Below are 111113 nucleotides of genomic sequence, written 5' to 3' on the forward strand. Positions count from 1 at the left end.
TCACTGACGGCGTCTCTCGCCAGGCACGCTCGCCCCCGATCAGCCCTCGCACGGAAGAGGACCGCCCGGTGACGCTCCCCGCCCTGCAGGTCCGTCAGGTCGCCTACACCGATCCGCTGGTGGTGCCGATGCTCACGGAGCTGTCCCACGAGTACTGGAGCCGGTACGGCGACGGCCATGGCTTCGCCGACATCCCCGCCGAGATGCACGCCCGCTCCGACTTCGACCCGCCGGACGGCGGCCTGGTGCTGCTGCTCGCGGACGGCGAGCCGATCGCGGGCGGGGCGTTCCGCCGCTACGACCGGCGTACCGCCGAGCTCAAGCGGATCTGGACGCACTCCGCGCACCGCCGCCGGGGGCTGGCCCGCCGGGTGCTCACCGAGCTGGAGCGCGAGATCGCCGCCCGGGGCTACCGTCGGATCTACCTGACCACCGGCCCGCGCCAGCCCGAGGCGCAGGGCCTCTACCTGGCCACCGGCTACACCCCGCTGTACGACCGGCACCTGCCGCCGGAACGGATCGGCCCGCACCCGTTCGAAAAGGAGCTGGACCTGACATGACCACCGCGTCCAGCACAACCGACGTCCCGGCCGCGCTCGGCGAGGACCCCGCCGCCGGCCTGCGGGTGGTGCCGGCCCGCCACCCCTGGCGCTGGGCGGCGACCGCCGTGGTCGCGGTGCTCACCGCGATGGCGATCAACGCTCTGGTCACGAACCCGGCCTGGGACTGGGGCACGGTGCGGCAGTTCCTGTTCGCCCCGTCCATCCTCAACGCCGTCGGGCTCACCCTGCGGCTGACCGCGCTCGGCATCCTGGTCGGCTTCGCGCTGGGCACCGTGCTGGCGGTGATGCGGATGTCGGCCAGCCCGTTGCTGCGCGCGGTGAGCTGGACCTACATCTGGATCTTCCGCTCGGTGCCGCTGATCCTTCAGCTTTTGTTCTGGTACAACCTCGCGCTGCTGTACCGGGCGATCAGCTTCGGCATCCCGTTCGGGCCGGGGTTCTTCGCGGTGCCGACGATGGACCTGGTCAGCCCGGTGACGGCGGCGGTGCTCGGGCTGGCGCTGCACCAGGCCGCCTACGCCGCCGAGGTGGTGCGCTCCGGCTTCCTCTCGGTGGACCAGGGCCAGCTGGAGGCGGCGGCCGCGCTGGGCATTCCCCGGCTGCGCCAGTTCCGCCGGATCCAGCTCCCGCAGGCCATGCGGGCCATCCTGCCCACGGCGGGCAACGAGCTGATCGGCCTGGTCAAGGGCACCTCGGTGGTCTACATCATGGCGCTGAGCGAGCTGTTCTACCAGGTCCAGGTGATCTACACGCGCAACGGCAGGGTGATCCCGCTGCTGCTGGTGGCCGCCATCTGGTACCTGGCGCTGACCACCGTGATGTCCATCGGCCAGTTCTACGTGGAGCGGTACTACGCGCGCGGCGCGCTGCGCACCCTGCCGCCCACGCCGATCCAGCGGCTGCGCGCCTCGGTCCGGGCGGCCCGTCAGCGGGGGAGGACCGCATGACCGCCGCCCCGATGCTGGAGGTGCGCGGCGTGCACAAGGCGTTCGGTGCCCTGGAGGTGCTGCGCGGCATCGACCTGCGGGTGCGCGCCGGCGAGGTGACCGTGCTGCTCGGCCCGTCCGGGTCGGGGAAGTCCACGCTGCTGCGCGCGATCAACCACCTGGAGAAGGTGGACAGCGGCTTCGTCAGGGTGGACGGCGAGCTGATCGGCTACCGGCGCCACGGCGAGCGGCTGCGCGAGCTGCCGGAGCGGCACATCCTGCGCCAGCGCACCCACATCGGGTTCGTGTTCCAGTCCTTCAACCTGTTCGGGCACCTGACCGTGCTGGAGAACGTGGCCGAGGCGCCGATCTCGGCCCAGCGACGGGACCGTGCCGAGGCGCTCGCGCACGCCCGCGAGCTGCTGGAACGGGTCGGGGTGGCGGACAAGGCGGACGAGTACCCGAGGCGGCTGTCCGGCGGCCAGCAGCAGCGGGTGGCCATCGCCAGGGCGCTGGCGCTGCGGCCCAAGCTGGTGCTCTTCGACGAGCCGACCTCGGCGCTGGACCCGGAGCTGGTCGGCGAGGTGCTCGACGTCATCCGGGACCTGGCCCGCTCCGGCACCACCATGATCGTCGTCACGCACGAGATCGGCTTCGCCCGCGACGTGGCCGACACCGTGGTGTTCATGGACGAGGGACGAATCGTGGAACAGGGTCCGCCGGCCCAGGTGCTCGACCGCCCGCGCGAGGAACGCACCCGCGCCTTCCTCGGCAAGGTCTCGCAGTGACCCGTCACCACCTGGAGGCACCCCGCATGTACCGCTCCCTCACGGTTCTCGCCGCCCTGGCCGCGCTGCTCACGGCCGCCTGCTCCGGCCCGGACCCGGACCAGGCCGCCCGCCCGGTGCCGCCGCCCGCGCCGGGCCAAGCCAAGATCAACACGAGCCCGGAGCAGCACCGGATCCGGGCCGAGAAGGTCGACGCGATCGCGGCCAAGGTCCCGGCGGCCATCCGCGAGCGGGGCATCCTGATCGTCGGCCACGGCGGCCGGGGCGCCCCACCGCTGGACTTCCGCGCCGACGACGACGTCACGGTGATCGGCGTGGAGACCGACGTCGCCCAGCTGGTCGCCGACGTGCTCGGGCTGCGGATGGAGCAGCGCCCGACGTCCTGGGAGAACCTGTTCCTCTCGGTGGAGTCCGGGCAGTACGACGTGGGCTTCTCCAACGTCACGGTGACCGAGGAGCGCAAGGACAAGTACGACTTCGCCACCTACCGGGTGGACCTGATCGCCTTCGAGGCGGCCAAGGACAGCCCGATCCAGCGCATCGAGAAGCCCGCCGACATCGCGGGCAAGGCCGTCTCGGTGAGCGCGGGCACCAACCAGGAGCAGATCATGGTGCGCTGGGACGCGCAGAACAGGGCGGCCGGGCTGGCGCCGGTGAAGTTCCAGTACTACCAGAACCCCGGCGACTACTACCTCGCGCTCAAGTCCGGCCGGATCGACCTGTACGTCGGCCCGAACCCGTCGGTGGCCTACCACGTCGCGGTCGCCGGCGAGTCCAAGAGCGTCGGCCAGATCAACGGCGGCGGCGCCGTCACCGCCGACATCGCGGCCATGACCAAGAAGGGCAACGGCCTGGTCGAGCCGCTCAACGAGGCGCTGAACTCCGTGATCAAGGACGGCAGGTACGCCCAGGCATTGGGGCGCTGGAACCTCGCCGCCGAGGCGGTCCCGACCTCCCGGATCAACCCGCCGGGACTGCCCCGCTCGTAGCCGCCGTCAGGGCGGGCCGAGCACCGGCGGATCGGGCAGCGGCGACGGGGGCCTGGGGTCGGGCGGCTCGGGCAGGGGGTCCGGCGGCCTCGGCCGGGGGTCCGGTGAGGGGTCCGGCGGGGGCTTCGGCATCGGGCCGGGACCCGGCGGCGGCTGTGGCACGGGGTCGGGCTCGGGCGGAGGCTTGGGCATTGGGTCCGGCACTGGGTCCGGCAACGGGTCCGGCCCCGGCGGCACCGGATGCTGGGCGTCAGGCATGCTCGTCCTCCTCTGCTCGACGCCGGTGTGGGTACCCGGCCCGGTCCCGGTTGAACATGTGAGGTAGCGGGTGATCATGGCTACCATCTCGGGCTCCAGCCGGGAGATGTCGATGGGGTCGGGCGCGGCGATGAGCTGGTGCACGACGATCTCGACGGTGGCGACGACGAGCCGGGCGGCGGTGTGCGTGTCGGCGACCCGCACCTCGGGGTGTCGGTCGAATAGCTCCCGGATGTAGGCCACCCGCGCCCGCTCGTGCCGGGTGATCCTCTCCAGCAGCTCGTCGGATCGGGGCGCCTGCTCGAACAACACGCGCAGCAGGTCCGGATCGTCGAGGTGGTTCTCCACGGCCGTCCGCACGATGACGCGGGCGATCTCCTCGAGCGAGTCGGGCAGCCGCTCGCCCTTGCGGCGCTCGATCGCGGCCAGGCCGGCGTCGAGGTGCCGGGTCATCAGCTCGACCAGGATCGCGTCTTTGTTCGGGTAGTACTGGTACAACGAGCCGATCGAGACCCGCGCGCGCTCGGCGATCCGGTTGGTGGTGCCGGCGGCGTAGCCGTGCTCGGCGAAAACGTGAGCAGCCGCCGTCAGGATGCGCTGGCGGGTGAGTTCGGCCCGCACCTGGCGCGGCCGTCTACGTGGCCGAATCCGGCGCTCGCCCGACGTCATGACACCTCCTGGCTCCGGTGGCGAAAGCGAGTAGTGCGTGAACCGAATGATTGCTCATAATAGTCCTATGACCTGCATAAATCGCCCGAGGCGGGTGTCGTCGGACGAGGTACGCGCCCGGCTGGGAGAGCCCGAAGCCTCGATCAGGGCCAAGATCGGAGACCACCTCGACGAGCACTGCCGCCGCTTCATCGCCCATTCCCCGTTCCTGACGATGGCCACCGCGGACGCGGCGGGCCGGGCCGACTGCTCACCCCGGGGCGACTACCCGGGCTTCGCGAAGGTCCTCGACGAGCGCACGCTCGCCATCCCCGACCGGCCCGGCAACAAGCTCGCCGACTCGTTCGGCAACCTCGCGGAGAACGACGGGATCGGCCTGCTGTTCTTCATCCCCGGGATGCGGGAGACGTTGCGGGTCAACGGCCGCGCCTACCCCACCGACGAGCCCGACGTGCTCGCCCGGATGCAGACCGAGGCCAGGAAGCCGGAGTTCGCGCTGGTCGTCGAGGTGGAGCAGGCCTACCTGCACTGCGGGCGCGCGCTCGTCCGGTCCCGGCTCTGGGACCCCGCCAGCCAGGCGCTGGCCGAGGAGATGCCGTCCGCCGGTCAGATGGCCGTCGACCAGATGGGGCTCGACGCCGACCCGGAGCTGATGAACCGCCGCCTCGAAGCCGCCTACCGGAGCCTGTACTGATCATGCAACGGACTGTCATCGACCGCATCGACCCGGTCGCCGAGGATGTCGTGTCCCTGGTCCTGCGCGGCGCCGACGGCCCGCTGGCCCGCTGGGAGCCCGGCGCGCACATCGACATCGCCCTGCCGAACTGGCTGACCCGGCAGTACTCGCTGTGCGGGGACCCGGCCGACCGGCACAGCTATCGCATCGCGGTACGGCACGACCCGCTCAGCAGGGGAGGGTCGGGGTACGTCCACCTGTTCCTGCGCCGGGGCCGCGCCCTCGACGTGTCGGAGCCGCGCAACCACTTCCCGCTGCTGCCCGCGCCGGAGTACCTGTTCCTCGCCGGCGGCATCGGCATCACCGCCATCCTGCCGATGCTGCGGGCCGCCGTCGGAGCCGGATCCGCCGCGACCCTGGTGTACGCGGGACGATCGCTCGCGACCATGCCCTTCGCCGACGAGCTCCGCCGCTCCTACGGTGACCGCGTGCGCCTGGTCGCCACGACCGACCAGGGCAGGCCGGACCTCGCCGTTCTCGCGGAAGGGCTGGACGCCCGCGCGCTGGTCTACTGCTGCGGGCCCGCGTCGATGCTCGCGGCCGCCGAGGCCGTGTTCCCGGCCGGGCGGCTGCACGCCGAGCGCTTCCGTCCGGTGGCGAAGACCTTCCCGCCCAACACGGCGTTCGAGGTGGTGTGCGCCCGGTCGGGCCAGGCGGTCCAGGTCTCGCCGGACGAGTCGTTGCTGGACGCGCTCACCCACGCCGGGCATCCGGTGCCGTCCGGGTGTCGCGAGGGCGTCTGCGGCAGCTGCGAGCTCGCGGTCCTCGACGGGCAGCCCGAGCACCGCGACGACATCGGCGCCCCGGCGGGCCGGATGTACGCCTGCGTGTCCCGCGCACGCTCGCCCCGGCTGGTGCTGAACCTCTGAGGTCAGCCCGGGTACCGGCCGGGGTCGAGCAGGTCGAGGGTGTGCGCGCTCGTGCCGTCGACGGCGTAGTCGGCCGCGATGTCCCCCAGGGCCGGCGCCAGCTTGAAGCCGTGCCCCGACAGGCCCGCGACCACGGTGACCCGGCCCGACCCCTCGGCCGGCCCGACCAGCCCGTGCCCGTCCGGGGTGTAGCCCTCCATGTAGGCGCTGACCCGGATCGGGTCGGCGAACAGGTCGGGGAAGTAGTCGGCGGCCACCTTCCGGAACGCGTCCACCTCGTCGATCGGGACGTGCCTGTCGAGCGAGTCCGGGTCGTCCACCGGCCGGTTGTCCTTCTCCGACAGGCCCAGCTTCACCCCGGAGCCGTCCAGCGCGGGCACCCCGTAGCAGTCGGTCGGGGTGGACCTGATGAACGGCGGGAACCGCTCGGGCGCGAACAGCTCCGGGGTCCTCGCCGGGAACCAGGCCGACACCGGCCGGCGCACGCTGACGTACGGCGCCAGGCCCGCCAGGACCTTCGCCGCCCAGGGGCCGGCCGTCACCACCGCGTGGTCGAACCGCTCGGACCCGGATCCGGTCCGGACCCGGACGCCGTCGTCCCGGACGTCCAGCGCGGTGACGGTGGTGTAGCGGTGGACGATCGCGCCGCGCTCCCGAGCCCGGGTCGCGGCGTGCAGGACCGAGAGCTCGGGGCGCAGGTAGCCGGCCTCCCGGTCGAGCACGATCACGTCGTCCTCGCGGAACGCGTGCTGGGGCCAGCGAGCCCGGGCCTCGTGCAGCGGGACCGTCTCCGCGTCGACCCCGTACCGCTCCACCGAGGAGAACACGTTGGCCATGTCGTCCGAGCCGGCGCTGCCGATCATCAACATCCCGGTCAGCCTGAGCAGCGAGGCCCCGGACTCGGCCTCCAGCCGTTGCCAGAGCTCCCGCGCGCGGCGCAGCAGCGGCACGTAGCCGGGATCCTCCAGGTACGCGGTCCGGAACAGCCGCGACTCGCCGCCGTGCGCGCTCCGGTCATGACCGGGGCTGAACCGTTCGTACCCGACGGCCTCGACCCCGCGCGCGGCCAGCCGCCACAGCGCCATGCTGCCCACGCTGCCCAACCCGATCACCGCGACCCGCGGCCGGATCATCCGAACCTGCCCAGGAGCCGCCGGTCCAGCGCGTCCTCCGGCGGGCTGTACTCGAACCCGGCCCCGTACGTGTCCGCAATCGCCAGCTCGACCAGCATCGACCGCCCCCCTCGAACGACCCGGTCATCCTACGGCGGTGTCCTGGCGCGCAGCTCGGCCGCGAACCGGCGCGCGTGGTGAGCGGCGTCGGTGAGGCGAGGCGCATGCCCGGGGGCAGAGGCGGCCAACCGTTCCAAGGTCGCGGCGAGGTTGTCCTCGGTCGCTGCCAGGCCCTCGGCGATCCGCGCGGTGGTACGCCGCAGCGCTTCCGCGTCGGCGCGCACCTGCGCGGACCTCTCCGCCAAGCCGACCCGATCCCCGTTCCCGCCCACCACGCTCCCGGATACCCCGGGCGGGCGGAGCCAAACGGCGGGCATGCTTGGGGATCCGGACCGGACGGTGTCGCCTCGCGGCGATGTGCGCATCGGGGCTTCAGCCGAACGATCGTCCCCGAAGGCTGTTTAACTGTGAGACCCGGGGACACGTCGCCCGGACCGGACGCTTCCTACAACGGCGTGCCCTGGCCGCGTATTCCGGGCACGGCTCAGGCGGCCGACCGGGTCTCGCCGGGGTGGCGCATGTGGTCGACGGCCTGTCGTTCGAGCCGACGAACCCGCTCGCGGCCCAGGCCGACGTGCGCGGCGGTCTCCTGCAGCGTGTGGTACCTGCCGTCGAGGAGCCCGTACCGGAAGGCGATGACCTTCGCCTCGTCCGGGGCGAGCAGCGCGAGCCTGGCGCGCACCAGCTCCGCCGCCGCCTCGCGCCCGTCCGCGTCGTCGTCGCCGGTCCGGACGTTCCCGATCAGCTCACCCAACGGGGTGTCCTCGTCCCCGACCGGGCTGTCCAGGCTCACGGTGTCGTGCGCGGCCCTGCGCAGCTCGAACACCCTGCCCACGGTGAGCTGGGTGGCCTCGGCCAGCTCTTCGGCGGTCGGGGAGCGGTGCAGGCGCTGCGCGAGGTCGCGTTCCCGGCGCTGCAGCATGGTCACCTGGTCCAGCACGTGGTCGGGCAGCCGGATCGTGCGCCCCTGGAAGGCGTTGCCGCGCTGCATGGCCTGCCGGATCCACCACATGGCGTAGGTGGAGAACTTGTAGCCCTTGGCGTAGTCGAACTTCTCCACCGCCCGGATCAGGCCCAGGTTGCCCTCCTGGATCAGGTCCAGCAGCGGCAGCGGGCTCCACCTGAACTTCCTGGCCGCGGCGACGACCAGGCGGAGGTTGGCCTTGATCATGTGGTCCTTGGCCCGCGCGCCGTCCTCGGCCACGGCCTCCAGCTCGTCACGGGCCGGCGGGCGGCGGCCGTCGGCGCGCCCGTGGCGGAGCAGCTCGGCGGCGTAGACCCCGGCCTCGATCCGCTTGGCCAGCTCGACCTCTTCCTGGGCGGTCAGCAGCGCCACCGTGCCCACCTGGTCGAGGTACTGGCGCACGGGGTCCGGCTCGTGGTCGATGACCTCCGGTGCGATCGTCACGGTGTCCTCCCTCCCGAACTCTAACGTTATGTCAAATAACGCTGTGCTGGGTGGTGAGATTCCCCGGACGGGCGGTCGTGGCGGTCGTGACGGTGCGAGAAGACCTGGCGTTCGTGGTCCTCGCCGAGGGCATCGGCGGGCGGCACCAGCGGCGGCGGCAGGTGTCGGGCGACCGCGCGCAGCGTGTCGAGTCCCCGGGCGATGGCGGGCTGGCGGTGGCTGCCTCGGCGGACGCAGGTGAGCGTGCGGCGTGCGGGAGGCGGGGCGCCCGACAGTGGGACCCGGGTCACGGCGTGGTGGGAGGGGACGGGGGCGAGGCGGGGGATGAGGGTCACTCCGAGGCCGCGACCGACCAGGGCGGCGAGGGCGAAGAAGTCCTTGGCGTGGTGGGCGATCGCCGGGGCGAAGCCGGCCGTGGTGCAGGCGACGAGGGTGAGCTGGTGGAAGTCGGAGCTTCCGGGCGCGGGGATGATCCAGGGGTCGTGCGCGGCATCGGCGAGGGCCACGGTCTCACGGCGGGCGAGGGGGTGCTCGGCGGGGACGAGCAGGTCCAGCGGCTCCTCCAGCAGGAGCCGCTGGTCGAACTTCGCGTCGTCGAGGGGCGGGGTCTCGGCGTTGGGTACGACCACGGCGATGTCGGCCTCACCGGCGAGCACCAGGTCGAACCCCTCGGTGGTCTCGAGCTCGGTGATGAAGACGGTCAGCCGGGGGCAGTCGGTCCCGAGCCGTTCGGCGGCGGGCGCGAGCAGCTCGGCGACGGCGGTCGGGAACCCGCACATGTGCAGCCGCCCGGCGGCGCCGGTGGCATGGGCGGCCAGGTCGGCCTGGGCCTGTTCCCATCCCGCGTGCAGCGCGTCGGCGTGCGCGACCAGCGTGTGCCCGGCGGGAGTGAGGCGGACGCGGCGGCCGTTGGGTTCCAGCAGGGGCACCCCGACCTCGCGCGAGAGCTGCCGGATCTGGTGGGACACCGCGGACGGCGTGAGCCGCAGGACGGCGGCGGCGCCGGTCACCGTGCCGTATCGGTGTACCAGCCGCAGTACGTGCAGCCGGCGTAGGTCGATCGACTCGATCATGAAAGTTCCTTGCACGTTGGCGTGCAAAAACATGAGCTGGACCTCAAGTGTACGGCCACCAAGACTGGCGTGAGTGACACGCTGCGTCCCCGCGCCGGCCTTGGTGCTGGGCAGCGTGGTCGGCATCCAGGCCGGCCAGGCGTGCGGGAAGCTGCTGTTCGGCCTGGTCCCGCCGGTGGGCGTGGTCGCCCTGCGGTTGGGGTTCGCGGCGCTCGTCCTCTGCGCACTGTGGCGCCCCCGGCGGTGGCCCGAACGCCGCGACCTGCCGCTGATCCTCGGGCTGGGCACCGCGATCGCCGGAATGCACGCGATCTACCCGGCCCTGGAGCGCCTCCCGGTGGGAGCGGCGGTGACGATCCAGTTCCTCGGGCCGCTCACGGTGGCTCTTGCCGGGTCTCGTCGCCTCCGCGATGTGGCCTGGGCCGGGCTCGCCGGGCTGGGCGTGTTCCTGTTCTACGGGCCGGGCACGACCGCGTTGCCCACCGCCGGGGTGGCCTTCGCGCTCGTCTCGGGAGCGTGCTGGGCCGCCTACGTGCTGCTCGTCAAGCGCATCGGGGCGCGCGCCTCCGACCCGTCGCTGCTGGCCCTCGCGGTGGCCTGGGCCGCGCTGCTGTGCGTGCCGTTCGGAGTGGCGGGGGCGGACCTGGCCCGGCCGGGGGTGCTGCTGGCCGGCTTCGGCGTCGCCGTGCTCTCCGCGGTCCTGCCCTGGTCGCTGGACCTGGCGGCGCTGCGGCGGATGCCGGCTCGCGTGTTCGGCGTGCTGGCCAGCCTCGAACCGGCGCTCGGCGGCCTGGCCGGGGTCGTGATCCTCGGCGAGCACCTGGCCCCGGCGCAGTGGCTGGCGATCGGCTCGGTTGTCGCCGCGTCGATCGGGGTCACCCTGCCCCGCCCGTAGCCGCGAGCGCGCCCCCGCGCTCGGCTTCGGTCGGGGTGGACGCGGGCCCGTCCGGACGGACCGGTTCGGCGAACGGGCGGCTCGGGATCGTGCGGCGCAGCTCCGGGGCGACCTCGCCCTGGAACAGCTCCAGCGCGGCGCGGTGCTCGGCGGGGGTCAGCCCGTCCCCGTCGGCGTGCACGTGCATCACCTCGTGCCCGAGCTCGGCGTGGTACCTGTGCACCTTCTCGATGGCCTGCGCCGGGCTGCCCACCAGCGCCGAGCTGCGCGCCACGAAGTCCTCCAGGGTGGCGAACACCGGCTCGACGCCCATCCGGGCCAGGATCCTCAGCCGCGCCTCGAAGATCGGCCGGTAGGTCGCCAGCGCGTCCTGCGAGTTGCGGGCCAGGTAGAACCCGGCGGTGCCGGCCCCGACCAGGGCGTCCGCCGGGTCGTGCCCGTGGTGCGCCCACCGCTCGCGGTAGTGGCGCACCAGCTCGGCGTACGGCTCGATCGGGTTGGTCACGTTCGCCGAGAACAACGGGTCTCCGTAGCGGGCGGCCAGCTCCACGGACTCGCGGCTGGTGGCGCTGCCGTGCCACACCCTCACCGGTCGCTGCAGCGGACGGGGCCAGACCTCGGCGTCGGTCAGCGACGGCCGGAACCGCCCGGACCAGGTCACCCGGTTCCGCCGCCAGAGCCGGCGGAACAGCTCGTAGCCCTCCCGGTTGCGGTCCCACTGGTCGTGTTCGGTGACGTGGAACAGCTTGGCCTGCGCCGAGCCGTTGCCCTTGCCGATGATCAGCTCCAGCCGACCGTCGGAGAGCTGGTCCAGCGTGGCGTAGTCCTCGAAGGCCCGCACCGGGTCGAGCAGGCTCAGCGTGGTCACGCCGGTGAACAGCCGGATCCGCCGGGTGCGGGCGGCCAGGTGGGACAGCACCACCGGCGGGGCCGAGGAGAAGAACGGCCGCTCGTGCCGCTCACCGACCGCGTAGCCGTCGAAGCCCAGCTCCTCGGCGAGCACCGCGTGGTCGATGACTCGACGGAACCGCTCGTGGGCGGACGGCGTCCGGCCGGTGACCGGGTCTGGGCCGTTCGCGATCAGGGTCAGGACCAGGAACTTCATGGTTGCTCCGTGGCGGGAAGGTGGCGGACCGGGACCAGGCGAACCTCAGCCCCGACACGCCGCGCTGGCCACGCGCAACAGGTCCACGTGCCGCCGGTAACGGCAGCCACCGCCTCCGTAGAACGACCGCACCCCGACCTCCGCACTCACCCTACGGAGCGGTGGCCGGGCCGTGTCAACACGTTGCTCTCAGTTGACGCCCATGAACGTGTACACGGTCTCGACCCGGCCGTCTCCGTCTCGGAGGACGACGTCCACGCCCCGGCCGACGGCCTCCCCCGAGGGATCCAGCATCGACCAGCGCAGCAACAGTGCGTCTCCCGCCACGACCTGCTGGTCGCAGGCGAAACGGAGCTCGTTGGCGGTGATCTTGTCGTCGTGAACGTGCGCGATGTGCGCCGCGATGTCGTCGGTGCCCTGGATGGTGGTCCCGAGCGACGAGACGATCAAGCGGCCGTCCATGGCCCACAGCTGATCGATGCTGTGTCGGCGAATCTCCGGGTCGGGCTCGGTCCAGGTCCGCAGGTACCGCTCGTGAAACTCGGGTTTCATGGGTTCCGCGTCCGGCGGCGCTGGAAACCGCGCAGCGCCCGCAGGAAGTCCACCTCACGGAACGCCGGCCAGTACGCGTCGCAGAAGTGCAGCTCGGAGCGCACGGACTGCCACAGTAGGAAGTTGGACAGCCGCTGCTCGCCGCTGGTCCTGATCACCAGCTCGGGGTCGGGGAGGCCGTCGGTGTAGAGGTGGCGGGCGATGTCGTTCTCGGTCAGCGTCTCGGCGACGCGGCGCAGGTCCGCGCCGCCGGCCGCCCGCTCGTACAGCAGGTCGCGCAGGCTCTCCACGATCTCCTGCCGGCCGCCGTAGCCGACCGCGAGCGTGACCCGGGCTCCGGTGGCGCACTCGCGGGTCGCCTCCACGGCGTCCTTGAGCGCCCGCGCGGTGCTGTCCGGCAGCGCGTCGAGCATGCCGGCGATCTGCACCCGCCAGCGCGAGGTCGGCCTGCCCAGGCGGTCGGCGACCACCTGTTCGATCACCCGCATCAGGAAGTCGACCTCGTCGGAGTCGCGGCGGCGCAGGTTCTCGGTGGAGCAGACGAAGACCGTCACGTTCCTGACGCCGGCCCGCTCGCACCAGGTCAGCACGTTCTCGGTGTGCTCGGCGCCGTATCGGTGGCCGAGGCTGGGGTTGCCCATGCCCATCTGCCTGGCCCACCGGCGGTTCCCGTCCATGATCAGGCCGACGTGGCGGGGGACGAGGGCGGGGTCGAGCCGGTTGCGCAGCCGGCGGGCGTACCAGGCGTAGCCGAGGGCGGACAGCGTCATGCCCGCACCGTAACCGGGGTCAGGGTGCGACGGCGGTGAAGACGAACGACGCGAAGATCAGCAGGTGCACGGCGCCCTGCAGGACGGTGGCCCGGCCGGCCACCACGGTCAGGGTGCCGACCAGCATGCTCAGCGCGAGCAGGATCATCTCGATGGGGGACAGCCCGAGCACCAGCGGCCCGGGCAGGAAGATGGTGGCCACCGCGATGGCCGGGATGGTCAGCCCGATGCTGGCCAGCGCCGAGCCCAGCGCGAGGTTGAAGCTGGTCTGCAGCCGGTCCCGGCGCGCGGCGCGCACGGCGGCCAGCGTCTCCGGCAGCAGCACGACCATCGCGATCGCCACCCCCACCACGGTGAGCGGGGCGTTGATCGCGTTGACCCCCGCCTTGATCGCCGGCGACACCGTCTTGGCCAGGCCGACCACCGCGACCAGCGAGACCACCAGCAGAACGAGGCTGGCCAGCGCGGTGCGGCTGGACGGCGGGGGCAGGTGCTCCTCGCAGGACTCCGGGCTCTCGCCGTCCTCCGGGGGCACCGGCAGGAAGTAGTCCCGGTGCCGCACGGTCTGGACGAATACGTACACCCCCCAGAGGGCCAGCGAGACGACGGCGGCGAAGCCCAGCTGCGCGCCGGAGAAGGTCCCGCCCGGGGTGCTGGTGGTCACGCTCGGCAGCACCAGGCACAGCGTGGCCAGCGCGGCGACGGTGGCCAGCGCGCCGCTGCTGCCCTCGGCGTTGAACAGCACCACGTGGTGCCGCAGCGCGCCGCTGAGCAGGCAGATCCCGACGATGCCGTTGCAAGTGATCATGACGGCGGCGAACACGGTGTCCCTGGCCAGGGTGGCCGCCTCGGGGTCGCCGCTGGCCATCATGCTCAGGATGAGCCCGACCTCGATGACGGTGACCGCGATCGCCAGGATCAGCGACCCGAACGGCTCACCGACCCGGTGCGCGACCACCTCCGCGTGGTGCACGGCCACCAGCACCGCGCCGATCAGGACCACCGCGACGACCGCCACCAGCGGCCCGGGCAGCGTGCGCCCCCACACGACGGCCAGGAGCCCGAGCGCCACCACCGGTGTGGCCGTCACCCGCCATGCCGGTGTGGTCGCCGCGTTCGTCGTCACGCCAACAGGCTTTCATAACGCGATCGACTGCCGGTGGCCGGCGGTATAACGGTGGCGCGCTACTCGGCGGGTCGGCGATGTCGGCCGCCGAGGCCTCGCCGGCCGGCCAACTGGCCCACGTTGGCGCCACCGGACGCGTGGGCGGCCAGGCGGAGGGAGGTTCGTCGTGCCCCGCCCGATGTGCCCCCCGCGGTCTCGGTGATTCGCAGCTCGCGCAGCTCGTCATAGATCGGCGTCAGGCTCACGGGGCGTCACTCTATAGATGCGCAGCGAAAGAGCGGCATCCACAGGTGTGGATAACCCTGTGATGGCCCGCTAGCTGGGAGACCACGCGACCGAAGGAAAGTGGGGGTGACAGTCTGATTACATATATCACTCAGCGTGAGGGCCGAAGGGGTGCTTCCAGGACATTCTCGTGACCGAGTCGAGACAATTTGTGGATTCTCGGGCCGCTGGGGACCCCTGGAGGTTGGATCATCACCCGTTGGTACGCACCCCGGAGGTGGGTTTGGGCGCCTGTGGATAACTCACCGTAGAGCGGGTCCGTCGAAGTCCGCTCGTTCGTGGTATGACCCGTCCCACATCGATACGTGGCGTGGTTCTCGCCCGTCACTTTTCCGTGTCCCCGTCGTTGACCCCCCTGGACTCGGCTGGAAGGACGGGAATGGGCAGGCATCAGGAGCCGCGGCGGGGACGCGCCGCGGTGTTGGCGCGCGTTGCCGCCGTGATCGGAGCCGTGTGCGTCGGCGGGGTCGTCGTCGCCGTGCCGGCCCTGGCGGACACCACCTTGATCCAAGGGACCCCGTGCACCAAGGGTGCCCGCGCGTGCGTCGACCTGATCAAACAGAAAGCCTGGCTGCTCGACCCGGCGGGCAACGTGGTGCGCGGCCCGGTGACGATCACGTCCGGCGGCCCCGGCAAGGAGACCCAGCCCGGCACCTTCAAGGTGCAGTGGAAGGACAAGAACCACTTCAGCAACGAGTCCCGCACGCCGCAGGGCACGCCGGCGCCGATGCCGTTCTCGGTGTTCTTCGCCGAGGGCGGGGTCGCCTTCCACGGCGGCAGCCTGGAGCGGGCGTCGGCGGGCTGCGTGCACCTGGCCGACCCGGACGCCGAGGCGTTCTACAACACGCTGCAGATCGGCGACCAGGTGCAGGTGCACAACGGCAACGACACCCCCGAGGCCCAGCAGGGCGGCGACGAGGCCTCCCAGGCCCGCGACAGCGAGGGTTCGAGCAAGCCGAGCAGCAGCGACAGGCCGAAGCGCTCCGGTGCTAGCGCGAGCCCCAGTGCCACCGCCGACTCGTCGGGCGACGACGACTCCTCGTCGGGATCATCGGGGGAGCGGAAGCCGAGCGCGAACCGTGGTTCCAGCTCCGACCACGCTCTCGATCTCGATCGTTCCCCGGTGGGTGGCGGCTCGCTCCCGCATCGACTGTAGGCCCAGGTGCCCGGGCCGGGCCTCGGTCGCCGGCGCGAAGCCCACGCCGTCGTCGCCGATCTCCAGTTCGACGTGCTCGCCGGTGGTGCGCAGCCGCAGGTCGATGTGCCCGGCGTTGGCGTGCTTCACCGCGTTGTGCAGGGCCTCCTGCGCGATCCGGTACAGCGTCTCCTTCAGCCGTAGCGGCAGCTCGGGCTCCTGGCAGAGGGTGGCGCGCACGGTCAGGTGGTGCCGGGTGCGCAGCACGGCCACCCGCTTGTCCAGCGCGGCCACCAGGCCCTCGGTGGCCAGCGACTCCGGGCGCAGCTCGAAGATCAGCGAGCGCATCTCGGTCATGCCGGCCTCGGCCAGCGACAGCACGTAGTCCAGCGGCTCGGCGAGCTGGTCCGGGCTCTGCTCGGCCACCGCGCGGGCGGTCCGGGCGCCCAGCGCGATGCCGTAGAGCGCCTGGGACACCGAGTCGTGCAGCTCGCGGGCCAGCCGCTGGCGCTCCTCCAGCCCGGCCTTGCTCTGCGCCTCGGTGAGCAGCCGGGCGTTCTCCACCGCCACCGCGCCCTGGTCGGCGACCGCGCGCAGGAACGCGATGTCGCCGGACGAGGGCTCCACGTCCTTCGGGTAGTAGGCGTTGACCGAGCCGAACCGGCGCGACTGCGAGGCCAGCGGGACCACCGCGACCGTGTCCCACGAGACATCCTTCACCACCTCGTGCAGCGGCGCCATCATCGGCATCTCCCGGATCTGGCGAACGGCCTCGCGCACGATCAGCGGCTCGTCGGCGAAGTAGGCCTGGCTGCCCGGGTCGGCGCCCTCCCGCCAGCACTGCTCGATGGCCTCCCGGTAGCCGTCCGGCAGCCCGGCGCCGGAGAACATCCGCAGCTCGCCGCTGTCCAGGTCCAGCACGTAGGCCGAGCAGGCCACCGCCGGGGTGGCCGCGACCACCTCGCGGGTGATCACGTCCAGGGTCTCGGTCAGCGCCTGGCTCACCGGCAGGCTGGCCGCGATGGTGGACAGCGCGGACAGCCGCTTCTCCAGCAGGCTGAACGCCTGGCTGCGCTCGGTGTCGTCGCGGACGACGCCGAGGATGTGCGGGCGGCCCTGGAAGGTGAACGTCGACGCGTTGACCTGGACCGGGAACGAGCTGCCGTCTTTGCGGATGTCCACCGCCTGGGTCCGGGGCCGCTCGCCGGCGATCACCTCGGCGGTGTACGCGGTGCGCGCCTCCAGGTAGTCCGGGTGCGTCCAGCTCGTCGCGTGCCGGCCGACCAGCTCCTCCGGGCGGAAGCCGTGCATGCGGTAGAACGCCGGGTTGGCCCTGACCAGCGTGGCGTCCAGGTCGGTGATCACCAGCCCGTCCCCGGTGGCCTCGAACACCTGGCGGTACTGCGCCTGCTGCTCGCGCAGCTGGTCCTCGGCCCGCTGCCGGTGCACCGCCGCGCTCAGCGTGCTCGCCGCCGCCCGCAGCGCGTCGATCTCGGCCGCCGACCAGCTCCGCTCCCGGATGCACTCGTCGAAGCCGATCATTCCCCACCAGCGCCCGTCCACGAACACCGGCACCAGGACCAGCGACAGGATGCCCTGCGGCTCCAGCACCGCGCGCTCGTCGGCCGGCAGGTCGGCCACGTTCCCGGCGACCACCTGGCCGGCGCCGAGCACCCGCGCGGTCCTGGCGAACGGGGAGCGCTCCAGGGAGCTGGCGGCCAGCTCGGTGTTGTCGATCTGCGGCGAGATCCCGGGCGCCACCCACTCGTGCGACTGGCTGGTCCACTGCGAGCCGTCGGCGCCCCGGAAGTTCTCGAAGATGTAGACCCGGCTCACCGCCGCCGCCAGGCCGAGCCGGGCCATCACCTCGTGGATGTGCACCCGCCAGGAGGCGTGCGACTCCAGGAACCGGTGCGCGGCGAACCGGACGGCCTCCATGATGGCGTCCCTGCGGTGCAGCTCGGCCTCGGCGTGGGTGCGCTCGGTGATGTCCCTGGCGTGCAGCACGATGCCCTCGACGTCGGGGTCGTCGAGCAGGTTCACCGGCTCCACCTCGAAGGTGTGCCAGGTGTGGTCGGCGTGGCGCAGCCGGGCGCGGAACGGCGGGCTCTCGCCGGGCACGGTCGCGGCGTGCTCCAGCGCCGCGCGGACCGTCGCCACGTCGTCCGGGTGCACCGGCATCGTCCTGCCCTCGGACAGCGCGCGCTCGTCCGGGATGTCCAGCAGCCGGCGCACCGACGGCGCCACGTAGCGCAGCATCCAGTCGGTGTCGATCACGATCGTGATGTCCGAGGAGTTGAGCAGGATGGAGCGGAAGCGGCGTTCGCTGCGCCGCAGGTCCTGGACCGCGCTGACCCGCTCGGTGGCCTCGGTGAAGATCTCCACCACGCCCACCACCGGCCCGTCGTCGCGCAGCGGGACGAGCACCAGGTCCCAGTAGCTGACGCTGTCGTCGTCGGCGGTGTAGGGCACCCCGTGGTGCCAGCGGGTCTCGCCGGCGAACACCGGCTCGAACATCTCCCGGGTCTGTTCGTCGGCGCCCGGGAAGTGGTCCAGCAGGCGGTCCCCGACCTGGGCCGCGCCGATCGCGCCGTGCCGCTCCACCGCGCTGGCGAAGGTCTTGTTGAACCTCTGCAGCACCAGGTCCCGGTCCAGCACGGCGATCGCCATCGGGGTGCGGTGGAACAGCACCTCCAGCAGGCCGCCGCCGTCGGCCAGCACCTGCTCGATCGTGCGGTTCGGCCGGGCGTCGGTCATGGGTCTTCGCTGAGCTCGGACTCGGGGACCAGGCCGATGCGCACCGCGTGCAGCGCGGCCTGCGTCCTGCTCTGCAGGCCCAGCTTGCCGAGCAGGTGGCTCACGTGCGTCTTGACGGTGCGCTCGCCGATGTTCAGCGCGCGCCCGATCTCCCGGTTGGTCAGGCCCCTGGCCAGCGCCCGCAGCACGTCCACCTCGCGCCCGGTGAGCGTCTCCGGGCTGTCCGGCGCCCGCACCTCGCGGACCAGCCGGGCGGCGGCCTCCGGCGCGAGCTGCACCTGGCCGCGGGCCGCCGCCTTGATCGCCTTGCAGAGCTGCTCGGCCTGGGTGTCCTTGAGCAGGTAGCCGACCGCGCCGGCCTGCACGGCCCCGACCACGGAGGCGTCCTCCAGCACGCTGGTCAGGGCCAGCACCTCGGTGCCGTCCACCTCGGCGCGGATGCGCTGGGTCGCGGTGATCCCGTCGGTGCCCGGCATGAGCAGGTCCATCAGCACCACGTCGGGGGTCAGCGCGCGGGCCATCCGGATCGCCTCTTCGCCGTTCGCCGCCTCACCGACCACCTCCAGCTCGGGGTCGAGCTTGAGGAACATCCGCAGCCCCTGGCGGACCACGCTGTGGTCGTCGGCGATGAGCACCCGTACCGGCATTGGTGCCCACCCCCCGCTGTCTCCGTCTCTTGGCCGATCCCGCATCGGCCGAAGGCTGGTTGCCGGTCGGCCGCTCGCCCGTCGTGGCGGACCGGTCCGGCTGCTTGAGTCTAGGTGTGTGAGGGGCCGAGGGAAGATTCGACTTCTCCTGGTCGATGACCAACCGGCGGTCCTGCGTGGGCTGCGGATGTGGCTCGGGCTGGAACCCGATCTCCTGATCGTCGGCGAGGCCGAGTCCGGCGCCGAGGTCGGCGACCTCGTCGACTCGCTGCACCCGGACGTCGTCGTGATGGACGTCGAGATGCCGGGCCTGAACGGCCTGGACGCGATGGCGGTCGTACATGCGGTCCGCCCCGCGCTGCCGGTGGTGATCCTGAGCTTCCACGACGACATCGAGACCAGGGCCAGGGCCTGGGTCGCGGGGGCGGCCGCGTTCGTGGCCAAGCACGAGCTGGAACCGGTGCTGCTGCGCACCATCAGGGCCGTGGCCGACAGGCGCTAGTTTCTAGTGGCCCGGTTTGTGGATCTTCGCGGTGACGTTCATGCCCGGTGCGAGCGCCACCCCGCCGGTGTTGGTGAACAGGATCTTCACCGGGATCACCTGGGTGACCTTCTGGAAGTTGCCCGAGCTGTTCTGCTCGGGGAACAGTGAGAACTGGGTAGCGGCCGCGCCCTGGATCTCCTGGACGATGCCGGTCACCGCGACGCCGGAGTAGGCGTCCACGCTGATGTCCACCGGGGCGCCGACCCGCACGTCCCCGACGTCCGTCTCGTCCACCCGCGCGGTGACGTAGATGTTGTTCAGGTTGTAGGCGGTGGCCAGCTGCGCGCCGGCGTTGTACCAGGCGCCCTCGATCCCGTTGTCCACCGCGATGGTGCCGTTGCCGGGGGCCTTGATGGTCTGCTGGGGCGAGCCGAACGGCGCCTGGATCTTGATCCGCCCGACGATCTGGTCCCGCCGCACCACGGTGCCCTTCCCGCCGCGCCAGTTCACCAGCGTGCCGGTGGCCGGCGCGTTGATCTGGATCTTGTCGCCGTCCACCTGGGCGTTGTCGGTGGTCACGTAGTTGCGGGAGTAGAGGAAGTAGGCGCCGCCGAACCCGAGTGCGGCGAGCAGGGCCAGCACGCCTATGATGCTGAGCCCGATCCTGGTGGAGCGCTTGAGCTTGCGCTTCGCGGGCGGGCCTGGGTTGTCGGTCGAGCCGGCGGGCTCAGGGGTGGTGGGGGGCGGGGTGCCGTTCCCGTCGGTTTCGCCGTGCGTCGTCGTCTTCGACGCACCGTCCGGCCCTTCCATCCCGATCTCCCCGGTTGGCGTGCGGCCCTCGGCGGGCAAATCTTCTTAGAAAACGCACCGTACCCTATTTCTGTCCCCCGCGTTGAGTAGTGCAGGAGACCTAACTGGGGGAGGCAGGCTTGATCCCGATCCGGACGAGCATGCGCGGACATCGGGGCTTCAAGATGGCGCTCGCGATGTCGCTGGCCTTGGGCCTGTCGGCCGTGGCGGCTGGTTGTGGCGGCGGTACCCCGCCGGCGCCCACGTCCCGGGTCGAGCGGGGCATGGTGGCCACGAAGGTGTCGGCGTCCGGCGCGCTGGCGGCGGTGACGTCGCAGAACCTGGCGTTCCCCAAGGGGGCGCAGCTCACCGAGGTGAACGTCAAGGTCGGTGACCGGGTTCAGCCGGGTCAGGTGCTGGCGAAGGAGGACGACTTCGCCTTCCGGCAGACGTTGAACCAGCAGCAGTCGCAGCTGGACCAGCAGCAGGCGTTGCTGGACAAGATCTCGGGCAGCCCCCAGGTGAAGGGTGCCGAGGCGTCGCTGGACCAGGCCAAGAAGATCCTGGACGCCACCAAGGAGAACGTCGACGAGCAGATCAAGCTCGACGAGAACGCCGTGGACCGAGCCCGCAAGCAGCTGGACTTCGACCAGCACGCGGCGGACATGGCGCGGAAGGCCATGATCGAGGCCTGCGGGAAGAAGGCGGCGTCCGAGATGCCCGAGGACGGCTCGACGGATCCGAGCACCAAGCCGTCGAAGTCGGCGAAGCCGTCGGCGCCATCGGGAGGCGGTGGGCTGTTGGGCCTGGGTGGGGACTCCGGCTTCGGCTCGGGCGGCAGCAATGCACTGAACGGGATGACCGGCCAGCAGGATCCTTGTGAGAAGGCGAAGCAGGCCTACCTCGAAGCCCAGCGGCAGGCCATTGCGTCCAAGACCGCGTTCGAGAAGGCCAAGCACCAGAAGGACGTGGACGAGACCCAGGGCCGGATCTCCATCGAGCGGGCCAAGCAGGAAGTGGTGTCCGCCCAGAACCAGCTGGACCTGGCCGAGAACGACAAGCCGGCCGACACCGACGCACAGGCCGCGCTGGTCGCCTCGGCACGAGCCGCGGTGGCGCTGGCGCAGAAGGACGTCGACAACGCCGTGCTCTACGCCCCGGTCGCCGGCACGGTCTCGGCGATCAACGGCGCCGTCGGCGAGTTCGTCGGGGCCGGCGGCGGCACCTCGGCGAAGGCTCCCGGCACCAACGCCGCGATCCCCGGCGTCGGCGCGGCGGCCACCAGCGACGCGTCGTCCTCCTCCGTCACCGGCGCACCGTCCGCCACCCGACCCGGCGGCGGCGCGTTCATCGTCCTGAACGACGTGAACAGCTTCCAGGTGGTCGTTCCCTTCGAGGAGTCCGACGCGGCGAAGGTCAAGCCGGGCCAGAAGGTTCAGGTCAGCTTCGACGCGATCCCGGACCTGACGCGGGAGGGCACGGTCCTCTCCATCGCCCCGTCCGGCACCGCGATCTCGGGCGTCACGAACTACTACGCCACGGTCCTGCTCACCCAGACCGACGACCGGCTGAAGTCCGGCCAGACCGCCGAGGCCGGCGTCCTGGTCAACTCGCTGGAGAACGTCCTGGTGGTGCCGAACGCGGCGGTGGTCCGCCAGGGTGGCCGCTCGTTCGTCAACGCCCCGGGACCGGACGGCAAGCCGATCCAGATTCCGTTCCAGCCCGGCGCGGTCGGCGACGACACCACCCAGGTGCTCTCCGGCCTGCGCGAAGGCCAGGAGATCCTGCTGCCCCAGGCCCAGGTCCAGGGCACCCCGTCACAGGGCGGCGGAGGCCGAGGCGGCGGCTGACCCACACCCGCCGCGATTCTTGGCCCGCGCCGGTCGACCCCCACCGACCGGCGCGGGCCAGCCTCTTTGTCGGCGCCTCAGCGCACCGAGACCAACGGCATCATCACGTCGTCCACGATCTCGACGATCACCGAGTCGGGCACCGGCGCGCCGTGCAGCAGGAAGTACTGGCGCAGCAGCGAGAGCCCGACGCCGGCGATCCGATGGGTGAGCGCGGTCGGCCGGACGGTCCCGCGCACCACGCCCCGGCGCAGGATCTCCAGCACGTTGGCGATGCCCGGCTCGATGAACCTGACCCGGATCACCCGCATCAGCTCGGGGTCGCGCACGACCTCGACCATCATGCCCCGGTTGGCCTCACCGGACGTGCTGTCGTGGATGGCCGCGATCGCGCGCAGGAACGCCAGCAGGTCCTCCCGGACGCTGCCGGTGTTCGGGGCCGGCACGTCGTGCGGGCGGGTGTGCTGCAGCGCGTCCACCACGAGCTCGGCGCGGCTGCCCCAGCGGCGGTACAGCGAGCCCTTGCTCGCGCGCGCCCTCGCGGCCACCCGCTCCATGGTGAGCTCGGCGTAGCCGCCCTCGGACAGCTCGGCGACTGTCGCCTCGAAGATCGCGGCGGTCAGTGCGTCGCCCCGTCGCCTCGGCGCCCGCCGGTGATCGGCCGAGTCCTCAGCGCAGTGGTCGATGCAGTCGGGGCCGACCGCCGGCGATGAACCTCGACCACTGTCCGCAACGTCGCTTGTCGAGATCATTGCCGTACCTTACTTGAAAACGAACCGTTCTCTATTTCTGTAGCGATGCAGCTCACCTCGGCGCGTGGATCGCCCTCAGCTCGGTCTTGAGCACCTTGCCGCTGGGGTTGCGGGGCAGCGCCTCCATCACCGCGACCTGGCGCGGGCACTAGTAGCCGGCCAGGCGCTCCCTACCGTACGCGTGGACCTCCTCGGCGGTCGGCGGGTCCGCCGGGTCGGTCGGGACCAGCACCGCCAGCGGCGCCTCGCCCCACCTCGGGTCCGGGACGCCGATCACGGCCACGTCGGCGATCTTGGGGTGCCCGGTCAGCACGTTCTCCACCTCGGCGCAGTAGATGTTCTCCCCGCCCGAGATGATCATGTCCTTCTTCCGGTCGACGACGTAGAAGTAGCCGTCCTCGTCCTCGCGCACCAGGTCGCCGGAGTGGAACCAGCCGCCGGCGAACGCCTCGGCGGTCTCCTCGGGCTTGTTCCAGTACTCGGTCATCACCATCGGGCCCCGGTACACGATCTCGCCGACCTCGCCGCGCGGCACGTCGTTCATCTCGTCGTCGACCACCCGGACCTCGACGTTGAGCATCGGCGTGCCCACCGACCCGATCTTGCGGATGGCGTCCTCGCCGCGCAGGTAGCAGGTGACCGGGCTGCACTCGGTCTGGCCGAACGCGGTCAGCACGTCCGCCTGGGGGAATGTGTCGATCATCGTGCGCAGCAGTGAGGTGGGCGCCGGCGCCGCGCCCCAGGAGATCTGGCGCAGCGCGGACAGGTCGCGCTCCCGGATCCCGGGCACCGCGCAGATCGCCTGCCACTGCGAGGGGACGAAGAAGCAGGTGGAGACCCGCTCGCGCGCCAGCAGCTCGACGGTGGCCGCCGGGTCGAACCCGCCCGAGCGCATGATGACGAACGTGCCGCCGGGCAGCAGGCACATCAGGTAGCCGGACAGCCCGGCGATGTGGAACAGCGGCGCCCCGGACAGCGACACCCGGTCGTCGCTGCTCCGGCCCAGGTGCATCGCGCTGCTGAACGCGTGCAGCAGCAGGTTGTGGTGGGTGAGCACGGCGCCCTTGGGACGGCCGGTGGTGCCCGAGGTGTACATGATGAACGCCGGGGAGCGCTCGTCGACGTCGACCGGGTCGTGCACCGGGCTGGCCTCGGCGAGCGCGCGCTCGTAGTCGTCATCGTTCGTGCCGCTCCGACCGCCGATGACCAGGCACTCGCGCAGCGCCGGGGCCTTCTTCCGCGCCTTGGCCAGCACGTCGGCGAACGCGGCGTCGACCACCGCCGCGACCGCCCCGCTGTCCGCGAGCACGTACGCCACCTCGTCGGCGACCAGCCGGAAGTTGATCGGCACCCCGATCGCGCCCAGCCGCACCGAGGCGAGGTAGGCCTCGACGACCTCGACGGAGTTCAGGCCGAGCACGGCGATCCGGTCGCCGGCCCGCACCCCCCGCTCCCGCAGCGCGTTGGCCAGCCTGGTGACACGCTGGTCCAGCTCGCGATAAGTGTGGCCGCCGCCCTCGAACCGCACGGCGGGGACGTCGGGGATGGTGCGGGCGTGCCGGGCGAGCTGGTCGCTCGCGGTCATGCCACGGGAGGACAGCGCTGGGGAGGTCACCATCCGCACATGGTGCTGTGGCTTCCGGCGCTGGTCAACGCCTCGACGGCGGTAACTTAGAACGCGTTCCAGCCGAGCTTGGCCGCCAGGCTCAGCCCGGCCAGCCCGATCCCGATCCGCAGCAGCCGCGACGGCAGCCGGCGCGCCACCCAGGGGCCGGCCCAGGCGCCGAGCACCAGCCCGCAGGTGAGCGGCAGCGCGGTCGACCAGGACACCGGGCCGAACAGCGCGAAGCCGACCGCCGCGATCACGTTGGACAGCCCCAGCAGCAGGTTCTTCAGCGCGTTCACCCTGATCAGGCTCTCCGGCAGCGTGGTGAGCAGCAGCGCGAGCATGAGCACGCCGGCCGCCGCGCCGAAGTAGCCGCCGTACACCGCGACCGCCAGCACCCCGGCCGCGACCAGCAGCCGGCGGCCCGTCGTGTCCGCCGGCTCGGTGACGTCGACGCCGGCGGGTGACCGGTCGCCGTTGCTCAGCAGCATCGCCACCGACGCGCCGGCCACCAGGAACGGCACGATCCGCTCGAACACGCCGGCCGGGGTGACCAACAGCAGTCCCGCGCCGGCCGCCCCGCCGAGCGCGCAGATCAGCCCGAGCCGGCGCACCCTCGGGAGCTGGCCGGCCAGCTCCGGGCGCGAGCTGGTCACCGTGCTGATGCTGCCCACCGCGAGCGACACGGTGTTCGTCACGTTCGCCGACGTCGCCGGGAGCCCGGCGGCGAGCAGCGCGGGGTAGGAGAACAGCGAGGCGAGCCCGCCGATCGACCCGACAAGTCCGGCCGCCACTCCCGCCCCGACGAGCAGCGCGAACAGCCCCGGAGTCACCGAACCAGCCTCGCACCGGCCGCTCACCCGGCCGAGTGGATGCGGTCAAGATCACTGTGTGTCGCCGTACACTGCGCACGGCATTGGCGGGGTGAGGTGGATGGCGAGGGTGAGCCGGTCGGCCTACCTGGAGTCCGCGCTCGACGTGCTCGCCCAGGCCGGCAGCGAGGGCCTCACCGTGGCCGGGCTGTGCTCCCGGCTGGGCGTCACCAAGGGGTCGTTCTACCACCACTTCGCCGGCATGCCCGAGTTCGTCACCGCGCTGCTGGAGTTCTGGGAGGACCAGCGCAGCCAGCGGCTGATCGCGGCGTCGCGCGCCGAGCCGGACCCGCGGGCCCGCTATCGGCTGCTGCTGGGCATCGCGGTGGGCCTCCCGCACGCGGCCGAGGCATCGCTGCGGGCATGGGGGCGCAGCAATGCCGAGGTCAGGGCGGTGGTGGCGCGGGTGGACGAGGCCCGTGAGCGGCACCTGACCGAGTCCATGATGATGTTCGGGTTGCCGGCGGAGCGGGCCAGGCTGCGCGCCCGGATCGCGATCGCCGTCCTGGTCGGCGCCCAGCAACGGGAGGACCCGGTGGACGTCGACGGGCTGCGCGCGATGCTCGAGGAGCTCAGCGCCGAGCTTCCGGAGGGCCCTTCCGATGAAACATACCTTGGAGTATGTTCTGCACCGGCAACGCAGCCGCCGCCGAAGGGGAACCGAAGATGACCATGACGGTCGAGCAGGCCGGGCTGACCGTGATCGACCCGGACGCCTACGCCGAGGAGGACCGGCTGCATGCGGCCTGCGCGGTGTTGCGCCGCGAGTCGCCGGTGCACTGGGTGGACGGGCTGCCGGAGTACAACCCGTTCTGGGTGGTGACCCGGCGCGCGGACATCCTGGAGATCGAGAAGAACCACGAGGTCTTCCACAACCACCCGCGCCCGGTGCTGGTCCCGGCCGAGGAGGACAAGCGCCAGGCCGAGCAGGGCATGGTGCTGCGCACGCTGATCCACATCGACGACCCGGACCACCGCAAGCTGCGCCCCATCGCGGCCGACTGGTTCCGGCCCAAGACGCTGCGCACCATGCAGGAGAACGTCAACGCGCTGGCCCGCCGGTACGTGGACCTGATGGCCGAGCGCGGCGGCGAGTGCGACTTCGCCAGCGACGTGGCCGTGCACTACCCGCTGCAGGTGATCCTGTCCCTGCTCGGGCTGCCGGAGAGCGACTTCCCCCGGATGCTCAAGCTCACCCAGGAGATCTTCGGCGGCCAGGACCCGGAGCGCAGGCGCGGCGAGACGCCGGAGGAGCAGCTCGCGGTGGTGCTGGACTTCTTCGCCTACTTCCAGCGGCTGATCAACGACCGCAGGGAGAACCCCACCGAGGACCTGGCGTCGGCGATCGCGAACGCGCGCGTCGACGGGGAGTACCTCAGCGACCTGGACGCGTCGTCCTACTTCGTGATCATCGCGACGGCGGGGCACGACACCACCAGCTCGACCATCGCCGGTGGCCTGCACGCGCTGCTGCGGCATCCCGACCAGCTGGAGAAGCTGCGCGCGGACCCGTCACTGCTGCCCGGCGCGGTGGAGGAGATGATCCGCTGGGTCACCCCGGTCAAGGAGTTCATGCGCACCGCGACCAGGGACTACGACATCGGCGGCGTCACCGTCAAAGAGGGTCAGAACGTGCTGTTGATGTACCCCTCCGGCAACCGGGACGAGGCCGAGTTCGACGACCCGGACCGCTTCGACATCACCCGCACGCCGAACCGTCACGTCGCGTTCGGCGCCGGCGTGCACTACTGCCTGGGCGCGCAGCTGGCCAAGATGGAGACGCAGGCCCTGTTCGCCGAGCTGCTGCCGAGGCTGGAGCACATCGAGCTGGCCGGGCCGGTGGAGGGGGTGCCGAGCACGTTCGTCAGCGGCCTCAAGCGGCTGCCGATCCGCTACCGGCTGGGCTAACGCATCGCCGCCCGGTAGTAGTCGTAGAAGTCGGTGATCACGTGCTCGGCGGGCACCAGGACGCCGGCGTACGCCGATGACCGCATGCCGAGCTGACAGCGCCGGCAGGCCTCGAAGTCCTGGCGGTTGGTGATGTCCAGCAGCTCGACGGCGCCGGCGGGGTCGAAGCCGTCGGCGGCCATCGCGTCGGGGTCGAACAGCCAGTCGACGAGTACGCGGGTGTGGTCGGGTGCCACGGGGACCAGGCGGAACAGCGCCACGTGGTCCGGTACCAGGATCAGGAACACGTTCGGCCGGAGTATGACGCCGTGGAAGATCCTGTCGTCCTCCGGCAGCAGGCCGGGCAGCCTGGGCCGAGCCGCCGCGCCGGATCGGGAGAACCCCTCGACGTGCTCGGCGAACCTGGCCCCCGTGCCCACGCCGCCGCTCACGGTGCCGTAACCCGAGGCGAACTGGGGGAGCGCGGCGGTGAGCTCGGGATGGATCGTGGCGCAGTGGTAGCACTCCATGAAGTTCTCGATGACCGACTTCCAGTTGGACTCCACCTCGTAGGTGATCCTCCTGGCCAGCCCGAGGCGCTCGACGCCGTAGCGCTCCAACACCTCCGGCCCGCCCAGCCGCGCCCGCAGCTGCGGCTCGACCTGCTGGTTCAGCGGCCGGGCGGCGGAGGAGAGGTTGAGCCAGAGATACCCCAGCCACCGCTGCAGGCGCACCGGGTGCAGCCCGTGCTCGGCCTTCACCAGGTCGGGCATCTCGCGCATGTTCGGCGCGGCGAGCAACCGCCCGTCCAGGCCGTACGTCCAGGAGTGGTACCCGCACCTGATGGCCCTGGCAAACGCGCCGGACTCCTCGGTGCACAGCCACGCGCCGCGATGCCGGCACAGGTTGCGGAACGCCCGGACCTCGCCGTCCCGGCCCGCCACCACCAGCACGCTCTCCCCGCCGACCTCGGTGCGCAGAAACCGTCCGGGCGAGGCGACCTCCTCGGCGCGGCCGACACACATCCAGGACCGTTCGAAGATCGCCCGCTGCTCGGCCTCGAAGACCTTCGGGTCTGTGTAGAAGCGGCCGGGCAGCGTGGGCACGAGGCTCGTCGTCATCGTTGTCTCGTATCATGAAACAAATGCACTATATGGGACAACGCACAGCGTGCGGTCGGCCTGGCCCGCTGTCAAGGGCCGTGGGCTGTCGAGAGGGCTTCGGTCAGCCGCGCTTGGGGTATCCGTTGCGGCGGGAGATCTCGGCGGCGGCGTCCACGACCTGGTCGGCGATCGCCGGCATGGTGTCGTCGTTGAGGCGAAAGGCCGGGCCCGAGACCGTCACGGCGGCCTCCACCTGGCCGTCCAGTGCGCGGACCGGGGCGGCCACGGCGGCCAGGCCGATCTCGTGCTCCTCGAATGTGGTGGCGTAACCCCGCCGCCTGACCAGCGCGAGCTGCTCGCGCAGCCGGGTGGGGTGCACGACCGTGCCCGGGGTGAAGCGTTCCAGGCCGTCGGCGAGCACGGCGTCCAGCTGTCCCGGCGGCAGGTGCGCGAGGAAGATCTTACCGGCGGAGGTGGCGTGCATGGGGGTTCGCTGGCCGACCCAGTTGATGGTGGTCACCGTGGACGAGCCGATCACCTGGTCGACGCTGATCACCTGGCGGCCGTCGTGGATCACCAGGTTCACCGTCTCGCCCACCGCCTCGGCCAGCCGCTGGCAGACCGGGCGGGCGAGCACCCGCAGGTCGTAGTCCCTGGTGGCGCCGGCGGCGAGCCGCACGATGCCGTGCCCGAGCCGGTAGCGCCCGCGCTCGCTGTGCTGCTCCACCAGGCCGCGCGCCTCCAGCGTGGCCAGCAGCCGGAACACCGTCGACTTGTGCACGGCCAGCTCGGCGGCGATCTCGGTGACGCCCGCCGCCCCGTGCCCGGCCAGCACCTGCAGGATCGACACCGCGCGGTCGACCGACTGGACGGCTTGGACGGCACCGCCGCTGTCTCGTGTCTCGCGGTTGTTGGGCATGGCGAAACAATAGGCTTGACCGCGTGGCAGAGCCGTCTTTCACCCTGGTGCAGCTGCGGTACTTCGCGGCGGCGGCCGAGCACGGCAGCATGACGGCGGCCTCCCGCGCGCTGATGGTCTCCCAGTCGGCGGTGTCCACGGCGGTGGCGCAGCTGGAGAAGGAGCTCGGGGTTCAGCTGTTGCTGCGCCATCACGCCCGGGGGCTGACCCTCACCGAGGCGGGCCGGGGCTTCTACCAGGAGCTGCGCGGGTTCCTGCTGCACTCCGGCGAGCTGGCCGAGTCGGCAAGGCGGGCGGGCCACGCGCTGGTCGGGGACCTCGCGGTGGGCTGCTTCATCACGCTGGCGCCGTTCCGGTTGCCCAGCCTGCTCGCGGCGTACCACGGGCGGTTCCCGGACGTGCGGGTCACCATGGTCGAGGGCGAGCACGCGCTGCTCAAGCGGGCGCTGCGCACGGGGGAGTGCGAGCTCGCGCTCATGTACGGCTACGACCTGGACGAGGACATCGAGCACGTCGCCGTCGACGCCGTGCCGCCGTACGCGCTGGTCTCCGGCGACCACCCGCTCGCCACGCGCACCCCGCCCGAGGTCTCGCTGGCCGAGTTCGACGGCGAGCCGATGGTGCTGCTCGACCTGCCGCACAGCGCGAGCTACCTGGAGTCCGTGCTGCGCGGCGCCGGGGTGGAGCCGGTGATCCGGCATCGCACCGCCGGCTACGAGACCGTCCGCGCGCTGGTGGCGCACGGGCACGGCTTCGCGCTGCTCAACCAGCGCCCGGTGCACGACCAGACCTACGACGGGGCGCGCATCGTGGCGCTGCGGCTGCGCGACGAGGTGGAGCCCTTGGAGATCGTGCTGGCCTGGATGCGCGGCTCCCGGCTGACCCGCAAGGCCCAGGAGTTCAGCCGGATCTGCCGCTCGATGTACGCGAATTCCCGTCGATAAGAAGACAGCCTACATATAAGGTCTCCGGGCATGACCTCATTGAGGGTGAACCGACTGGTGCGCGGAGTCGCGCTGCTGTGCACCGGGCTGTTGGCCGGAGCGTTCTTCTACGGCTGGGTCACGGTCGTGCCGGCCTACCAGTACGTGCCGATCGATGTCCATCTGCGCTTTCGGACGGTGCTCATGATGGTCAACGCGCCGGTCATGCAAACCCTGATGATCACCGCGATCATCGCGTGCCTCACGCTCGCGGTGCTCTCTCGCGGCTGGCATCGCACGGTGGCCTCGGCGGCCTCGGCGATGGCACTTACCAGCCTGCTCGTGACCCGGTTCGGCAACGTGCCGATCAACGATCGGATCAGGACATGGCCGGTGTTTGCGCCGCCGGCCGGCCACCTCGAACTACTGCAACGGTGGGACAGCTACCACGGCATCAGGACCGCGACCGCCGTGCTCGCGTTCGTCCTGCTGCTGGTCGCGCTGGTCTGGGTCACGCCGACCGCATCGACCGCCGACGGGGCGGAGGTGAGGAACGACCTCCTGTGGTCGCTGCAACTCGTGGTGGCCGCTTTCCTCACGGTGTCCGCCATTCTGAAGCTGTCCGGAGCCGCGACGACCGTGGCGACGTTCGATGCCCTCGGACTGGGGCAGTGGTTTCGCTACCTGGTGGGCTCGCTGGAGCTCGCGGGCGTGGTCGGGCTGCTGGTCCCGCGCTTGTCCGGCCCGGCCGCGTTGGGCTTGGCGGGCGTGATGGCGGGCGCGACCGCGACAAACGTCATCGTCACCGGCGGCCCGCTGTTCCTCACCGCCGCGCTCTTCGCCGGTCTCGTTCTCCTCGCGTGGGGGCGCCGCTCTCACATCATCGCGGCGGTAGCGTTCGCGAGCTCACGGGCTGAGCGGGCTCGGTAGGAGCGACCCGTCCGCCACGGCCGACGGTGCGACGGGCGAGCAGGTAGTACAGCGGCGAGGTCACCACCAGGCTGACGATCCAGGACAGGTCCGCGCCGCTGAGGTACTGCGAGATGGGCCCGACGTAGATCGGCGTGTTCATGAACGGGATCTGCACGGCGATGCCCAGCACGTAGGCCACCATGGCGTCCCTGTTGAACCGGCCGTAGATGCCGCCGTCGTGCCGGAAGATCGAGTCGATGTGGTAGTTCCCCTTGTGGATCGCGTAGAAGTCGATCAGGTTGATCGCCGTCCACGGCACCAGCACCACCAGCAGCGCCAGCACCAGGTTGACGAACAGGCTCAGGAAGTTCTTGGACGCGGCGATCGCGACCGCGGTGGTCACCACGATGACGATCACCGACAGGCCGGTGCGGGTGCGCGCGGTGGGAATCCAGCGCTGCACGTAGGTCTGGATGCAGGTGATCACGGCGAGCACCGCGCCGTAGAGGTTCAGCGCGTTGTGGCTGATCACGCTGAGCAGAAACAGCAGCAGCATGACCGACCCGAGCGAGCCGGTGACGTCGCGGACGGCCTGCATGGTCTCGGTGTCCGCCGGCGCGGCCAGCGCCACCACCGCACCCAGCATGAACGGCAGGATCGAACCGAGCGTGCAGCCCAGGTAGGTCGCCCAGAACGAGCGCATCACGCCGACGTTCGCGGGCAGGTACCGGGAGTAGTCGGACACGTACGGGGCGAACGCGATCTGCCACAGCGCGGCCAGCGACACGGTGGCCAGCCAGCCGGCGACGCTGAACCCGCCCCTGGTCCAGAAGTCGGCCGGCACCCCGCCGACGATGATCCAGGCGAACGCCGCCAGGATGCCGACGCCGAGCACCCAGGTGCCGATGCGGTTCAGAATGTGGATGAAGCGGTACCCGATCACGCAGATGACCCCGGAGCCGACCGCCCCGATCACCACCCCGACCGGCACCGGCACCGCGCCCGCGATGCCGTGCAGCGACTGCCCGGCCAGCACGATGTTGGACGCGAAGAAGCCCAGGTACATCACGGCGGCGATGACCACGACCAGCAGCGCGCCCACCGAGCCGAACTGGCCCCGGCTCTGGATCATCTGCGGGATGCCCATCTGCGGCCCCTGCGCGGAGTGCAGCGCCATGAACACCCCGCCGACCAGGTGGCCGACGATGATCGCGGACAGCGCCCAGCCGAAGCTCAGGTGGTAGACGAGCACGCCGGCGGCGCCGGTCACGATCGGCAGCGGCGCGATGTTCGTGCCGAACCACAGGGTGAACAGGTCGCGCACCCTGCCGTGCCGTTCGTTCTCGGGCACGAAGCCGATGGTGTGCTTCTCGATGAGCGCGGGGGCGCCGGGTTCCACGGCCATGGGGGACCTGCTCTCCTTGCCGGATGTGCGAGTCATGCTGGGCGGCCGCCACAAACCCGGTCAAATAGATGTTTCCGACCAAGGCCATCTGTTTCAGTGATGACCTAGTTATCTGTGCAGTTGATGCAAACTAGCGAAAACATCTGTTTGACGGATATGTGGCCGGCCGCTCACGCTGGGACGATGTCGCACGACTTGGCCCCCACGGACATCGGCGAGGGGTTGCGCGAGGCGTTCGTCCAGGCGATGGGGCGGGCGGCCACCGGGGTGATGGTGGTCGGCGCCAGCGACGGCGGCCGGCGGGTGGCGCAGACGGTCAGCTCGATGTGCTCGGTGTCCGCCGAGCCGCCGCTGGTGCTGGTCTGCATCCACCGCCGCAGCCCCGTCAACGCCGCCATCGCCCGCAGCCGCTCGTTCTGCGTCAGCATGCTGGCGACCAGGCACGACCACGTCGCCGACACGTTCGCCGGCCGTCCGTGGCCGGGCAAGGAACGCTGGGACTTCACCTGCGGCGACTGGGAGCCGGCGCGCTCCGGCTCGCCGCGCCTGGTCGACGCGCTGGCCGCCTTCGACTGCGCCGTGCACTCTGTCGTCGAGGCCGGCAGCCACCTGGTGTACCTGGGCGCGGTCCACGACATCGTGGCCTCGACCGGCGCACCGCTGGTCTACGTCGACCGTTCCTACGCGCGGGCGCACCCCGTCGCGCCCTCGTACTTCCCCGAGTTCCCGGACGCCCACCCGGACAACCGGTACGGCAACCCCGCCGTCCGCCCCACACCCGCCACGGAGGACCCTTCATGATCCGCACCGGACAGGACTACCGCGACTCGCTCGGCGCCGGCCGGGAGATCTGGGTCGACGGCGAGCGGGTCAAGGACGTGACCACGCACCCGATGTTCGCGCCGATCGTGAACATCCGCGCCCGCATCTACGACATGGCGCACGAGGCGGCCACCCGGGACACCATGTCCTATGTGGACTCTGAGACGGGCGAGCGGAACAGCGTGTCCTGCAAGCTGCCGCGCACCCAGCAGGACTGGATCGACAAGCGGGCGGCCATCGACGCCGTGCTGGACGAGGCGCGCGGCGTGGTCACCCGGGTCGGCGACGAGACCGTCGGCGAGATGTGGTCGCTCTACGACGGCCAGGACGTGCTCAACGAGGTGGACCCCCAGTTCGCCGAGAACATCCGCCGGCACATCGCCCGGTCCGTGCGCGAGGACCCGTTCCACGTCTCGGCCAACACCGACCCGAAGGGCGACCGGTCCAAGCGCCCGCAGGACCAGGACCCGGACATGCTCCTGCACGTGGTCCGGGAGACCGACAGCGGCATCGTGGTGCGCGGCGCCAAGTACGAGACCGCCGCCGCGTACGCGAACCAGGCGTTCGCCAAGCCCACCATCGCCAACTGGGGCGACGCCGAGCTGTCCGACTACGCCGTCGGGTTCATCCTGGACATGGACGCCCTCGGCCTGAAGTACCTGTGCCGCACCGGGTTCGCCGGCCGGGGCAGCGCGGCGGACTACCCGCTGTCCAACCGGGTCGACGAGATGGACACCCTGGTGGTCTTCGACGACGTGGAGATCCCCTGGGAGAACGTGCTGTTCTACCGGCACACCCGCGCGGCCACGTTCATCCGGGCCACCCTGCACCGCTACTCCGCGCTGCCGTTCACCCAGCGCAACCTGCGGCTGGCCGACCTGATGATCGGCGCCGCGCTGTGGAACGTGAAGCAGACCGGCCTGGAGCGCCAGCAGGCCGTGCAGGAGAAGCTCGCCCAGCTCGCCTGCTACCGAGAAGGCATCAACGCCCACCTCACCGCCGCCATCGCGATGGGCCAGCGCAGCCCGGGTGGGTTGCTGATGCCCGAGCAGTCGCTGCTCTACACCGGCCGGGTGCTGGCCACCACCCAACTGCCGGCCATGATGCACCTGGCCAGGGAGCTGTGCGGCGGGCAGATCTGCATCACGCCGGACGTGGCCAGCTTCGAGAACGCCGACACCGCCCCGTGGTTGGAGAAGTACTACACGATCAACGACAGTTGGGTGGCCGACGACCGGCGCAAGCTGCTCGCCTTCGCCCGCGACCTGCTCAACTCCGACTACGCCGGGCATAGGCTGACGTTCCAGCTGTTCGCGCAGTCCCCACCGTTCGCGCACCTCGCCGCCGTGTACCGCAACTTCGACTGGTCGGGGCCGCTGGACATGGTGCGCTCGGCCGCCGACCTGTCGGAGAACGTCAAGTGACCGTCCATAAGAGACTGCGGAAGTTCAACACCCGCGACACCTACCCGGAGCAGAAGCTGGACAACGACCTGTGCCAGGTGGTGGTCGCGAACGACACCGTCTATGTGCGTGGGCAGGTCGGGCAGGACCTGGAGACCAGCGAGTCGGTCGGCATCGGCGACCCTGCCGCGCAGGCCGAGCGGGCGATGGCCAACATCGAGCAGTTGCTGTCGGAGGCGGGGAGCAAGCTGGAGCACCTGGTCAAGCTGACGATCTACATCGTCGACCCGCGTTACCGTGAGCCGGTGTACCGGACGATTGGGCGCTGGACGCGGGGGGTGTATCCCATCTCTACCGGGCTGGTGGTCTCGGCGTTGGCTCGGCCGGAGTGGCTGGTCGAGGTGGACGCGATTGCGGTGATCCCGGCGTGACGTTCTCGATACTGGGTACGGACGGTCGGGGTCGGTTCGGCATGGCGGTGAGCTCGTCCAGCCCTGCGGTGGCGGCGCGGTGTATTCATCTGCGCGCGGGCGTGGGCGGTGCGGGGTCGCAGAACATCACCGACCCTCGCCTCGGGGGAGCGGTGCTCGACGCGTTGGCTTCGGGGTCGGACGCGGTGGCGGCGTTGGAGTCGGTGGTGTCCGAGTGCGCCGAGGCGGACTACCGGCAGCTCACGGTGATCGACAAGTCGGGGCGGTCGGCGCATTTCAGCGGCTCGCGGACGCTCGGGGTGCACGCGGGCTCGTCGGGGGAATCGTCGGTGGCGGCCGGGAACCTGCTGGCGTCCGCGGGCGTGCCCGAGGCGATGGTGCGGGCGTTCGAGGACTCCTCCGGTGAGCTGGAGTCTCGGCTTATGGTGGCGTTGCGGGCGGGGCTGGCCGCCGGCGGCGAGGCGGGGCCGGTGCGTTCGGCGGGCCTTGCGGTGGTCGACGAGGTGCCGTGGCGGGTGACGGACCTGCGGGTGGACTGGCACGACGACCCGATCGGTTCGCTCGCGGACCTGGTCGAGCTGTGGCTGCCGCAGCGCGACGACTACGTCACCCGTGGGCTGAACCCGGCGTCGGCGCCGTCCTACGGTGTGCCCGGGGACCGGTGAGGTCGGTCCGACGTCACTGCCAGATCTCGACGGCGATCTCGCGGAGCCGTTCGCTGAACAGGCCGGCGGGGGCGGCTTGGTGCAGAAGCTCGCGTAGCTGGGCGTCGAAGGCGTCGAGTCGCGTTCCGAACAGGTGTGGTGCCGAGCTGGACAGGGAGTACACCGAGGCGCGAACCTGCTCTGGGGTGCGTTCTACGATCCTTGCTGGTAGTTCGATGCGTTGCGGATCCCGGAAACCGGCGGCCCGGTAGATCTCTTCTTCGCCACTGGCGGTGCCGTTCGGCAACGTGCGTTGTCCGGCGCGGCGGATCGTGCCCAGGTAGCGGTGGATGAGAGCCGTGATGGCGGCGCGTGGTGGTTGTGGGTGTGGCAGCGGTTCGGTGGTGTCGATGCCTTGGTGTGTCGTTGCATGGACGTGTACGACGGCGCCGGTCTCGGGCAGCATCCGTCGGGCGGTGGCGGCGACCCGGGGGCGGTCCGTCCAGTGGAAGGACTGCGCGAAGCTGATCACCGTGGGTGGTGGAAGATCGGCTGGGAGATCTTCGGCGCGTAGTTGGCGCCATTGCACGTTGTCGATACCTTGACGGGTGGCTTCGGCTGCGGCGGCGTGGAGCATGTCGGCGTCGGGGTCTAGTCCGATGACGTCGGCAAACATTGGGGCCAGGGGGAGGGTCAGGGAGCCGGGGCCGCATCCGATGTCCAGTAGTCGTCCCGTGCCGTTCAGGTTTAGTGCTGTCGTTATCGTCGTCGTGAGGGCTGACGGATAGGGCACTCGTCCTTGGGTGTAGAAGGGTGCGCTGCCGGCGTAGAGACTGGGATCCCAGTTCCAGGTTTGCATGTTTCCTCATGTCGTGCGGGGTGCGTGCCGTTATTTGTTTCGTTCGAAAATCGCTGGCGCGATTTCCGACGACCTGAATTTGTAGGTTGCTTGGTGCCGTCCCCAGTGGCGGCTGGGCACGTTGGGTGGGGTTGTCCCGTCTTTAGACGGGACCACAGCCAGATGACCACACTGGGTCTGGCTTCCCTAGGCACCCGAGTCTTGGAGACAGTCCGGGAGGGCAGGCGACGTGCCCAGCACTGCCGCAGTTTAAAACACGTCAGCTTGTCGCGGTGGTCGCCTGGAATTGTCGGTGGGCTCGGCTAGCGTCTTGGGTATGGCAAACGGGCAGGTCACGACGGGGTTGGCGGGGCTTCCGCCGGGTCCCGAGCTGGCCGCTGCCCTTGCCACAATCGACCCGGCGCAGGCATCCAACGGCGAGATCATCACTGTTCTGCGAGCGTGGTCGCGGCTCCGTGCGCAGGTCGACGCGCGGTTCCTGGCGGTGGTCGCTGAGGTTGGCCGCCGCGATCCGGACAGTGAGCTGCACGAGGTGGCGCGGCTGAGTGCGCCGGCTCGGTACGGCGCGGACGAAACCCGGCTGGCGTTGGCCTGGACTCGGCGCGCCGCCGAGGCCGAGCACGACTTCGCCGAGGTGTTGACCATCCAGTTGCCTGCGGTGTGGACGGCGCTGGACCACGGGGAGATCGACCGGCCCAAGGCCCGCGCTTTCTACGACCACCTGTCCGACCTGCCTGCCGCGCACATCGAACTGATCTGCCGTGCCCTGCTGCCCAAGGCCGGCGGGTTGACCACGGGGCAGCTCCGCGCCCGGCTGGCGCGCATGGTCATCGCCATCGACCCGCGATATGCCCGCAAGCAGTACGAGAAGGCAGTGGCCGAGCGCGGTGTCGTCGGTTGCCTCAACCCGGACGGCACCGCCGTGATCACCGCCGATCGGCTCCCGCCCGATGAGGCCGCCGCGGCCTGTGAACGCATCGATCGGCTCGCCCGCGCCGCCAAGCGTGCCGGGCATCCGGGCAGGCTCGACCAGATCCGCGCGGACGTCTTCCTGGGACTGCTCGATGGCCGCTTCGACAAGCTCAACCGCGAACAGATCGTCAGCCTGCTCGTCGACACGGCCGCGAGCGTTCCTCCGGTGCGCACCGGCATCGAAGTTCGCGTGGAGCTGGGCACGCTGCTCGGTCACGACGACCATCCCGGGGAGATCCCCGGCTGGGGACCCGTCACCGCCGACGTCGCCCGGCGCGTTGTCGGCCGCCAGCGCGGGGCCGAATGGCGCTTCGCGGTTACCGACGCGGACGGCCACCTGGTGTGTGCCGGCATCACCCGGCGGCGGCCGGTGGGTGTCCGCAAGGAAAGCGATGGCGGGGTCGTCGAGCTGCACGTCCCCGCGACCTTGCTCCACGAGCTTGCCGGCGACCCACCCGCCGCGTGGGCGGGCGTGATCACAGACATCGCCAAGCAGCTCGCCGACTGGCCAGAACGGGAACCCACACTCGACGGCCGACCGGGCCGGCGGCTACCCACCGAGCCTCTGCGCCGAGACACCCAGGTCCGCGACCGCACCTGCCGGGGTCCTGGCTGCCGGCGGCCGGCCACCCGATCAGAGTTCGACCACACCCGCGACTACCGCCACGGCGGGGCCACCGTCCGGAGCAACGGCGGCCACGTCTGCGACCACGATCATGATCTCAAGACCAAGGGAGGCTGGATACTTCGACAACCACAGCCCGGAACGTTCATCTGGATCAGTCCGCTCGGCCAGGTCCACCGGACCCGAGGTGACCCAGTCATCCTCCCGCTACCCGAGCCCGAGAACGGGGACGACGACCCGCCGCCGTTCTGATCAGCCGCGCGGCCGGCTCCGGCGGGTGAACGGTGCTGGTCGATAAGGTGGCGTTTGTCGGCGACCGGGATGGGAGCGTGCCGTGGCGGCCCACGATTCGGACCTGCCGGTCCGCGATGCCGTGGACCAGCTGATGGAGCAGTGGCGGTTGGTGCGGCCGGATGTGGACGTGTCGGCGATGGCGGTGTTCGGGCGGCTGCACCGCAGCTTCTACCGGTACCTCGACCAGATCGTGCCGGTGTTCGAGAAGCACGGGATCAACATGGCGGCGTTCGACGTGCTGTCGGCGCTGCGGCGCAGCGGGCCGCCGTTCCGCAGGACCGCGGGAGAGCTCGCGCAGCAGACGCTGGTCACCACCGGCGGGATCACGCTGCGGGTCAAGCGGCTGGAGGCGGCCGGCCTGGTGACCAGGGAGGGTGACCCGGACGACGGGCGGGTGGTGCACGTCAGGCTCACCCCGGCCGGGCTGGCGGTGATCGACGCGGTGGTCGAGGACCATTTTCGCAACGAGCGGCGGATGCTGGAGGGCCTGTCCGAGGCCGAGCAGCGGGAGCTGGCGCGGTTGTTGAGCCGGGTGGAGCTGTCCCTGGAGCTGGCCAAGATCAGCGAGTAGGGGCCGTACCAAGATTCTTTGTTGGGTCTCAGGATTCGGGTCGTTGCAGGTCAGGTGGCTGGCTCGGGGTGAGTGACGCGGGCCACGTCGGTGGTCTCGTGTTGCCAAGGCGCGTGGGGGTTGTTACAAACCTCGTACGCAAACTATCTGAGCGCTAAGACATCTACCCGACGATGGGGGTCACCGTGACCGTCGCCCAGCACAGTGCCGATCTCGAAGCGTTGATCGACTCTTGTATCGCCAGCAAGGACAGCCGCAACGAGGACTGGGACACGCTCGCGTTCCAGGCCAAGGCCGGTGACGAGTTCCGGCGGGCGCAGATCCGATACATCGGCTCGGGGGCGACCGGCAACCACGAGAGTGACAGCCGGATTCTGCCCTCGGAGCACTTCACGTTCTCCAACATGCGGTTGCCGGCCGGCGCCATCGGGCCGGAGCACACCCACCATGACGTGGAGGAGGTGTTCTTCGTGCTGGAGGGCACCCTCGAGGTGACGGTGCACGACGTCGAGGACGGCACCAGGACGGCCAGCCGGACCCTCGGCTACCGCGACCTGATTCGGGTGCCGGCCGGGGTGCCGCGCAGCCTGCGCAACGTGGGGGATACGGACGCGCTGTTCTGCGTGGTGATCGGCGCGCAGCGACCGCAGCTGCCGACGTACCCGCCGACCTCGCCGATGCACGGCGTGACCAGGTAGCCGACGATGGCGCGCACCCTGCGACTGGTTCGGCAGACCTGGCTGGCCGAGGGCGTGCGGGAGCTGCGGTTCCGCGATCCGGCCGGGGGCGAGCTGCCGGGATGGGAGCCGGGTGCGCACGTCACCGTCATGCTGCCGAACGGCGTCGGGCGGGACTACTCGCTGTGCGGCGATCCGGCCGACCGGGCGGAGTGGACGGTGGCGGTGCTGCGCGAGCCGGCCTCGCGGGGCGGCAGCTCGTATGTGCACGAACGGTTGGGTGTGGGCGAGCTGCTGGCGGTGGACGGGCCGCGCAACAACTTCCCGTTGCGGCCCGCCGGGCGGTACCTGCTGGTGGCGGGCGGCATCGGGGTCACGCCGATCCTGGCGATGGCCCGCGAGCTGGCGTCGGCCGGCGCGGCGTGGTCGATGCTGTACTGCGGGCGCGAGCGCTCCGGGATGGCCTACCTGCCGGAGCTGCGCGAGCTGGCCGGGGATGCGCTGGCCGTGCACTGCGATGACGAGCACGGCGGGCCGCCGGACCTGGATGCGGTACTCGGCGAGCTGCCCACGGGCACGCACGTGTACTGCTGTGGGCCGGAGGGGCTGCTCGCGGCGGTCGCGGACCGGCTGCCGGAGTCCGTGCCGCTGAGCGTCGAGCGGTTCCGGGCCGACGCGCCGGCGCCGCTGGCGGCGGACGCGGAACCGGAGTTCGACGTGGTCTGCGCCGGCTCGGGCGTGCGGGCCAGGGTGGCGGCCGGGGTGTCGATCCTGGACGCGCTGGCCGGAGCCGGGGTCGAGGTGCCCAGCTCCTGCCGGGAGGGCATCTGCGGCACCTGCGAGACCAAGGTGCTGGCCGGCGAGCCCGACCACCGCGACCTGTTGCTCTCCGACGAGGAGAAGCGGTCCGGGCAGACCATGCTGCTGTGCGTCTCCCGGTGCCGCTCTCCCGAACTCCTACTGGATCTTTCCTGATCACCACCACCTGAGGAGAGTCATGACTGCCTTGCGGCTGGAGCCGTACCAGGCCCGAACCAGGCCGCTGACCAGCTACGAGCATGCCTTCGCCGACGAGCTGGAGGCGATCTACGGGCGCGGCGTGCACGACCTGGACGGACTGGTCGCCGCGCTGAACGAGACGGGGGTACGGCCGGCCGGGGGCGCGGACTGGTCGGCGGAGAGCCTGTGCGCCGAGCTGGCTCGGCTGGCGGGGGAGGGATGAACATGCTGGACACGGTCGAGGGCCGGGTCGCGCTGGGGCTGCGGGACAGGTGGTACGCGCTGTGCCCGTCGAGCCGGGTGCCCACCGGGGAGCTGGTCCGCATCGAGCGGGCCGGCGAGGAGCTGCTGCTCTGGCGCGACGCCGCCGGCACGGTGCACGTGCAGGAGGACCGCTGTCCGCACCGGGGGGCGCGGCTGTCGATGGGCGTGCACATGGGCGACCGGGTGGCGTGCAACTACCACGGCGTGCAGGTCGACGCCTCGGGGGTGGTGGTCTCGGTGCCGGGCAGCCCGGGATGCGCGCTGGAGGGCCGGCGGGCGCTGCGGACCTTCCCGGCCGAGGAGCACGCCGACGCGATCTTCGCCTGGCTCGGGAGCGGGGAGGACACGCAGCCGGAGCCGTTGCGGCTGCCGGAGACGATCTCGGGCGGTGAGTGGGGGCACTTCCTGTGCTACGTGGAGTGGGACGCGCCCTGGCTGTACTCGCTGGACAACCTGATGGACCCGATGCACGGCGCGTTCCTGCACCGCAACTCGCACACGATGTTCAGCGGCAAGCGGGAGGCGGTGTTCCAGATCCGGGAGACCGAGCGGGGGTTCGTGTTCGAGAAGACCGACCAGCGCGGGGTCAACTTCGACTGGTCGGAGTGGGCGGACACCGGGCTGCAGTGGGTCGGGCTGGAGATCCCGTACCCGGCGACGGCGGGTCCGGGCGGTCCGTTCGCCATCGCGGCTACCGTGACCCCGATCAACGAGCGCCAGCATGCGGCGTTCTTCTGGCGGTGCCGCAAGGTCAGCGGGTGGGAGCGGGACAGTTGGCGGTTCCTGTACCGGGCACGGCTGGAGGAGCGGCACTGGGCGGTGCTCGAACAGGACCGGGTGATGTTGGAGGCGATGCCGCTGGACGCGCACCGGCGGGAGAACCTCTACCAGCATGACATCGCCCTGGTGCGGCTGCGCCGGCTGCTTCGGTCGGCCGCTCAGAAGCAGCTGAGCGCCGAGCGGCCGGCGGAAGCCCCGGTCGCGGCGGTGTCCCGATGACGCCGGTCGCCCGGTTGCGGGCCATTCGGTCGGTGACGCTGTGCTCGCCGGCCGCCACGGACGCGGCGGAGTTCTACGCCGAGGTGTGGGGGCTGGAGCGGGTGGAGGCCGACGGCGGCGCCGCCTGGCTGCGCGGCACCGGCGCCGAGCACCACATCCTGGAGCTGCGCCCGGGCGCCAGCAACGGCCTCGGCAAGATCGCGTTCGCGGTGGGGAGCCCTCGGGAGGTGGACGAGGCGGGCCGGCGGCTCGGGGCGCTCGGGGTGCCGCTGTTGACCGAGCCGGGGCCGTTGGACCAGGTCGGTGGGGGGTACGGGCTTCGGCTGATCGACCCCGAGGGACGGCTGGTCGAGCTGTCGGCGGACCTGGAGGCGGTGGTCCCCCGGGACCCGGACGGGCACGCGGCCATCCCGCGCAAGCTCGCGCACGTGGTGCTCAACACCGTCGACATCGACGCGGCGTGCGAGTTCTACACCGGAGTGCTCGGGATGCGGATCTCGGACTGGTCGGAGCACCAGATGGCGTTCCTGCGCTGCAACACCGACCACCACGTGATCGCGTTCAACGCGGCCGAGTGGACGTCGGTCAACCACGTAGCCTACGAGATGACCTCGATCGACCACTTCATGCGCGGCATCGGGCGGCTGCGCCACCACGGCCAGCTGCCGCTGTGGGGGCCGGGCCGGCACGGGCCGGGCAGCAACACGTTCTCCTACTTCGCCGACCCGGCCGGGCTGGTCTGCGAGTACACCTCCGAGGTGGCGCAGGTGGACGAGGACGCCTGGCTGTGCCGGGTGTGGCGGCGCACGCCCGAGCTGTCCGACCTGTGGGGCACCGCCGGCCCGCCGTCGCGGGACGTGCGCACGCACATGGCCGGCGTGCCCGACCCCGGGCATCTCCAACGGTCGGCGTCATGAGGGTGGCGGTGCTCGGGTTCGGCGGCATCGGCGCGCCGGTGGCGCACGCGCTGGCCAGGGGCGAGGTGCCGGGGGCGGAGCTGGCGGGCGTGGTGCGCCGGGATCCGGCGTCGGGCGCGGACGGGTTGGCGGTGCTCGGCCTGGACGAGGCGGTCGAGCGGGCCGACCTGGTCGCCGAGTGCGCGGGCCAGCGGGCGCTGGCCGAGGTGGGTGCCCGGGCGGTCGGCGCGGGCCGGGACCTGCTGGTGGTGTCGATGGGCGCGCTCGCCGACGACGCGGTGTTCGAGGCCCTGGTCGCGCCCGCGCCGGGTCGGGTGCACCTGTGCGCTGGCGCGATCGGTGGGCTGGACCTGCTGGCCGCCTCGGCCCGGATGGGTGGGTTCGGTCAGGTGCGCATCACGACGACGAAGGCCGCCGCAAGCCTGGTCCAGCCGTGGATGGATGCGGGGCTGGCGCGGCGGTTGCGGGAGGCGACGGAGCCTCTGGAGCTGATGCGCGGTCCGGCGCGGAAGGTCACCCGGGCGTTTCCCCGGTCGGCCAACGTGGCGGCGGCGGTGGCGTTCGCGGCGCGGGACTGGGACGCGGTGGAGGCGGTGGTCGTCGCCGACCCGTCCGTCGAGCGCACCTCGCACGTCATCGAGGCGCACGGGACCGCGGGCGACTACCGGTTCGAGATCCGCAACCGGCCGTCGGAGCGCAACCCGGCGAGCAGCGCGGTGGTGCCGTTCGCGGTGCTGCACGCCATCGAGGCGCTGGCCGGGCGAACCATGGTGTTCCGGTGAGCGTGTTCGTGCACCGGGCCGGCGAGGGCGGGACGCCGGTGCTGTTGCTGCACGGCATCGGGGGCTCGCACGTGTCGTTCCGGGCGCAGCTCGGCGCGTTCGCGGCGGCACACCGGGTGCTGGCCTGGGACGCCCCCGGCTATGGGGCGTCGGCCGACTCGGGGGCAGCACCCGGGATGTCCGGGTATGCGCGGGCCGCTGCATCGCTGCTGGACGAGCCGGCGCACGTGGTGGGGGTGTCCTGGGGCGGGGTGATCGCGACCCGGCTGGCCGTCGAGCACCCTGGCGTGGTCAGGTCGTTGACGCTGGCGGACAGCACCCGGGGGTCCGGGCGGACGGCGGACGGCGCGGCCGCGATGCTGGCCAGGGCGGACGAGCTGGCCAGGCTCGGCGCCGAGGAGTTCGCTCGCCGCCGCGCCCCACGCCTGGTCGCCCCGGACGCCGACCCGGCGGTGCTGGACGGCGTCATCAAGATCATGTCGGGGGTGCGGCTTCCGGGGTACCGGTTCGCCGCGGAGTCCATGGCGGCCACCGATCACACCGGACTGCTGGGCCGGGTCCAGGCCCCGACGCTGGTGGTGGTCGGGGAGCAGGACCAGGTCACCGGGGTCGCGGAGGCCCGGCGGCTGGCCGAGGGCATTCCGGGCGCGCGGCTGGAGGTGATCGCGGCGGCCGGCCATGCCGCAAACCAGGAGCGGCCGGAGGCGTTCAACCGGCTGCTGCTGGAGTTCTTCGGCCGGGTGGGGGTGGCGGCATGACGCTCGCCGGCCGGACAGTGGTGGTGACCGGGGCCGGGCGCGGGCTGGGCCTGGCCATCGCGCACGCCGTCGGCGCCGAGGGAGCGCGGGTCGTGGTGGCCGAGCGCGCCCCCGACCGTGCTCGGGCCGCCGTGGCCGAGCTGACCGAGCACGGCATCGAGGCCCATCGGGTGGACGCCGACGTTTCCGACCCGGGCTCGGTGCGCGCGCTGGCCGACGCGGTGGCCGCGATCGGGCCGGCGTACGCGCTGGTCAACAACGCTGCGCTGGCCGACGGCGTGGGCGGGCGGTGGTTCCACGAGATCCCGGTGGAGGACTGGGACCGGGTCATGGCGGTCAACGTGCGCGGGCCGTGGCTGGTGGCCGCGGCGCTCTACCCCCAGCTGGCCGCCGCCCACGGACGGATCGTGAACCTGGCCTCGGACGCGGCGTTCTACGGCTCGCCCCGGCTGGCGCACTACGTCACGTCCAAGGGGGCCGTGGTGGCCATGACCAGGGCGATGGCCAGGGACGCCGGCCGCGACGGCGTCACCGTGAACGCGGTGGCGCCCGGGTTGACCGAGGGCGAGGCGGCGGAGCGCATCCCGGCCGAGCGCCACGAGCTGTACCGCCGTAACCGTGCCCTGGAGCGGCCACAACAGCCCGACGACGTGACAGGCGCGGTGACGTTCCTGCTGTCCGAGCGAGCGGGCTACATCACCGGCCAGACCCTGCTGGTCGACGGCGGGTTCGTCTGCCGCTGAGCGTGCCACTGAGGAGGTACGGATGGATCTCGGACTGGCCGGGCGCAACTACCTGGTGACCGGCGCCAGCTCCGGCGTCGGCCTGGCCACCACGGCCATGCTGCTGGCCGAGGGCGCGCGGGTGGCCGCCTGCGCCCGCGACCTGGACCGGCTGCGGACGCGGGTGTCGGCGCTGCCCGGGGCTTCAGAGCGGGCCGTGACGGTGGCCGCGGACGTGCGGGACGCGGGCCAGGTGGAGCGGTTCGTGGCCGAGGCGGTGGCCGGGTTCGGCGGCCTGGACGGGGTGGTGAACAACGCCGGCCGCTCGCTGCTGGCCCGCTGGTCGGACACGGACGATCAGCAGTGGCACGACGAGCTGGAGCTGAAGCTGTTCGGCGTGCTGCGCCCGGTGCGGGCGGCGCTGCCGTGGCTGCGCAAGTCGGACGCCGCCGCGGTGGTGAACGTCAACGCGATCCTGGCCCGCCAGCCCGAGGCGCGGCTGGCCGCCACCTCGGCGGCCAGGGCCGCGCTGCTCAACCTGAGCGCCACCCTCGCGGCCGAGCTGGCCGGCGACGGCATCCGGGTCAACTCGGTGTGCCTCGGCCTGATCGACACCGGCCAGTGGCGGCGGCGCCACGACGAGCTGGCGCCGGATCGGGACTACCCGGAGTGGGCGGCGGAGCTGGCCGCCGACCGGGGCGTGGCGATGGGACGGCTGGGGCGCGCCGAGGAGGTGGCGTACCCGATCGTGGCGCTGCTCTCGCCGCGCGCCTCGTACGTCACGGGCGCGACCGTCGATGTCGGCGGCGGAGTGGGGAGGTACGTATGAACGGCGGTGACCTGCTCGTCCATGTGATGAGGGAGCACGGCGTCGACACGGCGTTCGGCGTGGTCAGCATCCACAACCTGCCGCTGGTCGGCGCTGTCGACCGGGAGCTGCGGTTCGTCCCGGTCCGCCACGAGGCGGCCGCCGTGAACGCCGCCGACGGCTACGCCAGGGTCGGTGGCGGGCTCGGCGTGGCGATCACCAGCACCGGCACCGGGGCGGGCAACGCGGCCGGGTCGCTGGTGGAGGCGCAGGCGGCGGGCAGCAGGGTGCTGCACGTGACCGGCCAGATCGACTCGGCGTTCGTCGGCGCCGGCCGGGGCGTGATCCACGAGGCCAGGGACCAGCTCGGCATGCTCGCCTCGGTGTCCAAGCACGCCGCCTCGGTCGGCTCGGTGGCGGGCGCGGGCGGGGTGTTGCGGGCGGCGGCCGCCCGCGCGCTGAGCCTGCCGTACGGGCCGGCGAGCGTGGAGTGGCCGATCGACCTGCAGTACGCGGAGCAGACGTTGGATGAGGGCTTGGAGGCCATGGAGTCGGACCGCTCTGTCCCCGCGGACCCGGCCTCGGTCGCGGCGGCGGTGGAGTTGATCTCCAGTGCGCGGCGGCCGTTGATCTGGGCCGGCGGCGGCGCCGTGGCGGCCGGCGAGTGGGTGCGGGCGCTGGCGGAGTGGGCCGGCGCGGGCGTGCTGACCAGCAACTCCGGCCGGGGCGGCGTCCCGGAGGACCATCCGCTGGTGATCGGCAACTTCGCCGCCAACCCGGCCGCCGCCGACCTGATCGCGGCCGCCGACCTGTTGGTCGCGATCGGCACCCACTTCCGGTCCACCGAGACGCGGCACTACGGCCTGCGGCTGCCCGAGCGGCAGGTGCAGATCGACATCGACCCCGCCGCCCTGGGCCGGGTGTATCCGGCCACCGTCGGCGTCGTCGGCGAGGCGTCTGAGGTGATGCGGGCGGTGCTAGGTTCGCTTCCCGGCCCGGCGACCGATTCTGACTGGCGGGAACGGGTCTCGGCGGCCCGCGCGGGTGTGCGGGCCAGGCTCGGCGCCGACATCGGCCCATACCTGCCGATCTGCCGGGCCATCCGCGAGCTGCTGCCCGCGGAGTCGCCGATCGTGCGGGACGTGACCATCCCGTCCAGCATGTGGGGCAACCGGCTGCTGGAGATCTACCGGCCGGAGACCAACGTGTTCGCCGTCGGCGGCGGCATCGGGCAGGGGCTCGCGATGGGCATCGGCGCGGCCACCGCCCGGCCGGGTGTCCCGACGCTGGTGATGGCCGGCGACGGCGGGCTGACCGTGCACCTGGGTGAGCTGGCCACGCTCGCCCAGGAGCGGCCCTGGCTGACCGTGCTGGTGTTCAACGACGGCGGCTACGGCGTGCTGCGCAACATGCAGGACGCGCACGTCGGCCGGCGCGCCGGGGTGGACCTGCACACCCCCGACTTCGGCGGGCTCGCCGCCGCGCTCGGCCTGCCGCACCAGTTGGTCCGCGCGCCGGAGCGGTTCGCCGACGCCCTGGACAAGGCGCTGGCCGAGCGCGGGCCATCCATCCTGGAGGTCGACGTGACCGCCCTCGGCCCGCTGCCGGCACCGTTCGTGCCGCCGGTGAACGTCCCGAGATGACGCACGGACCGGCCAACCGCCGGCGCCGGATCCTGCGCACCGCCGCGCCGCTGTTCGTGGTGGAGCCCGCCGGGCCGGTCCGGGGCGGCGCGATCGTGCTGCACGACGCGGCCGGCCTCACCGAGGACGTCGAGGCGTACTGCCGTGACCTGGCGCTGGACGGCCGGCTCGCGGTGGCGCCGTTCCACTACTACGAGACCGGCGGCCGGGAGTACCCGGACCCGGCCGCCGCACCCGAACTGACCACCGAGTCGCTGCACGAGGACGCCACCGCCGCGCTCGACTACCTGGTCGGGCGGCGCGGGCTGGGCGCGGACCAGATCTCCGCGCACGGCTTCGGCACCGGCGTCCACCTGGCCCGCTGGACGGCCGCGCACCACCCGATCGCGGCCGCCGTGTCGGTCACCCCCGAACCCACCACCACACCTGGCCGGTCGCCGGCCGAGGAGCGATCATGACAGCAGCACCGTCGCCGCCGTCGCCGCCGTCGAGAGGCGCGACCGCCACCATCGCCGCCCGCCTGGAGCGGCTGCCCGCCACGAGCTGGCAGCGCAACCTGCGGCTGCTGTTGGGCACCGTGACCTTCTTCGAGGGCTTCGACCAGCTGCTGGTCGCCTACACCCTGCCGTTGATCAAGACCGAGTGGTCGCTGACCGGGGCGCAGCTCACCCTCGGCGTGACGGCCGGCTCGGTGGGCATGCTGCTGGGCGCGCTGGCCTGCGGCGGGCTGGCCGACCGGATCGGGCGGACCAGGGTCGTCGTGGTGGCCATGCTGCTGACCGCGCTGGCCAGCCTGGCGCTGGTGGCCTGCCCCAACTTCGAGCTGTTCACGGTGCTGCGGTTCGTGCAGGGGCTGGGCATCGGCGGTGAGGTGCCGGTGGCCGCCGCGCTGATCAGCGAGCTGTCCAGGGCACGAGGCAGGGGACGGTTCGTGCTGCTCTACGAGCTGGCGTTCCCGGCGGGGCTCACCGCGGCGGCCGTCATCGCCTCGGTGGTGGTGCCGGCATTCGGGTGGCGCGCGCTGTACCTCATCGGCGCGGTCCCGGCGGTGCTGGCGTTCCCGGTCATCAGGTTCGTGCCCGAGTCGCCGCGCTGGCTGGCCTCGCGCGGGCTGACCGAGCGCGCCGAGACCGCGATGGCCGGCATCGAGCGGGCGGTGTCGCGGGCGTGCGGCGGCCCGCTGCCCGACGCCGAGGTGTCGCCGGCCGCCGCCCAGGCCCAGAAGACCGAGCCGCCCGGGCGGGTCGCCGAGCTGGTCGGGCGGCGCTACCTGCGGCGCACCGCGGTGGTCTCGGTGCTGTGGTTCGGCGGCTACTTCGTCAACTACGGGCTCACCGCGTGGCTGCCCACCCTGTACACCTCGCTCTACCACGTGCCGATCGGCACCGCGCTGAACTACACGCTGCTGACCAGCCTGGTCGGCTTCCTCGGCTGCGTGGTGGTGGCGCTGGTGGTGGACCGGATCGGGCGGCGCACCAGCCTGGTGCTCGGCCTCGGCGTCGGCGGGCTGCTGCTGCTCGTGCTGGCCGCGCTGGGCGCCACCGGCGGCGGGTCGGTCGCGCTGTGGAGCACGCTGTCCGCCGGGTTCGTGTTCGCCGCGAACATCTGCCTGTACCTGTACACCTCGGAGCTGTACCCGACCCGGATCCGGGCGCTCGGGTCGAGCCTGGGCGGCGCGTGGAACCGGCTCGGCGTGATCCTCGGCCCGGTCGTGGTGGGCGCGCTGGTCTCGGCCGGGGCGGCGCCGGCGGTGGTGTTCGCGGTGCTCGGCGCGGTCGGGATCGTCTCCGGCGCGATCGCGCTGGCCGGTGAGGAGACCGCTGGGCGCCGGTTGGAAGAGATCTCGGCGTGACGGCGCGCTGGCTCGGCGTCGTCACCCTGCTCGTCGTCGTCGCCATCTCGTACCTGGACCGGATGAACGTCTCGGTGCTGATCACCGATCCGGCGTTCACCGGCCACTTCGGCATCACCGGCGACCGGGCCGCGCAGGGTGCGCTGATGACCCTGTTCCTGGTCGGCTACGGGGTGTCCGCGCTGCTCGTCACGCCGTGGTACGAGGCGGCGCTGGGGGTGCGCCGGGGCCTGCTGGTCAGCCTCGCGATGTGGGCGCTGTTCACCGTGCTCTCGCCGTTCGCGCTGGGCGCGGTGATGCTGCTCGCGCTGCGGGCGCTGCTGGGCGCGGGCGAGGGGCCGCTGTTCTCGCTCAAGACCATGTACGTCAGGGAGCACTTCGCCGAGGGCGAGCTGGGCAAGCCGAACGCGGTGACCTCGATGGGCGTGTCGCTGGGCACCGCCGTCGGGCTGCCGGTCGTCACGTTCGCGCTGTACCTGTTCGGCTGGCACGGCTCGTTCCTGCTGCTCGCGGCGCTGAACGTGCTGGTCGGGGTGCCGCTGGTGATGCTGTTCGTCCGTACCACCGCCCGCCGGAGCCAGCGGCGCCCGGCGCGCGACCGGTTCGTGGCCGCGCTGCGCACGCCCCGGCTGGGCTGGATCCTGCTGGTCGAGGTCGCCACCCTGGGCTACCTGTGGGGGAGCAGCTCGTGGCTGCCGTCCTACCTGCTGCAGGAGCGGCACTTCTCGCTGGCCCAGATGGGGGTGCTGTCCGCGCTGCCGTTCCTGGTCAGTTTGGGCTCGGGCTTCCTCGGCGGCTACGTGATCGACAGGCTGGCGCCGGCCCGGGTGCCGGCGGTGCTGGTGGTCGGGGCGGTGGGCACGGCGGCCTGTGTCACGGCGGTGGTGCTGGCCGACTCCCGGTGGCTGGCCGCGGCCGGGCTGATCCTGGCGAACGGGTTCTGGGGGCTGCAGGGCCCGGCGATCCCGACGCTGGTGCAGCAGTACGCGCGGCCGGAGGCGGTCGGCAGTACGTACGGAGTGATCAACGGCGTGGGCAACCTGGTGGCCGCCGCGCTGCCCACGCTGATGGGCGTGGTGATCGCGGCCGGCGGCGCGCACGGCTTCGCCGCCGGGTACACGCTGCTCGCGGCCACCCAGGCGGTCACATTGGTCGGCGCCTGCGCGCTGCTCCGGTCGTCACCGGTCAGTAGCTACGGCCAACCACCGCCATGACGTCATCGGCCGCCGTGTCGTCCGGGATCCGGCCGTCGGCGGTCTGCAGGCAGCGGACGGTGATCGCGGCGGTGGCGAGGGATCGCTCGCCGTCCAGGCCCAGGATGCGCCACGGGATTCGGGCGAACCCGGACTGCGCGGCCTCGCGGGCCTCCTCGATGGACTCGGTGTGCACGGTCCTGCCGGCGAGTTGGTTCTCCGCCGAGGCCAGCATGTCGTCCTGCATCGTCTCGAGCAGCTTCGGAACGGTGTCGGCGGCGGCGTCGGTGGGAATGCGCTCACCGGTGTCGCGTCGGGCGATGGTGACGGTGCCGGACTCGACGTCTCGCGGGCCGATCTCCATGCGCAGCGGCACGCCCTTGAGCTCCCAGTCGGTGACCCGGCGGCCGAAGCCCCTGCCCACGGCGTCGTCCAGGCGCGCCCGCACGCCGGCGCGGTCCAAATGGTCGAGCTGGTCGCGGGCGGCGGCGAGGACGGCGGGGTCGTCCTTCACGGCGATCACGACGACCTGGATCGGGGCCAGCCTCGGCGGGACGCGCAGGCCGTTGTCGTCGCCGTGGCCCATGATCAGGCCGCCGACGATCCGGGTGCTGCTGCCCCACGACGTGGTCCAGCACGGCTGGTGCCGTCCCTCGGCGTCGCTGAAGGTCATGTCGAACGCCTTCGCGAAGTTCTGGCCCAGCTCGTGGCTGGTCGCGATCTGCAGGGCCTTGCCGTCACCCATCATGGCCTCGCAGGTCAGCGTGTTGATCGCGCCCGCGAAGCGTTCACGGGCGGTCTTGACGCCGACCAGGACCGGCAGCGCCAGCACCGAGCGGAGGAAGTCGAGGTAGACGTCCAGGTGGATGCGGCGCGCGTAGGCGGCGGCGTCCTGTTGGGTGGCGTGCGCGGTGTGGCCCTCCTGCCAGAGGAACTCGCTGGTGCGCAGGAACAGCCGGGGCCGCATCTCCCAGCGCACCACGTTGGACCACTGGTTGAGCAGCAGCGGGAGGTCACGGTGGCTCTGGACCCATTTGGCCATCAGCTCACCGAAGATCGTCTCGCTGGTCGGGCGGACCACGATCGGCTCGGTCAGCTCCTTGCCGCCCGCGTGCGTGACCACCGCCAGCTCCGGGCTGAACCCCTCGACGTGCTCGGCCTCGCGCTTGAGGTGGTCCTCCGGGATGAACAGCGGCAGGTAGACGTTCTCGGCGCCGGCCCGCTTGATCCGCGTGTCGATCTCGGACTGGATGCGCTCCCACAGCGAGTAGCCGTACGGTCGGATCACCATGGTGCCGCGCACGGGGCCGTTGTCCGCGAGCTGCGCCTTGTCCAGGACTTCCTGGTACCAACGGGGGAAGTCGTCTCCCCTCGGGGTGAGCACTCGGCGTGGGGTTGCCATGGCGCGCGATCGTACTGACGGGCGCTCCCGACCGCGTCCGGGTTTCGCCTACAGGGTGATCACGAAGGACACCCGGGGCTGGTCCGGGCCGTCGTAGTCGCTGTGCACCGGGACGCCGTCCACGTCGTGGTCGCCAGGTTCGAGCGAGAAGCCCATGGCCCGGTGGAATGCGATCGAGCCGGTGTTGGCGGGTGAGGTGATCGCGCGGACCGTCGAGCGGCCGGACCGGCGGGCGGCGTCGAAGAATTCCGTGTACAGCCGGCGGGCCACGCCCTGGCCGCGCAGCGCCGGGTCGACGCCGACGAAGTGGATGTACGCCTCGTCCGGGTGGTCGGCGGAGTGGAACCCGACCAGGAAACCACGGATGCCGGCGTCGTCCTCCACCACCAGGCTGGTCGCCGCGAAGTGCTGCAGGAACAGCTTGGGCAGCAGCAGGGACAGCTCGCGGGCCTGTTCCGGCGTGCGCGAGTCACCCCACCACCGCTGGACGTTGGAGACGATGGCCGCGTGGTCACTGGTTCGGGCTTGGCGCATCCGTCCATGCTGCAACACGGCGCGGGAGGCCGGACTCCTGGCGTACGTACGAGCTGATCTCGGCGTGGGTGGCGAACCAGACGCCGGAGCGGGCGGCCATGTGGTCGAGCAGCTCGGCGAGCACGGCCATCCGCGAGCGGTGGCCGATCACGTGCGGGTGCATGGTGAGCTGGAACAGGCCGCCCTCGGCGTACGCGGCGTCGAACTCGTCGCGCCAGATGGCGAGCACCTGGCGCGGCGAGGTGTACGGGCGCAGCGCGGTGTAGCGGTCCATCGGGAAGTAGACGGCGTCGTCGCGGACCCACTCGACGGGGATCTCCACCAGGCCGGTGGGGCGGCCGTCGGCGAGGATCTCGTACGGCTCGTCGTCGGCCATCAGCGAGGAGTCGTAGTCCAGGCCGAGCTCCAGCGAGATCGGCAGGGTGTGGTCGGAGAAGTCCCAGGACGGCGTGCGGATGCCGACCGGCCGTACCCCACCCAGGCGCTCCAGGGTGTCCACGGCCCGCAGCGCGAGGTCGCGCTCCTGCTCAGGGGACAGCAGCATGTTGCGCTCGTGGATCCAGCCGTGCATGCCGATCTCGTGCCCGCCGTCCAGGCAGGTCCTGATCTCCTCGGGATGCAGCAGCGCGGACACCGCCGGGATGAAGAACGTCGCGGGCACGCCGTAGCGGGCGAGCAGTCGCAGGATGCGCGGGGTGCCCACGCGCGCGCCGTACTCACCCTGGGAGAGCTTCCCGGGGCGGACCTCGCCGTCGCGCAGCGGGATCGTCTCGTGGTCGTTGTCGAACGACAGCGCGACGGCCGCCCGCGCCCCGCCCGGCCAGGACTTCGGCGCCAGGCTCCGTCCCGCGCGCACCCGCTCCACGTGCCCGCGCCAGGTCGCCTCGTCCCACTGCCACGGTTCCTGCTCCTGTGAGGTCACCGCAGCTCAGCGTCCTTCGTCTCGGGCATCCGGGCGTACACCGCCGCCGAGGCCAGGCACACCACGATGGCGTAGCCGATCAGCCAGCCCAGCCAGCCGTTCTTGACCAGCCAGGTGGTCAGGTAGGGGGTGAGCCCGCCGAAGATCGCCACCGAGATGCCGTACGGCAGCCCGATGCCGACGGTGCGCACCGCCGGCGGGAACTGCTCGGCCATCACCGCGGCCAGGCAGCCCGAGTAGCCGGCCAGCAGCAGCGCGCCGATCACCGAGACCAGCAGGATCGACCAGAAGCCGGAGCCCACCGAGAGCAGCAGCGGACCCACCGCGACCGCCGAGCCGAGCGCGAACGCCAACAGCATCGGCTTGCGACCCCACCGGTCCGCGAGCATCCCGGAGAACGGCAGCGCGACGATGAACACCACCAGCGTGATCGTGTTCGCCAACTGGGCCTCGCCCTTCGGCGCCTTGTGCACCAGCGAGGCGAACGAGGGCATGTACACCAGCCACAGGTAGTACGTGACCGAACCGGCCGCCACGATCCCGGCCACCCGCATCGCCTGCACCGGGTAGCGCCGCACCACCTCCAGCAGCGGGGCGCGCAGCGTGGCCCGCTCGGCGGCCAGCGCGCGGAACGACTCCGTCTCGCCGACCCGGGTCCGCATGTACAGCCCGACCATGCCGAGCACCCCGCCGACCAGGAACGGGATTCGCCATCCCCACGACTCCAGCGCCGGCTTGTCCAGCACGCCGATCAGCAGGGTGGCCAGCGCCGAGGCCAGCAGCCCGCCCAGCGCCACCGACACCTGCTGCCAGCTGCCGACCGCGCCCCGGCGCCCGCCCGCGTTCTCCACCATGAACGCCGACGACGAGCCGAACTCACCGCCCGCGGAGAACCCCTGCAGCACCCGGGCGAGCACCAGCAGCACCGGCGCGGCCAGGCCGATCGCGGTGTACGTCGGCAGCACCCCGATGACCAGGCTGGACCCGGCCATCAACAGGATGGTCAGGGCCATGCCGGCCTTGCGGCCGCGCCGGTCGGAGTAGCTGCCCAGCACCGCGCCGCCCAGCGGGCGGAAGAAGAAGCCGAGCGCGAACACCAGGAACACCGACAGCAGCGCGGCCGTGTCGTCGTCGCTGGGGAAGAACTGGTGGGCGAAGAACGGGGCGAAGAACCCGTAGACGCCCCAGTCGAACCACTCCACCAGGTTGCCGACGGTGCCGGCCAGGATCGCGCGCCGGGTGGTCGCCGCGGCCGTCGCACCTGTCACAGCGCCGGAGTCGAGTGAAGACATGGCTACTCCATCCGTTCCGCGTCGGGGGGCATCGCGGCCAGCATCTGGGCGAGCACCCGGTCCAGGTGCTCCTGCATGATCACGGCGGCCAGCGTCTCGTCGCGGGCCGCGATCGCCTCGATCAGCCGGTCGTGGTCGTCCATCGAGGCGTGGGTGTGCGCGGGCGCGACGGTGTCCCTGCTGCGCAGCAGGACGACCTGTTGCTGGGCCAGGCGGACCTGCTCGGCGATCAGTGGGCTGGCCGCGGACTCCAGCAGCGCCTGGTGGAAGGCCAGGTCCAGCCGGTAGGGGAAGCGGCGGCCGGCCTCGAAGCTCTGCCGGGAGGCGGCGTTGACGTCGCGCATCCTGGCCAGGTCGGCGTCGGTGCGGCGGGTGGCGGCCATCCGGGCGGCCGCGCACTCCAGCGCCGAGCGCAGCTCGAACAGCGCGCGCACCTCGGCCCGGTCGGCGTGGCGCACGTAGGTGCCCCGATGCGCCGAGTAGACCAGCAGGCCCTCGCTGGTGAGCTGCCGGATCGCCTCCCGGACCGGGCCCCGGCTGATGCCCAGCCCGCGCGCGAACTCGACCTCGTTGACCCGCTCGCCGGGCGCGATCTCCCCGGTCAGGACCAGCTCGCGTAGCGTGTCCACGGCCTGGACGCCCAGGCTCTGGCGCTGCAACGACTCGAGTGGCACGCGACTCTCCGACCAGGGATAGTGTCAGACTGTTGACAGTTGGCTGTCGACAGCAGCAGTGTTCGCCGGCCGGCTGGCCGTTGTCAACCCCGAGCGGGAATGTCGAGGGAGCGGGATGCACGAACTGGTGGCCGAGGTGTGGCGCAGCGAGTTCCTGGAGTCGGTGCACCACGGGTCGGTGGTGGCGCTGGACGGCGCCGGCGGCGTGGCGTTCGCGGTCGGGCAGCCGGACGCGGCGATGTTCCCGCGTTCGTCGAACAAGCCGCTGCAGGCAACGGCGATGGTGCGCGCCGGCCTGGACCTGGACGGCGAGCTGCTGGCGCTGGCGTGCGCGAGCCACTCGGGCGAGCCGTTCCACATCGACGGGGTGCGGCGGATCCTGGCCGGCGCCGGCCGCACCGAGGAGGACCTGCGGTGCACCGAGGGCCTCCCGATCGGCGAGCGGGCGCTGCACGGGTACCTGGCACGCGGCGGGGCGGCGACCCCGCTGTACATGAACTGCTCGGGCAAGCACGCCGCGATGATCGCCACCTGCGTGCGCAACGGCTGGCCCGTCGAGACCTACCTGCGCCCGGAGCACCCGCTGCAGCGCGCGATCCGCGACACCGTGGAGGACCTCGCCGCCGAGCGGGTCGCCGCGGTGGGCGTGGACGGCTGCGGCGCGCCGCTGTTCGCGCTGACCCTGACCGGCCTGGCGCGCGCGTTCGGACGGCTGGCGGCCTCGGCGGGGGACGGCGCCGAGGGGCGGGTGGCGTCCGCGATGCGCGCGCACCCGGAGTGGGTCGGCGGCACCGGTCGCGACGTGACGTCGCTGATGCGCGCGGTCCCCGGCGCTGTCGCGAAGGACGGCGCCGAGGGCGTCTACGCGGTCGGGCTGCCGTCCGGGGCGGCGGTCGCCCTCAAGATCGCGGACGGCTCCGGGCGGGCCCGGCCGGTGGTCGCGGCGGCCGCGCTGGCCCGCCTGGGGGTACCGGCCGAGTCGCTCGGCGAGCTGGCCACCGCGCCCGTGCTCGGGCACGGCGAACCGGTGGGCGCCGTCCGCGCCACGATCTAGATCTTGGACCCGCCGCTCGACGGCGGAGCACCGGCCCGCGTCCCGGTCGGCGGGGTGATACCGGACGGGGACATGCGGATACCGCACCCGACCAGGAGCAGCAGGCAGATGGTGCCCAGGATCGGGTGGTCAGCCTTGATGGCGGTGATACACAGCACCGCCCACACCGCAACTGCCACGCGACCAGCATAAATCGGACCCCCGACAAGTTCTGGTGATTTAACGACGTCGGCAACCGCAACCAGGGCGACGACAACCAGGATCGGACGGAGTTTCCGCTGGTCATGACCCGTGAGTGGTTAGGGGTGCCATAGCACCGCTAACCACTCACGGCATCTGACCAGCGGAAACGTCGGTCGGGGGCGTTGCTAGCCCTCGCCCGGTGGGACGGTGGCGCCGTTCGGTTCGGGCTCGGCGTTGTCGGTGGGGTCCGGGGCGGGCTCGGGTGCCCGATCGGACGCCTGCCCAGGGGTCGGCTCGGTGCTGGGCTCCTGGGACGGCGTGGGCGCCGGCGTCGCGGCGGCGCTGGGTGGCGGCCGCACGGGCGTGGGGCGGGCGGCGCAGTCGGCTCGGCTGATGACCCGGGCGGGGGTGGTGGCGGTCTCGCCCCTGGAGTTGGTGGCCACGATCCGCCAGGAGATGTTGGCGCCGGTGCCGGACCCGAGCCGGCCGGTGTAGGTGTCGCCGTTCACCTGCATGACCTGGGACTGCTGGCCCGGGCCGACCAGCAGCACCCGCAGCGGCGGTGACTCGTCGCGCACCGTCGCGCTGATCTGGGCCACGGTCGGGCAGCCGAACCCGCCGATCCGGTTGCTGCTCGCGCGGGCGTTCGTGATCGCCGGCGGGCGCTGCTCCCTGGCCGCCACCGAGACCACGCCCTGGCCCTGGCCGTCGGCGGAGCTGACTGTCAACTGGGAGCGCGCATCGCCCACCCGCAGCGCCGCGCGGTTGATGGTCACGGTGACCTGCTGTTGTTGGCCGCCGCCCAGGGTGCCGGCCTTCGGGGCGGCGGTCAGCCAGGGGTCGGCCGAGGTGGAGCGCCAGGCCAGCTGCTCCGGCCCGTTGTTGGACAGCGTGACGGTGGCCGTGGATCCGGTGGCGCCCAGGTCGAGCACCGTGGTGGACAGCGCGAGCTCGGAGGACGGCCCGAAGGTGGCCGCGACGATCGGCTTGCGTTCCAGGTCGCGCTGGACGAACAACGCCGTGCCCGTGACCACCAACATCACCGCCAGCGCGGTGGCCGTCCACGCGGCGGGAGTCCGAGGCCGGGGCACCCCCTGGTGGGCGGTGAACAGGGCGGTCTCGGTGAGCACCCGTAACCGCAGCTCCGGCGGCGGGAAGGCCACCGGCGCCGGTTCGGTGGCGCCGACGGGCTCGTCCTCGTCCGGCCAGCCGTCCTCGGTGGTCACCGGCTCCGAGGGCGCGGCCAGCACCTCGTGCAACGCGTGGCCGAGCCTGGCCGGCAGCCGCTTCTCCCGCCGCCGGACCCGCCGGGCGGACACGCCCAGGATGAACCCGATCTCCGACGGCTCCAGCCGATGCCGGAACCGCAGCACCAACAGCGCCCGATCCCGCTCGCCGAGGGTGGGGACCGGCGCCGGCGGGATCCCGGAACGCCGCGTGCGGCCGCCGGACTGGCGGTAGGCGCGCCGGTAGATCCAGCGGCGAAGCTCCGCCGGGTTGCCGAGGCGGTTCAGGTCGGCGATGGCCCGCTGGAACGTCCGGTAGGTGGCCTCGGCGGCGAGCCGCTGGTCGCGCAGCAGCGTCAGGTGCAGGTCGTAGATCCGGGCGGCGAACCGGTCGTAGAGCATGGCGAAGCCGGCGCGCTCGCCGGCCAGTGCCCGCAGCACCAACCCACCGTCGCTGTCGACGCTGACCAGCGTGCTACTGCCTGTGGCCATCCGGGTCGGCGGCCCCCCTCCGCTGTCGTCCGATTTCCTCCACGTCCCAGCGTCGCGGCAAACCGGCCGTTCGCAAGCGGCTGCCCGGCGGCACGTTCACCCGCCGTGCGGGGGATGCCCCTGCCCCCGGCTGCCGGTGTCGCGGGACGTTCACATCCGACTCTCACCTGACGCACAGGCCACGTCATCGTTCCGGGCGCAACGTGGTCGGGTAGGTGTTCGACAGGGGGTGACCTGGTGCTGGCTTCGGTGCGGACGAGGGTGGTCGCGGTGGCGGCCATGGTGGCGGCGGTCGGGCTGGTCGGCTGCTCCCGGCAGGCCCAACCGGAGTCACGACCGGAGCCGGGCGCGCAACCGGCCGGGTCGAAGCAGCTGACCATCTGGCTGACCGGCTACTCCTGGCAGGACAACACGCCGCCGGGGTCGTCGAAGGTCGGCGAGCCGGTGCTGCACCAGCAGGCGGCCGGGCAGGGCACGTTCGCCGACCCGATCACGGTGGCGGTACCCGGCCACAAGGGCGACATGGAGTGGAAGCCGGGCACGAAGTTCTACCTGCCGACCGTGCGGCGCTACGTGATCGTCGAGGACTCCGGCGCGGCCAAGGCGCCCTCCGGCACCGACACCCACCTGGACATGTGGATCGAAGGCCGGGACGGCACCAAGGCGGCCACCGACGACTGCGAGAACAGCTTCACCGGCAAGGTCGCGGCCGAGGCGAACCCGCCGGACAACCTGCCGGTGATGGCCGGCCCGATCTACGCCAACCAGAAGTGCAACATCCCCGCCCAGCCGGAGGACAGGGGCAGCTACCGCGACCCCGGTGACGACAGCGACGACGACGGAGACCACTGACCCGTGTGGTGGGCCTCCAGGCGCCAGGACCCGGGCTCCTCGGTGTGCAGCCGCCAGTAGTGCTCGGCGATGTCGTCCGGGTCGAAGGCGGTCCCGGGCGCGATCGGGCCGTGCACGGTGACCGAGCCGACGTGCACACCGTCCGGCCGGTACCGCGTGTCCAGCGCGGAGGCGAGCGCGCGGACCCCCGCCTTGCCGAGCGAGAGGCTCAGGTAGTCCGGCTTCGGCTCCGGCATCCCGCCGGTGATCAGGAAGGTGCCGGACCCGCGCTCGGCCATCGCCGGCAGCAGCCGGGCCGCCGTGCTCACCGCGCCGACCACGTTGACCGCCCAGGCGTCCAGGTGCCCGTGCGCGGACAGCTCGCCCGGGGCGTCGGCCTGGATGATCGCGGCGTTGTAGACCACCACGTCGGGGACGCCGAAGCGGTCCACGGCGGTGTCCAGCGCGGCGTGCAGGGCCGGCTCGTCGGTGGCGTCCGCGGTCAGCGAAAGGACCGGCACGCCGGCGGCCGCCTCGACGGTCCGCCGGCCTCGGGCGATCACCGCCAGCGAGAAGCCCTCCCGGGCGAATCGCCGGGCCACGGCCGTGCCCAGCCCCGGTCCGATGCCGACAATGACCGCCGCTTTCGCCATGGCGCCACGGTAAACGCTGACACCGACGTCAAGGTCAAGTCCGGGTCCAGCCCTGTGACGGCGTGACCGGGCGGTCCGGGCTCGGCTCGGTGACCGGGCGGTCCTGGTAGGCGGTGGAGAGCACGATGTGGGTGCGCATCTCGCCGAGCAGGCCCAGCCGCTCCACGAACCCCTCCAGGTGGGCCAGCGAGGTGGCCCTGGCCTTGAGCATCGTGCAGTACTCGCCGCTGAGCTTGTGCACCTCGACGATCTCCGGGTAGTCCTCGGCCCGGGTGGTGCGCAGCAGGCACTTGTTGAGCATGCAGCGCAGCTGGATGTAGACCAGCACGGGCTGGCCGGCGCGGGCGGCGTCCACCCGCGCCGCGTAGCCGGTGATGATGCCGGCCTGCTCCAGCCGGCGCACTCGCTCGGCCACCGAGGGCGCGGAGAGGTGCACGCGGCGGGCCAGTTCGTTGAACGAGAGCCGGCCGTCGGCCTGCAGCTCCGCCAGCAGCCGCCAGTCGGTCTGGTCGGGTTCGAATGCTCGTAATGTCATCGCCCGCGAATCCCTCGCATTCGTAATGCGCCGTCCCGCACAGACGGTGTCGTTGCACCTTCGCAGATGGCTGGCGGCTTCGTAACGTTTTCGGCATGACCAGCACCGAGGCCGCCCCGACAGTCCAGGCACCGCCGGAGGGAGCCGCCCGCCGGCGGTCGCGGGCGACCAGGGTGCTGCAGGCGACCAGCGTGCTGAGCGGGTTCGCGCAGTCGCTGTCCTCCTCGGCGTCGGCGCTGCTGGCCGCGCAGGTCGGCGGGTCGGACCAGGTGGCCGGGTGGCCGCAGACCGCGGTGGTGGCCGGGGCGGCCGGCGCGTCGGTGCTGCTGTCCCGGCTGGCCGGCCGGCGGGGGCGCCGGGCCGCGCTGAGCACCGGCGCGCTGGTGGCGATCGCCGGGTGCACGGCCGTCGCGCTCGGCGCGGTGCTCGGGCGGCTGTCGGTGATCCTGCTCGGGAGCCTGTTGCTGGGCGCCGGCAACGCCACGGTCATGCTGTCCCGCTACGCCGCCGCCGACCTCGCGCCGCAACGGGCGCGCGCGATGGCCTCGGTGCTGACCGCGACCACCATCGGCGCGGCGGCCGGGCCGAACCTGCTGGCCTGGTCCAGCGGCGCGGCGGCCGGGGTGGGGCTTCCGGCGCTGAGCGGGCCGTACCTGTTCGCGGCGGTCGGCTTCGCGGCCGCCGTCGGCACGCTGCTGCTCGGGCTGCCCGACGCGCTGTTGCCGGCCCGGGCTGCGGCCTCGGCGTCTCGCCCGGTGCCGGCCGGGTTCGGCGGGCGGTCGGCCGTCGGGCTGGTGGTGCTCGCGATCGCGAACCTGGTGATGGTCGGGGTGATGACGATGGCCCCGGTGCACATGCGGCACGCCGGCAGCGGGCTGTCGATCGTCGGGCTGGTCATCGGGCTGCACATCGCCGGGATGTTCGCCCCGTCCCCGGTGAGCGGATGGCTGACCGGACGGGTCGGCCCGACCGTGGCGTCGGCCGGTGCCGGGGCGGTGCTGACGGCCTCCTCGGTGCTGGCCGCGGTCGGCGCGCATTCGGCGTGGCTGCTGGCGGTGGCGATGACGCTGCTCGGCGTGGGCTGGAACCTGGCGCTGATCGCCGGCTCCACGCTGCTCACCGAGGGCCTCGCGCCGGCGCGGCGGCCGCGCCGGGAGGGGTGGGGCGAGGTAGGCATGGGCGGTGCCGCCGCGGCGGCCGGGATCCTCGCCGGCCCGCTGATGGGCGCCGGTGGCTACCCGCTGCTCGCCCTGGTCGGAGCGGGGGCGGCGGCCTGCGTGATACCGATCGCGTTATTTCGCCGCTGAGCGTGGACACCGACTGCTACTGTCTCGGTACGGAGATAGTAGATCTGGGTGGAGGCGAGGCAGGCCGATGGCGACGAGCGCGGTGCGCCAGGCACGCTGGCAGCGGTTCTGGGATCGGCACGCACGCGATTACGACCGGCAGATGGGGTTCCTCGACCGCCGGCTGTTCCGCGACACCCGGGAGTGGATCTGTGCGCAGGCCGGCGGCCGCACGCTCGAGGTGGCCGTCGGCACCGGGCTGAACCTGGTGCACTACCCCCGCGACGTGAACCTGACCGGCATCGAGTTCAGCCCGGCCATGCTGGCCCTCGCTCGCCGGCGCTCCGCCGCGCTGGACCGTCCGGTGATGCTGCGCATCGGCAACGCCGAGTCGCTGGCCTTCCCCGACGAGTCGTTCGACACCGTGGTCTGCACGTTCTCGCTGTGCGCCATCCCCGACCACCGGCGGGCGGTCACCGAGATGGCGCGCGTGCTGCGCCCCGGCGGGCTGCTGCTGTTGGCCGACCACGTGGCCAGCACCCGGTGGGCGGTGCGCGCGATGCAGTGGGCGCTGGAGCTGGTCACCGTGCCGTGGGGCGGCGAGCACTTCCGGCGCCGCCCGCTGGAGCTGGTCACGGCCGCCGGGATGGGCGTGGAGAAGCACGACAGGTTCGCCGCCGGCGTCGTGGAGCGGCTGGCCGCCCGCAAGCCGCTGTCCTGAGCTGCCCGACGTGGCGTCAGAGCAGGGCCGTGAGGCAGACCGAGGTGCCCACCAGCAGCAGCGCCGCCACCCCGAGCGGGCCCAGCAGCAGCGTGCCCAGCGTCATCCCGCGCGACATCCGGCTGCGCGCCGGGCTGGGCGGCTCGAGCAGCCGTTCCACCCGGTCCGCGACGCAGGAGCCGGCGGCGCCGAGCACCGGGGAGGGCGCGGGCGTCGTCGCCGGGTAGGCGGCGAGCGCGAGCAGGGCGCCGATCACGGTGTGCGCCCCGTGCCGGCGGGCGGCGCTGTCGTCCGCGCACAGCTCGGTGAGCCGGGCGACCTGGGTGGCGCCCTCGGTGAACAGCCGGCCCTGGGGGAGGACCTTGGCCAGCGCGCCGGTGACGGCCAGCAGCAGGTGGTGCCGGCCGGACAGGTGCGCGCGCTCGTGGGCGAGCACGGCGGCCAGCTGCTCCTCGTCCAGGGCGGCCAGCGCGCCCCGGGTGATCACGATGGTGTGCGGGCGACCCGGCAGGCAGTACACCCCGCGCTGCTCGGCGTCCACCACCAGCGAGCCGCCGGGGCCGCGCGGGACCGCCCCGGCGCTGAGCCAGGCGGCCTCGGCGTGCCGGCGGGTGTCCACCCGGGCCCGGTGCAGCGCCATGGCCAGCCGGCCGGTCGCGAGGGCCAGCCAGCCGCTGACCGCCAGCAGCCCGGCGGCGAGCCCGAGCTGGGCCCATCCCGTCGGCTTCTCGGCCAGGGTCGTGCCCACCGCGGCGACCGGGTTGGTGAACAGCTTGTCGACGTGGTGCCGGAACTCGTTGCCCAGCAGCGCCACCGTCAGCGCCCAGGAGGCCAGCACGCTGCCGATCGCCGCCAGCCAGGCGGCCAGCTCCAGCCGGGGCGCCGCCCCCACCCGGGTCACCCGGCGCAGCAGCGCGGGCCCCAGCGCGAGCACGACCACGCTGTAGGCCAGCAGGATGGCCGCAAGGATCATCGACTCGCCTCCTGGCCGTGCCGGGCGAGGACCTCCTGCAGGCGGGTCCGGTCCTCGCTGCTCATCTCGCCGACGAAGTGGGTGAGCACCGCCTCGGAGTCGGCGTCCGTGCTCATCGCCTGGCGCATCAGGCCGGCCGTGTGCTCGGCGCGGCTGAGCACCGTCCGGTAGCGGTGCGCCTTGCCTTCTCGAGCCCGGGTGAGGTGGCCCTTGCGGTACAGGTTGTCCATGGTGGACAGCACGGTGGTGTAGGCGATCACGCGATCGAGCTGCATGCGTTCCAGCACCTCGCGCACGGTGGCCGCGCCTCCCAGCGCCCAGAGTTGGTCCATGACCACGCCCTCCAGCTCGCCGAACCCGTGCACGCCGCCTCCCGAGGTTCTCCCAGTGCCGTGACTACTCCGACAGAGTAGTCCAGTTACTACGTCGGTACGGAGGCCGGAGGTGTTACCGGCTGTCTCATGAACGCCGGTCGACCGGGATGCTCGGCTCGCCGCGGCGTCGTCTCGTTCACCACGTGCTCGTCCTCTCCGCGCGGGTCCCTCACCGTGTTGACCCCGTCCGCGCCCGAAACTGGGCGCGCCCAGTTTCCGCGGTTGTCGGTGTCGGCACGGCTGAACGTCACGACAACCTTGGAGGGACAGGTGGAAGGACACCTCGAACCGGACCGGGCGCGCGGATGGGTGCTGGCCCTGGTCTCGGTGGCGTCGTTCATGGTGGTGCTCGACCTGCTGGTGGTGTCCACCGCGCTGAGCGCGATCCAGGCCGGCCTCGGCGCCTCGCTGGCCGAGCTGGAGTGGACGGTCAACTCCTACACCCTGAGCTTCGCGGTGCTGCTGATGACCGCGACGGTGATCGGGGACCGGCTGGGGCGCCGGCGGGTGTTCGCGGCCGGGCTGGCGCTGTTCGCGCTGGCCTCGGCGGCGTGCGCGGTGGCGCCGGGCACGGGCGCGTTGATCGCGGCGCGCGCGGTGCAGGGCGCCGGCGCGGCGACGATCATGCCGCTGGCGCTGTCGCAGCTCAACGCCGCCTTCCCGCCCGAGCGGCGGGGTTGGGCGCTGGGCGTGTACGGCAGCGTCACCGGGCTGGGCGCGGTGCTGGGGCCGGTGGTGGGCGGCGCGGTCACCCAGGGGCTGGACTGGCGGTGGATCTTCTGGCTCAACGTGCCGGTCGCGGCGGTGGTGATCGGCCTGGGGTACGCGCGGCTGCGGGAGACCTTCGGGCCACGGGCGCGGCTCGACCTCGGTGGCCTGGCGCTGGTCAGCGCGGCGTCGCTGGGGCTGGTGTGGGGGCTGGTGCGCGGCAACGCGGCCGGGTGGCTCAGCCCGGAGGTGGCCGGCACGCTGGTCGGCGGGGCGGTGCTGGCGGCGGGGTTCGTGGCCTGGGAGCGGCGCGCGGCGGCGCCGATGCTGCCGATGCGGCTGTTCGGCTCGCGGGCCTTCTCCGCCGGCAACCTCGCGGTGTTCTGCCTGAACGGCTCGATGGCCGGGGCGATCTTCTTCACCGCCCAGTTCGAGCAGGTCACCCTCGGGTACGGCGCGCTCGGTGCCGGGCTGGGGCTGCTGCCGTGGGGGCTCACGCCGTTCCTGCTGGCCATGAAGGCCGGCGCGCTGGCGGACAGGTTCGGCACCCGGCCGCTGGTCATCGCCGGGCTGGGGTTGCAGCTGCTGGGCATGGCCTGGCTCGCGCTGGTCGCCAGCCCGGGCGCCGGCTACCCGGTGATGGTGGCGCCGATGCTGGTGAGTGGCGCCGGGCTGGCGCTGGGCATGCCGGCGGTCACCAAGTCCGTGGTCGGCTCGGTCGCGCCCGGAGACATCGGCACCGCGTCCGGCGCATACACCACCATGCGCCAGCTCGGCGGGGCGTTCGGGGTGGCGGTCCCGGCCGCCGTGTTCGCCGCCGCCGGCAGCTACGACTCGCCGTCGGATTTCGGGGCGGGCTACCCCTACGCCATCGCCGCCGCGGCCGCGCTGTCCGCCGTGGGCACGCTGGCGGCCTGCGCCCTGCCGAGGGCCGCTTCCTTGCCCGCCGTGGCTCGTTCCACCAACGCGCGCACCGATACCCGGTCTTGACCAACGGGCCGGGCGGAGCGTGCCACGATGGTCAGTCGACGGGATGGGGTGGGCCATGCCAGTGGGTCGCGAGGTCACGGGGTTCCGGAGCGCGCCGCTGGTGGGGGCGCTGCCGTGGTTGGCGAGGGATCCGGTCGGGGTGTGTGCCGGGGCGGCGCTGGCCAACGGCGGGTTCGCCAGGGTTCCGGTCGGGCCGACAGCCGTCTACATCGTGTCGAACCCGGAGTACGTGCGTCAGGTCCTGGTCACGAAGGCCGGCAACTACAGCAAGGGCCGGATCATGAACGGGATCCGGGTCGCGCTGGGGGAGGGGCTGTTCACCGCGGAGGGCGCGCTGTGGAAGCGCCAGCGCCGGCTCATGCAGCCCGCCTTCCAGCAGCACGGGCTGCGGCTGACCGGGGAGGTGACGACGGACATCTGGGCCCGCCGGCTGGACGGCTGGTCCGGCACCGTCGACCTGCTGGCCGAGTTCCTGCACCTGGACATCGCGGTGATCCTGCGGGTGCTGTTCTCCTCGGACCTGCCCGAGGGGCAGGCCAGGACGCTGGTGGAGCTGGCCGACACGGTGTTCGCCGGCATGGCGGGGCAGCTCCCGGCGTTCTTCCTGCCGGGCTGGGTGCCGGTGCCCGGCCGTGCCAGGTACCGGCGGGCGGTGGAGGCGCTGGGCACCGAGATCTACCGGTTGATCAGCGAGCATCGCGACGACAAGTCGGGCGGCGAGCTGCTGGACTCGCTGCTCACCGCCCGCGACCCGGACAGCGGCGAGCCGATGAGCGACCGGCAGCTGCGCGACGAGATCTTCACCATGTTCATGGCCGGCTACGAGTCCACCGCGACCAGCCTGGCCTGGACCTGCCACCTGCTGATCGGCCACCCCGAGGTCGCCGCGCGGCTGACCTCGGAGATCGACGGTGCGCTGGGCGGGCGGGTCCCCACGGTGGAGGACCTGCCCGCGCTGCCCTACGCGGGCAAGGTCCTCTCCGAGGGGCTGCGGCTGTTCCCGGCGTTCCCGATGTACTTCCGGTCCGCGCTGGAGGAGGACCGGCTCGGCGACCGGACGGTGCCGCCCGGCGCGCAGCTGATCATCTGCCCGTACGCCACCCACCGCGACCCCGACCACTGGCCCGACCCCGACCGGTTCGACCCGGACCGGTTCGCCCCCGCCCAGGTCGCCCAGCGGCACCGGGGCGCCTACTTCCCGTTCGGGGTCGGGCAGCGCCGCTGCATCGGCGAGCCGATGGCGTTGACCATCGCGCAGCTCGCGCTGGTCATGCTGGTGCAGCGGTTCGAGCTGGCCCCGGCCGGCGACCGGGACGCGACCGGCCGCTACGCGATGACCTACCAGCCCAAGCACGGGGTGCCGGTCACCGTGGTGCCGCGTTCGGCGCCGGTCGCCCCTCCGGCGTGAGGTGCTTCAGGCGCCGTAGTGGACGTAGGCGGCCCACCGCGTCGGCACCGCGCGGGCCTGCTTGCGCTGCTGCCGGGTGGCCTGGTGCAGGGCCTCGGCGACCATGGTCAGGTCCGGCGGGGCCAGGCCGTCGCCGGTGAGGATGGCGTAGACGCGGCGCGCGACGGCGGCGGCGGGGCGATCGCCGATCGGCCACAGGGTCCCGATCACATTGCGGTACCCGGCGAGCTGGAAGGCCGCGGTGAGCTGGGTGGACTCGTCGACCTGGAGCGGGTTGCCCTCCGAGGTGCCGCACGCGGACAGGTAGGCCAGCTCTCCGGACTCGAGGTGCAGCCGCGTGATGTCGTGCACGGTCAGCGGGTGCGTGAGGTGGTCGTGGAGCAGCAGGCGGCTGCGTGCGGGGTCGTGCCGGTCGGCGACACCGTGGCAGACGAGGTGGGCGATGCCGTTGTTGCGCAGCGCCGTGATGACGGAGTCACGGTCGGTTGCGGTGCCGACGAGAACGGTGGCGTCCGGGATGAGCGTGCCGATGGCGTCCGCCTCGAGGACAGCGGAGTCGAGCGGAGGACACTCCGGCGCGTCCGGAACCGCGACCACGACGGCGGGCGAGGACGGCGAGGGCGGGCGCTCGCGCACGTGGGCCAGCGCCCGGATGCTCGGCGTGTAGGAGCTGATCACCCGGTCCATGACCGAGTCGGCGCCGGACCCCGCCGGGTGACGGCCGGCGGCGTGCAGGGGCAGGAGCGCCAACAGCCCGACCGGACACCACCAGATCCTCGGCCAGCGCCCATCTTCCGGGGTCGCACCGGCGTGGCCGAGGCGCAGCAGCACCGGTTCGCCGATGTTGTCCCAGATCCAGCCGAGGACGCCGAGCACGCGCCGTTGCGCGGCACGGCGCTCCTCGGCGGGCCGGCTCCGGTCGGCCGCCGTGCTCCGAGCCGCGTCGAGCTCGGCTACCTGGGCCGCGACCGCGGAGGCGGTCACGTCCGGGGGGAGGGCGAGCACGTCGACGCGGTTGCCGGGATCGTCGCGCACGATCAGCGCATGGCCCCGCTGCTCGTGGGTCGTCAGGTACACGATCGGGCCGTGCTCGGCTTGTTCGGCCAGCTCGTCGATGAGCCTCGGGCGCAGGAACCGCTCCAGGCCGTCGCGTTGGCGTATGCGGTCGAGCTGCCGGTCCCACTCCTGGTTGAGCCGCTCGCGCCGGGCGGCGAGCTCTCGATGCCGGGCGCCGAGCTCCGCCGTCGGGAGGACGGCCCCGAGCACTGCGGACTCGTGGTCGAGGGCGTTGACGGCCCGGCGCAGCTTGTCGAACGGCTCGGCGAGATCGGGGGCGAGCGTGCGCAGCTCGGTCAGGTCGCCTCGGGTCTCGAGCGTGCTGGCCAGGATCAGGCCCCTGGTCTGCTCCAGCAGCTCGACGGCGCGTTCGGGCCGGCCGACCGAGATCGCGGCCGCGGCGACGGTGGAGGCGAGACCGAACGCGGTCTGGAGGCGATGCTCCCGGTCGGCGCGTGCTACGTCGCGCACGATCACCATCGGCAGCAGCTCGACCGCGGTCTCGGCCAGCCGCAGCGCCTGGTTGCGGTGCCCCGCCAGCAGGGCAGACCTGGCCGCTCGCTGTGCCGCGCGCACGCGGTAGATCGGCGAGGCGGCGGTTCTGCGGACGGCGGAGGCGTAGACGTTGACGCACTCGCGTGCCGTGGCCTGGTCGCCGGTGTGCTCGGCCTGGAGCGCGAGGACGTCACCGAGGTTCGACAGCAGGTCGGCGCGGTGGGGATGCATCGGCGAGGTGGCTTCGACGGCGTCCCTGGCGAACCGCACCGCCTGTGTCATGTCCAAGCCCGTGGCGCCCGCGTGCGTGGCGGCCTCCAGCACCTGACCGAGGTTCGTCAGGACGGCCGCGCGGTCGGGGTGGTCCGGCGGTGTAGATGCCGCCGCGTTCGACGCGGCGTGCAGCGCACGATCGAGGAACTGGCGCTGCTTCGTCCGGTAGTACAGCTCCATGAGCGCGTTGATCAGGCTGGTCAGGTGATCCACGTACGCGGGGTGGTCGTAGGAGGTGGCGTCGCGCGCGCCGTCGGCCAGTCGCACCGCATCCAGCAGCATCTCTACATCGCCGTCGCGGCGGGCACGGACGACGAGCGCCTGGCTCAGGACGGACAGCGCCCTGGGGCGTTCCGGGTCGTCCGATGCGAACTCCTCGAGCGCTTCGCGTCCGAGCAGCACTGCCTCGTGCGCGCTCGCCCGGTCGTCGACGCGGTCGGCGAGCATCCGCAGGTGGCTGGCGAGGTTCATCTTGTACGTCGCGCGGTACAGGAACGGCGGCTGGAGAGCGTTGAGCGCGTCCCTGCCGGCCTCCACGGCCTGCCGCAGGACCGGGAGCTCGCCGGTGCGGTCGTACTCGAGCCTGAGCGTGGCGGCCAGCACGTTCAGCGCTATCGGGTGATTGCTGCTCCCGGCGGGGGTGGCCGCGACCACGTCCTGGGCGATCTCCAACGCCTCGTCCAGCACCTCGCCGTTGGCGTTGCGCTCGTACTGGGCGCGCAGCGCATTGCCGAGGCTTGCCCGAAACGCGTCATACCTCGGGCCGCCGATCGACGTGCTTGAGACCGCATGCCGGCCCAGCTCGACCGCATTCCGGAGGGCGTCGAGATCACCGATCCGCTCGTAGACCAGGCGCAGTGCGACGCAGAGCCTGTTCGCGCAGGCGGCGTCGCCCTGGCTGCCCGGCGGGTAACCGGACCGTGCCGCTCGGAAGGCATTGACGGCCAGTTGCAGGTCCGAGAGCTCGCCCGCCCATTCGTACGCCGTCTGGAGCGTGTCGCCGAGCTTGATCAGCATGCGTTCGCGGTCGGGCTGGTCGGGGTGGACGGCGCCGAGCGCGTTTCGGGCGGTCCGCGCCGCATCGGGCAGGAATGCGGGGTCCGCCGTCAGATCGAAGAATCGGTCCAGCAGTCGGCTGGCGTTGAACTGATGGGGAAGGAACGCGGGGTGGTCGGGCGCGGGGATGGAGGAAGCCGACTCCCGGTAGGCCTCGACGGCACGCCGCAGCGTCCTCGGCTCTCCGGTGCGTTCGAACTCGGCCAGCAGTTGCTCAATGCGCTGCCTCGCCTCTTCGAATGCCATGAATCGGCCCATCGGTGTCGAGAGACGACCGGAAGTGGCACGATCGTAGCGTGCGGGACATTCTTCCGGCGATGCGGCGGATCGGTCGACTCTGTGCAAATCTGGAAGGGGACTCCACCCTTCGAGTGTTGCTGACCGAATCGGGCCTTTCCGACGGCGCGTGGACCCGAATCGTCGAGGCCGTGCGCCGGGGCCAGGCGGACGAACTGATCCCACTGCTGGACGAGCTCGAGGACGCCGCCGCCAACGCCGGTCTCGACGGCGTCACCGGCTCCGCGCGCGAGTACCGGCCGCTGCCGGCGTCCTCCCCGGGCGTGCGGACCGTCAGCGGCTGGCGATGCCCCCACACGCACCCCTGCGGGCGCGCCGAGGTCGGCGCCGACCGGGGGATCGAGCGCCGGTGCGAGCTCACCGGCGACCCGATGGCCTGGGCTCACGTGACCAGCGTGTGAACGGGCTACTCGACCAGCTGGGCAAGAAGGTCGCCGACAGTTGGCTGACCACGCTGCTGCTGCCCGGGATGCTCTGGGTGTGCACGGCTGCGCTGGCCTGGCAGCTGGGCTGGGCGCACGCGCTGGACCCGGGCGCGGCGGAACCCTTGATCCGGTGGCTCGACGGCTCGCGCCCGGCCGGGCAGGGCATCGCCGTGGCGGTGGTCGCGCTGATCGTCGCCGCCGGCGCGGGCCTGACGGCGGCGGGCGTGGCGGCGGTGCTTCGCGGTGTCCGGCCGGTGGCCGCGCGGGGGGCGGTGGCGCGGTGGCTGCGCGCGATCCGGCGACGGCGCTGGGACCGGGCCGGGCGGCTCGCCGAGCGCCTCGAGGCGGACGCGTTGGGCGCCGCCGTCGGCTCGGTGGTCGCCGGACCCGAGATCGCCGAGGCGCGGGCCCGCCAGCACGCCATCGGCCTGGAGAGGCCCGAGCACGCCACCTGGGTGGGCGACCGCCTGCGCGCCACCGCCCTGCGCATCCACCGGGCGTACGGGCTGGACGTCACCGTGGCGTGGCCGCGGCTGTGGGTGGTCCTGCCCGACTCGCTGCGTGCCGATGTCGCCCAGGCACAGGGTTCCTACGCGGCGGCCGGGGTCCTCGTCGGGTGGGCGGTCCTCTATGCCCTGCTCGGCCTCCTGTGGGGCCCCGCGCTGCTCATCGCCTCGGTCGTGCTGGTGGTGGGCGTCCTGCGCGCCCGCTCGGCCACCGAGGTCCTCTGCCAGCTCGTCGAGGCCGCGGTCGACCTCTACGGCGCGGCGTTCGCCGAACAGCTGCGCATACCGTGCGACGGCGCGCTCACCCCCGCCGTCGGCGGCGCGATCGACGAACTGCTGCGCAAGGAGCCGCGCCGGTCAGCGCCGCCAGTCGCCGATCCCGTGCCAGACCGCCTCGACGAGCCGTAGCGTTCCGGGCTCGATCGCGGCGGCCCGGCTGGCCACGGCGCTCATCAGCTCCATGCCGCCATCCCGGTGCAGGCGGTGCCCGAGCGAGCGGAGCTCGACCAGGTCGAGGATCCAGTCCGAGATCTGCCCCTGGTTGAACAGGAGCAGGTCGAGGTGGTCCACCTCCAGCATCAGGCGCCGCTGGGTGGCGGTCAGCGTGCGGGACCGGCGCTCGCCGGCGGTGGCGAGCCCGGCCACCCTACGGGCCGCCCGGTCCAGGGGCGGCTCCTTGACGTTGTCGCCCACCCGTCGGTCCGGCTCGTTCGCCGTCTTGACCAGCTCCGATATCTTCCGGAGGTTGCGCAGGTTGAGCTGGCAGCCGGGGCACCACACGTCGGCGGGGATCGTGATCGCGTAGCCGCACGTGCAGGGCACGGACGTCGTGCCCTTCTTGCTGACGCCGCGCTGGCTGATCATGTGGCCGGCGCCGCATCTCGGGCAGGCGATCGGGAAGGAGACCTCGGGATCCGCGCCGGGCCGGCCGCACTCCGGACATGTGCCTGGGTCGGGGACGTAGTCACCTTCGTTGGCCGCGTAGCGCTCGGCCAGCCTGTCGTTGACGTCCGGTACTAGCCATTCGCACACCGAGCAGAACAGCGCGGCGTCGTAGTGGAAGGAGTGCCGCTCGCACGCGCTGCAGCTCAGGACGCAGGCGCCGTCGTTCTCCACCCTCGCGGCGATGGAGGACACGACGACCTCGGGGCGGGCGGTGAAGCACGCCGGGCAGATCGGATGCACCGCCTCGCACGCGCCCCGATGCGCGAGTGCGCAGATTCCACCGTGCAAAGGACCACACGAGAAGTCATGCGGGGTATGGGGACAGTCCTCGCGCTGGTATGTCATGGGGCACCGTCCGAGGCCACGGGGGGACTAACCCGCTCTCCGCAGCGGTCGCACGTCGGTTGGCGCGGATCGAAAGGCAGGTCCACGACGGGAATCGCACAGTCGACGCACATGAGCCGGCCGCAGCGTCCGCAAATGAGTGCGGTGCCGCGCAGGTTCTCCGGTGTGGAGACGAAAATGGCGCTCTCGTCCATCAGGCGCACGGTGATGTCGGCCCGACAGGAGCCGCATTCGACGACCTGCCCGTTGGCGAGACCGTGGTCCTTCCAGGGTTTCGCGCCGAGCGGTCTCGGCTGTGGCCCGAACGAGGGCGGCGTCCCGGGGACGAAGCGGGGGTGGGCGGGACCGGGGACGAGCCCGCCTCCCTCGGCCACGACCCCGAACACGTCGTTGTCCCTCAGGGCCTCGTCGTGGCGCCGGTGTCCGAGGGCGAACACGACGCGGCGGCTCGCCCAGCCCGCGCCGTAGCGCTCCATGACCTGCTCGGCGATCGCGGCAAGCTCGCCCTCGGACGCGTCGACGACCCCGTCGCACCCGTACGCGATGGCCCCCGTCCGCCGGTCGACCGGGTTCACCCAGCCGCCGAACCGTCGCTCGACCTGCAGCCGATAGTGGAAAGCGGTAGTCATGTGCGCCCACCCGCCCGTGACGTGTCAGCACAACACTCTGCCACGCGGGAGCGCAGAGGGGGACGGCCGAGCGCGGCGGGTCAGATGCGCGGGCTGGCCGGCTGCTGGGTGACCCGTTCGATGTCCTGCGCGGCCGCGCCCAGCAGGTGGTGGCTCAGCTCGGACAGCGCCCTGGCCGTCGCTAGCTCGTCGCCGATCTGGGGCACGTCGCGGTCGGTCGGGTTGCACCGGGCCAGCCCGATCCCGACCAGCTCGCCGGCGTCGCCGCGCAGGCTGGCGACCGCTCGGGTCCTGCCGTCGTGTTCGTCGATCTCGACGGCTATGTTCCAGTGCTTCGTCGCATGCATCTCGCTCACCTCGCCGTGGAGCCGCTCGCACCAGTGTCCCGCCGGAAGGGGCCGGGCGCGTTCCCCCGGTCGAGGCCGATTGGGGCCGGTCAGGCCGGGCGGAGGCGGGTGGACGCGCGGACGATCAGCTCGGGGTCGAACACGACCTGGCGGTGCTCGTGCGCGGGGTCACCGGTGGCCTCGGCCAGCAGCAGCTCGGCGGCGGTGCGGCCGAGCAGGTGCCTCGGCTGGCTGACCGAGGTGAGCGGCACGGCGGCGGCCTGGGCGAACTCGATGTCGTCGTAGCCCACGATGGCCAGGTCGTCGGGCACCCGCAGCCCCAGGCGGACCATCCGCTGCAGCAGGCCGAGCGCCAGCAGGTCGTTGGCGCAGAACGCCGAGGTGGGGCGGCGCGCGGCCGGCAGCCCGGCCAGCCGCTCCCCGGCGCGGCGGCCCTCGGCCACGGTCAGCGCGTCGGTCTCCAGCACGACCAGCGAGGACGGATCCTGGCCGGCCCGCTCCAGCGCGCGCCGGGCGCCCGTCATCCGGTCGTTCACCTGGCCGAGCACGGTGGGGCCGCCGACGAACGCGATCCGGCGGTGCCCGGTGTCGAGCAGGTGGGTCACCGCGAGGTCGCCGCCCAGCACGTCGTCCACGGTGACCGAGCACCTGTCCGGCCCGCCGCCCCGGTCAACCAGGACCAGCGGCGTGCCCCGGCGGGGCAGCAGCTCCAGGCGGGTGTCCTCGGCGTCGATCGGCGTGATCAGCACGCCCTCCACCCGCTGCTCCTCCAGCAGGTCGAGGTACGCGGACTGGCGGGCCTCGTCCTGGCCGCTGTTGCACAGGTACACGGCCAGGCCGGCGGCGTCGGCGGCCTCCTGCACGCCGAGGGTGACGTCGGTGAAGAACGGGTTCGTCGCGTCCAGCACCACGTAGGCCAGCGTGCGGCTGTTGCCGCCGCGCAGTTGCCGGGCCGAGTCGTTGCGCACGAAGCCGAGCGCGGCGATGGAGGCGTGTACGCGCGAGCGGGTGCGCTCGCTGACCCGGTCGGGCCGGTTGAGCACGTTGGACACGGTGCCGAGTGAGACGCCGGCGTGCGCCGCCACGTCCTTCATGCTCGGCGTGCCCGGGTCGGACATCTGACCGCTCCGATCTGTGAAACGTAACAAACCCGGCCGGGTCGTGCGGCGAAGCTTAGCCCAAGGCCCCGGTTCGGCCGCACGGCCGTGAACGACCTTCCGTGGCCGGTAGACACCCCCTTGACGCGGTATCGCCGGCAACCCTACTGTGGCCTGCGCCACGAGTTGAAACGTTTCACTACAACGGGGTGTGGAGGGTGGACATGGCCCGTGCAGAGCCGCCGCTGCTCGCCGTGCGGTCCGTGGCCAAGTCCTTCGGCGCGGTGGCCGCCGTGCGCGACGTCTCGTTCCCGCTGCACGCGGGGGAGGTGCACGCGCTGGTGGGGGAGAACGGCGCTGGCAAGTCGACGATCGTGAAGATGCTGGCCGGCGTGCACGCCCCGGACGCCGGCCGGATCGAGCTGGACGGCGTGGCGATCGAGCTGGGCGAGCCGGCCGCCGCGATCGGCGCCGGCATCGCGGTGATCTACCAGGAGCCGACGCTGTTCCCGGATCTCTCGGTGGCGGAGAACATCCTGATGGGACGCCAGCCCCTGCGCCGTTTCCGGCGGATCGACCGGCGGCGGATGAACGAGGAGGCGGCCGGCTACTTCGCGCGGCTCGGCGTGGCCATCGACCCGGACCGGCCGGCGCGCGGGCTGTCCATCGCCGACCAGCAGATCGTCGAGATCGCCAAGGCGCTGTCGCTGCGCGCGCGGGTGATCGTCATGGACGAGCCGACGGCCGCGCTCACCGCCGTCGAGGTGGCCAGGTTGTTCGAGGTGGTTCGCGCGCTGCGGGAGGGCGGGGCGGCGGTGCTGTTCATCTCGCACCGGTTCGACGAGATCACCGCGCTGTGCGACCGGGTCACCGTGATGCGCGACGGCGCGCTGGTGTCCACCGACCCGCTGGCGAGCGTCACCGTGGACGAGCTGGTGCGGCGGATGGTCGGCCGGCCGCTGGACACGCTGTACCCGGCACGGCGGGCGGAGCCGGGCCCGGGCGAGCCGGTGCTGGAGGTGACCGGGCTGGGCCGGTCCGGGGTGTTCTCCGACGTGTCGTTCACCGTCCGCGCGGGCGAGATCGTCGCGCTGGCCGGGCTGGTCGGGGCGGGGCGCTCCGAGGTAGCGCGCGCGGTGTTCGGGGTGGACCCGCGCGATGCCGGCAGCGTCCGGGTGCACGGGCGGGAGCTGCGCCGGCACGACCCGGTGGCGGCCATGCGCGCCGGCGTCGCCCTGGTCCCGGAGGACCGGCGCCAGCAGGGCCTGGTGCTGGACGCCTCGATCCAGCGCAACGTGGCGGCCACCCGGCTGGGGGCGCTCGCGAGGTACGGGCTGTTGGTCGACGGCGCCGAACGCCGGCACGCCGCGCGCTGGGCGGACCGGCTGCACACCCGCTACGCCGCGCTGTCCGACCCGGTGGGCCGGCTGTCCGGGGGCAACCAGCAGAAGGTGGTGCTGGCCAAGTGGCTGTCCACCGAGCCGAGGCTGCTCATCGTGGACGAGCCGACCCGCGGCATCGACGTGGCCACCAAGGCGGAGGTGCACCGGCTGCTCGCCGAGCTGGCCGCCGAGGGGGTGGCCATCCTGATGGTGTCCTCGGAGCTGCCCGAGGTGCTGGGCATGGCCGACCGGGTGTTGGTGATGCGCGAGGGCCGGCTGGTCGCCGAGCTGCCCAGGGGGCGCGCCGACGAGGAGTCGGTGATGCTCGCCGCGACCGGGGTGGCGGCCGCATGACGGGCGCGGGGGTGCGCGCGGACCGGGCGGCGGAGTCCAGGGTCGGGTTCCTGGTGCGGGCCCGCGAGCTGGGCATCCTGTTGGCGCTGGCCGCCCTGGTCGCGGTCACGGCGGTGGCCAACCCGAGGTTCCTGTCCGCCCAGTCGGTCCAGGACCTGTTGCTCGGCGCCGCGATCATGCTGGTGCTCGCGGTCGGCCAGACGGTTGTGGTCATCACGCGGAACATCGACCTCTCGGTCGGCTCGGTGCTCGGGCTGGCCGCGTTCGCGGTCGGCTCGCTGCTGCGCGCGGCGCCGGGCACGCCGGTGCTGGTGGCGGTGCTGGCCGGGCTCGCGTTCGGGGCGGGGTGCGGGCTGGTCAACGGGGCGTTGGTGCGGTTCGGGAAGGTGCCGGCGCTGGTGGTCACGCTCGGCACGCTGTACGTCTACCGGGGCGTCGGCTACTTCTGGGCGGGCGGCCAGCAGATCAACGCGGACAAGCTGCCGTCCGCCTTCCTCGGCTTCGGCACCGCGACCGTGCTCGGGGTCCCGGTGCTGGTGTTGATCGGGCTCGCGGTGCTGGTCGTCGCGGGCGTGGTGCTGCGCGACTACCGGTGCGGGCGCGAGCTGTACGCGATGGGCTCCAGCCCGGAGGCGGCGCGGCTGGCCGGCATCCCGGTCGGGCGCAGGACGCTGGCGGCGTTCGTGGTCAGCGGGGCGCTGGCCGGGCTGGCCGGGGTGCTGTTCGCGGCCCGGTTCGGCACCGTGGACGCCTCGGCGGGCACCGGGTACGAGCTGAACGTGGTCGCGGCGGTGGTGGTCGGCGGGGTGGCGGTGTTCGGCGGCAGCGGCACGGTGTGGGGCGCGGCGCTGGGGGCGCTGCTGCTCACCACGATCGGCGCCGCGCTGCCGGTGCTCGGGGTGAGCCAGTTCTGGCAGCAGGCGGTGGTGGGCGCGCTGATCCTGGTCGCGATCGGCACCGACCGGGTGGTCGCGGCGCGGATCGCGGCGTCGCTGCGGCGGAGGGAGTCGCATGCGATCTAGGGCCGCACGCCGGCTGGCGTCCTGGGACGTCGCGATAGTGGTCGTGCTCGCGGTGTTCCTGGCCGTCGCCTCGATCACCGTCGACAGGTTCGCCTCCGCGCGCAACGTCTCCTTCCTGCTGCTGGACCTGGCCCCGATCGCGCTGATCGCGCTGCCCATGACGTTGATCATCGTGACCGGCGAGATCGACCTGTCGGTGGCCAGCACGCTCGGGCTGACCAGCGCGGTGCTCGGCGCGCTGTGGGACGGCGGCTGGCCGATGGAGGCGATCGTCCCGGCCTGCCTGCTGCTCGGGGCGGTGCTGGGCGCGTTGAACGGGCTGTTCGTGACGGTGCTCGGGCTGCCGTCGCTGGCGGTCACCATCGGCACCCTGGCGCTGTACCGGGGGCTGGCGTTCGTGGTGCTCGGCGACCGCGCGGTGGCGCAGTTCCCGCCCGGGCTCACCGGGTGGGTGAGCGCCGGCGTCCCGACCCTGTTGTTGCCGCTGCTCGCGCTCGCGCTGGTGTTCGCGGTGCTGCTGCACGCCACGCCGCTGGGCCGGCGGCTGTTCGCGGCCGGTGCGAACGTGGAGGCGGCCCGGTTCACCGGCGTACGGGTGGCCGCCGTCAAGTTCTGGCTGTACGTGGCGTGCGGCGCGGTGTGCGCGCTGGCCGGCGTGCTCTGGACGCTGCGCTACTCCTCGGCCCGCGCGGACAACGGCTCCGGCCTGGAGCTCGCGGTGGTGGCCGCCGTTCTCCTCGGCGGCGTGTCGATCTTCGGCGGTCGCGGCACGCTGTGGGGCGTGCTGGCCGGGGTGCTGCTGCTCACCTCGCTGCAGAACGCGCTGCGCCTGCTCGACGTCTCCACCGAGGCGCTCACCCTGGTCACCGGGCTGCTGCTGATCGTCTCGGTGCTCGCCCCGAACGCGGTGTCCGCGCTGGGCCGCCGCCGTCGGCGCCCGCCTTCCGCGCCGTCAGTTCACCCCACGGCTTCGGCACCGGCAGAGCCGCCGGTGGTCCGGTCCTCCTGAGAGGAGCTGCCATGTCCCCGCTCTCCCTACCTCGTGTGGCGTCGCTCGCGTTCGCGGTCGCGCTCGCCGTGGGTGTCACCGCGTGTGGTGGCACGACGAAAGAGTCCACCGGCTCGTCCGGCCCGCCCACCACGACCGCGGCGGCGAACCCGAACGCGCCGCTCAAGACCGGGCTGAAGGTCGCGTTCCTGCCCAAGCAGCTGAACAACCCGTACAGCGACATCGAGGCCGGCGGCGGCCGGGTCGCGGTGGGCGAGCTGCGCGGCGAGTTCAAGCTGGTCGGGCCGAACGACGCCAGCGCATCCTCGCAGGTCAGCTACGTCAACACGCTGATCCAGCAGCAACAGGACGTGATCGGCATCGCGGCCAACGACCCGAACGCGGTGTGCCCGTCGCTGAACCAGGCGCGCGCCGCCGGGATCAAGGTGGTGGCGTTCGACTCGGACGCGGCCAAGAACTGCCGCGACCTGTTCGTCAACCAGGCCACCACCGCCGGCATCGGCCAGATCCTGGTGTCCATGACCAGGGAGCTGGTCGGCGGCTCCGGGGACATCGCGATCCTGTCCGCCACCCCGAACGCCACCAACCAGAACTCCTGGATCGAGGTGGCGAAGGCCGAGCTGGCCAAGCCGGAGAACTCCGGGCTCAAGCTGGTGACCACCGTGTACGGCAACGACGACGACCAGAAGTCGTTCCAGGAGGCCCAGGGCCTGCTGCAGAGCTACCCGAACCTGAAGGCGATCGTGGCCCCGACCACGGTGGGCATCGCGGCCACCGCCCGGTACGTGTCCGGCTCGGCGTACAAGGGCAAGGTGGTGGTGACCGGGCTGGGCACCCCGAACCAGATGCGCCAGTTCGTCAAGGACGGCACGGTCCAGCGGTTCGCGCTGTGGAACCCCGCCGACATCGGCTACCTGGCCGGATACGCCAGCGTGGCGCTCGCGTCCGGGCGGATCACCGGCGCGGAGGGCCAGAAGTTCGCGGCCGGCAAGCTCGGCGAGTACACCATCGGCCGCGACGGCGAGATCGTCCTCGGCCCGCCGACGGTGTTCACCGCGCAGAACATCGACCAGTTCAACTTCTGATGGCCCGCTACTGCTTCCTGCTGCGGGTCCGGTCCGACCGGCTCGACGAGTACCGGGAGCGGCACCGGGCGGTGTGGCCGGAGATGCTGGCCGCCCTGCGCGACGCCGGCTGGCGGAACTACTCGCTGCACCTGCGCGCGGACGGGCTGCTGGTCGGCTACGTCGAGGCGGACGACCTCGCCGAGGCGCGGGAGGCGATGGCCGTGACCGAGGTGAACGCCCGCTGGCAGGCCGAGATGTCCGAGTTCTTCACCGACCTGGACGGCCGCCGCCCGGACCAGGGCTTCGAGCTGCTCGAGGAGATCTTCCACTTGGAGACCCAGCTGGAGAGGGTGCCGTGAACGACGAGCTGAAGGTGGCGTTGCGCGGGCAGCGGATCGAGACGCCGTCCTGGGCGTACGCGAACTCGGGGACCCGGTTCAAGGTGTTCGCCCAGGCCGGTGTGCCGCGCAACCCGGAGGAGAAGATCGCCGACGCGGCCGTGGTGCACCGGCTCACCGGGGTGGCGCCCACGGTGGCGCTGCACATCCCGTGGGACCGGGTGGACGACTACGCCGCCCTCTCCAGGTACGCCGCCGACCAGGGCGTCGGCCTCGGCGCGATCAACGCCAACGTGTTCCAGGAGGACGACTACAAGCTCGGCTCGGTGACCAACCCGGACCCGGCGGTTCGCCGCAAGGCCATCGACCACCTGCTCGAATGCGTCGACATCATGGACGCGACGGGCTCGCGGGACCTCAAGCTCTGGTTCTCCGACGGCACCAACTACCCGGGCCAGGACTCCGTCCGTGCCCGCCAGGACCGGCTGGCGGAGGCGCTGCGCGAGGTCTACGACCGGTTGGGCGAGCACCAGCGGATGCTGCTGGAGTACAAGCTGTTCGAGCCGGCCTTCTACATGACCGACGTGCCGGACTGGGGCACCGCGTACGCGCATTGCCTGGCGCTGGGCCCGAAGGCGGTGGTCTGCATCGACACCGGCCACCACGCGCCGGGGACCAACATCGAGTTCATCGTGGCGGTGCTGCTGCGGGCCGGACGGCTCGGCGCGTTCGACTTCAACTCCCGGTTCTACGCCGACGACGACCTGATGGTGGGCGCGGCCGACCCGTTCCAGCTGTTCCGGATCATGCACGAGATCGTGTCCGCCGGCGCGCTCGCGCCCGAGGCCGGGATCGCGTTCATGCTCGACCAGTGCCACAACATCGAGCCGAAGATCCCGGCGATCATCCGCTCGGTGCTCAACGTGCAGGAGGCCACCGCGAAGGCGCTGCTGGTGGACGCCGCCGCGCTGGCCGCCGCCCAGTACAGCGGTGACGTGCTCGCCGCGAACTCCGTACTCATGGACGCCTTCGCCACCGACGTCCGACCGCTGCTGGCCGACGTCCGCACCGAGATGAACCTTGACCCCGACCCGGTCGCCGCCTACCACCGCTCCGGATACGCCGAGAAGATCATCGCCGACCGGGTCGGCGGCGAGCAGGCCGGATGGGGCGCTTGACGAACCCGTGAGTGGTTAGCGTTGTCATAGCAACGCTAACCACTCACGGGTCCTGACCAGGGAGGACACGTGATCCGGGAGTTGTTGGCGCGGAGTAACCGTTTGGGTGCGGACCCGCGTACCACGAACTACGCGGGCGGGAACACCTCCGCGAAGGGCTCGGACGTCGACCCCGCCACCGGTGAGACGGTGCCACTGCTGTGGGTGAAGGGCTCGGGCGGTGACCTGGGCACGCTCACCGAGCGCGGGCTGGCGGTGCTGCGGCTGGACCGGCTGCGCGGGCTGGTCGACGTCTACCCGGGGGTGGACCGGGAGGACGAGATGGTGGCCGCGTTCGACTACTGCCTGCACGGTCGCGGCGGGGCGGCGCCGTCTATCGACACCGCCATGCACGGGCTGCTGGACGCGCCGCACGTCGACCACCTGCACCCGGACGCGGGCATCGCGATCGCCGCGGCCGCCGACGGGGAGGCGCTGACCAAGGAGATCTTCGGCGACCGAGTGGTGTGGGTGCCGTGGCGGCGGCCGGGCTTCCAGCTCGGGCTGGACATCGCCGCCGTCGCCGAGGCGCACCCGGAAGCCATCGGGGTGATCCTGGGCGGGCACGGCATCACCGCGTGGGGGGCGACGTCCGACGAGTGCGAGGCCCGGTCGAACGAGATCATCCAGACCGCCCAGCGCTACCTGGACACCCGGGGCGCGCCCGAGCCGTTCGGCCCGGTCCGGCCGGGGTTCGAGCCGCTCCCGCCCGCCGAACGCCGAGAACGCGCCGCCGCCCTCGCCCCGGTGATCAGGGGCCTGGCCTCGACCGACCGCCGCCAGATCGGCCACTTCACCGACTCCGACGCCGTCCTGGACTTCCTGTCCAGGCAGAAGCTCGCGCCCCTGGCCGCCCTGGGCACCTCGTGTCCGGACCACTTCCTGCGCACCAAGGTCCGCCCGCTGGTGCTGGATCTGCCGGCGGTCACGCCGCTGGACGCCGTCGCAGCCAGGCTGCGCGACCTGCACGCCGAGTACCGGGAGGAGTACGCCGCCTACTACCGCCGCCATGCCGACGCCGACTCCCCGCCGATGCGCGGAGCCGACCCGGCGATCGTGCTGGTGCCCGGGGTGGGCATGTTCAGCTTCGGGGCGAACGCCCAGACCGCGCGGGTGGCCGGCGAGTTCTACCTCAACGCGATCAACGTGATGCGCGGGGCGGAGTCGGTCTCGCGGTACGCGCCGATCCCGGAGTCGGAGAAGTTCCGCATCGAGTACTGGGCGCTGGAGGAGGCCAAGCTCGCCCGGCTGCCCAAGCCGAAGCCGCTGGCCGGCCGGGTCGCCCTGGTCACCGGCGGCGGCTCGGGCATCGGGCGGGCGATCGCGCACCGGCTGGCCGCCGAGGGCGCCTGCGTGGTCGTCGCCGACCGCGACGCCACCGCCGCCGCCACGGTCGCCGACGAGCTGGGATCCACCGACACCGCCATACCCGTGACCGCCGACGTGACCTCCGCGACCGACGTCGCCGCCGCGATAAGCACGGCCGCAACGGCGTTCGGCGGGGTGGACATCGTGGTCAACAACGCCGGCCTGTCGGTGTCGAAGCCGCTGCTGGAGACCACCGAGGCGGACTGGGACCTCCAGCACGACGTGATGGCCCGAGGCTCCTTCCTGGTCTCCCGTGAAGCGGCGCGCGCCATGACCGCGCAGGGTACCGGCGGTGACATCGTCTACGTGACCAGCAAGAACTCCGTGTTCGCCGGCCCCAACAACGTGGCATACGGCGCCGCCAAGGCCGACCAGGCGCACCAGGTCCGGCTGCTCGCCGCCGAGCTGGGCGAGCACGGCATCCGGGTCAACGGCGTGAACCCGGACGGCGTGGTGCGCGGCTCCGGGATCTTCGCCGGCGGCTGGGGCGCCCAGCGCGCCGCCGTCTACGGCGTCCCCGAGGACGAGCTCGGCGCGTTCTACGCCCAGCGCACCCTGCTCAAGCGCGAGGTCCTGCCCGAGCACGTCGCCTCGGCGGTGTTCGCGCTGGTCGGCGGCGAGCTGTCGCAGACCACCGGCCTGCACATCCCGGTGGACGCCGGCGTACCGGCGGCGTTCCTGAGATAACCCGAGGGAGGTACCAATGACACGGCGGACCAGGGTCGGGCTGGTGTCCGGCGGGCTGGGCGCGTACTGGCCGCAGTTCCCGGACCTGCTGCCCACGCTGAAGGGCTCGGCGGTGCGGGTGGCCGAGCGGTTGCGCGGGCTGGGCGACGTCGAGGTGGTGGACGTCGGGTTCATCTCCGACGAGCGGGACGGGGCGTCCGCCGCCGAGCGGCTGCGGGTGGCCGGCTGCGACCTGATCGTCGGGTTCCTGACCACGTACCTGACGTCGTCCATGCTGGTCCCGGTGGCGCAGCGGTCGCAGGCGCCGGTGCTGTTGGTCAACCTGCAGCCCACCGAGGCGATGGACCACGAGACGTTCGACACCGGCGCCTGGCTGGCCTACTGCGGGGCCTGCCCGCTGCCGGAGATGGCCAACGCGTTCGCCAGGGTCGGGGTGCCGTTCCGGTCGGTGTCCGGGTACCTGGAGGACGAGCGGGCCTGGGAACGCATCGCCAGGTGGGTGGCGGCGGCCGGGGTGCGCGGCGCGCTGCGGCACGCCAGGCACGGGCTGCTCGGGCACCTCTACCCGGGCATGCTGGACGTGGCCACCGACCTCACCTCGGTACCGGCCCAGCTCGGCGGGCACGTCGAGGTGCTGGAGCTGGACGACCTGCGAGTGCGGGTGGAGCAGGTCACCGACGCGGAGACCGAGGAGCGGATCGCGCACGCCCGCGAGGTGTTCACCGTGGACGAGACGGTCAACGCGGACGACCTCGCCTGGGCCGCGAAGGTCTCGGTCGGGCTGGACCGGCTGGTGGACGACTTCGCGCTGGACAGCCTGGCCTACTACCACCGGGGCCTGAACGGCGAGCAGCACGAGCGGCTGGGCGCCGGGCTGATCCTGGGCGCCTCGCTGCTCACCGCGCGCGGGCTGCCGGCGGCGGGGGAGTACGAGCTGCGCAACTCCATCGCCATGCTGATCATGGACCGGCTCGGCGGCGGGGGTTCGTTCACCGAGCTGCAGGCGTTGAACTTCACCGATGGCGTGGTCGAGATGGGTCACGACGGGCCGGCGCACCTGGCGATCAGCGCGCGGCGGCCGCTGCTGCGCGGGCTGGGGGTGTACCACGGCAAGCGCGGGTGGGGCGTGTCCGTCGAGTTCGACGTGAGGCCGGGGCCGGTCACCACGTTCGGGCTGGGGCAGCGCGCGGACGGCGGGTTTGTCATGGTGGCCGCCGAGGGCGAGGTGGTGCCGGGGCCGCTGCTGCGGATCGGCAACACCACGTCCCGGGTGGACTTCGGCGCCGACCCCGGCGAGTGGACCGACGCCTGGAGCGCCTCCGGGGTCAACCACCACTGGGCGCTGGGCACCGGGCACCGGGCCGGCGAGCTGCGCGCGGTCGCCGACCTGCTCGGGGTGGAGTTCCGCGAGGTACGGGTGTGACCTCGGCGACGGTGGCCGCCGTGGACCTCGGCGGGTCCAGCGGCCGGGTGATGCTCGCGCGCATCGGGCCGGGGGAGCTGGCGCTGTCCGAGGCGCACCGGATCTGGAACGGCGTGGTCCGGGTCGGCGACACCCTGCACTGGGACGCGCTCGGGCTGTACCGGGGGATCCTGGACGGGCTGCGCGCGGCGGGTCGAGCGGCAGGAAGGCTGGACGCGGTCGGGATCGACACCTGGGGGGTCGACTACGGGCTGCTGGACGCCACCGGCGCGCTGCTCGGCAACCCGGTGTCCTACCGGGACGACCGCACCGTCGGGGTGGCGCGGGCCGTGCACGAACGCATCGGCGCCGACGAGCTGTACGCCGTCACCGGCATCCAGGAGCTGTCCTTCAACACCGTCTACCAGCTCGCCGCCGCCGAAGGCTCGCCGCAGCTCACCGCCGCGCGGACCCTGCTCATGCTGCCCGATCTGATGGCCTACTGGCTGACCGGCGAACAGCGCGCGGAGATCACCGTCGCGTCCACCACCGGGCTGCTCGACGCGCGCACCCGCCGCTGGTCCGAGCCGGTCATGCGGCGGGTCGGCATCGACCCCGGGCTGTTCCCCGAGCTGTCCGAGCCGGGCCAGCCGGCCGGCGAGCTGACCGCGCCGCTACGAGCCGAGACCGGCCTTGCCGGGCCGTTGCCGGTGATCACCGTAGGGTCGCACGACACCGCGTCCGCGCTGGTCGGGACGCCGGTCACGGCCGAGCGGTTCGGGTACGTCTCGTGCGGCACCTGGTCGCTGGTCGGGCTCGAACTGGACCGCCCGGTGCTCACCGGGGCCAGCAGGGAGGCGAAGTTCTCCAACGAGCTGGGCGTGGACGGCACCGTCCGCTACCTGCACAACGTGATGGGCCTGTGGCTGCTGTCGGAGTCGCTGCGAACCTGGGGCGGTGCCAACCTGGAGCAACTGCTCGCCGAGGCCGCCCGCCTGCCGCCACTCGCCGCGGTGATCGACCCGGACGCCCCGGAGTTCCTGCCGCCCGGCGACATGCCGTCCCGGATCGCGGCCGCCTGCGCGCGCCTCGACCAGCCGGTGCCCGCGTCCCGAGCGCACACCGTGCGGTGCATCTTGGACAGCCTCGCGCTGGCCTACCGCCGCACGCTGTCCCGGGCCCGCGAGCTGGCCGACCAGGACATCGACGTGGTGCACCTGGTCGGCGGCGGCAGCCGCAACGCGCTGCTCTGCCAGCTCACCGCCGACGCCTGCGAGCGCCCCGTACTGGCCGGGCCGGCCGAGGCCGCCGCGCTCGGCAACGCCCTGATGCAGGCCCGCGCGCTCGACGCCGCGCCCGACTCCCTACCAGGGCTGCGCCGCATGGTGGCCACCGCTCACCAACCGGTCCACTACTCACCGACCGGCGACGCCGCGCGATGGCGGGCCGCCGAACGCCGGCTGACCGGTGCGACCTACTCGGCGAGCTGACCCAGCGAGGTCAGCAGCGTGGTGGGCATGTCGGTGGCGGCTAGCAGCTCGCGCTCCAGCTCGGTCAGCTTGCCGCTGACCCGCCGGTGCGCGGCGCGTCCCCTCGGGCTCAGGTAGACCCGGACCCGGCGGCGGTCGGCGGAGTCCACCTCGCGGAAGGCCAGGGCGGTCATGACCAGGCGATCCACCACCCTGGTCAGGGTGGGGCCGGTCAGCCGGGTGTCGGTGCCCAGCTCGGTCATGGTCGAGCCCCGCGAGCCGGCCAGTGCGTCGAGCACCAGCCACTGGTCTAGGGTCAGGCCCGCTTCCTTGAGCGTCGGCTCGACGCGGGTGGCGATCGTGCGGGTGGCCCTGGAGAGCGCGCGAACGAGTGAACCTCCGGTATCCACTGGTGCGCCCATTCGCCGACCCGCCTTCGCCCTTGTGTAAATGCTAGTTCATTGTAAGACTTCCGCCTGAAAGTAAGTCAGTGACGACGAACCCGGCCTCGGCCAGTACGGGAGGCGGTCACGTGAGCGTCGCCACCCGGGAGCGCAACCGCGCTGACACCTGGCGCGTCGCGATGGTCATTCCGCTGCAGGGGCCGGCCGGCCTGTTCGGCCCGTCCTGCGAGGCCATCAGCGACCTGGCCGTGCACGAGCTCAACCAGGCCGGCGGCATCCTGGGCCGGCGCGTCGAGGTCGAGATCGTGGACGGCGGGGCACGCCCGGAGCGGGTCGCGGCGGAGCTGGACCGGCTGGTGTGCGCCGGGCGGGTGGACGCGGTCACCGGCTGGCACATCTCCTCGGTGCGCCACGCGCTCGCGCCGGTCCTCGCCGACCGGGTGCCCTACGTCTACACCTCGCTCTACGAGGGCGGCGAGCGCCGTGCCGGCATCTACTGCTGCGGCGAGGTGCCCCGGTTCCAGATCCGCCCGGCGCTGCGCTGGCTGCGCGACAACCTCGCCACCCGGCGCTGGTTCGTCATCGGCGACGACTACGTCTGGCCGCGCGGGTCGTCGGCAGCCGTGCGGCAGTACGCGCACGAGCTGGACCTGGACATCGTGAACGAGACGTTCGTCCGCCTCGGCTCCGGCGATGTTGCCCAGATGGCGGAGCGGGTCGCCGCGAGCGGCTGCGACGGCGTGCTGATGCTGCTCGTCGGGCAGGACGCGGTGGACTTCAACCGGCGCTTCGCCGCGCTCGGGCTGCAGGAGCGGATCGTCCGGTACAGCCCGCTGATGGAGGAGAACATGCTGCTGGCCAGCGGCGCCTCCGCCACCAGGAACCTGTTCGTCTCCGCCGCGTACTTCCGCTCGCTGGTCACCGCCGACGCCATGGACCTGGTGGGCCGCTATGTCGGCCTGCACGGCCCGAGCGCGCCGCCGCTGAACAACATGGCCGAGTCCTGCTACGAAGGCATGCACACGATGGCCGAGGTGGCCGGCCGGGCCGGCAGCGCCGACCTGCGCGAGCTGAACGCGGCCATCGACGGCGTGGCCTACCACGGCCCGCGCGGCACCATCGAGTTCCGCGGCCCGCAGGCCGCCCAGCACGTCTACCTCGCCGTCGCCGACGGCTACGACTTCGAGGTCATCACCCGGCTCTAGCCTCGCCGCCCGGCAACGCCGCCCCCGCACCCCACCCTGACCGACGTTTCCGCTGGTCACCACCCGTGAGTGGTTAGAGGTGCCATAGCACCTCTAACCACTCACGGGTTCTGAGCTGGGGGTTTAGGCGCCGGGCTGGGTGAGGTAGCGGGGGTTGGCGACGGTCAGTTTGGAAACGGTGAGGGCGTCCGTCACGAAGCCCTGAGCTCGTGGCGTGGGCTCCCGTAGGTCCGCAACCGCCACCCACGCCGCCCTTGACGAGCCCTCGCTGTCTCATTACTTTCATCTGGAATTATTCCGGCTGGTGCTGAACGGAGGCGCCGGCGTCCGCTGACAGGGAGGTTGGCCATGGGTAACGTCGGCTTGCTCTACGTCGGGGCGGTGCTGCTGGTCAACGGCGTGATGATGTTGGGAGGGATACCGCCGCGCTCGGCCGCGGTGCTCAACCTGTTCGTGGGTGCGCTGCAGTGCGTCACCCCGACGGTGCTGATCCTCCAGGCCGGCAAGGACACCGACGCGATCCTCGGCGCCGCCGGGCTGTTCCTGTTCGGGTTCACCTACCTCTACGTCGGCATCGTGAACCTGGCCGGCCTGGAACCGGAGGGCATCGGCTGGTTCTCGCTGTTCGTGGCGGTCGCCGCGGTGGTGTACGCGGGGTTGAACTTCGCCCGCCTCGGCGACCCGGTGTTCGGCGTGATCTGGCTGTCCTGGGCGTTCCTGTGGGCGCTGTTCTTCGTGGTGCTCGGGCTCGGCGTGACGCGCCTGACCCGGTTCACCGGCTGGGCGGTGGTGCTGCTCAGCCAGCCGACCTGCACGGTGCCCGCGTTCCTCGGGATGACCGGCGGCTACAAGTCGACCGGAGGGCTCGCGCTGCTCGCCGCCGTGATCCTCGTGGTGCTGGTGGCGCTGGCCGCCGTGCTGAGCCGGCGTGGCCAGGACCGGGCCGAGGCGGCCTCGGGGTCGGCGGTACCGGCCTGAGGCCTGAGGCCGGACAGACAGACGTCTTGATCAAGTAGAAACGAGTAGGGAGAGAACGCTCATGCGACATGGTGACATCTCCGCGAGCCCGGACACCGTGGGTATTGCGGTGGTCAACTACAAGATGCCTCGGCTGCACACCAAGGACGAGGTGCTGGACAACGCCCGCAAGATCGCCGACATGCTGGTGGGCATGAAGACGGGCCTGCCCGGGATGGACCTGGTGGTGTTCCCGGAGTACTCCACCCAGGGCATCATGTACGACCAGGACGAGATGTACGCGACGGCGGCGACGATCCCCGGCCCGGAGACCGACATCTTCGCCGCCGCGTGCCGCGAGGCCGACACCTGGGGCGTCTTCTCGATCACCGGTGAGCAGCACGAGGACCACCCGAACAAGCCGCCGTACAACACCCTGGTGCTGATCAACAACCACGGCGAGATCGTGCAGAAGTACCGCAAGATCCTGCCGTGGTGTCCGATCGAGGGCTGGTACCCGGGCGACTCGACGTACGTGACGGTGGGGCCGAAGGGCCTGAAGGTCTCGTTGATCATCTGTGACGACGGGAACTACCCGGAGATCTGGCGGGACTGCGCGATGAAGGGCGCCGAGCTGATCGTGCGCTGCCAGGGGTACATGTACCCGGCCAAGGACCAGCAGGTGCTGATGGCCAAGGCGATGGCGTGGGCGAACAACTGCTACGTGGCGGTGGCCAACGCGGCCGGGTTCGACGGGGTGTACTCGTACTTCGGCCATTCGTCGATCATCGGGTTCGACGGGCGGACGCTGGGTGAGACCGGTGAGGAGGAGTACGGCATCCAGTACGCGCAGCTGTCGCTGTCCGCGATCCGGGACGCCCGCGAGTACGACCAGTCGCAGAACCACCTGTTCAAGCTGCTGCACCGGGGTTACTCCGGGGTGCACGCGGCCGGTGACGGCGACAAGGGGGTGGCGGACTGCCCGTTCGAGTTCTACCGCAGCTGGGTGACCGACGCGCAGAAGACGCGGGAGAACGTGGAGGCGATCACCCGCCGCACCGTGGGCGTGGCCGACTGCCAGGTCGGTGACCTTCCGGTGGAGAAGACGCTGCAGGCCTGACCCGCACCAAGGGGGTCACAGAGAAGGGAACCCATGCCGTACCTCTCGGACATGTACCACGACCAGAACCGGCGTCGGCGCGCCGAGCGGGACGGCAGCGATAACGGGGCAGACGGGGCGCCGGTGGCCGCCGAGGCGCGGCGGCCACCGGGCTCCTTCGACGCGTCGGCGGTGGCGCGGCGGCTGAGCGCGCGGGTGATCGGCCAGGACCACGCGGTGGCCGCCGTGGTCCGGGCGCTGGTGCTGGCCCGCGCCGGCGCGCACGACCCGGACCGGCCGCTGGCCAACCTGCTGCTGGTCGGGCCGACCGGGGTGGGCAAGACCGAGCTGGTCCGGCGGGTGGCAGCCGAGCTGCGCTCCGGGCCGGACGACCTGTGCCGGGTGGACATGAACGCGCTGGCCCAGGAGCACTACGCGGCCTCCTTCAGCGGTGCCCCGCCCGGCTACGCCGGGAGCAAGGAGGCGTTCAGCCTGTTCGACCCCACCACCGTGGAGGGCGACCCCTACACGCCGGGGATCGTGCTGTTCGACGAGGTGGAGAAGGCGCACCCGACGGTGCTGCGCGCGCTGCTGCACGTGCTGGACAGCGGCACCCTGCGCCTGGCCAGCGGCCAGAAGACCATCTCGTTCCGCAACACGTTCGTGTTCCTCACCTCCAACCTCGGCTCCGCCGAGCTGGCCCGCCGCCGAGGCGCGCGGTGGCGCCGGGTGCTGGACCGCGCCGGCCGGCCGCTGCGCCTGGACGGCGTGGCCGGCCGGCTGGCCGCGAAGGGGAACGACGCCGCGGTAGGGGACGCGCTGCGCGGGTTCTTCGACCCGGAGTTCCTCAACCGCATCGACGAGACGGTGGTGTTCGAGGAGCTGGACCGCCCGGCGTGCGCCCGCATCGCCGCCGCCGAGACCGAGCTGCTGACCAGGCGGCTGCGCCGGCGCGGGGTGGAGCTCACCGTCGACGAGGCGGTGGTGGCGCTGCTCGCCGAGTCCGGCTTCGACCCGGTGTACGGCGCGCGGGGCCTGCGCCGGGAGCTGCGCACCCTGCTGGCCACCCCGGTCGCGGAGGAGCTGCTGCGGGTGCGCCCCTCGGGGACCGATCAGGTACGGATGACCGCGACCGTCCGCGACGGCCAGGTCTGCGTCGGCGCGGTTGACGCCGAGGGCTAGGGCAGCTTCACCGAGTCGGTCGGGGCGCGCAGATCCTCCAACAGCTCCACCTGGCCGGACAGCACGCCGGTCAGGATGCGCCGCGCCACCGCCAGCAGCTCCGCCACGTACGGGCTGGTCAGCGAGTAGTAGACGGTCGAGCCCGACTTGCGCGTGGTCACCAGCCCGGCGCGGCGCAGCACCGCGAGCTGCTGGGACAGGTTCGCCGCCGGGGTGCCGACCTCGGGCAGCATCTCCGCCACCGCGTGCTCGCGCTCGCTGAGCAGCTCCAGCACCCGGATCCGGGCAGGATGGCCTAGCGTCTTGAAGAACTCCGCCTTGAGCTGGTAAAGGGGCCTGGTCACCTGACGCCCTCCAGACCGATCTGGGCAGGTGGTGCCATAGTTGTTAACCTTAGCAACTTCGAAAGAGCGCACCCTCTCAATAGACTAGACGACTTCCGGGGTCGGTCCGCGAGACGCTCCCCATGGAGGCCGAGATGCCTGAGCCACCGGTGGCCCAGCTGATGCATCGACGCGTGATCACGGCCGTGCCGGACACCCCGTTCAAGGAGCTGGCCGGCCTCATGATCACTCGGGACCTCGACGCGCTGCCGGTGATCGACCCGGCCGGTCGCCCGCTCGGCGTGGTGACCGAGGCCGACGTGCTCGCCAAGCTCGAGTTCCACGGCGGTACCGACTACCCGCCGCTGCTGGCCAGCGGGCGCTGCCGTAGCCGATGGCGCAAGTCCGCGGGCCTGACCGCCGCCGAGCTGATGACCACGCCGGCGGCCACTGTCGGCGTGGACGAACCGGTGCACGTGGCGGTGCGGGCGCTGGCCACCCACCGGGTGCGCCGGCTGTGCGTGGTCTCCGGGGAGGGCCGGCTGGTCGGCATGATCGCCCGGCAGGACGTGCTGCGGGTGTTCCTGCGGGGCGACGGGGTCATCAGGGCCGACGTCGAGCACGAGCTGCGCGAGATCGTCGACGGCTCGGACGAGGTCGGCGTCGAGATCGCGGACGGCGTGGTCACGCTGTCCGGCACGCTGTCGCTGCGCAGCGCCACCGAGCACGCCGGCCGGGTCACGCACCACGTCCCCGGCGTCATCGCGGTGCACAACAACCTGCGCTACGACATCGACGACCTGGTCATCACCGGGCTCTGAGCGCCGGCCCTACCCGGCCTGGCGCGGGCCGACCAGCGCGAACACCTCGTCCAGCAGCGCGCCGGGCTCGCGGACCGGGCCGCACAGCCAGTGCCGGCACATCACGTCGAACGCCCCGAGCGCGCCGGTCACCAGGGTGTCCGCCTCCAGCGCGGTGCGCGTCCTGGGGGCCACCGCCTCGGTGAGCAGGCGGCGCCAGTGCTCCTGCTTGTCCTGGTGGCGCGCGCGCAGGGTGGGCGTGCGGTGGATCAGTTCGAGCAGCGCCACCGCCTCCTTCGGCCGCGCCAGGAAGCCCTCGATCAGCACGTCGAACCCGGCGCGCAGCGCCGTCCAGGCGTCCTCCTCGGCGGGCCGGGCCGCCACCGCGGCGGCCAGTTGCTCGCCCACTTCGTAGAGGAAGCCGAGCACGGTGTCCTCTTTGGACGGGAAGTACCGGAAGAAGCTGCGCCGGGACAGGCCTGCGGCCGCCGCGATGTCCTCCACGGTGGTCTGCTCGAAGCCGTGCTTCAGGAACAGCCCGAACGCGACCTCGGCGATCTCCGCGCGGACCGCGCGCCGGGCGCGAGCGCGCAACCCGCCGGGACCGGACACGCTTCTCAGTGTAAACCGAGACACTGGAGGCCGTACGTGACACCGAGTGCCATAATGGCCTCCACGGCACCCGATCCGGCACGCGGAGGCAGTCATGAGCCGAGGACACTGGACAGACGCGGACATCCCCGACCTGACCGGCAGGACCGCCATGGTGACCGGCGCCAACGCCGGGCTGGGCCTGCACGAGGCGCGGCAGCTGGCCCGGCACGGCGCGCACGTGCTGCTCGCCGCGCGCAACCGGGACCGGGGCCGGGCGGCGCTCGAACGGCTGGCCGCCGAGGTGCCCGCCGAGCGACTGGAGCTGGTCGCGCTCGACCTGGCCGACCTGGAGTCCGTGCGCGCGCTGGCCGCCGACCTGACCGGCCGGCTGTCCCGGCTCGACCTGCTGCTGAACAACGCGGGCGTGATGGCGGTGCCCGAGCGGCGGGAGACCGCGCAGGGCTTCGAGCTGCAGTTCGGCACGAACCACCTCGGCCACTTCGCGCTGACCGGGCTGCTGTTGCCGCTGCTGCTGCGCACCGAGGGCAGCCGGGTGGTGACCATGAGCAGCTTCCTGCACCGCCTCGGCCGGCTCGACCTGGACGACCTGCAGAGCGAGCGCCGCTACAGCCCGTACGGCGCCTACAACGCGTCCAAGCTCGCCAACGCGGTGTTCACCGTGGAGCTCGACCGGCGGCTGCGCGCGGCGCGGGCCGGCGTGCTCAGCATCGGCGCGCACCCGGGGTACAGCGCCACCGAGCTGCAGTCCAGCGGCCCCCGGATGGGCGGTGGCGGGCTGTTCGGGCGGTTGAACGCGCTGGTCACACCGGCGGTGACGCCGCTGATGGCGCAACCGGCCGCGCGCGGTGCGCTGCCGGCGCTGCGGGCGGCGGTGGACCCGGCGGTCACCGGCGGTGAGTACTACGGGCCGCACCTGCCCGGCGAGATGCGGGGCTACCCGGTGAAGGTGGCCTACCGGCGCGCGGCCCACGACCCGGGACTCGGCACCGGGCTCTGGGACGCCTCGGTGGCGCTCACCTCCGTCGACTACGCCGAGCTGGCCGGCGTCTCGGACCGGCCCACGGAGGAATGATCAACGCACGCCATTCCCGCGGGGCCGTATTTTCTCGGCGCCGCACTTGTTTCGGCCCCGTAGTCGGCCTCGGCGGAGTGGACGAGATCGGCAATGTGAGTGGCGAACTCGGGCCACAGTTGCCGGGGCACCCGCAGCCGCCGCGGCGCCGGGGTGCGGTCGCCGGAGGCCACCACCGCGAGCCGGGTGCGCGGCGTGGATGCCGAGCGCGTCGAGCAGGCCGACGGCGTCGGCGGCCATGTGCGAAAGCGCTCGCGAGCACAGTTCAATCGGGGTTGAAGCGTTGGCGGAATAGCGTGACGGCATGCCGGGAGACGCGGATCTGGCCCGCCTGGGGTCGCTGCTGGCCGACCGGACCAGGGCGACCATGCTGCTGGTCCTGCTGGCCGGCCGCCCCCAGTCGGCGTCGGCGCTGGCCAGCGCGGCCGGGGTGTCCGCGTCGCTGGCCAGCGCGCACCTGCGCAAGCTGGTCGAGGGTGGCCTGATCGTCGTCGAGCCGGTCGGGCGGCACCGGTTGTTCCGGCTGGCCAACGCGGTCGCCGACGCGCTGGAAGGGCTGTTGCTGCTGGCGCCGGAGGGCTCGGTGCGTTCGCTGCGCGGCGCGGTCTACGGCCGCAACCTGCGCCGCGCCCGGCTCTGCTACGACCACCTTGCCGGCACCGTGGGGGTGGCGGTGAGCGAGGCGATGCTGCGACGCGGGCTGCTGGCCGAGTGCCCGGACGGCTACGCGGTGACCGAGGGCGGCGCGGCCGGGCTGCGCGAGCGGGGCGTCGAGGTGGCCCGGCTGGAGCGGCTGCGCCGACCGCTCGCACGGCCCTGCATGGACTGGAGCGAGCGCCGCAACCACCTCGCCGGCAGCCTCGGCGCCGCGCTCATGTCGCGGTTCCTGGAGCTGCGCTGGCTGCGCCCGCACGAGGCCAGCCGGGTGGTCAGCCTCACCGCCGAGGGCCGGCGCGGCCTGCGGGACTGGTTGGAGATCGAGATCGAGGAGACGGCATGACGGAGCCGACGGACGGCGTGCGGGCGCTGGCGGTGGACATCTTCGGCACCACCGTGGACTGGTGGACCGGGGTGACCGGGCAGGTGGCCGAGGTGGCCGCCGAGCGCGGCGTGGCGCTGGACGCCGGCGAGGTGGCCGACGCCTGGCGCGAGCTGTACCTGCCGTCGATGGCCAGGGTGAACGACGCCGCCCGGCCGTGGGCGTACCTGGACACGCTGCACCGCGAGTCGCTGGACGAGCTGCTGGTCCGGTTCGGCGTGGACGGCGCGTTCGACGAACCGTCCCGGCGGCGGCTGGTGCGGGCCTGGCACCGGCTGCCGGCCTGGGACGACGTGGCGGAGGGGCTGGCGCGGCTGCGAACGCGCTACCAGGTGGTGGCGCTGTCCAATGGTGGGTTCGCGCTGCTCACCGCCATGCTCAAGGCCGAGGGCCTGGACTTCGACGCGATCATCTCGGCGCAGAACGCGCGCGCCTACAAGCCCGACCCCCGCGCCTACCGCGAGGCAGTCGAGCTGCTCGACCTCGCCCCAGACCGGGTGCTGATGGTCGCCTGCCACCGCTGGGACATCGACGGCGCCCGCCGCGCCGGGCTGCGGACCGCGTTCGTGGAGCGTCCCCGGGAAAAGGGACCGCATCGTACGGCCGACCTTGCCGCCGATACGGCGAGCGACGTCAAAGTCGGCGACTTCGTCGAGCTGGCCGCGGCCCTGGGCTGCTGAACCGGTTCCGGCCGCCGTCGGAAAAGTATCCCCTTCTCATGTGGGGCCGTTTCCGGAAAGATCGCCCCCATGTTCCAGTTCGCTGTCGAACCGGCGGATCTTTTCGCCGAGCGTTCTCGCCAGTTCGTCGGCTGGGGCATCCCGGAGCAGATAGTCGACCGGGTGCGGGCGAACGTCGACCACATGTGGGGCGACGAGCCGTCGGCGTGGGTGCCGGCGTGGTCCGAGCAGGCCCGGGCGGCACAGGTCCGGCGCGCCTGGCTGACCGCGGCGCTGTGCTGGGGCGCCGCCCGGTTCCCCTGCATGGCCGCGCCGCGCCAGCGGGACGCGTACCAGAACCAGCTCGACTGCTACCAGCGTGCCAGCCGCAAGGTGCCGGCGACCTTCCTGCGCTGGGTGCTGGACGTGCCGTACCGGGGCGAGACCACCCCGGTGGCCGTGCACGTCTGGCGACGGCCGGGCGTGTTCGGGCGGTCGCTGCTGGTGATGTGCGGAGGAGTGGACACCTGGAAGGTGGAGCTGCACCGGGCCGCGCTGGCCGGCGCCCTGCTCACCGGGATGACCGTCGCGGTGCTGGACATGCCCGGCACCGGTGAGTCTGCCGTGCCGCTGGCCGCCGACGCCGACGAGATCCTGGCCGGCGCGGTGGAGCAGCTCGCGGACCGGCTCGGAGCCCGGCGCACGGCGTTCTTCGGGATCAGCTTCGGCGGTCACTGGGCCGCCAAGCTCGCCCTCACCGGCCGGGTGGACGCCGCGGTGGACCTGGGCGGTCCGGTCGGTGCCGGGGTCGGCGGCGTCGACCTGGACGCGCTGCCGAACGGGATGGCAGGTGTCGTGGGCAACGCGCTGTGGCTGACCGGGCCGCCGAACCGCGCCGAGCGGGCCCGGTTCGCCGACGAGTTCTCGCTGCGCCGCCAGGGCCTGCTCGACACCTCGACGTCGGTGCCGCTGCTGGTCGTCAACGGCACCGCCGACCAGTACATCCCGGCCGAGGACGCCACCGTGTTCACCACCTGGCGCAACGCCACCGTCTGGCTCGTGCGGGGCGCCACCCACTGCGCCGCGGAGCACCTGCCGCGCGTGCTCCCGGCCGCCCTGACCTGGGCCAGGGCTCAGCTCGAACCCGCCTCGCGCACCGCCACCAACGCGGCCCGGCTCGCCCAGCTCCCGCTCACCCCGTTGCTCGCGCAGACCCAGGAAGTGATGGCGCGATGGCATCCGGACTGGTCTCACTGAGGGTTATTCACGCTCCTGGCGTGAGGGCGGGCCAGAGGTGGCGGGGAGGCGGCGGATGAACACAGCTCGTCCGAGTGGCTGGATCAGGCGGTTTGATCGCCGGAGGCGATTCGTGAATAACCCTCTGACTGTGAATCACTGACAGCGCGAGCCACCGACCGCTCGGCGGCATCCCTGTCGTCCCCGAGGCCGACCAGCAGGTTGGTGCCCAGCGGCAGCAGGATGTGCGCGAGGCCCTCGTCGAGGTGGGCCAGGCGCCCGGACAGCTCCAGCGTGACGAAGCCGTGCAGGACGCTCCACAGCTGCCCGGCCGTGTGCACCGGGTCGCCGGCCCGCAGCCGCCCGGCGCGGATGGCCCGGTCCGCCGCGTTCACCAGGTGGTTGTAGGCGCCCTTGGCGTCCTCCGCGTCGCCGAGCCCGGGGACGGCCTCGGTGGCGGACTCGGCCGGCCGGTAGCCGCCGGGCGCGGACAGCCCGAACATCAGGTCGTAGAGGTGCGGGTTGCGGTGCGCGGCGGCGCGGTAGGCGAGGGCCAGCCGGCAGATGTCCGCGATCGGGTCGTCGGACAGCTCCACCGTCGCCAGCTCGGCCTCGAGCTGGAGGAACCCCTCGGTCAGCACCGCGCGCAGCAGCTCCGGCATCCCGCCGAAGTAGTGGTAGACGGCGGTGGTGGAGGTGCCGATCTCGGCGGCCACCCGGCGGGCCTGCACCGCGGCCGGGCCCTCCTCGGCGAGCAGGCGCACGGTGGCGTTCACCAGTTGGGCGGGAACGCCGGCTGAGGCGCCCGCGGGGGTAGGCACGATCGTCACTCCTCGGAACGGTTCGTCGTGCTCATTCTATAACACGGTTACAGTGATTGTCGGACGTCCGTAGTGAAGGTCCGACGGTAGGCGCTGGGGGAGGTGCCCACCGTCCGGGTGAAGTGGTGCCGGAGGTTGGCCGGGCTGCCCAGCCCGCAGTTCTCGGCGATGCGGGCGACCGGGAGCGTGGTGGTCTCCAACAGCGGGTGTTGCGGGCGCGCGCGGTGGGTGCGGCATGAGCGGCGTCAGCGGCTCACGGCCGGCGGCGAGGCACGTGCTGCTCGGCGTGTTCGTCCTCGGCGTGGTCGTCTACATCGTCGCGCCGATGGCCATCGTGGTGGTGAACTCGTTCAACTCGGTCGCCTACCAGCAGTTCCCGCCGCCGGGCTGGTCGGGAAGGTGGTACGAGAACCTGGCCGAGCAGGACTCGTTCCGCTCCGCCGCCGCGTACAGCCTGCTGCTCGGCGTGGTCTCCTCGGCGGTCGCGCTGCTGGTCGGCACCATGGCGGCCTACGCGCTGACCCGGCGGCGGGTGGCCGGCCGCGCGCTGTGGCAGGCCGCGCTGCTGTCGCCGATCGTGGTGCCCAAGATCGTGCTCGGGGTCGGGCTGTTCATCTTCTTCGCGCGCATCGGGGCCTACGGCAGCTTCGCCGCGCTCGCCCTGGCGCACGCGCTGATCTCGCTGCCGTTCGTGGTCGCGCTGCTCACCGCCGCGCTGCTGGGCACCGACCCGAGCCTGGAGGAGGCCGCGCGCGACCTCGGGGCGAGCGCGGTGGGCGCGTTCGCGCGGGTGGTGCTGCCCCGGGTGTGGGTGCCGATGGTGGTCGCCGGGCTGTTCGCGTTCATCACCTCGTTCGACCAGCTGGAGTCGACGATCTTCCTGACCCGGCCGGGCAGCACCACGCTGCCGATCGAGATGTACGACTACACGCTCAAGTACCAGGACCCGACGGTCGCGGCGCTGTCCACGCTGGTCATCGCGCTCGGCGTGGTGATCGTCGCGGTGGTCGGCCTGCTGCTGCGGCGGGGTGAGGCGATCGGCGCGCTGCGGCGCGTCCAGAGAAGCCTAGTCACATCCGGAGCTGAGGGCGGGCCGGAGGTCCGTCCGAAGGTCCGGACAGGCGAGACGAGCGGGGTCGGGACCGTACAGCAGTTGTGAATAGGCCTCTCTTGAAGGAGGCGCAGAGAGGGGTCATGAAATGACAGTCGCCGTGGCGGCGCTCGACGAGGCGCGGATGATGGCGCACGTCGAGGAGTTCGCGCGCTGGACCAAGCACGCCGGGACCGAGGGGGAGCGCGCCAGCCTCGGCTACATCGAGCGCGAGCTGAGGTCGTACGGGTTCGCCACCCAGTTGATCGAGCATCCCGCGTACATCAGCCTCCCGGTCCGGGGCGGCGTGCGGTGGGACGGCGGCTCGGTGGACGGCGGCACCCACTCGTTCTCGCGCTCCAGCGGGCCGGACGGGGTGAGCGCGCCGCTGGTGGCGGTCGGGGCGGGGCGGGCCGACGACTACGCGGGACTGGACGTGCGCGGCAAGGTCGTGCTGGTCGACGGCGTGCCCGGGCCGGCCACCACGCTGGAGGCCGGCCGGCGGGGCGCGTTGGCCCAGGTGCACGTCTGCCCGCACGAGCACCACCACGAGATGTGCTTGTCGCCGGTCTGGGGCAGCCCGGACGACCAGCGGCTGCGCGAGCTGCCGGACACGGTGGTGGTCTCCGTCGGGGCGCCGGACGGGCAGCGGCTGCGCGACGCGCTGGCGGCGGCGGGCGACGAGCCGTTCGTGGTCACCGTCGACGCGGAGGTCCAGACCGGCTGGCGGTCGACGCCGATCCTCATCGCGGACCTCGTCCGGGCCGACGACGAGCCGTTCGTGCTGTTCAGCGGCCACCACGACACCTGGCACCACGGCGTGATGGACAACGGCACCGGCAACGCCACCATGCTGGAGGTGGCGCGGGCGTGCGCGGAACGCCGCGGCGAATGGCGCCGGGGGCTGCGCCTGGCGTTCTGGTCCGGGCACTCCCAGGGCCGCTACTCCAGCTCGGCCTGGTACGCCGACCACCACTGGGAGGAGCTGGAGCGGCGCGCGCTCGTGCACGTCAACGTGGACTCCACCGGCGGCATGGGCAACACCGTGGTGTGCGACGCCACCTCCTCGGCGGAGCTGGCGCACCTCGCGGAGGAGGCCCTCTACGCCGAGTCGGGCCAGCACTACTCCGGGCGGCGGATGCACCGCGCCGGCGACCAGTCGTTCTGGGGCATCGGCGTGCCCGCGCTGTTCGCCAACATGAGCGAGCAGCCCGCGTCCGAGGAGCCCAGCGCATGGTCCATGGTGCTCGGCTCGGGCGGCCCGGCCAGGGCGGGCGCGGGCACCGGCTGGTGGTGGCACACCCCGTACGACACCGCCGACAAGATCGACCCCGAGCTGCTGGCCCGGGACACCCGCATCTACCTGCACGCGGTCTGGCGGCTGCTCACCGACCCGGTGCTGCCGCTGGACTACGCGGCCTCGGCGCGGGCGCTGCGCGACACCCTGCTCGAACTGGCCGGCTGCGCCCAGGGCCGGTTCGACCTGTCGCTGCCGCTGCGCCGGGCCGAGGAGCTGCTGGAGCGGGCCGAGGCGTTCGCGTCCGCTCGGGTCCCCAACGAGAACGAGGACGACATCGCGCGCGCGAACGCCACGCTGGTGGCGTTGAGCCGGGTGCTCGTACCGCTGGACTACACCGCCTGTGACAGATTCGACCACGATCCGGCGCTGTTCCTGAGCCCGCTGCACCCGCTGGCCGATGTGACGGCGCTGGCCGCGATGGAGCCGGGCAGCGACGAGTTCCTGTTCCTGGAGTCCCGGCTGGTGCGCGCCCGCAACCGGGTGGCGTTCGCGCTGCGCGCCGCGTGCGACGTCCTCGCCTGAGGAGGTGACCATGCTGCTGTTGGAAGGAAGGACGGCGCTGGTCACCGGCGCGGGCGGGCGGCTGGGCCGGCGGATCGTGGCCCGGCTGGCCGCCGAGGGCGCCTCGGTGGCCGCGCTGGACCTCGACCGCGAGGCCGCCGAACGAGCCCCGGCCGCCCGCTCCTGCGCCGTGGTGGCCGACGTCCGCGACCCCGACGCCGTGGAGAACGCGGTGGCCGCCGCCGAGAACGAGATCGGCCCGCTGGACGTGCTGGTCAACGCGCACGGCATCTTCCCGAACCGCCCCGTCCTGGACATCACGGCGCCGCGGTGGGACGAGGTGTTCGCGGTCAACGTGCGCGGCACCATGCTGGCCTGCCAGGCCGTCGCCCGGCGCTGGGTCGAGCGCGGCACCCGGGGCGCGATCGTGACGATCAGCTCCGGCGCGGCCACCTCGGCCAGGGCCGGCGGGGCGCACTACGCCGGCTCCAAGGCGGCGGTGAACATGCTCGTCCACACCCTGGCCATCGAGCTGGGTCCGCACGGCATCCGGGTCAACGCGGTGGCCCCCGGCCTGGTCCTGGACGAGGTGCTGACCTCCGGCGAGGGCCAGCCGCCGTACTTCGAGGCCATGCTGCGCGCCACCCCGCTGCGCCGCACCGGCGACGCCGACGACGTGGCGCAGGCCGTCGCGTTCCTCGCCTCCGACCGCTCGGCGTGGACCACCGGCGCGATCCTGGAGGTCACCGGCGGCTCGCACTGCGGACGCACCCACGTGCCGTACTCCGGAGACCTGCAATGAGGCTCACCGTCGTCGGCGCCGGCGCGATCGGCGGCCTGGTCGGCGCGCACTTGGCCGCGGCCGGACATGACGTGACGTTCGTCGACGCCAACGCCGAGCACGTCGCCGCGATCAACCGCGCGGGCCTGCGGATCACCGGCGCCGCCGCGCTCACCGTGACCGCCCGCGCGCTGCTGCCGTCTCAAGTAGGCGATCTCGACACGGTGTTGCTCGCGGTGAAGTCCCGCCACACCGAGGACGCGCTGGAGACGATCGCGCCCCGGCTCGCGCCCGACGGGTATGTGGTCTCGCTGCAGAACGGCCTGGAGGAGTACAAGATCGCCCGCGCGGTCGGGGAGCACCGGACGGTCGGCGCGCTGGTGACCTTCGGCGGCCACTACGCCCGCCCGGGGGAGATCGTCTACGCCGGTCCGGGCTCGCTGCGCATCGGCGAGCTGGACGGCCGCTCGACGCCCCGGCTGGCCGCGCTGGCCGAGTTGTTGCGCGCGTTCCACCCCGTCGAGATCACCGACAACATCGTCGGCTCGCTGTGGGGCAAGGAGGCGCTCGGCGCGCTGTACTTCGCCACCGCCCTGGTCAGCGAGGACGTCGTCACGATCATCGGCCGGGAGGACTACCGCCCCGCGCTGGGCCGGCTGGTCGCCGAGGTGGTGACCGTCGCGCGGGCGTGCGGCGTGCGCTGCGAGCCGCTCGACGGGTTCGACCCGACGGTGTTCGCCGACCGGCCCGATCATCCCGACCGCACCGAGCCGTCCTGGCGGGCGCAGCGCGACTACTGGGCCGGCCACGTCCAGCAGCGCACCGGGGTGTGGCGCGACCTCGCCGTGCACCGCCGCCCCACCGAGGTCGACCACATCCTGGCGCCGATCATCGAGGCCGGCCGGTCCCGATCGGTGCCGACGCCCGCGCTCGACCTGCTGGTCGATCTCATTCACGATGTCGAAGCGGGCCGCCGTGACCTCGGCTGGCCCAACCTCGACGCCCTGATGAAGGGAACATCGTGAGCGACATCCTGGATGAGCCGTCGGTCGAGGCCCTCGGGCTCGTACACCAGGCGGCCGGTCCGTACCTGGACTCCCTGCACGATCGCCCGGTGCGCGACATCGACGCCGAACCCCTCGTCGACAAGCTGGACGGCCCGTTGCCGCGCGTCGGCGTCGGCGCGCGCCGAGGCATCGAGGAGCTGCTCGAGGTGGGCGAGGCGGCCGCCGTGCACTCCTCCGGCCCGCGCTTCTTCCACTTCGTGGTCGGCGGGTCGACCCCGGCGGCGATGGCCGGCGACTGGGCGACCTCGCTGCTCGACCAGTGCGCCGGCCTGTGGGCGTCGTCCCCGCTGGCCAGCCGGGTGGAGGGCATCGTGCTGCGCTGGCTCAAGGAGCTGTTCGGGCTGCCGGCGGCCTACGGCGGCGTGCTCACCCCGAGCGCCACGTTCGCCAACCTGACCGGCCTGGCCTGCGCGCGGCAGTGGTGGGCGGAGCGCCACGGCGTCGACGTGACCGCGCACGGCCTCGCCGGCCTGCCCACCATGCCCGTCCTCGCCGGCGGCTACGTGCACCCCAGCGTCCGCAAGGCCCTGCAGGTCCTCGGCTGCGGCCGGGACACCGTCCAAGTGCACGCCGCCGACCCGACCGGCCGGATCGACCTGGCCGGCATCGAGTCCGCCCTGGCGTCATCGGGCTCGCCCGCCGTACTGGTGGCGTGCGCCGGCGACGTCAACACCGGCGACTTCGACCCGATCGACAAGCTGGCCGACCTCGCCGAACGCTACGGCGCGTGGCTGCACGTGGACGGCGCGTTCGGCCTGTGCGCGGCGCTCTCGCCCCGCAGCTCGGGGTTGTTGCGCGGCGTCGACCGGGCGGACTCCATCGGCGCGGACGGCCACAAGTGGCTCAACCTGCCCTACGAGAGCGGCTTCGCGTTCGTGCGCGACCCCGGGGCGCTCGACCGCGCCTTCGGCTCCTGGGGCGCGGCCTACCTGCTCTCCGGCACCGAGACCGAGATCGACTACAACCGCCTCGGCCCCGAGTCGTCCCGCCGCGCCCGCGCCTTCCCGATCTGGGCGACGCTGCGCGCCTACGGCGCCGAAGGCTACCGAGCGATGGTCGAACGCCACCTCGACCTGGCCGTCCGCCTGGGCACCCTGGTGGAACAGGCCCCCGACCTGGAGCTGCTCGCGCCCGTGCACACGTGCGTGGTCTGCTTCCGCTACCGCCCGTCGGGCGTGGCCGAGCCCGACCTCGACGACCTCAACGCCCGCCTCGGCAGCGAGCTGCTCCGCGACGGCCGGGTGTACGCCGGCACCACCGTCTACCGAGGCATGACCGCCCTGCGCCCCGCCATCGTCAACTGGCGCACCACCGAGACCGACATCGACCTGCTCGCCTCCGTAATCCGCGAGATAGGCACCCGCCTCACGCCCTGACGAAGGTGGTCATCCACGACGCCGCTCCGCCGCGAGCGCGCGCTGGATGATCCGTTCGTACCGCCAGGCCAGCCACCGCCGCCAGAACGTCACCAGCACGCCGCTGTGCCGGTCTGACTCGTTGGCGAGGCGCCACACACCGACGGCAGGCCGGAGCCGGGTGCCATCCGCGATGGCGGCCAGGCAGCTCCGGTGAAGCACGGCGCCGCTGGGCTGGTCCAGGTAGATGTCGGGGCAGATGACCAGGCCGCATACCGCCGTCGGATAGGGCTCAGAGGGGGTCGTACACGGCATGGACGCGCCCGTCGGTGAGGTCGGGCAGCAGCCCGAGGGTGCTTCTGTAGTCGATCATGCGTTTCACCGTCGCGCAGCGGTGGGTGTCATCGGTAGGTCGCAGGGCCGGTCATTCCCGGTCGCTTGCGATCACGACACCGGTGTCGGGGGCGTTGTGCCAGTTCCGAGGCGGCGTCGAGTCATGGCCGCCATGCGTGCCCGGGTGGCTCGTCGCTTTCCTCCTTCGGCGCATAGCGCAGGAGCACGGTGTCACCGAGTTGTTCCGTCCCCACCAGCCGCATGCGGCGATGCGGCGCGCCCGGATAGCTCGCGGGGTTCAGGAACCGGGGAGCGGCGGCGTCCCCAATGACGAGCGGCGTGATCGCCATCTGAATCTCGTCGGCGAGTCCGGCGGAGAGAAACGCCGTGTGGATGACGGTGCCGCCCTCCACGAGCAGTTTCCGGACACCGTGCTCGCCGAGGTCGTCGAGCAGCGCGCCGAAGTCGATGCTGGAGCCCAGCGTGACGATGTCGGCGAGTCCGCCGAGTTGCTGCCTCAGCCGCGCCGCGCCGGCGTCGGTGGTGTAGACGAGCTTCTTGTCGCCGGTGTGCCAGAACCTGAGGTCGGGATCGAGCTTGCCACTCCCGGTGATCGTGACCTTGAGCAGGTGCTCGGTTTCGCCCCGCGCGGCGCGGGCGGCTCTGCGGGCTTCGCTCTTGATCAGGAGCCGGGGGTTGTCCGCGCGTAGCGTGCCCGCGCCGATGAGGATCGCGTCGCACTCGGCGCGCACCTGGTCGACACGGTCGAAGTCGGCGGCGTTGGACAGGTACAGCCGGTTGGGGCTGGTGTCGTCGATGTAGCCGTCGATGCTCGTGGCCACTTTGAGCAGCACGTACGGTCGGCTCAAGATCGTTCCTTCCTGGGGCTCAGGTTGTGGCCGTGCGGATGAGATCGCGGAACTGGCGCACGGTGCCGGTGTCGGCGGCGCCGAGGTGGTCGCAGAGTTCGTTGAGGCTCTGCGCCCGGTGAACGTCGATGTAGGAGTTGTTGAGCCAGTCGCCCCACTCGCACGCGCCATCCGATCGTGCGGCGAGTTCATGGGCGTTGTCGTAACCGCGCTCGGCGGCCGCGCGGTCGCCCGCGAGGGCGTGACCGTGGGCCGCGTAGGTGGTCGCGGCGGCGGCGAACTTGACGTGTGGCGCGGCCGAGGCGGCGGCCTGTCCGAGCCCGGTCGCGGTGTCGGGATCGCGCATGTCACAGGCGAGCTGCGTCTTGCGTGTCAGCACGATCGCGGTGATCTCCCGGTCGCCGCTGATGTAGGACCAGTCGAGCGCGCGGTCGGCCCAGTGCTGAGCGGCGGCATTGTCGCCAAGGTCTTGGTGCAACCACGCGAGAAGTTCGGCGAACCGGGCGCGTAGACCGATGAGCTCCGCTCGGTCCCGGCCCTTGGCATTGGCCCATGCATGACCGATCTCGGCGATGAGCGGTTCGGCCCGAGGCATCACATCGAGGGGGCCGAAGAGGTAGTCATTGTCGTTCAGGGCGCGCAGTGCCGACGTGAAGTAAGACGCCGGTTTCATGTCCGCCCAGGATCCGCACGTGGTTGTTCGAGAAGCCGCTCCCGCTGGCCCGTCCGCGCCGGCTTTGCGCGGCTCGAACAGCTGCTCGACCGTGTAGCCGGGGAACATCGCCTCCAGCACAGCACAGGGCTCCGAGCGCGGAATACCACCAATCCGGCCGCTGAGCCAGCGCCGGTAGGTGGCCTCACTGGGGTACGTCCCCACCAACTCGCGGTCGACCTCGGCCGCCACCCGGTCGTACTCCCGGCGAAACCGCGGGTACGCCTGCCAGCGCCGTTGCCGGACGAGCGCCTTCAACAACGTGGGTCGGCTTGGTTCCGGCGTGTCTGGGGCGTTCGTGGGACCGGTCATCTCCGAGCTCGTTCCTCGGGCCGTCTCTCGGGCTGTTGACGCCGTGCCGGGGGCCTCGTCTCCGGGGTGTAGGAGCCTACTCGCCTCGGATATGACGCGAATGTTGATCTGCTGTACGTCAGGTTGGTGCTATTTCTCTAATTCCCGTGCTCGTCGGGTTGTACCCAGCGGATCCGTCGCGGATCTTGCGCCCCGAGCACCCGTTCCATCGAGGTTCTCGGACAGTGCGTTCAGCGGGCGGCGGGGGCGTGGTCGGGGACGGCCGGATGTTTCGGCGCGACCGGGCTTTCGCGGCGGTAGGGGGCGCCGAGGGGCGGGCGCGGGTCGGGCTGGTCGCGGTTGGGCCAGAGGGCCATGGCGCGCTCGGCCTGGGCGGTGATGGTCAGCGACGGGTTCACGCCCAGGTTGGCGGAGATCGTCGAGCCGTCGACCACGTGCAGGCCGGGGTGGCCGTAGAGCCGGTGATAGGGATCGACGACCCCGGTCTCCGGCGAGTCTCCGATGGCGCAGCCGCCGATGAAGTGCGCGGTCATCGGGATGTTCGCGATCTCGCCGATGGTCCCGCCCGCGACGCCGTCGATCTTCTCCGCGACCCGGCGGGCGGCCTCGTTGCCGGCCGGGATCCAGGTCGGGTTGGGTGCGCCGTGGCCCTGGGTCGAGGTGAGCTTGTAACCCCCGAGCCTGGTCCTCCGCCCGGACACGGTGATCGAGTTGTCCAGCGTCTGCATCACCAGCAGGATGATCGTCCGCTCCGACCAGCGCCGGACGGACAGCCAGCTCAGGACGCGGGGGTGCTTGGCCATCTCGGCCAGCCAGGTCATCCAGCGCGGATGCGGGCGGTCGCCGTCGGTGAGGACCGTCTGCAGCAGGCCCATGGCGTTGCTGCCCTTGCCGTAGCGGACCGGCTCGATGTGGGTGTGCTCGTCGGGGTGGAACGAGGAGGTGATCGCCACCCCTCGGCTGTAGTCGACGTCGGTGCCCTTGGCCTTGGCGCCCAGGATGGACTCGGAGTTGGTCCTGGTCAGGCTGCCCAGCCGGGCCGAGATGTGGGGGAGCGTGCCGGTGTCGCGCATCCGGTGCAGCAGCTTCTGCGTGTTGTAGGTGCCGGCGGAGAAGATCACCTGTTCGGCGGTGAGGGTGCGCCGGTTCGCGCGCCGCCTCGGCGAGCGGCCGGTGCGCACGGCGTCCACCGCGTACCCGCCGCCGGGCAGCGGGCGCACGGCGGTCACCGTGGTGAGCGGGTGCACCCGCGCGCCGCCCTGTTCGGCCAGGTACAGGTAGTTGCGGTCCAGGGTGTTCTTCGCGCCGTGGCGGCAGCCGGTCATGCACGCGCCGCAGCCCAGGCAGGTCCGCCGCCGCGGGCCCGCGCCGCCGAAGTACGGGTCGTCCACCTCGGTGCCCGGCGGCGTGCCCGGCTCGCCGAAGAACACCCCCACCGGGGTGGGGTGGACGCGGTCGCCCGCGCCCATGTCCTCGGCGACCTCCTTGACGACCCGGTCGGCGGCGGTCACCAGCGGGTTCGTGACGACCCCGAGCATGTGTTCGGCCCGGTGGTAGTGCGGGGCCAGCTCGGCGCGCCAGTCGGTGATGTGGGACCACTGCGGGTCGTCGTAGAACGGGGCCAGCGGCTCGTAGAGGGTGTTGGCGTAGACCAGCGAGCCGCCGCCCACCCCGGCCGCGGCCAGGATCACCACGTCCTTGAGCAGGTGGATGCGCTGGATGCCGTAGCAGCCCAGCTTCGGCGCCCACAGGAACCGGCGCACGTCCCACGACGTTTTCGGGTAGCCGTCGGCGTCGAAGCGCCGCCCGGCCTCCAGCACGCCGACCCGGTAGCCCTTCTCCGTCAGGCGCAGCGCGGACACCGACCCGCCGAAGCCGGAGCCGATGATCAGCACGTCGTAGTCGTGACTCATCTCGTTCACCTCAGTCCCGCCGGGCGCGGGACCGCTCGACGTCCGCGAGCAGGATCTCATCACCGGCCCGGCGGCGCTCGGCGCCGCGCTCAGGCGGTGGCGCCGCCGCCGCGAACCAGGATGGACAGCCCGGGGAGCGCCTCCGTGATCGACTCCGGGGTCAGCTCGCTGGTCTTTCCGCCCCGCTCGACCAGGGCTAAGGCGACGATCGTCGAGGTGAGCTCCTGCTGGGCCCCGGACAACCCGTCCTGGGGGCCGTTCGTGATGAGCCGGCGGGTGATGTCGAACGCCGTGCGCGCCATGTCGTCGGAGGACGGGAGCTGATCGAAGTGGACCCGATCGTTCCCTTCGGTCATGGCGAGCGCGAAGCCCCCATAGATTCCTCGGAACACCCGCACGCTGTCGATGTCGGCCATGTTTCCAGCATCTCTCGCCCTACCGGTGGTCGCTTGCATGGGGACGATCGCGGCATGGCGGGCAGATCCGAGGTGTTGATTCGCGGGAACGGGGTACTTGGGTGGTACGCGTGTTGACGCGGCGGCACGAGATGGAGGACAGCGGATGGGTGAGTGCCCTCAACGGCGGGTCTTACGAGTGTGATCACGACAAGACCGGTGTTGCTCGCGCTGCGCGCGCTGGGCCTTGGTGACCTGCTCGCGGCGGTGCCGGCGCTGCGAGGACTCCGCTCGGCGTTTCCCGAGCACCGCAGGCTGTTGGCCACCCCGTCCTGGCTGCATCCGCTGTGTGAGCTGATCGGCGGCTGGGAGCCCGTGCCGATGCCGGACCTGGCCGCCAAGCCGCCGCCGCTGGCCGGGCATCTGGACGTCGCGGTGAACCTGCACGGCAACGGGCCGCGCAGCGCGTCCGTGCTGGACTCGCTGCTGCCTCGGCACCGCATCGGGCACCGCCGCCCTGGCTGGCCGGGGCCGGACTGGATTCGACAGCTCCCGGAACGGCACAGGTGGTGCCGGTTGCTCACCGCGCACGGCATCGTCGCCGACGAGCTGGACCTGCGGCTGCACCACCCGCGTCGGCCGGCCGCCGCCGAGGGGGCGATCCTGGTCCACCCGGGTTCGGCCCGCGCCGCCAAGCGGTGGCCGCTGTCCCGATTCGCCGAGGTCGCGGCGGCCTACTCCGCCGCCGGCCATCGGGTCGTGATCACCGGTAGCGCCGCCGAGCGCGAGCTGGCCGACCGGGTGGCAGACCTGGCCGGACCTGGGCCGGAGGTGCTCGCCGGCCGGACCGACCTGCGTCGCCTCGCCGCGCAGGTCTTCGCGTCGCGGCTGGTGATCAGCGGCGACACCGGGATCGCGCACCTGGCCTACGCCTACCGCACGCCGACCGTCACCCTGTTCGGCCCGGTCGAGCCGTGGCTGTCCGGTCCGCCGCCGGTCGGCCCGCACCGCACGCTGGGCGGCACCCACCCGCGCGGCGACCTCCTCGCCGACCAGCCGGACCCGTCGCTGCTCGAGATCACCGTCGACGACGTGCTCGCCTCCGGCTCCGAGCTGGGGGTACCGCCCTCGGCCGTCCCCGACGACGAGTACGCCGAGCCCGCCCCGGCGTCGGCGCTGGTCGGCTCCGAGCCGGTCGCGCGCTCGTCCTGAGGCCTGGCCCGGTCACTCGGTCACTAGGTCGCTCGGTCAGGAGCCGACCGTGGACCGCACGGTGGCGGCGAGCCGGTCCGCTCGCTTCGACACCTGGGCGGCCTGGGCTCGGGCCCGCTTGCGGGCTCGCTTCGCGGTCTTGCGGGTCCGCTTGGCGGCCCGGCGGGTCATGCCCTCGGCCTCGGCGCGCAGCCGGGCGGTCCGGTCGGTGACCCGCTCGCTGGCCCGCTCCACCAGGTCCGAGGCCCGCTCGCCGGAGTGGCTGGCCGCCCCGGCGGCGCGCTCGCCCGCCCGGCCGACCTTCTCGGCGAGCCGTTCGACCCTCTCGGCAGGGGGCCGCAGCAAGCGCCGGCCGTCGACCCGCCGCGCCCGCCAGGACAGCGACGGCTTGCCGCCGGTGTCCGCCGCGGCCAGCATCAGGCCGCCGAGCAGGCCCATGTTCTTGAGGAAGTGGATTTGTTCGGCCACCCGCCGGTCCGGGTCGTCCAGCTCCCAGAACCGGTGCTGGGCCAGGGTGGTCGGGACCAGGCTGGCGGACAGCGCGGCGGCGGCCAGCCTGGGCATAGTGCCGAGCGCGAGCATCGAGCCCGCGCCGATCTTCACGCCGGCGTCCAGTTTGACCAGCGTCTGGTAGGAGACGTTCTCCGGTACGGGCACGGTCCTGGTGAACTGGTCCAGTACCGGACGGGCGGCCTTCTCGTGGCCCTCCGGGTCGCGTAGCGCACCGATTCCGCCGTAGATGAAGATCCCGGCGAGCAAGGGCCGTGCGATACGACGTAGCAACATGACGTCGGGTTCCCGGAGAAAAGCAGGTCAAACCACCGAGGGCGGTCGAACCGAGTGCCAGTTGGTTTTCGGTCGGGCGCGGCCGATCGGGGGAGCCCGCCGCGCGTTCGACGCATCGGTGATCCCTTCGAGCTTCGGCCGGCTCCGCGAGGATATTGCCCGGACCCGAACGCCCGTTTCTGTGCGCGGACTATTGGTGTGAGTGTCCCCTGTTTGGGGGGCAGGCCGCCTTGAGGGTGACTCTAGTGGTGGAGATTCCGTGAGTTGAGTCTCGCGACGGTGAGCTGGTTGGACTTGGTGGGCGAATTCGGTCTAGCATTCCGGCCAGGCCGGGCGGGTCACGCCCGCTGCGATGGTTCGAGATTCATTCTCTCTGGATGGGTGGAGGTGTGCCGCGATGGCGCAGAAGGTCACGGTTTCGCTGGTTGACGACCTCGACGGGGGTACCGCCGAGGAGACCGTCGGGTTCGGCTTGGACGGCAAGAACTACGAGATCGACCTGTCCAGCGCGAATGCCAACAAGCTGCGGGACGCGCTGAACGAGTTCGTCGCGGCCGCCCGCCGGGCCGGCAGCGGCCGCCGGGGCCGTCGGGCGTCCGGCGCGGCCGCGAGCGGCGCTTCCCGCGGCGCGGGAGACCGCGAGCAGAGCCAGGCGATTCGCGAGTGGGCGCGAAAGCAGGGCATGAACGTCTCCGACCGCGGCCGCATTCCGGCCGACGTGCTGGAGGCCTACCACAACGCTCAGAAATAAGAGATAACCTGCGCAGCGGGGTCGTGAGTGGCGAGTGTCGCGATGGCCATACTCGCCACTCACGAGCACACCGGAGGCGCATCTAGCCTCCGGCGACCGCCGTCTTGAGCCGGTCGAGCGATTCCTGTACGAGCGCTGTGAGGCCCCCGGGCTCGGCCCCGTCGGCGACCCAGCGCGTGAAGGCGACCTTGAACACCGCGAAGCCCGCCTCGGCCGTGAGGCTCGCGGTCGGTTCGGTAACGCCCCGGTGACGTAACGCGGCGGCCATGGACGAGGCCAGCGCCGCATTCTTCAGCGGCTCGCGCTCTTGCGGATCCGCATTCTCGGCGATCACCGCCTGACGCTGCCGGATGAGCTCGCCGCGTTCTTCGTGCGGCAGTGCGGCACCGCCGCCGCCCTCGGCGCGTCGATCGGCGCCCCGCCGGCCGGGGCGTTCGCAATGGCGCCGGTGTAGAGGTGCCGGGCCGCATGCTCCAGCCGCCCACGCGCGTCCGGCGGTCGTCAGCGCAGCAGCGGCAGCGAGCCGACGAGCTTGTTGACCTGCTTGCGCGGGCCGTAGAGGCCTACACCGACGCTGGTCAGCTCGGCGGTCGGGGTGGCGCCCATCTTGTCGATGTACTCCTCGTAGGTCCGGCAGGCCTGGGCCAGCGAGCTGAAGCCGACGAAGAACATGTCGTCCCGCCCGGCCGAGGCCCGCGCGATGGTGTTCACCCGCTCGCGCGGCGCCACCAGGATCGGCAGCGGGGTGTGGATGATGCCG

General features: G+C 72.3%; 114 protein-coding genes and 1 pseudogene (1 of these 115 running past the window's edge). 66 read left to right on the forward strand and 49 right to left on the reverse strand.

All coding sequences use genetic code 11. The features are described 5' to 3' along the window. Positions 1-68: 68 nt before the first annotated feature. The 4 genes from N912_RS0115105 to N912_RS0115120 are packed head-to-tail and all read left to right on the forward strand — an operon-like array spanning position 69 to position 3266. Positions 69-560, forward strand: a complete 492-nt coding sequence (locus N912_RS0115105; RefSeq protein ID WP_028923092.1) for a GNAT family N-acetyltransferase — start codon at positions 69-71, stop codon at positions 558-560. Further along, positions 557-1510: an amino acid ABC transporter permease gene (locus tag N912_RS52035; RefSeq protein WP_084210880.1), complete on the forward strand. Its 954-nt coding sequence runs from the start codon at positions 557-559 to the stop codon at positions 1508-1510. The genes N912_RS0115105 and N912_RS52035 overlap by 4 nt, the downstream gene beginning before the upstream one ends. Beyond that, positions 1507-2277, forward strand: coding sequence for an amino acid ABC transporter ATP-binding protein (locus N912_RS0115115; RefSeq protein ID WP_028923093.1), 771 nt, complete (start codon positions 1507-1509; stop codon positions 2275-2277). The genes N912_RS52035 and N912_RS0115115 overlap by 4 nt, the downstream gene beginning before the upstream one ends. Continuing rightward, positions 2274-3266: an ABC transporter substrate-binding protein gene (locus N912_RS0115120; protein WP_245645281.1), complete on the forward strand. Its 993-nt coding sequence runs from the start codon at positions 2274-2276 to the stop codon at positions 3264-3266. Before N912_RS0115115 ends, N912_RS0115120 begins: the two co-directional genes overlap by 4 nt. A gap of 318 nt (positions 3267-3584) precedes the next feature. Here the strand turns inward: N912_RS0115120 and N912_RS52040 are convergent. After that, positions 3585-4193, reverse strand: a pseudogene (locus tag N912_RS52040) (TetR/AcrR family transcriptional regulator); the annotation flags it as partial. A 67-nt stretch (positions 4194-4260) separates the two neighbouring features. On the opposite strand from N912_RS52040, the gene N912_RS0115130 reads away from it, so the two are divergent. Further along, positions 4261-4887, forward strand: coding sequence for an MSMEG_1061 family FMN-dependent PPOX-type flavoprotein (locus N912_RS0115130; RefSeq protein ID WP_028923095.1), 627 nt, complete (start codon positions 4261-4263; stop codon positions 4885-4887). A 2-nt stretch (positions 4888-4889) separates the two neighbouring features. Continuing rightward, complete coding sequence (locus N912_RS0115135; protein ID WP_028923096.1) at positions 4890-5798, forward strand: PDR/VanB family oxidoreductase; 909 nt, start codon at positions 4890-4892, stop codon at positions 5796-5798. Between the two features lie 2 nt (positions 5799-5800). Here N912_RS0115135 and solA read toward each other — a convergent pair whose 3' ends face one another. The 4 genes from solA to N912_RS52050 all read right to left on the reverse strand — a co-directional run bounded on the left by solA (position 5801) and on the right by N912_RS52050 (position 9511). Next, on the reverse strand, positions 5801-6931 hold the full coding sequence (solA, locus tag N912_RS0115140; protein ID WP_037064420.1) for an N-methyl-L-tryptophan oxidase: 1131 nt from the start codon (positions 6929-6931) through the stop codon (positions 5801-5803). A gap of 128 nt (positions 6932-7059) precedes the next feature. Further along, the gene (locus tag N912_RS63535; RefSeq protein WP_156993581.1) at positions 7060-7275 is read right to left on the reverse strand and encodes a hypothetical protein; all 216 of its coding nucleotides are present in this window, start codon (positions 7273-7275) and stop codon (positions 7060-7062) included. 239 nt (positions 7276-7514) lie between these two features. Then, positions 7515-8438: a sigma-70 family RNA polymerase sigma factor gene (locus tag N912_RS52045; protein ID WP_037064421.1), complete on the reverse strand. Its 924-nt coding sequence runs from the start codon at positions 8436-8438 to the stop codon at positions 7515-7517. A 26-nt stretch (positions 8439-8464) separates the two neighbouring features. Continuing rightward, positions 8465-9511: a LysR family transcriptional regulator gene (locus N912_RS52050; RefSeq protein WP_064745255.1), complete on the reverse strand. Its 1047-nt coding sequence runs from the start codon at positions 9509-9511 to the stop codon at positions 8465-8467. A 73-nt stretch (positions 9512-9584) separates the two neighbouring features. Between N912_RS52050 and N912_RS0115165 the strand changes: the two genes are divergently transcribed. Then, positions 9585-10406 (forward strand): EamA family transporter, encoded by an 822-nt coding sequence (locus tag N912_RS0115165; protein ID WP_051580196.1) that lies wholly within the window; start codon positions 9585-9587, stop codon positions 10404-10406. Here the strand turns inward: N912_RS0115165 and N912_RS52055 are convergent. From N912_RS52055 to N912_RS0115185, 5 genes are read right to left on the reverse strand one after another with little or no spacing between them, the layout of a single operon-like run. Further along, a complete protein-coding gene (locus tag N912_RS52055) occupies positions 10387-11511 on the reverse strand; it encodes an LLM class flavin-dependent oxidoreductase (protein ID WP_051580197.1) in 1125 nt (374 codons plus the stop codon). The genes N912_RS0115165 and N912_RS52055 overlap by 20 nt on opposite strands. A 45-nt stretch (positions 11512-11556) precedes the next feature. Continuing rightward, complete coding sequence (locus N912_RS67020; RefSeq protein WP_425415291.1) at positions 11557-11661, reverse strand: putative leader peptide; 105 nt, start codon at positions 11659-11661, stop codon at positions 11557-11559. Positions 11662-11700: 39 nt separating this feature from the next. Next, positions 11701-12063, reverse strand: coding sequence for a nuclear transport factor 2 family protein (locus N912_RS0115175; RefSeq protein WP_028923100.1), 363 nt, complete (start codon positions 12061-12063; stop codon positions 11701-11703). After that, entirely contained in the window at positions 12060-12833 is a 774-nt protein-coding gene (uppS, locus tag N912_RS0115180; RefSeq protein ID WP_028923101.1) for a polyprenyl diphosphate synthase, read from the reverse strand. Before uppS ends, N912_RS0115175 begins: the two co-directional genes overlap by 4 nt. A 19-nt stretch (positions 12834-12852) precedes the next feature. After that, positions 12853-13959: a calcium:cation antiporter gene (locus N912_RS0115185; RefSeq protein ID WP_084210882.1), complete on the reverse strand. Its 1107-nt coding sequence runs from the start codon at positions 13957-13959 to the stop codon at positions 12853-12855. A gap of 703 nt (positions 13960-14662) precedes the next feature. On the opposite strand from N912_RS0115185, the gene N912_RS62040 reads away from it, so the two are divergent. Then, positions 14663-15400, forward strand: coding sequence for a L,D-transpeptidase (locus N912_RS62040; RefSeq protein WP_245645282.1), 738 nt, complete (start codon positions 14663-14665; stop codon positions 15398-15400). Here the strand turns inward: N912_RS62040 and N912_RS60345 are convergent. Beyond that, positions 15293-18136, reverse strand: coding sequence for a PAS domain S-box protein (locus N912_RS60345; protein ID WP_051580199.1), 2844 nt, complete (start codon positions 18134-18136; stop codon positions 15293-15295). The genes N912_RS62040 and N912_RS60345 overlap by 108 nt on opposite strands. Next, positions 18133-18783: a response regulator gene (locus N912_RS0115205; protein ID WP_028923105.1), complete on the reverse strand. Its 651-nt coding sequence runs from the start codon at positions 18781-18783 to the stop codon at positions 18133-18135. Before N912_RS0115205 ends, N912_RS60345 begins: the two co-directional genes overlap by 4 nt. Positions 18784-18901: 118 nt before the next feature. Here N912_RS0115205 and N912_RS62045 point away from each other — a divergent pair, with 118 nt between their 5' ends. Then, the gene (locus tag N912_RS62045; RefSeq protein WP_169747880.1) at positions 18902-19285 is read left to right on the forward strand and encodes a response regulator; all 384 of its coding nucleotides are present in this window, start codon (positions 18902-18904) and stop codon (positions 19283-19285) included. Between the two features lie 3 nt (positions 19286-19288). On the opposite strand, the gene N912_RS0115215 is transcribed toward N912_RS62045, so the two are convergent. Then, positions 19289-20077: an HlyD family secretion protein gene (locus N912_RS0115215; protein ID WP_084210884.1), complete on the reverse strand. Its 789-nt coding sequence runs from the start codon at positions 20075-20077 to the stop codon at positions 19289-19291. Positions 20078-20196: 119 nt separating this feature from the next. On the opposite strand from N912_RS0115215, the gene N912_RS0115220 reads away from it, so the two are divergent. Next, positions 20197-21906: an HlyD family efflux transporter periplasmic adaptor subunit gene (locus N912_RS0115220; protein ID WP_156993585.1), complete on the forward strand. Its 1710-nt coding sequence runs from the start codon at positions 20197-20199 to the stop codon at positions 21904-21906. A 77-nt stretch (positions 21907-21983) separates the two neighbouring features. Here the strand turns inward: N912_RS0115220 and N912_RS0115225 are convergent, their stop codons facing one another. The 3 genes from N912_RS0115225 to N912_RS0115235 all read right to left on the reverse strand — a co-directional run bounded on the left by N912_RS0115225 (position 21984) and on the right by N912_RS0115235 (position 25097). Further along, on the reverse strand, positions 21984-22658 hold the full coding sequence (locus N912_RS0115225) for a TetR/AcrR family transcriptional regulator (RefSeq protein WP_084210885.1): 675 nt from the start codon (positions 22656-22658) through the stop codon (positions 21984-21986). Positions 22659-22806: 148 nt separating this feature from the next. Next, positions 22807-24276, reverse strand: a complete 1470-nt coding sequence (locus N912_RS52070) for a long-chain-fatty-acid--CoA ligase (RefSeq protein ID WP_245645283.1) — start codon at positions 24274-24276, stop codon at positions 22807-22809. A 53-nt stretch (positions 24277-24329) separates the two neighbouring features. Next, positions 24330-25097, reverse strand: coding sequence for a sulfite exporter TauE/SafE family protein (locus N912_RS0115235; RefSeq protein ID WP_028923109.1), 768 nt, complete (start codon positions 25095-25097; stop codon positions 24330-24332). Between the two features lie 100 nt (positions 25098-25197). Between N912_RS0115235 and N912_RS52075 the strand changes: the two genes are divergently transcribed. Together N912_RS52075 and N912_RS0115245 are read left to right on the forward strand one after the other, a co-directional pair. Beyond that, positions 25198-25806, forward strand: coding sequence for a TetR/AcrR family transcriptional regulator (locus N912_RS52075; RefSeq protein ID WP_051580201.1), 609 nt, complete (start codon positions 25198-25200; stop codon positions 25804-25806). After that, complete coding sequence (locus tag N912_RS0115245; protein WP_051580314.1) at positions 25803-27044, forward strand: cytochrome P450; 1242 nt, start codon at positions 25803-25805, stop codon at positions 27042-27044. The genes N912_RS52075 and N912_RS0115245 overlap by 4 nt, the downstream gene beginning before the upstream one ends. Here N912_RS0115245 and N912_RS0115250 read toward each other — a convergent pair. Then, a complete protein-coding gene (locus N912_RS0115250) occupies positions 27041-28144 on the reverse strand; it encodes an aromatic ring-hydroxylating oxygenase subunit alpha (RefSeq protein ID WP_028923111.1) in 1104 nt (367 codons plus the stop codon). The two genes, N912_RS0115245 and N912_RS0115250, sit on opposite strands and share 4 nt — an antisense overlap. 103 nt (positions 28145-28247) lie before the next feature. Next, on the reverse strand, positions 28248-29045 hold the full coding sequence (locus N912_RS0115255) for an IclR family transcriptional regulator (protein WP_028923112.1): 798 nt from the start codon (positions 29043-29045) through the stop codon (positions 28248-28250). A gap of 23 nt (positions 29046-29068) precedes the next feature. On the opposite strand from N912_RS0115255, the gene N912_RS0115260 reads away from it, so the two are divergent. Together N912_RS0115260 and N912_RS65715 are read left to right on the forward strand one after the other, a co-directional pair. Next, entirely contained in the window at positions 29069-29989 is a 921-nt protein-coding gene (locus N912_RS0115260; protein WP_028923113.1) for a LysR family transcriptional regulator, read from the forward strand. Between the two features lie 45 nt (positions 29990-30034). Beyond that, a complete protein-coding gene (locus tag N912_RS65715) occupies positions 30035-30898 on the forward strand; it encodes a DoxX family protein (protein WP_245645284.1) in 864 nt (287 codons plus the stop codon). Here N912_RS65715 and N912_RS0115275 read toward each other — a convergent pair. Further along, a complete protein-coding gene (locus tag N912_RS0115275) occupies positions 30849-32285 on the reverse strand; it encodes a purine-cytosine permease family protein (RefSeq protein WP_028923114.1) in 1437 nt (478 codons plus the stop codon). The two genes, N912_RS65715 and N912_RS0115275, sit on opposite strands and share 50 nt — an antisense overlap. A gap of 183 nt (positions 32286-32468) precedes the next feature. On the opposite strand from N912_RS0115275, the gene N912_RS52085 reads away from it, so the two are divergent. The 4 genes from N912_RS52085 to N912_RS0115295 are packed head-to-tail and all read left to right on the forward strand — an operon-like array spanning position 32469 to position 35606. Then, on the forward strand, positions 32469-33086 hold the full coding sequence (locus N912_RS52085) for a flavin reductase family protein (RefSeq protein ID WP_051580202.1): 618 nt from the start codon (positions 32469-32471) through the stop codon (positions 33084-33086). Next, positions 33083-34531, forward strand: a complete 1449-nt coding sequence (locus N912_RS0115285; RefSeq protein WP_028923115.1) for a 4-hydroxyphenylacetate 3-hydroxylase family protein — start codon at positions 33083-33085, stop codon at positions 34529-34531. Before N912_RS52085 ends, N912_RS0115285 begins: the two co-directional genes overlap by 4 nt. Beyond that, entirely contained in the window at positions 34528-34941 is a 414-nt protein-coding gene (locus N912_RS0115290) for a RidA family protein (RefSeq protein ID WP_028923116.1), read from the forward strand. Before N912_RS0115285 ends, N912_RS0115290 begins: the two co-directional genes overlap by 4 nt. Beyond that, positions 34938-35606, forward strand: coding sequence for a DUF1028 domain-containing protein (locus N912_RS0115295; RefSeq protein ID WP_028923117.1), 669 nt, complete (start codon positions 34938-34940; stop codon positions 35604-35606). The genes N912_RS0115290 and N912_RS0115295 overlap by 4 nt, the downstream gene beginning before the upstream one ends. Positions 35607-35619: 13 nt before the next feature. Here N912_RS0115295 and N912_RS0115300 read toward each other — a convergent pair whose 3' ends face one another. Continuing rightward, positions 35620-36444: a class I SAM-dependent methyltransferase gene (locus N912_RS0115300; RefSeq protein ID WP_028923118.1), complete on the reverse strand. Its 825-nt coding sequence runs from the start codon at positions 36442-36444 to the stop codon at positions 35620-35622. 316 nt (positions 36445-36760) lie between these two features. On the opposite strand from N912_RS0115300, the gene N912_RS0115305 reads away from it, so the two are divergent. The 15 genes from N912_RS0115305 to N912_RS52100 all read left to right on the forward strand — a co-directional run bounded on the left by N912_RS0115305 (position 36761) and on the right by N912_RS52100 (position 50541). Then, on the forward strand, positions 36761-38293 hold the full coding sequence (locus tag N912_RS0115305) for an HNH endonuclease signature motif containing protein (protein WP_028923119.1): 1533 nt from the start codon (positions 36761-36763) through the stop codon (positions 38291-38293). 82 nt (positions 38294-38375) lie between these two features. Beyond that, positions 38376-38906 (forward strand): MarR family winged helix-turn-helix transcriptional regulator, encoded by a 531-nt coding sequence (locus N912_RS0115310; RefSeq protein ID WP_028923120.1) that lies wholly within the window; start codon positions 38376-38378, stop codon positions 38904-38906. A 173-nt stretch (positions 38907-39079) separates the two neighbouring features. Beyond that, on the forward strand, positions 39080-39604 hold the full coding sequence (locus tag N912_RS0115315; protein ID WP_211261241.1) for a cupin domain-containing protein: 525 nt from the start codon (positions 39080-39082) through the stop codon (positions 39602-39604). A gap of 6 nt (positions 39605-39610) precedes the next feature. Continuing rightward, positions 39611-40558 carry a PDR/VanB family oxidoreductase gene (locus N912_RS0115320; RefSeq protein ID WP_028923122.1) on the forward strand — a complete coding sequence of 316 codons (948 nt, stop codon included), beginning with the start codon at positions 39611-39613 and terminating at the stop codon, positions 40556-40558. 22 nt (positions 40559-40580) lie between these two features. Further along, positions 40581-40805: a recombinase-like helix-turn-helix domain-containing protein gene (locus tag N912_RS0115325; RefSeq protein WP_037064426.1), complete on the forward strand. Its 225-nt coding sequence runs from the start codon at positions 40581-40583 to the stop codon at positions 40803-40805. A gap of 2 nt (positions 40806-40807) precedes the next feature. After that, positions 40808-41845 carry a Rieske 2Fe-2S domain-containing protein gene (locus N912_RS0115330; RefSeq protein WP_211261242.1) on the forward strand — a complete coding sequence of 346 codons (1038 nt, stop codon included), beginning with the start codon at positions 40808-40810 and terminating at the stop codon, positions 41843-41845. Next, positions 41842-42762, forward strand: a complete 921-nt coding sequence (locus N912_RS0115335; protein WP_028923125.1) for a VOC family protein — start codon at positions 41842-41844, stop codon at positions 42760-42762. The genes N912_RS0115330 and N912_RS0115335 overlap by 4 nt, the downstream gene beginning before the upstream one ends. Further along, on the forward strand, positions 42759-43544 hold the full coding sequence (locus N912_RS0115340; RefSeq protein ID WP_037064430.1) for an aspartate dehydrogenase domain-containing protein: 786 nt from the start codon (positions 42759-42761) through the stop codon (positions 43542-43544). Before N912_RS0115335 ends, N912_RS0115340 begins: the two co-directional genes overlap by 4 nt. Then, entirely contained in the window at positions 43541-44302 is a 762-nt protein-coding gene (locus N912_RS52090) for an alpha/beta fold hydrolase (protein WP_245645285.1), read from the forward strand. Before N912_RS0115340 ends, N912_RS52090 begins: the two co-directional genes overlap by 4 nt. Then, the gene (locus tag N912_RS0115350) at positions 44299-45045 is read left to right on the forward strand and encodes an SDR family oxidoreductase (RefSeq protein ID WP_028923127.1); all 747 of its coding nucleotides are present in this window, start codon (positions 44299-44301) and stop codon (positions 45043-45045) included. The genes N912_RS52090 and N912_RS0115350 overlap by 4 nt, the downstream gene beginning before the upstream one ends. A gap of 22 nt (positions 45046-45067) precedes the next feature. Continuing rightward, positions 45068-45853, forward strand: a complete 786-nt coding sequence (locus N912_RS0115355; RefSeq protein WP_028923128.1) for an SDR family oxidoreductase — start codon at positions 45068-45070, stop codon at positions 45851-45853. Continuing rightward, complete coding sequence (locus N912_RS0115360) at positions 45850-47475, forward strand: thiamine pyrophosphate-binding protein (protein WP_028923129.1); 1626 nt, start codon at positions 45850-45852, stop codon at positions 47473-47475. The genes N912_RS0115355 and N912_RS0115360 overlap by 4 nt, the downstream gene beginning before the upstream one ends. Beyond that, positions 47472-47933, forward strand: coding sequence for a dienelactone hydrolase family protein (locus tag N912_RS52095; protein ID WP_051580203.1), 462 nt, complete (start codon positions 47472-47474; stop codon positions 47931-47933). The genes N912_RS0115360 and N912_RS52095 overlap by 4 nt, the downstream gene beginning before the upstream one ends. Then, positions 47930-49327 carry an MFS transporter gene (locus tag N912_RS0115370; RefSeq protein ID WP_037064432.1) on the forward strand — a complete coding sequence of 466 codons (1398 nt, stop codon included), beginning with the start codon at positions 47930-47932 and terminating at the stop codon, positions 49325-49327. Before N912_RS52095 ends, N912_RS0115370 begins: the two co-directional genes overlap by 4 nt. Continuing rightward, a complete protein-coding gene (locus N912_RS52100) occupies positions 49324-50541 on the forward strand; it encodes an MFS transporter (RefSeq protein ID WP_037064436.1) in 1218 nt (405 codons plus the stop codon). The genes N912_RS0115370 and N912_RS52100 overlap by 4 nt, the downstream gene beginning before the upstream one ends. On the opposite strand, the gene proS is transcribed toward N912_RS52100, so the two are convergent. From proS to N912_RS0115400, 5 genes are read right to left on the reverse strand one after another with little or no spacing between them, the layout of a single operon-like run. Continuing rightward, complete coding sequence (proS, locus tag N912_RS0115380) at positions 50513-51922, reverse strand: proline--tRNA ligase (RefSeq protein WP_037064437.1); 1410 nt, start codon at positions 51920-51922, stop codon at positions 50513-50515. The genes N912_RS52100 and proS overlap by 29 nt on opposite strands. A gap of 48 nt (positions 51923-51970) precedes the next feature. Then, positions 51971-52456, reverse strand: a complete 486-nt coding sequence (locus N912_RS0115385; protein WP_037064438.1) for a GNAT family N-acetyltransferase — start codon at positions 52454-52456, stop codon at positions 51971-51973. Further along, positions 52434-53378: a polysaccharide deacetylase family protein gene (locus N912_RS52105; RefSeq protein ID WP_051580204.1), complete on the reverse strand. Its 945-nt coding sequence runs from the start codon at positions 53376-53378 to the stop codon at positions 52434-52436. The genes N912_RS0115385 and N912_RS52105 overlap by 23 nt, the downstream gene beginning before the upstream one ends. Continuing rightward, complete coding sequence (locus N912_RS0115395; RefSeq protein WP_037064440.1) at positions 53375-54670, reverse strand: MFS transporter; 1296 nt, start codon at positions 54668-54670, stop codon at positions 53375-53377. Before N912_RS0115395 ends, N912_RS52105 begins: the two co-directional genes overlap by 4 nt. Positions 54671-54672: 2 nt before the next feature. Next, a complete protein-coding gene (locus tag N912_RS0115400) occupies positions 54673-55344 on the reverse strand; it encodes a GntR family transcriptional regulator (RefSeq protein ID WP_051580205.1) in 672 nt (223 codons plus the stop codon). 115 nt (positions 55345-55459) lie between these two features. Between N912_RS0115400 and N912_RS0115405 the strand changes: the two genes are divergently transcribed. Continuing rightward, positions 55460-56398 (forward strand): asparaginase, encoded by a 939-nt coding sequence (locus N912_RS0115405; RefSeq protein WP_028923135.1) that lies wholly within the window; start codon positions 55460-55462, stop codon positions 56396-56398. Here N912_RS0115405 and N912_RS63540 read toward each other — a convergent pair. Further along, a complete protein-coding gene (locus tag N912_RS63540) occupies positions 56395-56577 on the reverse strand; it encodes a hypothetical protein (RefSeq protein ID WP_156993587.1) in 183 nt (60 codons plus the stop codon). The genes N912_RS0115405 and N912_RS63540 overlap by 4 nt on opposite strands. A 189-nt stretch (positions 56578-56766) precedes the next feature. Further along, complete coding sequence (locus N912_RS0115415; protein ID WP_028923136.1) at positions 56767-58299, reverse strand: BACON domain-containing protein; 1533 nt, start codon at positions 58297-58299, stop codon at positions 56767-56769. A 237-nt stretch (positions 58300-58536) separates the two neighbouring features. On the opposite strand from N912_RS0115415, the gene N912_RS60350 reads away from it, so the two are divergent. Next, positions 58537-59151: a hypothetical protein gene (locus tag N912_RS60350; RefSeq protein WP_051580206.1), complete on the forward strand. Its 615-nt coding sequence runs from the start codon at positions 58537-58539 to the stop codon at positions 59149-59151. Here N912_RS60350 and N912_RS0115425 read toward each other — a convergent pair. Then, positions 59106-59783: an SDR family NAD(P)-dependent oxidoreductase gene (locus N912_RS0115425; protein ID WP_028923137.1), complete on the reverse strand. Its 678-nt coding sequence runs from the start codon at positions 59781-59783 to the stop codon at positions 59106-59108. The genes N912_RS60350 and N912_RS0115425 overlap by 46 nt on opposite strands. 34 nt (positions 59784-59817) lie before the next feature. Then, complete coding sequence (locus N912_RS0115430; protein WP_028923138.1) at positions 59818-60318, reverse strand: Lrp/AsnC family transcriptional regulator; 501 nt, start codon at positions 60316-60318, stop codon at positions 59818-59820. Between the two features lie 95 nt (positions 60319-60413). Between N912_RS0115430 and N912_RS0115435 the strand changes: the two genes are divergently transcribed. Next, positions 60414-61625, forward strand: a complete 1212-nt coding sequence (locus N912_RS0115435; RefSeq protein WP_028923139.1) for an MFS transporter — start codon at positions 60414-60416, stop codon at positions 61623-61625. 67 nt (positions 61626-61692) lie between these two features. After that, positions 61693-62325 carry a class I SAM-dependent methyltransferase gene (locus N912_RS0115440; RefSeq protein WP_028923140.1) on the forward strand — a complete coding sequence of 211 codons (633 nt, stop codon included), beginning with the start codon at positions 61693-61695 and terminating at the stop codon, positions 62323-62325. 16 nt (positions 62326-62341) lie between these two features. Here the strand turns inward: N912_RS0115440 and N912_RS0115445 are convergent, their stop codons facing one another. Together N912_RS0115445 and N912_RS0115450 are read right to left on the reverse strand one after the other, a co-directional pair. Then, positions 62342-63298, reverse strand: coding sequence for a M56 family metallopeptidase (locus N912_RS0115445; protein WP_028923141.1), 957 nt, complete (start codon positions 63296-63298; stop codon positions 62342-62344). Continuing rightward, positions 63295-63663, reverse strand: a complete 369-nt coding sequence (locus N912_RS0115450; protein WP_028923142.1) for a BlaI/MecI/CopY family transcriptional regulator — start codon at positions 63661-63663, stop codon at positions 63295-63297. The genes N912_RS0115445 and N912_RS0115450 overlap by 4 nt, the downstream gene beginning before the upstream one ends. 279 nt (positions 63664-63942) lie before the next feature. Here N912_RS0115450 and N912_RS52115 point away from each other — a divergent pair, with 279 nt between their 5' ends. Beyond that, positions 63943-65370 carry a DHA2 family efflux MFS transporter permease subunit gene (locus tag N912_RS52115; RefSeq protein WP_245645286.1) on the forward strand — a complete coding sequence of 476 codons (1428 nt, stop codon included), beginning with the start codon at positions 63943-63945 and terminating at the stop codon, positions 65368-65370. A 55-nt stretch (positions 65371-65425) separates the two neighbouring features. Then, positions 65426-66778: a cytochrome P450 gene (locus N912_RS0115460; RefSeq protein WP_169747881.1), complete on the forward strand. Its 1353-nt coding sequence runs from the start codon at positions 65426-65428 to the stop codon at positions 66776-66778. Positions 66779-66784: 6 nt separating this feature from the next. Here N912_RS0115460 and N912_RS0115465 read toward each other — a convergent pair whose 3' ends face one another. Then, complete coding sequence (locus N912_RS0115465) at positions 66785-69904, reverse strand: CHAT domain-containing protein (RefSeq protein WP_156993591.1); 3120 nt, start codon at positions 69902-69904, stop codon at positions 66785-66787. 128 nt (positions 69905-70032) lie between these two features. Here N912_RS0115465 and N912_RS0115470 point away from each other — a divergent pair, with 128 nt between their 5' ends. Together N912_RS0115470 and N912_RS52120 are read left to right on the forward strand one after the other, a co-directional pair. Beyond that, positions 70033-70356 (forward strand): hypothetical protein, encoded by a 324-nt coding sequence (locus N912_RS0115470; protein ID WP_037064442.1) that lies wholly within the window; start codon positions 70033-70035, stop codon positions 70354-70356. Beyond that, positions 70353-71294, forward strand: a complete 942-nt coding sequence (locus tag N912_RS52120; protein WP_051580208.1) for a hypothetical protein — start codon at positions 70353-70355, stop codon at positions 71292-71294. Before N912_RS0115470 ends, N912_RS52120 begins: the two co-directional genes overlap by 4 nt. Here N912_RS52120 and N912_RS0115480 read toward each other — a convergent pair. From N912_RS0115480 to N912_RS0115495, 4 genes are all read right to left on the reverse strand, one after another. Continuing rightward, positions 71244-72071 (reverse strand): hypothetical protein, encoded by an 828-nt coding sequence (locus N912_RS0115480; RefSeq protein WP_028923146.1) that lies wholly within the window; start codon positions 72069-72071, stop codon positions 71244-71246. The two genes, N912_RS52120 and N912_RS0115480, sit on opposite strands and share 51 nt — an antisense overlap. Before the next feature lie 101 nt (positions 72072-72172). Next, positions 72173-72805: a hypothetical protein gene (locus tag N912_RS0115485; protein WP_028923147.1), complete on the reverse strand. Its 633-nt coding sequence runs from the start codon at positions 72803-72805 to the stop codon at positions 72173-72175. A gap of 80 nt (positions 72806-72885) precedes the next feature. Continuing rightward, complete coding sequence (locus tag N912_RS0115490) at positions 72886-73152, reverse strand: DUF1876 domain-containing protein (RefSeq protein ID WP_028923148.1); 267 nt, start codon at positions 73150-73152, stop codon at positions 72886-72888. An 89-nt stretch (positions 73153-73241) separates the two neighbouring features. Continuing rightward, positions 73242-74270: a LacI family DNA-binding transcriptional regulator gene (locus tag N912_RS0115495; protein WP_028923149.1), complete on the reverse strand. Its 1029-nt coding sequence runs from the start codon at positions 74268-74270 to the stop codon at positions 73242-73244. 203 nt (positions 74271-74473) lie between these two features. Between N912_RS0115495 and N912_RS0115500 the strand changes: the two genes are divergently transcribed. The 9 genes from N912_RS0115500 to N912_RS0115540 all read left to right on the forward strand — a co-directional run bounded on the left by N912_RS0115500 (position 74474) and on the right by N912_RS0115540 (position 85585). After that, positions 74474-75985 carry a sugar ABC transporter ATP-binding protein gene (locus N912_RS0115500; protein ID WP_028923150.1) on the forward strand — a complete coding sequence of 504 codons (1512 nt, stop codon included), beginning with the start codon at positions 74474-74476 and terminating at the stop codon, positions 75983-75985. Beyond that, positions 75982-77007 (forward strand): ABC transporter permease, encoded by a 1026-nt coding sequence (locus tag N912_RS0115505; protein ID WP_028923151.1) that lies wholly within the window; start codon positions 75982-75984, stop codon positions 77005-77007. Before N912_RS0115500 ends, N912_RS0115505 begins: the two co-directional genes overlap by 4 nt. Further along, positions 76997-78016, forward strand: coding sequence for an ABC transporter permease (locus tag N912_RS52125; protein WP_051580209.1), 1020 nt, complete (start codon positions 76997-76999; stop codon positions 78014-78016). Before N912_RS0115505 ends, N912_RS52125 begins: the two co-directional genes overlap by 11 nt. 11 nt (positions 78017-78027) lie before the next feature. Further along, positions 78028-79101, forward strand: coding sequence for a rhamnose ABC transporter substrate-binding protein (rhaS, locus tag N912_RS0115515; protein ID WP_028923152.1), 1074 nt, complete (start codon positions 78028-78030; stop codon positions 79099-79101). Then, positions 79101-79442 (forward strand): L-rhamnose mutarotase, encoded by a 342-nt coding sequence (locus tag N912_RS0115520; RefSeq protein WP_028923153.1) that lies wholly within the window; start codon positions 79101-79103, stop codon positions 79440-79442. Before rhaS ends, N912_RS0115520 begins: the two co-directional genes overlap by 1 nt. Next, positions 79439-80599 (forward strand): L-rhamnose isomerase, encoded by a 1161-nt coding sequence (gene rhaI, locus N912_RS0115525; protein WP_028923154.1) that lies wholly within the window; start codon positions 79439-79441, stop codon positions 80597-80599. Before N912_RS0115520 ends, rhaI begins: the two co-directional genes overlap by 4 nt. 69 nt (positions 80600-80668) lie before the next feature. Next, positions 80669-82693 carry a bifunctional rhamnulose-1-phosphate aldolase/short-chain dehydrogenase gene (locus N912_RS0115530; protein WP_028923155.1) on the forward strand — a complete coding sequence of 675 codons (2025 nt, stop codon included), beginning with the start codon at positions 80669-80671 and terminating at the stop codon, positions 82691-82693. Positions 82694-82709: 16 nt separating this feature from the next. Then, positions 82710-84116 carry an L-fucose/L-arabinose isomerase family protein gene (locus N912_RS0115535; protein WP_028923156.1) on the forward strand — a complete coding sequence of 469 codons (1407 nt, stop codon included), beginning with the start codon at positions 82710-82712 and terminating at the stop codon, positions 84114-84116. Then, entirely contained in the window at positions 84113-85585 is a 1473-nt protein-coding gene (locus N912_RS0115540) for a rhamnulokinase (RefSeq protein ID WP_028923157.1), read from the forward strand. Before N912_RS0115535 ends, N912_RS0115540 begins: the two co-directional genes overlap by 4 nt. Here N912_RS0115540 and N912_RS0115545 read toward each other — a convergent pair. Continuing rightward, positions 85570-85974 carry a MarR family winged helix-turn-helix transcriptional regulator gene (locus N912_RS0115545; protein ID WP_342670856.1) on the reverse strand — a complete coding sequence of 135 codons (405 nt, stop codon included), beginning with the start codon at positions 85972-85974 and terminating at the stop codon, positions 85570-85572. The two genes, N912_RS0115540 and N912_RS0115545, sit on opposite strands and share 16 nt — an antisense overlap. A gap of 122 nt (positions 85975-86096) precedes the next feature. Between N912_RS0115545 and N912_RS0115550 the strand changes: the two genes are divergently transcribed. The 4 genes from N912_RS0115550 to N912_RS0115565 all read left to right on the forward strand — a co-directional run bounded on the left by N912_RS0115550 (position 86097) and on the right by N912_RS0115565 (position 90411). Next, positions 86097-87173 carry a substrate-binding domain-containing protein gene (locus tag N912_RS0115550; protein WP_028923159.1) on the forward strand — a complete coding sequence of 359 codons (1077 nt, stop codon included), beginning with the start codon at positions 86097-86099 and terminating at the stop codon, positions 87171-87173. 348 nt (positions 87174-87521) lie between these two features. Next, a complete protein-coding gene (locus tag N912_RS0115555) occupies positions 87522-88151 on the forward strand; it encodes an AmiS/UreI family transporter (protein ID WP_028923160.1) in 630 nt (209 codons plus the stop codon). Positions 88152-88212: 61 nt separating this feature from the next. Continuing rightward, the gene (locus tag N912_RS0115560) at positions 88213-89250 is read left to right on the forward strand and encodes an aliphatic amidase (protein WP_028923161.1); all 1038 of its coding nucleotides are present in this window, start codon (positions 88213-88215) and stop codon (positions 89248-89250) included. Between the two features lie 33 nt (positions 89251-89283). Beyond that, positions 89284-90411 (forward strand): AAA family ATPase, encoded by a 1128-nt coding sequence (locus N912_RS0115565; RefSeq protein WP_028923162.1) that lies wholly within the window; start codon positions 89284-89286, stop codon positions 90409-90411. Here N912_RS0115565 and N912_RS0115570 read toward each other — a convergent pair. Then, entirely contained in the window at positions 90408-90755 is a 348-nt protein-coding gene (locus N912_RS0115570) for an ArsR/SmtB family transcription factor (RefSeq protein ID WP_028923163.1), read from the reverse strand. The two genes, N912_RS0115565 and N912_RS0115570, sit on opposite strands and share 4 nt — an antisense overlap. Before the next feature lie 134 nt (positions 90756-90889). On the opposite strand from N912_RS0115570, the gene N912_RS0115575 reads away from it, so the two are divergent. Next, the gene (locus N912_RS0115575) at positions 90890-91555 is read left to right on the forward strand and encodes a CBS domain-containing protein (protein WP_028923164.1); all 666 of its coding nucleotides are present in this window, start codon (positions 90890-90892) and stop codon (positions 91553-91555) included. A 9-nt stretch (positions 91556-91564) separates the two neighbouring features. Here N912_RS0115575 and N912_RS52130 read toward each other — a convergent pair whose 3' ends face one another. Beyond that, positions 91565-92146: a TetR family transcriptional regulator gene (locus tag N912_RS52130; protein ID WP_037064446.1), complete on the reverse strand. Its 582-nt coding sequence runs from the start codon at positions 92144-92146 to the stop codon at positions 91565-91567. A gap of 94 nt (positions 92147-92240) precedes the next feature. Here N912_RS52130 and N912_RS0115585 point away from each other — a divergent pair, with 94 nt between their 5' ends. From N912_RS0115585 to N912_RS52135, 4 genes are all read left to right on the forward strand, one after another. Then, positions 92241-93221: an oxidoreductase gene (locus N912_RS0115585; protein ID WP_028923165.1), complete on the forward strand. Its 981-nt coding sequence runs from the start codon at positions 92241-92243 to the stop codon at positions 93219-93221. A 304-nt stretch (positions 93222-93525) separates the two neighbouring features. After that, a complete protein-coding gene (locus tag N912_RS0115590) occupies positions 93526-94221 on the forward strand; it encodes a helix-turn-helix domain-containing protein (RefSeq protein WP_028923166.1) in 696 nt (231 codons plus the stop codon). Continuing rightward, positions 94218-94940, forward strand: a complete 723-nt coding sequence (locus tag N912_RS0115595) for a haloacid dehalogenase type II (protein WP_028923167.1) — start codon at positions 94218-94220, stop codon at positions 94938-94940. The genes N912_RS0115590 and N912_RS0115595 overlap by 4 nt, the downstream gene beginning before the upstream one ends. A 69-nt stretch (positions 94941-95009) precedes the next feature. Next, positions 95010-96176: an alpha/beta fold hydrolase gene (locus tag N912_RS52135; RefSeq protein ID WP_051580211.1), complete on the forward strand. Its 1167-nt coding sequence runs from the start codon at positions 95010-95012 to the stop codon at positions 96174-96176. Positions 96177-96259: 83 nt separating this feature from the next. Here N912_RS52135 and N912_RS0115605 read toward each other — a convergent pair whose 3' ends face one another. Both N912_RS0115605 and N912_RS62060 read right to left on the reverse strand, forming a co-directional pair. After that, the gene (locus N912_RS0115605; RefSeq protein WP_028923168.1) at positions 96260-96976 is read right to left on the reverse strand and encodes a TetR/AcrR family transcriptional regulator; all 717 of its coding nucleotides are present in this window, start codon (positions 96974-96976) and stop codon (positions 96260-96262) included. A 47-nt stretch (positions 96977-97023) separates the two neighbouring features. Then, positions 97024-97176, reverse strand: a complete 153-nt coding sequence (locus tag N912_RS62060; RefSeq protein WP_425415292.1) for an AraC family transcriptional regulator — start codon at positions 97174-97176, stop codon at positions 97024-97026. A gap of 35 nt (positions 97177-97211) precedes the next feature. Here N912_RS62060 and N912_RS52140 point away from each other — a divergent pair, with 35 nt between their 5' ends. Genes N912_RS52140 through N912_RS0115630 form a run of 5 tightly spaced genes read left to right on the forward strand, consistent with a single transcriptional unit; the run spans position 97212 to position 103091 of the window. Continuing rightward, positions 97212-98135: an ABC transporter permease gene (locus N912_RS52140; RefSeq protein ID WP_051580213.1), complete on the forward strand. Its 924-nt coding sequence runs from the start codon at positions 97212-97214 to the stop codon at positions 98133-98135. 40 nt (positions 98136-98175) lie between these two features. Beyond that, positions 98176-99888 (forward strand): M28 family peptidase, encoded by a 1713-nt coding sequence (locus tag N912_RS0115615; protein WP_037064449.1) that lies wholly within the window; start codon positions 98176-98178, stop codon positions 99886-99888. Between the two features lie 10 nt (positions 99889-99898). Beyond that, positions 99899-100669, forward strand: coding sequence for an SDR family NAD(P)-dependent oxidoreductase (locus N912_RS52145; protein ID WP_064745297.1), 771 nt, complete (start codon positions 99899-99901; stop codon positions 100667-100669). Next, a complete protein-coding gene (locus N912_RS0115625) occupies positions 100666-101673 on the forward strand; it encodes a ketopantoate reductase family protein (protein ID WP_037064452.1) in 1008 nt (335 codons plus the stop codon). Before N912_RS52145 ends, N912_RS0115625 begins: the two co-directional genes overlap by 4 nt. Further along, entirely contained in the window at positions 101670-103091 is a 1422-nt protein-coding gene (locus N912_RS0115630; RefSeq protein ID WP_028923171.1) for a pyridoxal phosphate-dependent decarboxylase family protein, read from the forward strand. Before N912_RS0115625 ends, N912_RS0115630 begins: the two co-directional genes overlap by 4 nt. 9 nt (positions 103092-103100) lie before the next feature. Here the strand turns inward: N912_RS0115630 and N912_RS52150 are convergent, their stop codons facing one another. The 5 genes from N912_RS52150 to N912_RS0115660 all read right to left on the reverse strand — a co-directional run bounded on the left by N912_RS52150 (position 103101) and on the right by N912_RS0115660 (position 107625). Then, a complete protein-coding gene (locus tag N912_RS52150; protein WP_156993595.1) occupies positions 103101-103385 on the reverse strand; it encodes a hypothetical protein in 285 nt (94 codons plus the stop codon). Between the two features lie 179 nt (positions 103386-103564). After that, positions 103565-104272, reverse strand: coding sequence for a RibD family protein (locus N912_RS0115645; protein ID WP_028923172.1), 708 nt, complete (start codon positions 104270-104272; stop codon positions 103565-103567). Positions 104273-104291: 19 nt separating this feature from the next. Then, the gene (locus tag N912_RS60355; protein WP_156993597.1) at positions 104292-105296 is read right to left on the reverse strand and encodes an NsdA family TPR-like regulatory protein; all 1005 of its coding nucleotides are present in this window, start codon (positions 105294-105296) and stop codon (positions 104292-104294) included. 230 nt (positions 105297-105526) lie between these two features. Then, a complete protein-coding gene (locus tag N912_RS0115655) occupies positions 105527-107209 on the reverse strand; it encodes a GMC oxidoreductase (protein WP_028923173.1) in 1683 nt (560 codons plus the stop codon). 89 nt (positions 107210-107298) lie between these two features. Next, positions 107299-107625 (reverse strand): hypothetical protein, encoded by a 327-nt coding sequence (locus N912_RS0115660; protein WP_028923174.1) that lies wholly within the window; start codon positions 107623-107625, stop codon positions 107299-107301. A gap of 180 nt (positions 107626-107805) precedes the next feature. On the opposite strand from N912_RS0115660, the gene N912_RS52160 reads away from it, so the two are divergent. Then, positions 107806-108816 (forward strand): glycosyltransferase family 9 protein, encoded by a 1011-nt coding sequence (locus tag N912_RS52160; protein WP_245645287.1) that lies wholly within the window; start codon positions 107806-107808, stop codon positions 108814-108816. Positions 108817-108852: 36 nt separating this feature from the next. Here the strand turns inward: N912_RS52160 and N912_RS52165 are convergent, their stop codons facing one another. Next, positions 108853-109575 (reverse strand): DoxX family membrane protein, encoded by a 723-nt coding sequence (locus N912_RS52165; protein ID WP_064745257.1) that lies wholly within the window; start codon positions 109573-109575, stop codon positions 108853-108855. A 424-nt stretch (positions 109576-109999) separates the two neighbouring features. Here N912_RS52165 and N912_RS0115675 point away from each other — a divergent pair, with 424 nt between their 5' ends. Continuing rightward, positions 110000-110353, forward strand: a complete 354-nt coding sequence (locus N912_RS0115675) for a histone-like nucleoid-structuring protein Lsr2 (RefSeq protein ID WP_028923175.1) — start codon at positions 110000-110002, stop codon at positions 110351-110353. An 82-nt stretch (positions 110354-110435) separates the two neighbouring features. Here N912_RS0115675 and N912_RS60360 read toward each other — a convergent pair whose 3' ends face one another. Beyond that, complete coding sequence (locus N912_RS60360) at positions 110436-110687, reverse strand: hypothetical protein (RefSeq protein WP_156993599.1); 252 nt, start codon at positions 110685-110687, stop codon at positions 110436-110438. 167 nt (positions 110688-110854) lie between these two features. Next, positions 110855-111113, reverse strand: partial view of a DUF2000 domain-containing protein gene (locus N912_RS0115685; protein ID WP_028923176.1) — the 3' portion only. Its footprint extends 161 nt past the window's final position; only the last 259 of its 420 coding nucleotides appear in the window; its start codon lies beyond the right edge, outside the window; its stop codon occupies positions 110855-110857.

Origin of the sequence: Actinospineispora acaciae DSM 45401 (genome assembly GCF_000620785.1) — a bacterium.
Lineage (GTDB): Bacteria > Actinomycetota > Actinomycetes > Mycobacteriales > Pseudonocardiaceae > Pseudonocardia > Pseudonocardia acaciae.

Excerpts from the sequence above, each read along its gene's own strand:
- N912_RS0115350 (WP_028923127.1), top strand. The coding sequence starts at position 44,299 with ATGACGCTCGCCGGCCGGACAGTGGTGGTGACCGGGGCCGGGCGCGGG.
- N912_RS0115330 (WP_211261242.1), top strand. The coding sequence starts at position 40,808 with ATGCTGGACACGGTCGAGGGCCGGGTCGCGCTGGGGCTGCGGGACAGG.
- solA (WP_037064420.1), bottom strand. The coding sequence starts at position 6,931 with ATGATCCGGCCGCGGGTCGCGGTGATCGGGTTGGGCAGCGTGGGCAGC.
- N912_RS60355 (WP_156993597.1), bottom strand. The coding sequence starts at position 105,296 with ATGACCGGTCCCACGAACGCCCCAGACACGCCGGAACCAAGCCGACCC.
- N912_RS0115395 (WP_037064440.1), bottom strand. The coding sequence starts at position 54,670 with ATGTCTTCACTCGACTCCGGCGCTGTGACAGGTGCGACGGCCGCGGCG.
- N912_RS0115135 (WP_028923096.1), top strand. The coding sequence starts at position 4,890 with ATGCAACGGACTGTCATCGACCGCATCGACCCGGTCGCCGAGGATGTC.
- N912_RS0115430 (WP_028923138.1), bottom strand. The coding sequence starts at position 60,318 with ATGACATTACGAGCATTCGAACCCGACCAGACCGACTGGCGGCTGCTG.
- N912_RS0115590 (WP_028923166.1), top strand. The coding sequence starts at position 93,526 with ATGCCGGGAGACGCGGATCTGGCCCGCCTGGGGTCGCTGCTGGCCGAC.
- N912_RS0115175 (WP_028923100.1), bottom strand. The coding sequence starts at position 12,063 with ATGAAACCCGAGTTTCACGAGCGGTACCTGCGGACCTGGACCGAGCCC.
- N912_RS0115595 (WP_028923167.1), top strand. The coding sequence starts at position 94,218 with ATGACGGAGCCGACGGACGGCGTGCGGGCGCTGGCGGTGGACATCTTC.
- N912_RS0115250 (WP_028923111.1), bottom strand. The coding sequence starts at position 28,144 with ATGACGACGAGCCTCGTGCCCACGCTGCCCGGCCGCTTCTACACAGAC.
- N912_RS52150 (WP_156993595.1), bottom strand. The coding sequence starts at position 103,385 with ATGCCGTGTACGACCCCCTCTGAGCCCTATCCGACGGCGGTATGCGGC.
- N912_RS0115245 (WP_051580314.1), top strand. The coding sequence starts at position 25,803 with ATGACCATGACGGTCGAGCAGGCCGGGCTGACCGTGATCGACCCGGAC.
- N912_RS60345 (WP_051580199.1), bottom strand. The coding sequence starts at position 18,136 with ATGACCGACGCCCGGCCGAACCGCACGATCGAGCAGGTGCTGGCCGAC.
- rhaS (WP_028923152.1), top strand. The coding sequence starts at position 78,028 with ATGTCCCCGCTCTCCCTACCTCGTGTGGCGTCGCTCGCGTTCGCGGTC.
- N912_RS0115560 (WP_028923161.1), top strand. The coding sequence starts at position 88,213 with ATGCGACATGGTGACATCTCCGCGAGCCCGGACACCGTGGGTATTGCG.
- proS (WP_037064437.1), bottom strand. The coding sequence starts at position 51,922 with ATGGCAACCCCACGCCGAGTGCTCACCCCGAGGGGAGACGACTTCCCC.
- N912_RS0115255 (WP_028923112.1), bottom strand. The coding sequence starts at position 29,045 with ATGCCCAACAACCGCGAGACACGAGACAGCGGCGGTGCCGTCCAAGCC.
- N912_RS0115355 (WP_028923128.1), top strand. The coding sequence starts at position 45,068 with ATGGATCTCGGACTGGCCGGGCGCAACTACCTGGTGACCGGCGCCAGC.
- N912_RS0115315 (WP_211261241.1), top strand. The coding sequence starts at position 39,080 with ATGGGGGTCACCGTGACCGTCGCCCAGCACAGTGCCGATCTCGAAGCG.
- N912_RS0115415 (WP_028923136.1), bottom strand. The coding sequence starts at position 58,299 with ATGGCCACAGGCAGTAGCACGCTGGTCAGCGTCGACAGCGACGGTGGG.
- N912_RS0115370 (WP_037064432.1), top strand. The coding sequence starts at position 47,930 with ATGACAGCAGCACCGTCGCCGCCGTCGCCGCCGTCGAGAGGCGCGACC.
- N912_RS0115205 (WP_028923105.1), bottom strand. The coding sequence starts at position 18,783 with ATGCCGGTACGGGTGCTCATCGCCGACGACCACAGCGTGGTCCGCCAG.
- N912_RS52050 (WP_064745255.1), bottom strand. The coding sequence starts at position 9,511 with ATGATCGAGTCGATCGACCTACGCCGGCTGCACGTACTGCGGCTGGTA.
- N912_RS0115130 (WP_028923095.1), top strand. The coding sequence starts at position 4,261 with ATGACCTGCATAAATCGCCCGAGGCGGGTGTCGTCGGACGAGGTACGC.
- N912_RS0115675 (WP_028923175.1), top strand. The coding sequence starts at position 110,000 with ATGGCGCAGAAGGTCACGGTTTCGCTGGTTGACGACCTCGACGGGGGT.
- N912_RS0115485 (WP_028923147.1), bottom strand. The coding sequence starts at position 72,805 with ATGACTACCGCTTTCCACTATCGGCTGCAGGTCGAGCGACGGTTCGGC.
- N912_RS0115575 (WP_028923164.1), top strand. The coding sequence starts at position 90,890 with ATGCCTGAGCCACCGGTGGCCCAGCTGATGCATCGACGCGTGATCACG.
- N912_RS0115490 (WP_028923148.1), bottom strand. The coding sequence starts at position 73,152 with ATGCATGCGACGAAGCACTGGAACATAGCCGTCGAGATCGACGAACAC.
- N912_RS52075 (WP_051580201.1), top strand. The coding sequence starts at position 25,198 with ATGGCGAGGGTGAGCCGGTCGGCCTACCTGGAGTCCGCGCTCGACGTG.
- N912_RS52035 (WP_084210880.1), top strand. The coding sequence starts at position 557 with ATGACCACCGCGTCCAGCACAACCGACGTCCCGGCCGCGCTCGGCGAG.
- N912_RS0115225 (WP_084210885.1), bottom strand. The coding sequence starts at position 22,658 with ATGATCTCGACAAGCGACGTTGCGGACAGTGGTCGAGGTTCATCGCCG.
- N912_RS52145 (WP_064745297.1), top strand. The coding sequence starts at position 99,899 with ATGCTGCTGTTGGAAGGAAGGACGGCGCTGGTCACCGGCGCGGGCGGG.
- N912_RS0115615 (WP_037064449.1), top strand. The coding sequence starts at position 98,176 with ATGACAGTCGCCGTGGCGGCGCTCGACGAGGCGCGGATGATGGCGCAC.
- N912_RS52055 (WP_051580197.1), bottom strand. The coding sequence starts at position 11,511 with ATGAAGTTCCTGGTCCTGACCCTGATCGCGAACGGCCCAGACCCGGTC.
- N912_RS0115325 (WP_037064426.1), top strand. The coding sequence starts at position 40,581 with ATGACTGCCTTGCGGCTGGAGCCGTACCAGGCCCGAACCAGGCCGCTG.
- N912_RS0115435 (WP_028923139.1), top strand. The coding sequence starts at position 60,414 with ATGACCAGCACCGAGGCCGCCCCGACAGTCCAGGCACCGCCGGAGGGA.
- N912_RS52125 (WP_051580209.1), top strand. The coding sequence starts at position 76,997 with ATGCGATCTAGGGCCGCACGCCGGCTGGCGTCCTGGGACGTCGCGATA.
- N912_RS0115320 (WP_028923122.1), top strand. The coding sequence starts at position 39,611 with ATGGCGCGCACCCTGCGACTGGTTCGGCAGACCTGGCTGGCCGAGGGC.
- N912_RS0115535 (WP_028923156.1), top strand. The coding sequence starts at position 82,710 with ATGACACGGCGGACCAGGGTCGGGCTGGTGTCCGGCGGGCTGGGCGCG.
- N912_RS0115565 (WP_028923162.1), top strand. The coding sequence starts at position 89,284 with ATGCCGTACCTCTCGGACATGTACCACGACCAGAACCGGCGTCGGCGC.
- N912_RS0115300 (WP_028923118.1), bottom strand. The coding sequence starts at position 36,444 with ATGCAAACCTGGAACTGGGATCCCAGTCTCTACGCCGGCAGCGCACCC.
- N912_RS0115660 (WP_028923174.1), bottom strand. The coding sequence starts at position 107,625 with ATGGCCGACATCGACAGCGTGCGGGTGTTCCGAGGAATCTATGGGGGC.
- N912_RS0115445 (WP_028923141.1), bottom strand. The coding sequence starts at position 63,298 with ATGATCCTTGCGGCCATCCTGCTGGCCTACAGCGTGGTCGTGCTCGCG.
- N912_RS0115505 (WP_028923151.1), top strand. The coding sequence starts at position 75,982 with ATGACGGGCGCGGGGGTGCGCGCGGACCGGGCGGCGGAGTCCAGGGTC.
- N912_RS0115285 (WP_028923115.1), top strand. The coding sequence starts at position 33,083 with ATGATCCGCACCGGACAGGACTACCGCGACTCGCTCGGCGCCGGCCGG.
- N912_RS0115585 (WP_028923165.1), top strand. The coding sequence starts at position 92,241 with ATGAGCCGAGGACACTGGACAGACGCGGACATCCCCGACCTGACCGGC.
- N912_RS0115115 (WP_028923093.1), top strand. The coding sequence starts at position 1,507 with ATGACCGCCGCCCCGATGCTGGAGGTGCGCGGCGTGCACAAGGCGTTC.
- N912_RS52070 (WP_245645283.1), bottom strand. The coding sequence starts at position 24,276 with ATGGTGACCTCCCCAGCGCTGTCCTCCCGTGGCATGACCGCGAGCGAC.
- N912_RS0115360 (WP_028923129.1), top strand. The coding sequence starts at position 45,850 with ATGAACGGCGGTGACCTGCTCGTCCATGTGATGAGGGAGCACGGCGTC.
- N912_RS0115335 (WP_028923125.1), top strand. The coding sequence starts at position 41,842 with ATGACGCCGGTCGCCCGGTTGCGGGCCATTCGGTCGGTGACGCTGTGC.
- N912_RS0115275 (WP_028923114.1), bottom strand. The coding sequence starts at position 32,285 with ATGGCCGTGGAACCCGGCGCCCCCGCGCTCATCGAGAAGCACACCATC.
- N912_RS0115555 (WP_028923160.1), top strand. The coding sequence starts at position 87,522 with ATGGGTAACGTCGGCTTGCTCTACGTCGGGGCGGTGCTGCTGGTCAAC.
- N912_RS52095 (WP_051580203.1), top strand. The coding sequence starts at position 47,472 with ATGACGCACGGACCGGCCAACCGCCGGCGCCGGATCCTGCGCACCGCC.
- N912_RS0115495 (WP_028923149.1), bottom strand. The coding sequence starts at position 74,270 with ATGTCCGACCCGGGCACGCCGAGCATGAAGGACGTGGCGGCGCACGCC.
- N912_RS0115465 (WP_156993591.1), bottom strand. The coding sequence starts at position 69,904 with ATGGCATTCGAAGAGGCGAGGCAGCGCATTGAGCAACTGCTGGCCGAG.
- N912_RS0115405 (WP_028923135.1), top strand. The coding sequence starts at position 55,460 with ATGCACGAACTGGTGGCCGAGGTGTGGCGCAGCGAGTTCCTGGAGTCG.
- N912_RS0115655 (WP_028923173.1), bottom strand. The coding sequence starts at position 107,209 with ATGAGTCACGACTACGACGTGCTGATCATCGGCTCCGGCTTCGGCGGG.
- N912_RS0115305 (WP_028923119.1), top strand. The coding sequence starts at position 36,761 with ATGGCAAACGGGCAGGTCACGACGGGGTTGGCGGGGCTTCCGCCGGGT.
- N912_RS52140 (WP_051580213.1), top strand. The coding sequence starts at position 97,212 with ATGAGCGGCGTCAGCGGCTCACGGCCGGCGGCGAGGCACGTGCTGCTC.
- N912_RS0115460 (WP_169747881.1), top strand. The coding sequence starts at position 65,426 with ATGCCAGTGGGTCGCGAGGTCACGGGGTTCCGGAGCGCGCCGCTGGTG.
- N912_RS0115385 (WP_037064438.1), bottom strand. The coding sequence starts at position 52,456 with ATGCGCCAAGCCCGAACCAGTGACCACGCGGCCATCGTCTCCAACGTC.
- N912_RS0115425 (WP_028923137.1), bottom strand. The coding sequence starts at position 59,783 with ATGGCGAAAGCGGCGGTCATTGTCGGCATCGGACCGGGGCTGGGCACG.
- N912_RS0115500 (WP_028923150.1), top strand. The coding sequence starts at position 74,474 with ATGGCCCGTGCAGAGCCGCCGCTGCTCGCCGTGCGGTCCGTGGCCAAG.
- N912_RS52135 (WP_051580211.1), top strand. The coding sequence starts at position 95,010 with ATGTTCCAGTTCGCTGTCGAACCGGCGGATCTTTTCGCCGAGCGTTCT.
- N912_RS52085 (WP_051580202.1), top strand. The coding sequence starts at position 32,469 with ATGTCGCACGACTTGGCCCCCACGGACATCGGCGAGGGGTTGCGCGAG.
- N912_RS0115340 (WP_037064430.1), top strand. The coding sequence starts at position 42,759 with ATGAGGGTGGCGGTGCTCGGGTTCGGCGGCATCGGCGCGCCGGTGGCG.
- N912_RS0115215 (WP_084210884.1), bottom strand. The coding sequence starts at position 20,077 with ATGGAAGGGCCGGACGGTGCGTCGAAGACGACGACGCACGGCGAAACC.
- N912_RS0115520 (WP_028923153.1), top strand. The coding sequence starts at position 79,101 with ATGGCCCGCTACTGCTTCCTGCTGCGGGTCCGGTCCGACCGGCTCGAC.
- N912_RS0115625 (WP_037064452.1), top strand. The coding sequence starts at position 100,666 with ATGAGGCTCACCGTCGTCGGCGCCGGCGCGATCGGCGGCCTGGTCGGC.
- N912_RS0115440 (WP_028923140.1), top strand. The coding sequence starts at position 61,693 with ATGGCGACGAGCGCGGTGCGCCAGGCACGCTGGCAGCGGTTCTGGGAT.
- uppS (WP_028923101.1), bottom strand. The coding sequence starts at position 12,833 with ATGACGCTGTCCGCCCTCGGCTACGCCTGGTACGCCCGCCGGCTGCGC.